Consider the following 115,343-nt stretch of genomic DNA (forward strand, 5'->3'; position numbering starts at 1 on the left):
CCGCGTTCGGCTGGCGCGATATGTTCTGGATCGCCGCCGCGATGATGGTGGTGCTCGCGCTGATCCTCGCGCGCCGCTTGCCGCACGCGCCGCCTACCACCGATATGTCATACCGGCAGTTGATGGTCTCGCTGCTGCATCTCGCACGCCGGCATCCAGCGCTGCGTGAAGCCTCGCTGGTAGGCGGGCTGCTGTTCGCCTCGTTCAGCGTGTTCTGGTCGACCCTGACGCTATGGCTGGCCAGCCCCGCCTTCGGGCTGGGCGCCGATGTGGCCGGCATGTTCGGCCTGGTCGGTGTGGTCGGTGCGCTGGCCGCGCCAGTCTCCGGCCGGCTGGCCGATCATGGCGGCCCGCGCCGCGTGCTGGGTGTGGGCATTGCCATCGTCGTCGCGTCGTTCGTCACCTTCGGCTGGTTCGGCGCCAGCCTGTGGGGCCTGGCTGCCGGCGTGATCCTGCTCGACCTTGGCGTGCAGGGTTGCCAGATTGCCAATCAGACCCGCATCTACGCGCTCGATCATGCTGCAGCGAGCCGCCTGAATACGGTCTATATGACCAGCTACTTCGTGCTGGGGGCGCTGGGCTCGGCCCTGGGTTCGCTCGCATGGTCGCATTTCGGCTGGCTCGGCGTGTCGGCCGCGGGTCTGCTGCTTGGGCTCGGCGCCGGCCTATGCCACTGGGCCGGGCGGCGGCACGTCGTGACTGCCACGAGTTGAACCGAAGGAAACGCGGGCAGCGTTTGCATTTGCCAGGATCGCTCACAAGGCAGTGAGCGATCTCCATTCACCTGAGCCCGACGCGCGGCACCATATCAAGCGCTCCTATCGAAATGCCGTGAGAAATTCTCACCATTTCGCAACAGAATGATACAAATCATTACAGGCGCGGGCGGCTCGATCGGGTATCTTGGAATTGCCATCTGTCAGCGGCAGCGTGACGCATGAGTGTGTCGCGCCGACATGCCGGAGTCCGAAATTGACAGAGCTTTGAATGGAGATGAACAATGAAAACCACACAACCTCTGCGCGCCATGAGCAAGCTCGCCCTGGCGCTTGCCTGTGCGGCCAGCCTCGCGGGTTGCGCAATGAACGGGATGTCGCCGCGCCAGGAGCGCAACACGGCGCTGGGCGCCGGCATCGGTGCGCTGGGCGGCGCGCTGATCTCCGGGGGCGATGCCTGGACGACCATCGGCGGGGCGGTCGCCGGTGGTGTGATCGGTAACGTCACTACCGACAATCGCGGTCACTACTATCGCCGCGATCGCTACTGATCGGCCCGGCCCCCAAGCCCAACTGTGCTCCTGTCCCGCGCGCGCCGCCATCGGTCAGCTCCGGCGCGCATCTCCCGGTCAACAGAATAAGGAACCACGATGAAGAAATCACTCGTCGGCGCTTTTATCGCCACCTCGGCCACCTTTCTCGGTCTGGCCAGCCCGGTATCCTTCGCGCAAACCGGCATGCCGCAGCCCCCGGCAGCCCAGCAGCCGGCCTCCCCCGCGCCGGACTTCAACGACGCGCGCGATCAACACACCGCGCTCAAATGGTATCTGCAGCGCACCTTCGATGCAGTCGACACCAACCATGACGGCGTGATCGACCGCAAGGAGTGGGCCGCCTTCCAGGAAAAGAATCTGGCGCGGCGCCGCGCCGCCTTCGAGCGGCACTTCAAGGCCGACGACAAAAACGGCGACGGCACCTTGAGCCGCGCCGAGGTACAGGCCTCGGAACCGTGGCTGGCGCCGCATTTCGATCAAGCCGATCTGAATCATGACGGCCAGTTGTCGCAGGAGGAAGTGCGGGCCTACATCCGCAGGCTGCGCCACGCGGCGTACGCGCTCGATAATCCCCCGTCCAAGCCGTAGGCGGCAGTTGCCGTATCGACCGACAACGCCGGCGAGCCTCGTTCGCCGGCGTTGTCGTTTCTGCCTCGACGCACCAGGACCGCAGGGCCGGCCCGCCGGCGTCGCGCCTACTTGCCCGACAGTTGCGCTCTGACCAGCGCGCCGAGGCGCTCGATGCCGGCATCGATCTTGTCGACCCGGATCGACGAAAAACCGAGCCGGAAGCAATCGCGCTGCGGGTGATCCCCCATAAAGAACACATCGCCCGGCTCGATCAGGATGCCATGCGATTCGGCCTGACGCGCCAGCAGGCTGGCGTCGAGCCCCGCAGGCCCCTGCACCCAGCACGAGGCGCCGCCGGCCACCGGCACGAAGCGCGCCTCGGGCAAATGCCGGCGCAATGCCTCGCCGAGCGCCTCGGCGCGTTGCGAATAGGCATGCGCGAGCCGGCGCAGCAGCGCGTCGTGATGCCCGAGCGAGAGAAACAGCGCGAACGAGCGCTGAATGAAGGCCGACGGGTGGCGCACCATCAGACGGCGCAGCGCGCGCAATTCGCTGACCAGTTCGGCGGGCGCGACGATGTAGCCGAGGCGCAGGCCCGGTGCGAACGATTTCGACAGGCTGCCGACGTAGATCACGCGATTGTTGCGATCGAGGCTCTTGAGCGCGGGGTTGGGCGTACCGGAGAAATTGTTCTCGCTCTCGTAATCGTCCTCGATCAGCACGAAGTCTTTTTTCTCGGCCAGCGCCAGCAAGGCCTCGCGCCGCTCCAGCGGCATCGTGGTGGTGGTCGGGCATTGATGGCTGGGCGTGATGTAGACGTAGTCGCATTCGCCCAGCGTGGCGCTCACCGGCAAGCCGCCCTCGTCCACCGGAAAGCCGACCAGGCGCGGCGTGCGCATGCTGAAGATGTTGCGCGCGTCCGGATAGCCGGGGTTTTCCATGCCCACCGTGGTACGTGGCGACATCAATAGATCGGCCACCAAATAGAGCGCCTGCTGCGCGCCGTTGGTCAGGACGATTTCATCGGCGTTGGCCCAGACACCGCGGCGCGGCAGCACGCGCGTGCGCACTTGCTGGATCAGCGATTCATCGTCTCGCGCGATCATGTCAGGCGCCCAATCGCGAATCTCCATGACCGAGAGCGCCTTCATGCAGCACTCGCGCCAGTCGGCGGTCGGAAACAGGGCGGGATCGAACTGACCGTAAATGAAGGGAAATTCGTACTTCTGCCAATCGGATGGCTTGACGATATTGCGCTGGCGCGAAGGCCGCGACATGAAACGCGGCTCCCACGCCGGCCCGCCCGGCCGCTCGAGGGCGACGCGCGGCGCGGGGGCGTCGGCCGGCCGGGCCACCCGCCCCTGCAGCATGTCGGCATTGACGAAGTAGCCGCGCCGCTCGCGCGCGATCAGATAACCCTCGTCCACCAATTGCTGATAGGCAAGCACCACCGTGTTGCGCGCGACGTTGAGCTGGTCGGCCAACTCCCGGCTCGACGGTACCGGCACGCCGGGCTGCAGCTGCTCGTCGAGAATCGCCGACACCAGCATCTGGCGAATCTGGCCTTGCAGGCTCATGCCACTGTGGGCCGACAACTGGAACAACTGGTTCCACAGCACCGATGAAAGCCGGCTCGCCATGCGCTTATTCTCCCGTTGAGATTGCACTGCCAAAATTTTTGCCGCACCGCCCGATATTCTGCGAGGCGGCGCGGCACGCTGCCGCTATGATCGCTCTTGCAGCGCACAAATTCACATCGGGTTTGTACCGAGGTGCGCCAACGCGCCCCGCGTGCTGGCGCCCAGCCGCGCTTCGCGTGGCCTCATCGAATAATCTCATCTGGTTCTAACGCGCGGCCGCGCCACCGGCAATCATGAATAACACAAACGCGCGGTGCGCGGCCAGCAGTTTGGCGCATGCCGCTTCATAGCCACGTTTCGATTGCGTTCGCCATGAATCCAACCAGTGCTGTCGTGCCGAGCAAGCCGACGCCTAGCCAAGCCCCGCCGGGCGGCGCGGCCCACGAGCCGCCGACCCCGCCCCATGGCGGTGCGCGGCGCGGGGCCTGGCGTTCACTGGCCAGCGCATCCGGCATGACCCTGTGCGACGGCCGCGGACACAGCGTGCTGGACGCCACCGCTGGCGCCTTTGCCGTGCCAGCCGGACATAGCCGGGAATCGATCGCCGCGGCGGTCGGCCGGCAACTGGGCGAATGGCACGACAGCGTGACGCACGGGACGAGTCACCCGATGACCGGCGAGCTGACCCGACGGCTGCTGGCGCTGGCGCCCGACGGCATGGAGCGGGTGCAGTTTGCCACCACCCCGCGCGGCAGTCTCGAGCAAGCGCTGCGCGCATGCATCGCCACCCACGCCGCGCGCGGCGACCATCAGCGCACGATAGTGATCACCGGCCAACCCACGGCCCCCGGCTTGAGCCTGGCAACCCTCAGGCCGGGCACCAACGGCCGGCGCGCGCAAGACAACGGCCTGGGCGCCGGCCTGCTCGGCTTCGTGCATTTGCCGCATCCGCGCCTGGCGGAAAATCGCTTCGTCAAAGGCCAACCCGATCATGGCGATGCGCTGGCCGACGAGTTCGCACGCGTCGTCGAGCTGTTCGGCGCCACGCACATCGCCGCCTGCGTGCTCGAACCCATCGGCACCGCCGACGGCCTTCGGGTGCCGCCGCGCAACTACCTCGAGACGCTGCAAGCGTTGTGTCAAGAGCACGGCATTCTGCTGGTGTTCGACGAGTCCTCGTGCGGCATGGGGCACACGGGCGCCGCGTTCGGCGCGCTCAGCCTGGGCGTGACGCCCGACCTGATGGTGCTGGGCAATGCACTGACCAACGGTACGCTGCCGCTGGGCGCGCTGCTGATCGGCGAGTGCGTTTGCCAGGCGCTGGGCGATGTGTCCGGCGCGCCGCTCGACGACAGTGCTCACCTGCTGTATCCGGCCGCGTGCACGGCCGCGCTGGCGATGCTCGATCTGTGCGAGCAGGAAGCGCTGTTCGAGCGTGCGCAGCAACTGTCGAGCGCTTTTCTCGACCAGGTGTTCGCGCTGAGCGACCTGCCGGTGGTGCGCGACATTCAGGGCTTTGGCCTGCTCGCCGGCCTCGAGATCGACAGCGGCGCAGGCATAAGCCGGCACGGCGCGCACGCCGCCGATTTGCAGCGCCGCCTGTTCGAGGCCGGCCTGAACGTGCTGGCGCGCGGCGATTCCCTGCTGCTGGCGCCGGCCATGGTGATGACGCCGGACGAACTCGATCAGATATGCCGCACGCTGCGCAGCGTCCTGACAGATTTCAGTTGAAGTAGAGAGGAGACCGCCCAAACCCGCCGTATTGGGCGAAATAGTGGTTTGACAAACCGCAACATTCAAAACGAGAGAGGTGACACCGTGGCCCGCTTGAAGCATTTCATTCGCAAAACCTTTGCACTCCTGATAACCCCCGCGCTGGCGTGGGCATCGCTGGGTAGCCTGCCCGCGCATGCCCAGGACAAGGAAATCACTATCGCCTACCAGCAGATCGTCGATCCCTGGCTGGTGGCCATCGCCAACCATAGTTTCGAAAAAGCGACCGGCTACAAGATTCACTGGCGTCAGTTCGAATCGGGCGCGAAGGTGGCCACCGCATTCGCCTCGGGCGACGTCAAGATCGGCGTGATCGGCTCCAGCCCGCTGGCCGCGGCGGTCACTCGCGGCGTGGATCTTCAACTGTTCTGGATTCTCGACAATATCAACAACGCCGAAGCGATGGTGGTGCGCAACGGCTCCGGCATCAACAAGCCGCAGGATCTGGTCGGCAAAAAGCTGGGCGTGCCGTTCGCTTCGACCTCCGACTACCACGCGATGTTCGCGCTGCAGCGCTGGGGCATCAAGCCGTCCAGTGTGCATATCCTGAATATGCAGCCCAACCAGATTGCCGCGGCATGGGAGCGCGGCGACATCGATGCGGCCTATGTGTGGGACCCGGCCCTGTCGCGCATCAAGGAGACCGGCAAGGTGCTGATCACCTCGGGTGAGTTGAGCAAGGCCGGCAAGCCGACCTTCGACGGTATCGCGGTCGATCGCCAATGGGGCGCAGCCCATCCCGAATTCATGGCCAAGTTCATCAAGGTCATCGCCGATGCGGACGCCGCCTACCGCGATAACGTGAAGGCCTGGACGCCGGATTCGCCGCAGGTCAAGGCGATCGTGCAAATGATCGGCGGCAGCGCCAAGGACGTGCCGAACGCACTGGCGCTGTATGCGTTCCCGACCATGCAGGAGCAGGCCTCGCCCGATTGGCTGGGTGGCGGCGAGAAGAGCCGCGCGGCATTCGCGCTCAAGGACACCGCAGCTTTCCTCAAAGGCCAGCATCAGCTCGACAGCGTGAAGGCCGACTACAGCAGTTACGTCACCCCGGCGTACGTCGACGCCGCGATGAAGCTGAAGTAACGCCGCGCGCACTATCTGCTTGAACGCCGGGGCGCATCGCGGCCCCGGCCATCTCCTCCAGTGGGATCGAGATCATGGAAAATATGCAAATCAAGGACGTCAGCGTCATCTACCCGGGTCGCCGTGCCGGCGAACAGGTCCATGCGCTGGCCAATATCAATCTGGACATCAATGCGGGCGATCTGGTGGTCGCACTGGGGGCCTCCGGCTGCGGCAAGACCACGCTGCTGAGTCTGATGGCCGGCTTTATTTCACCGTCGAGCGGCGAGCTGCTGCTGGGCGACAAGCGCATCGAGGGCCCCGGCTCCGACCGTGGCGTGGTGTTCCAGAAGCACGCGCTGCTGCCGTGGCTCAATGTCATCGAGAACGCCGAATTCGGGCTCAAGCTGCAGGGCGTGCCCAAGGCAAAGCGGCGCGAGATCGCGGCGCGCAATCTGGCGCTGGTGGGCCTGAAGGACTTTCATCAACACATGATCTACCAGCTCTCGGGCGGCATGCAGCAGCGCGTCGGTATCGCGCGCGCGCTGACCTGCAATCCGTCGATGCTGTTGATGGACGAGCCGATGGCCGCGCTCGACGCGCTCACGCGGGAAACCATTCAAGAGCTGTTGCTCGACGTGTGGAAGGAAACGCACAAGATGATTTTCTTCATCACGCACAGCGTCGAGGAAGCCCTCTTCCTGGCCAGCCGGCTGATCGTGATGTCGCCGCGCCCCGGGCGTATCACGCACATGTATGAGCTGGATTTCAATCAGCGCTTTCTCGAGTCGCGCGACGCGCGCGCGGTCAAATCGAGCCCCGATTTCATCAGGATGCGCGAAACCGTGCTGAGCATCATCTATGGCGACGAACGTGCCGGGCAAGCCGGCATGGTCGCCAATCAGGCCGCCGCGGAGGTCGCTCATGCTTAACAAACAGGTCTACTCAGCCGCCCAGGCGCGCGATTCCGAAGCCAGAGGTCACACCATGAACACTTTGCCCAAGGCAGCGCCGGCCCGCCCGGGCCTGCTGACCAAGCTGTTCGCCAAGAAGCCCGCCAAACCGGGCGAGGCGTTCGGCGCGCCCGGCCAGGGCAGCAGCCTGGCCATCAGCGTCACGACGGTAGTGGCGTTGTTCCTGGTCTGGATACTGGTCACCGCGACCGGCATGGTCAAGCCGCTGTTCCTGCCGGGGCCGCATGCGATCTATGCGAAATTCATCGAAGTCTCGACCGAGGGCTTTGCCGGCTCGACACTGTGGCAGCACACGCTGATCAGCCTGTATCGCGTGTTCGGCGCCTTTGCGCTGGCGTGCGTCACGGCCATCCCGATCGGCATCATGATGGGCGTGAACCGCGTCGTGCGCGGCATTTTCGATCCGCCCATCGAGTTCTACCGGCCGTTGCCGCCATTGGCCTACCTGCCGCTGGTCATCATCTGGTTCGGCATCGGCGAGTTCTCCAAGGTGCTGCTGATCTATCTGGCGATCTTCGCGCCGCTGGCGATCGCGGCCCGCTCGGGGGTGCGCTCGGTGTCGATGGAACAGATCCACGCCGCTTATTCGATGGGCGCCTCGCCGCGGCAGATCATCATGCACGTGATCGTCAAGTCGGCCCTGCCGGAGATTTTCACCGGCATGCGCATCGGCGTGGGCGTGGGCTGGACCACCCTGGTGGCCGCGGAAATGGTGGCCTCCAGCAAGGGGCTCGGCTTCATGGTGCTCAACGCGGCCGAGTTCCTGGCCAGCGACGTGGTGATCATGGGCATCATCATCATCGGCCTGTTCGCGTTCACCTTCGATTTGCTGATGCGCTATCTGGAGAAGGTGCTGGTGCCCTGGAAAGGCAGGGTGTAAGCGATAACGGCGCGTGTATCGGCGTTATCGCGCGCGCCGGCCGTCGGCTGCCGGCAGGTCGAAGCGGAACACCGCTCCAGAGCCGGCATGCTCGATCAGGCGAATCTGGCTGTGATGCAGTTGCAGCATGCGTTGCACGATGAGCAACCCCAGCCCGCCCTGCCGGCGCGGATCGCCCAGGCTGGGGCGGCGAAACAGGCCCTCGCGCAAGGCGGCCGGCACGCCCGGACCGGTGTCGCTGACGGTGACTTCGACCTTGCCCTCGCGCGGCGCGAGCGCCACGTCGACCGAGCCGCCGGGCGGTGTGTGGCGAATCGCGTTGTCGAGCAGATTGGTCAGCACGCGCTCGATCATGCCCAAGTCGGCGGCCACCGCCGGCAACTGCGGCGGCAGGCTGGCCGCAAGGCGTACCTGCCGCGCTTGTGCCGCCAGCCCAAATTTCTCGAACACGTCCTGCACCAGATCGGGCAATGAGAAATTTTCCAGATTCGGCTGCACGAAACCGTGCTCGAGCCGCGCCAGTTCGAACAGCGACTGAGCCAGCCCACCGACCTTGCGGCTCTGATCCAGCGCTATCGACAGATAGCGGCGGCGCTCGGTCTCGCCAAGCGTATCGGCCTTGAGCGACAGGGTTTCCAGGTAACCGTGCAGCGACCCCAGCGGGGTCCGCAGATCGTGCGAGATGTTGGCGATCAGATCGCGCCGTTCCTGGTCCTGTCGCGTCAGCGTGCGCCATTGCTCGCCGATCCGGGTGGCCATTTGCGTGAAGGCGCTCTCGAGCACGGCGATTTCATCGCGCCGCCCGGGTGTCGGCAGCGGCGGTGCGGGCGGCGGCAGCGGCACGTCGCCATCGGCGTCGAACCGGCGCACCCGCTCGGTGAGCCGGCGCAGCGGCCGGGTGATCAGGCCGAACGCGAAGAGGCCGGCCACCAATCCAAGCAGCGCGACCAGCCCCATCGACCATAGCGTCGTGCGCAGCACGGCGTTCGCGGCCAGACGCGCCGCCAGCCGGTCGCGCGCCTCGCCCTGCAACACCACGTAGATATAGCCGGCCACGCCGTCGCGGCCGCCGACCTGCAGCGGCGCTGCGCTGAAGACCTTGCGCCCGTCGATGCTGCGTGGGTCGTCGCCGAAGATCGGCAGCGGTGCGCCGGCCAGAAACCGGTGCACTGGCGCGAGGTCGACCCGGTCGCGCCTGAGGTGGCCCGCCGGTGCGTCGTCGCCCTTGATGCGGCCGCTGCTGTCGAGCAAATACACCTCCACGCTCGGGTTGACGACCATCAATTGCCCGAACAGCCGCCGCAGCGCGTCCGGCTTCAGGCCGCTGGCATCCATCAGTTCGGTGTTGTGGGCGATATGCTCGGCCAGGCCGCGCGAGAGTCCCTGCACGACCTCTTCCTCGTGCATATGGTTTGCCCGCACCTGCAGCCATGCGGAGGCGCCGCAACAGGCCAGCAGCAATGCGGAAAACACCAGCGACAGGCGCTGCGTGAGCGTCAGATTCATGATGCGTCGGCCTCCGGCACGAATTTGTAGCCGTAGCCCCACACCGTCTGGATACGGCACGGCTGGGCCGGATCGGCCTCGATCTTGGCGCGCAGGCGATTGATATGGGTGTTGACGGTATGCTCGTAGCCGTCGTGCTGATAGCCCCATACGGCATTGAGCAGATCCATGCGCGAGAACACCTTGCCTGGATGGCGGACGAAGAAATACAGCAGGTCGAACTCGCGCGGCGTCAATTCGATGCGCTTGCCGTCGACGGCGGCCTCGCGCGTGAGCGGATCGATCGACAGCCCGCCCAGCATCAGGCTGCCGGCGTCGAGCCGCATGTTCTGGGCCAGCGCGTCGACGCGCCGCAGCAGCGCCTTGACGCGCGCCACCAGTTCGAGCACCGAGAACGGCTTGGCCAGGTAATCGTCGGCGCCCAGCTCCAAACCGAGGATGCGATGCACTTCGCTCGAACGTGCGCTGGTGATGATGATCGGCGTGTAGCGCGTCATCGCGCGGGCGCGCCGGCAGATCTCCAGGCCGTCGACGCCAGGCAGCATCAGGTCGAGGATCAACGCGTCCCAGCCGCCCTGTTCAAGCCGCCGCAGGCCCTCGTCGCCGTCGGCGCAGTGCACGACTTCGTAGCGTTCGTCGCGCAGATGCAGACACATCAGCTCGGCGATGTGGCTATCGTCTTCGACGATCAGTATGCGTTTGGGCTGGTCCATCCGTCATGTTCCGGAAAAGGGAATGCCGGGCCCGGGGCCGCGGCGGTGATGCCGCCATTGTGCGCAATTCCGGGGCGGCAAAGTATCACATTTAATTTAAGTTTACGTGAGGATCTGGCAACCAGCCTCGCCATACCATGCGCACATCGACCTTTGACTCCAGGAGAACGATGATGCCATCCCGCCGCGGTTTTCTTCTCACCGGCGGCGCCGCTGCGGCCGCCATGGCGGCCGTACTGGCCGGCCGGCGCGGGTTGCATGCCGCGCCGGCCGATGCTGCGGCGCCACACGAGACGTTCGAGGTGACGCACACCGACGCACAGTGGCGCCAGTTGCTCGGCCCCGAGCGTTACGCGGTACTGCGCGAGGACGCCACCGAGCGCCCCTACAGCAGTCCCCTGAACAATGAGCATCGTGCCGGCATTTTCTCGTGTGCCGGATGCCAGTTGCCGCTGTATTCGTCGCACACGAAATTCGACAGTCATACCGGCTGGCCGAGCTTCTGGGCGCCGCTGCCGCACGCGGTGGCCACCCGCGACGATCTGTCGTTCGGCATGGCGCGCACGGAGGTGCATTGCCGGCGCTGCGGCGGTCACCTGGGTCACGTGTTCGACGACGGCCCGAAGCCGACCGGACTGCGCTATTGCATGAATGGGCTGGCACTGCGCTTCACACCCAAGGCCGCCTGAACGCGGCCGAGCCTGCCCGGATCGATCGTTGCATCAACCAAACCAAGGAATCCTCCAATGCTACTCATTGTGCTCGCTTATCTCGGCGGCGTGCTGACGATTCTGAGTCCATGCATCCTGCCCGTGCTGCCGTTCGTGTTCTCGCGCGCGGACCAGCCTTTCGCGCGCAGCGGCCTGCCGCTGCTGGCCGGTATGGTGCTGACGTTCGCCGCGGTCGCTACCCTGGCGGCCGTCGGCGGCGGCTGGGTGGTCGCCGCCAACCAATACGGGCGCTGGCTGGCGTTGATCATGCTGGGTTTGTTCGGGATGACGCTGCTGGTGCCCCGCCTGGCCGAGCATCTGACGCGCCCGCTGGTCGCACTTGGCAATCGCTTGTCGAGCGCCGCCAACGCCAGCGGGCAACCCGGCGCCAAATCGTCGTTCCTGCTCGGCATTGCGACCGGGCTGCTGTGGGCGCCGTGTGCCGGACCGATTCTCGGGCTGGTACTGACCGGCGCCGCACTGCACGGCGCCAGCGTGGGCACTACGCTGTTGCTGCTGGCGTATGCCGCGGGCGCCGCCACGTCGCTGGCGGTGGCGCTGCTGCTCGGCAGCAAGGTGTTCGCCGCCATGAAACGCTCGCTGGGCGCCGGCGAATGGATTCGGCGCGGACTCGGCGCGGCGATGCTCGGCGGCGTGGCGGCCATCGCTCTTGGGCTCGACACCGGCGCCTTGGCCAGCGTCTCGACGGTAGCCACCAGCGGTCTCGAGCAAGCATTGATCCACGAGCTTTCTCCCGCGGCGACGCACCTTGCCGGCCCGGCCCGGGACGGCGCGATGATGGCCGCGCAGGCGCAACCGGATTCGTCGATGCGCATGGTGCGCACGGCTGCTTCGGTCACGACGGCCAGCGTCGCGCTGCCGGTCGAGGGGCAATTGCCGCCGCTGTCGGGCGCCGTGCAGTGGCTCAATTCGCCGCCGCTGACCGCGCAGGATCTGCGCGGCAAGGTGTTGCTGCTCGATGTGTGGACCTATTCGTGCATCAATTGCCTGCGCACGTTGCCGTATGTGAAGGCGTGGGCGAAAAAGTATCGTGACCAGGGGCTGGTGGTCATCGGCGTGCATGCGCCGGAGTTCGCGTTCGAGCGCAACGTGGCGAACGTCAAGCGCGCGGTGCACGAGCTGGGCATCGATTACCCGGTCGCGATCGACAATCACTATGCGATCTGGCGCGCGCTGCACAACGAGTACTGGCCGGCGGAGTATCTCGTCGACGCGCAGGGCCGAATTCGCCATCATCACTTCGGCGAGGGTGAATACGCGCAGACCGAACACGCGATTCAGCAACTGCTGGCCGAGGCGGGCCATCGAAACGTCGCAACCGGCCTGGTCGGCACGCCCGATAAAGGCGTGCAAATGGCGCCCGACAATGCCGATCTGCAATCGCCCGAGACTTATATCGGCTACCAGCGCGCCGAGCGGTTTGCGTCTGCGGGCGGCCAGACACGCAATTTGCCGCAGCAATATACGGCCCCGGCGCGGCCGGCGCTCAATCAGTGGGGCCTGGCGGGCACCTGGCAGGTGGGCGGCGCCCATGCCACGCTCGACGGCGCGACGGGCCGCATCGTGTACCGCTTTCATGCGCGCGACCTGAATCTCGTGCTCGGACCGGCCAAGGACGGCAAGCCGGTACGCTTTCGCGTGAGCATCGACGGCGCGCCGCCGGGCGCTGCGCACGGGGTCGATGTCGACGCCAAGGGCGACGGCACGATTACCGAACAGCGGCTATATCAATTGGTTCGGCAGGACAAGACCGTGACCGACCGCACCTTTGCAATTGAATTTCTGGATCCGGGCGTTCAAGCGTACGCTTTTACTTTCGGATGACTTGTTACGCCACTCAAGCATGTATCGAGGAATCACATCATGAATACTTCAATCCGTCGTCGCACGCGCTGGACTCGGCCGATGCTGTTGAAAATGGCCGGCGCCGCCGTCGTGCTGGCCGGCCTGCTGGCATGGCAAGGGTCGGTACAGTCGGCCGAGAATGCGGTCACCATTCCGGCCCCGGCCAAGGATGAAACCGTCGGCTCCGTGCATAGCGAGACAGCCGTGCTCGCCGGCGGCTGCTTCTGGGGCGTGCAAGGGGTCTTCCAGCACGTGCGCGGCGTCACGCAGGCGGTGTCGGGCTACTCGGGCGGCGCGGCCAGCACGGCCCAGTACGAAACGGTCAGCGGCGGCGACACCGGCCACGCCGAATCGGTGCGCATCACCTACGATCCGACCAAGATCACCTATGGGCGCCTGCTGCAGATCTATTTCTCGGTAGTGCAGAACCCGACCGAGCTCAACTACCAGGGGCCCGATCACGGTACCCAATACCGCTCGGCGATCTTTCCTCAAAACGCGATGCAGCGCAGCGTGGCGCAGGCGTATATCGCCCAGCTCGACGCCGCGCACGTATTCCCCGCGCCGATCGTCACGCGGGTGGAAACCTTCAAGGGCTTTTACCCTGCCGAGGGCTATCACCAAAACTTTTTGACGCTGCATCCTGACAACCCGTACATCGCCTATAACGATCTGCCGAAGATCGCCAACCTGAAACAGCTTTTCCCGCATTGGTATCGCAGCGATCCGGTGTTGGTGAGTGCGGCGGCTCGGTAAGACGCACCGGCGGCTCGGCGCCCGCCGCTCAGGCAAAGAAGCGCAGCGCCGTCAACCCGTCAATGGCGGCGACCACCCACTTCTGTTTGCCGGTGACGTGGTCCTTGCGCAGCAGGCTCGAAAGCAGCATGGCGAGGAATCCCGTCGAGTTCAAGATGGGCCAGGCGACCGCCGAGACGGTGCTGCCGACGGCGCCGATGAAGGTCATTTGCGTGACGACCGTGAGACCGCCCCTGAGCAACAGCATGCCGCTCAGCGGCGGTCTGAAAACGTGCGACTGCCGCTGCATCAACCGACGCCACAAGGGGATGCAGCTCAGGGCCGCCCGCCAGATGATGACCGCGGTCGTGAAAACCACGGCGAGCCGCAGGTGCGAAGCGGAGAAAGACGGTGCCAGAAGCGGCGAGAGACCGGCCTGCAGCACCAGCGCACCGGCTATGAAAGCGCCGGCGGTCAAAAGCCCGGAACGGCGGTGGCGCGAATCCGCCGCAAGGAAAATCGGCAAGCTCACCAGCGTCGTGGCAACCGCAAAGCCATAGGTTTTCCACTGCCAGTCGTATGTTGTCCAAAATATCCCGATGGGGATGAGTAAATCGGAGAACTTGCCAACGACCGTGACCTGGTTGACGTTCAGGTGACGAAACCCATACGAAAAAGCATAGGCAGTCAACTGCACCAGAGCGGCAAAGCCCACGGTGCGCCAATCCAGCAGGCAATGCGCGATCTCGCGCCCCGCACCCAGCAGCAGGCCTGCGAGCGTCATCAATGCCGCCGGAATGAGGTTATTCCATAAATTGACGTTGAGAATGGAGAGATTTTTCAGCCCGATCTGGTATCGGTCGATGAGATTCAATCCAGCCCGGCTCACGGCGGAGATCAAAGCAAGCACCATGACCCATTGCGTGGTCGCGAGATCGCTCATGAGGTTGATGTTTTGTATTCGATGAATGGAGCGACATGCTATCGGGGTGAATTCCTGGCGGACATTAGAAATCTCCGATTGCGGATTAAGACCCATAAAGAATGGCGGTACGATCCTTGGCGCACAGCTGCGCACAAACGAAAAGGCCGAACTGTCCGTTCGGCCTGGTCTGCGCAACACAGCGGAAATGACCCCGGATCAGCGCCGCTTGGGTCGCTCGCTGTCGATCTCTTCGAGCACGTCGCGGAATTCGGCGACGTCTTCGAAACTGCGGTAGACGGATGCGAAACGGATGTAGGCGATCTTGTCGAGCCGCTTGAGCTCGCGCATCACCAGTTCGCCGATGCGCTGGCTGACGACTTCGCGCTCGCCGCCGGCCAGCAGTTTGTATTCGATGCGGGCGATGGCGGCGTCGAGCGCTTCGGCGCTGACGGGGCGCTTGCGAATCGCCAGCTGCATGCTGGCGCGCACCTTGGCGCGATCGTAGTCGGCCCGGCTGCCGTCTTTCTTGACGACCGAGGGCAGCGCCAGTTCGACCCGTTCGTAGGTCGTGAAGCGCTTGTCGCAGGAGGGGCATTTGCGGCGCCGCCGGATGGCGGCGCCGTCCTCGGCCTCGCGCGAGTCGATGACCTGGGTGTCATCGTGACGGCAGAAGGGGCAGCGCATCGCGGCGGGCCGTGGTGGGTAGCAGGCTCAGGCGCTCAGCGATAGACCGGGAAACGCTTGGTCAGGTCGGCCACTTGCGCGCGCGCGCGTTCGAGGTTCGCCGCATCGGCGGGATTCTCGAGCACGTCGGCGATCAGGTTGCCCACTTGCACGGTCTCGGCTTGCCCGAAGCCGCGCGTGGTCATCGCCGGCGAGCCCAGACGAATGCCGCTGGTCACGAACGGCTTTTCCGGATCGTTCGGAATGGCGTTCTTGTTGACCGTCATGTGGGCTTCGCCCAGCGCCGCTTCGGCCGCCTTGCCGGTGATTTGCTTGGCGCGCAGGTCGACCAGCATCACGTGCGACTCGGTGCGCCCGGAGACGATGCGCAAACCGCGCTGCACCAGGGTCTCGGCCAGCACGCGGGCATTGTCCACCACCTGTTGCTGGTACACCTTGAAATCGGGCGACAGCGCCTCCTTGAAGGCCACGGCCTTGCCGGCGATCACGTGCATCAGCGGGCCGCCCTGAATGCCGGGGAAAATCGCCGAGTTGACGATCTTCTCGTGCTCGGCCTTCATCAGGATCACGCCGCCGCGCGGGCCGCGCAGGCTCTTGTGCGTGGTGGTGGTGACGAAGTCGGCGAACGGCACCGGGTTCGGGTAGACGCCGGCGGCGATCAGGCCGGCATAGTGCGCCATGTCGACCATGAAGTAAGCGCCGATCGATTTGGCGATCTGCGACATGCGCTCGAAATCGATGTGCAGCGAATAAGCCGAGGCGCCCGCGACGATCAGCTTCGGTTTGTGCTGTTCGGCCAGCTTGGCGGCGGCGTCGTAATCGATCTCTTCTTTTTCGTTCAGCCCGTAGCTGACCACGTTGAACCACTTGCCGGACATGTTGACCGGCGAGCCGTGCGTGAGGTGGCCGCCATGCGCCAGGCTCATGCCCATGATCGTGTCGCCCGGCTTGAGCGCGGCGAAGAACACACCCTGATTGGCCTGGGAGCCGGAGTTCGGCTGCACGTTGGCGGCCTCGGCGCCGAACAGTTGCTTGACGCGATCGATCGCCAGCTGCTCGACCACGTCGACGTATTCGCAACCGCCGTAATAGCGCTTGCCCGGGTATCCCTCGGCGTACTTGTTGGTGAGCTGCGAGCCCTGTGCGGCCATGACCGCCGGGCTGGTGTAGTTTTCCGAGGCGATCAGCTCGATATGGTCTTCCTGGCGCTGATTTTCCTGCTGAATGACCGCCCAGATTTCGGGGTCGATATTCGCGATCGTGTCCTTGGCTTTGTCGAACATGGGTTTTCCGTTGGGTTGAACAGGTTATCCGATGAGGCGGGGCGGGCATGCCAACGATTGGTGGCAAGCAATAGACAGAGCAGCCCCGCCATCACGGCTGCCCAGGCGAACGGCAAAAATGCGCCCCGCGCTTCCCGGTGGGTCAGTCCACCTCGGGCATGCCGGGCATGCCGTAATCGCCAGTCACGCGGGGGATATGGCGCCAGTAGTGTATGCGAGGACGGCCTGATAGGCAACCGGGCCAAACCCCGGTGGTGTTGCGCGGCCGCCGCGCCGGATTCAGGCGGCCGGCTTGCGTGCCGCGAACAGCACGCCGAGGGCGACCGAGGCCAGCCGCGAGAACGGCGAATCGGCCCGGCTGGTGAGGATCACCGGCACCCGGGTGCCGAGCACCAGCCCCGCGCATTCGGCGTGGCCCAGGTAGACCAGCGATTTATAGAGGGTATTGCCGGTTTCGAGATTGGGCACCAGCAGGATGTCGGGATGGCCGGCCACCGGCGAATGGATTTTCTTGATGCGGGCCGATTCGAGCGAGATGGCATTGTCGAACGCCAGCGGGCCGTCCAGCACGCCGCCGGTAATCTGGCCCCGATCGGCCATCTTGCACAGCGCCGCCGCGTCGAGCGTGCCCGGAATGGCCGGATTGACCGACTCGGTGGCCGACAGAATGCCGACCAGCGGTTTGGCAATGCCGACCACATGCGCGAGATCGATCGCATTCTGGACGATATCGCGCTTGACCATCAGATCCGGCGCGATATTGACCACGCAATCGGTCAGCATCAGCGGCTTGGGCATGTCGGCCATGTCGAACAGGAACACATGCGAGATGCGGCGGCTGGTGCGCAGGCCCGCCTCACGGCCGACCAGCACCCCCATCAGTTCGTCGGTGTGCAGGCTGCCTTTCATGATGGCCTGGGCCTGCCCTTGTCCGACCAGTGCGGCGGCCTCCCGCGCAGCGGCGACCGGATCGTCGGGGGTGTCGACCAGGGTTGCACCGCTCAGGTCGATGCCGCCGGCAGCGGCCACCTGCGTCATGCGCTCGCGCGGCCCGACCAGCAGCAGCTTGCCCAGCCCGCGAGTGCTCGCGCCGATCGCGGCGCGCAGCGAGACTTCTTCGCACGGATAAACGACGGCGATCGTGATGCTGGAGCCGGCGGCCTGATCGATCAGGCCGTTCAAATAGGGGTAGGTATACGACATGTCTCCTCCTGGACGGGCGCGCCGCCCCTGGCCTGGCCGGCCGGGAGGAGCTCCCGCGACTAAAATGTTTGCGCCAGTTCCCGGGCTGCTTCCTGCAGGCGCGGCACGAACTCCATGGCCCGCGACAGCGGCGTGCGGGCGATCGGCGCGTGCACCGCGATGGCCGCCAGGCACGTGCCGTTGACCGAGATCAAGGGCGCCGCCACGCAGGCGATGCCAGCCACGAATTCTTCGTTGTCGACCCCGATCTGCTTGTAGGCGATGCGATCGAGCTCGGCCTCCAGCAATTCCACGTCGGTGATGGTGTTGGCCGTGAAGCGTTCGAGCTTCAGGGTTCGCACCAGCATGCCGCGCTCCTCGCGCGGCAGCATCGCCAGCAGCAGCTTGCCGCTGGCCGAACAGTGCACGGGCACTTGCGAGCCGGGCTTCAGATCCAGTCGCAGCGGCCACGGGGCCTCTTTGCGATCCAGATACAGCACCTCCGTCTCGTTGAGCATGGTGAGATTGCAGGTCTCGCCCAGATCGGCCACCAACCGGCTCAGGATGGCATGCCTGACGCGCCGCCCGCCGGTATGCATGACCACGTTCATGCCCAACTGCGACAGGCGCGGCCCGATTGCATAGGTGTTCTTGCCGCCGGGTTCGCGAATCACCAGGCCGCCAGCCTCGAGCGCCGCCAGCATGCGGTGCAGCGATGCCTTGGGCGCCTCGAAGTCCTGCACGATCTCGGCCAGCGACAACGGCCGATCGGCCTTGACGAGGTGCTCCAACAGCGCAAAGGCGCGCAGGGTGGGCGTATCAGCTTTATTCATGCCGTCTTCCGTTCCGAAAAATGAAACGGGCTTATTGTACCGGCTGCCGTCCGCGCCATCCTGCCGCGCGCGCACTCCCTCCTGCGGCGCCTGGTCTGGCGCCGTTTGCTTTGCTGGTTTGGCCTGCCTGGTCGGCGGGCCCTCTGCAAGCACTCCAGTCATTGCTTCATAACTCCCGGTATGCACGGGCTCAATATGCGGCACGATTAAATTTTTGTCAACGAATCGTACCGAAAAATTTTTTTGTAACCGGTATTGTCTTTTTAGTGTCTTTGTACAAAAATAAACCGTACATTTTGTTCCATAAATTTTTGGCGGCTGACGCCGTCGCCCACCGCCCCCCCTAAATAGGAGACATACCATGGCCAACCGCCAAGTCACACAGGGCAAAACCAAAATGACGCCATCCGAAGCGTTTGTCGAAACGCTGGTCGCCAACGGCGTGACCGATGTGTTCGGCATCGTCGGCTCGGCCTGCATGGATGCGCTGGACATTTTTCCGGCCGCCGGCATTCGCTACATTCCGACCGTGCACGAACAAGGCGCCGGCCATATGGCCGACGGCTTCTCGCGCGTAGCCGGCCGCCATGGCGTATGCATGGCGCAGAACGGCCCCGGCATCACCAACTTCGTGACGTCGATCGCCGCGGCCTACTGGGCGCACAGCCCGGTGGTCATGATCACGCCGGAATCCGGCACCATGACGATGGGTCTGGGCGGCTTCCAGGAAACCGAACAACTGCCGATCTTCTCGAAGATCACCAAGTTCCAGGGGCACGTCAATAATCCGCGCCGCATGGCCGAGATCACCGGGCGCTGCTTCGATCGCGCGATGCTCGACATGGGCCCGACCCAGCTCAATATTCCGCGCGATTATTTCTACGGCGAATATGAGTACGAAATTCCCGAGCCGATCCGCATCGAAAACGGCCCGGGCGGCACGCAAGCCCTGGTCGAAGCGGCCGAGCTGCTGGCCAGCGCGAAGTTTCCGGTGATTCTGGCCGGCGGCGGCGTGGTGATGTCCAACGGCGTCGAGGCCTGCGTGGCGCTGGCCGAGTTGCTCGACGCGCCGGTGGTCAACAGCTACCTGCACAATGACTCGTTCCCGGCCAGCCACCGCCTGTGGTGCGGCCCGCTCGGCTATCAGGGCTCGAAAGCCGGCATGAAGCTGATCTCCAAGGCCGACGTGGTGCTGGCCCTGGGTACCCGGCTCGGACCGTTCGGCACGCTGCCGCAGCACGGCATGGACTACTGGCCGAAGAACGCCAAGATCATTCAGGTCGACGCCGATCCGAAGATGCTGGGCCTGGTCAAGAAGATCTCGGTGGGCCTGTGCGGCGATGCCCGCTCGGCCGCGCTGGCCCTGGCCGAGCGCCTGAAGTCGCAATCGCTGGCGTGCCACGCCAACCGCGACCAGCGCCTGAACGACATCAAGCAGGAAAAGGCCGCCTGGGAAGCCGAGCTGACGGAATGGACGCACGAGCGCGATCCGTACAGCATGGACGTCATCAAGAACGCCAAGGAAATGCATCCGCGCCAGATGTTGCGCGAGTTGGAAAAGGCCATGCCGAAGGATGCGATGGTCTCGACCGACATCGGCAACATCTGCTCGGTTTCCAACAGCTACCTGCGTTTCGAGCAGCCCCGCTCGATGTTTGCGGCGATGAGCTTCGGCAACTGCGGCTATGCGTTCCCGGCGATCATCGGCGCCAAGGTGGCCGCGCCCCATCGTCCGGCCGTGGCCTACGTCGGCGACGGCGCCTGGGGCATGAGCTTCGGTGAAATCCTGACCTGCGTGCGCGAGAACATCCCGACCACCGCCGTGGTGTTCCACAACAAGCAGTGGGGCGCGGAGAAGAAGAACCAGGTGGACTTCTACAGCCGCCGCTTCGTCGGTACCGATCTGGAAAACCCGAGCTTCGCCGCGATCGGCCGCTCGATGGGCGCCGAAGGTGTGGTGATCGATCAGCTGTCGGACGTCGGCCCGGCGCTGGCCGCGGCCTGCGCTGCCCAGAAGGAGGGCAAGACCACCATTATCGAAGTGATGGTCACGCGCGAACTGGGCGACCCGTTCCGTCGCGACGCTTTGTCGATGCCGGTGCGCCTGCTGGACAAGTACAAGGACTTCGTCTGAGTCCATGGATGGCGCCGCGCTTGCGGCGCCCGCCTATCGCGCCGCGGGCTTCGCCCCGCGCGCGGTAAAATTTGCGCAGTGCCCTGGGGGCGTCGCCACACCGCCCTCTCTGTCAGTAGCGAAATAAAGAAAAGCGCCACCCGTTGCCCAGCGCAGCCGGTATAGAGCGTCGAGTGAAAAAATCAGGAGGCTTCACTGTGTCAGTCGTTCCCTTTCCCGCTCGTGCCGTGACGCGCGCCCGCGCCGGCAGCCTGCCTGCGGCGAATCGTCATCCGTTCCCGTTCCTGGACCACGGCGCGCAGCGTCGGCGTATATCCCTGGCACCGCGCGCGTAACCCGCCCGCGAGCCGCGCGGCCGCGGCCGCATCCCTATCGCAAACCACACCGTTGCCAACGGCACAGGCCGGGTGCATCCGTTCGCGCGCAGCGCGAGCCCGCCCCGCGCATGCCGCCGGTGTTTTCGTCACGCTTGTCCGCCAAGAGGAGGCCGGCATGTATCAAGATCCACGCTCGAATCCATCATCGAGCCGCTTGCAGCACAGTCTGAAACAACGCCATATGTCCATGATCGCGCTGGGTGGCGTGATCGGCGCCGGCCTGTTCGTCGGCAGCGGCGTCGTTATCCACTCGGCCGGCCCGGCCGCGATCATTTCGTTTCTGATTACCGGCGCGCTGGTGGTGCTGGTCATGCGCATGCTCGGCGAGATGGCCTGCGCGCTGCCGGCCGTCGGCTCGTTCTATGAATATGCCCGGCTGGCGTTCGACGACCGTCCGGCGGCGGGCGAGCTGGCGGGCTTTCTGACCGGCTGGATGTACTGGTATTTCTGGGTCATCGTGGTCGCGGTCGAGGCCGTGGCGGGGGCCTCGCTGGTCCAGTTCTGGCTGCCAGGCGTGCCGGCCTGGACCATCAGCCTGGTGCTGCTGGTCCTGCTAACGCTGACCAACCTGGTGTCGGTCGCCTCTTACGGGGAGTTCGAGTTCTGGTTCGCCTCGATCAAGGTCGCGGCCATCGTGGTGTTTCTGTTCCTGGGCGGCCTTTATGTGCTGGGCCTGTGGCCGCACGCCACCGGCGGGCTGAGCAATATCACCGCGCATGGCGGCTTCATGCCCAACGGCATCGGGCCGGTGCTCAGCGGCGCGGTAGCCGCGACCGGTTTCTATTTCGGTGCCGAGATTGTCACGATTGCCGCGGCCGAGGCCGCCGAGCCGCACCAGGCGGTCGCACGGGCCACCAATTCGGTCATCGGTCGCGTGCTGTTTTTCTACGTCGGCTCGATTCTGCTGGTGGTTGCCCTGGTGCCATGGAACTCGGCCGGCATGGCTACGCCCTATGTGAGCGCGCTGGAGGCGATCCATATTCCGGCCGCGGCCAACATCATGAATGCCGTGGTGCTGACCGCCGTGCTCTCGGCGCTCAATTCGGGTCTTTACGCGTCCTCGCGCATGCTGTTCGCATTGACCCGGCGCGGCGATGCGCCAGCCGCGCTGGCCCGGCTGAACGGTCGCGGCGTGCCGGTGCGGGCGATTCTGGCCGGCACCCTGTTCGGCTATGCCGCAGTCGTCATGTCATATGTCTCGCCGGACAAGGTGTTTGCCTTCCTGGTGAATTCGTATGGCACGGTGGCGATTTTCGTCTATGTACTGATCGCCCTGTCGCAGCTGCGGCTGCGCGCCCGGCTCGAACGTCAGGCGCCCGAGCGCCTGAAAGTACGGATGTGGTGCTTTCCGTGGCTGACCTACGTCGCCATCGCCGGCATGCTCGGCATCGTCACCGCGATGGCCTTCATTCCGTCGCAGCGCACGCCGCTGGCGCTCGGCGTGGTAAGCTTGGCGATCCTGCTGGCGGCGTTCGCGCTGCGCTCGATCTGGCGCGGGCCCCGCCTGCCCCAGGGACAGTACGAAACGTAATACGGGCGACCGGCGCGCGCCGGTTGCGAGCACCCAGCCGGCGCCGCCTGTGCGCCGGCTTTTTTTTGCACCATTCTGGCTCCCACGAAGGCTCCCAACTGGCCCTAACGCATTGGCCGCGCAACTGGTTCAATGACATCCATGGGGTCGTTCGAACCCCGGCATCGAACCTGTATTCCGAGGAGTCAAAAATCATGGATCAACAAAACCAAGTCAGCGTCGAATTCCTGCAAGCCTTCAGCGATGCGTGGAACCGCCACGACCTGGACGGCCTGATGGAGTTCATGGCCGACGACTGCGTCTTCCAGGCCGCCGGCGGCCCCGAATTGTGCGGCAAGACGTTTGCCGGACGCGCGGCGGTACGCGAGGGCTTTGCGCTGGCCTGGCAAGCTTTTCCCGATGCGCAGTGGCTCGACGGCGTGCATTTCGTGTGCGGCGATCGTGGCGTGTCGGAATGGACCTTCACCGGCACCCGTGCCGACGGCACGCGCATCGAGGCGCGCGGCGTCGACATCTTTACGTTTCGCAACGGCAAGATCGCCGTCAAGAACGCGTTCCGCAAGGACCGTCCGCCCGTTTCCGGGGCCGCTCGCTAATCCGGTCGCCGCTAGGAGACAGTCATGGAAACGATCCTGAAACAGGCGAGCGCTGCCGGCGGCAACGGCGACGACAGCCGGCACGGCAGCCCGACCCAGCCGTCGAACAAGTACGATCCGCAGTACGACCCGCTGGTCGCGCCCGACCCGGGGCGCGGGCGCGAATACGCGCCGACCTACTGGGCGGCCACGGCCGGGCCGGCGCCCGACGACGACGGCCCGATCACGCACGACATCGACGTCGACGTGGCGATCATCGGCGCCGGTTTCACGGGTCTGGTAACGGCGCTGGAACTGGCGCGCGAATATGGCATCAAGGCAACCGTGCTGGAAGCCAATCGGGTCAGTTGGGGCTGCACCAGCCGCAATGGCGGACAGGCGCAAAACGCCTCCGGGCGCCTGACCCGCAGCCAGTGGATCGAGCGATGGGGACGCGAGACGGCGCTCAGGATGCACGCCGAGATCCGCGACGGGTTCGATTATTTCAAGCATCTGATCGAAAGCGGCAACATCGCCTGCGACCCGCAGCCGGGCGGCCACCTGTACATCGCCCACCGGCCGTGGGCAATGGAGAAGCTGCGCGCGCAGTCGAAGGTGCTCAACGAGGTATTCAACTACAAATCGCGCATTCTCAGCGCCGACGAGGTCAAGCGCCAGTACGTCGGCGACGCCGAGTGCCATGGCGCCATGCACGAGCCGGACGGCATCGGTGTGCACCCGCTCAAGCTGGCCTACGGCTATTTGCGCATGGCGCGCGAGGGCGGCGCGACGGTGCATCCGTCCAGCCCGGTGACGCACTGGGAGACGCGCAACGGCATCCACTATCTGACGACCCCCGGCGGGGTGGTACGGGCCCGTGCGGTCGGCGTGGCCACCGGCGGCTATACGTCACAGGGGCTGCATCGGCAGTTGCGCAACCGGATCATGCCGATCCTGTCGAATTCGATGGTGACGCGGCCGTTGACCGATGCGGAGATCGCCGTCTGCAATTTCCGCACCAACGAGGTCATTACCGACACCCGCACGCTGCGCCACTACTACCGCAAGCTGCCCGACAACCGTGTGCAGATCGGCAGCCGCAGCGCGATCACCGGACGCGATGCGCCCAACCAGCGCCATCAGCAATTATTGATCGACGGCCTGCATCGCAAATTCCCGGCACTCAAGGGTATCCAGATCGATTATTCGTGGTGGGGCTGGGTCGACGTCAGTCACGACATGATGCCGCGCATCGTGCAGCCCGACCCGAATGAAACCGTGTATTACGCACTCGGCTACGGTGGCAATGGCGTGATGTATTCGGCCCAGGCCGGCCGGCGTATGGCGCAATGGATCGCAGGTCACGGGCGCAAGCTGGATTTGCCGATCTTCACCTCGCCGCTGCCGGGCCACATGTTCGCGCCGTTTCGCCGGCTCGGCCAGCGCATGCTGTTTCACTGGTACCACTTCCGCGACGAACGCGCCTGAGGACCCCGCGACCGGCCGGCTCTGCCCGGCCTGGCGCGCGCTATGGCTGCGCCGGCTGCTGCAGCAATGGCGCGAGCCGTCGCGCCGTCTCCTCCATTTTGGGGACCGCCTGCATCAGGTCGCTCAGGCTCAGCCGCGCAGTCGGCGCGTGGCACGCCAGCGCGGCGATGGTATGACCGTCGGCCGCGCGAATCGGCAATGCCACGGCAACCATGCCTCGCACGAATTCTTCATTGTCCACCCCGATATTGCGCACCGCCATGCGGTCGAGTTCGGCCGCCAGCAATCCCGCGTCGGTCAGGGTGCGCGGCGTCATGCGTTGCAGCGGCAAGCGCGCCAGCAACTGCTTGCGCTCGAGCGCGGACATCTGCGCAAGAAACAGCTTGCCGCTGGCGGTGCAGTGCAGCGGCACATGCGCGCCCGGCAGTAGCTGCTGGCGCAGCGGCTCGGCGGTTTCGACCCGTTCGACGTAGAGCACGCGGTCGCCGTCGAGCGCCGTGATATTGCAGGTCTCTCCAAGCGCCGCCACCAGAGTGCGCAGCACCGCGCGACACGAGCGCGTGAAGCTGTTGTTGCCGAGCGTGGCCAGCGCCAAGTGCGCCAACGCCGGCCCCGGCATATAGCCGCGCTCGTTAGGCGCGTGCACGATGAAGCCGCCGGCTTCGAGCGACTCCGTCAAACGCAGCAGCGTCGCCTTCGGAATGTGCAGGCGAACCGATAGTTGCGACAGCGTGAGCGGATGGCCCGCCCCTGCCAAGTGCGCCAGTACCGCTACCGGCCGCAGCGCACGCGCCTCCTCCGCACCACCCTCGGTACCGCGCGAGACGCCGCGGGCGGCGGCTTCCTCACTTGTCTCCATGCTTGTCTCTTTTGAAACAAAAATAAATGTTTTGATCCACTTTTTTCGATCTTAGCCCAATTTGCTTGATGAGAAATCAATTGATTCATAAAGTCGAAACAAATCATTCCATTATTAAAACAGGAGCGAGACACCATGAAGCGCGATTACGACTATGTCGTGGTGGGCGCGGGTTCAGCCGGCTGTGTCCTGGCAAACCGCCTGAGCGAAAACGGTAAATACTCGGTCTGCCTGCTCGAGGCCGGCCCGCCCGACCGGTATGTATGGATTCACATCCCGATCGGTTACGGCAAGACGATGTTTCACAAGGTCTACAACTGGGGGTTTTATACCGACCCCGATCCGAACATGCTCGGACGCCGCCTGTATTGGCCGCGCGGGCGCACGCTGGGCGGCAGCAGCTCGATCAACGGCTTGATCTACATTCGCGGCCAGAGCGCCGATTACGACCGCTGGGCCGCGCAGGGTAACGCGGGCTGGAGCTGGCAGGATTGCCTGCCTTACTTCAAGCGGCTCGAACACAACGACCTCGGCCCCGGCGCCACGCGCGGCACCGACGGTCCGTTGTGGGCAACCAGCATCCCGACCCGCAACGAACTGGTGGAGGCTTTCATCGGCGCGGCCAATAAGCTTGGCGTGCCGCGCGTGGACGACTTCAACACCGGCCATCAGGAAGGCGTCGGCTACTACCAGTTGACGACCCACAACGGCAAGCGCTGCTCGACTGCCGTGGCCTATCTGAAGCCGGCACGCCACCGCCCCAACCTGCATGTCGAGACCGACGCGCAGGCAACCAAGGTACTGTTCAAGGGCACACGCGCGACCGGCGTGCAATACGTCAAGCACGGCCAGCAGCATGAGGTGAGCGCGCGCCAGGAGGTGATTCTCTCGGCCGGCGCGCTGCAGTCGCCGCAGTTGCTGCAATTGTCGGGCGTCGGACCCGGCGCGTTGCTGCAGAAGTTCGGCATTCCGGTGGTCAAGGACGCGCCGGGCGTGGGCGAGAACCTCCAGGACCACCTGCAGATTCGCCTGATCTACGAGGTGAGCAAGCCGATCACCACCAACGATCAGCTCAACTCGCTATGGGGCCAGGCGCGCATCGGCATGCAGTGGCTGGTCTCGCGCAGCGGGCCGCTGGCGGTGGGTATCAACCAGGGCGGATTGTTTTGCCGCGCGCTGCCGGACGAAGCCGCCACCCCCGACATCCAGTTTCACTTCGGCACCCTGTCGGCCGACCAGGCCGGCGGCTCGGTGCATCCATTCTCCGGCTGCACCTATTCGGTGTGTCAGTTGCGCCCCGAATCGCGCGGCACCGTGCGCATCCAGTCGACCGATCCGCTCACGCCGCCGTCGATGCAGCCGAACTACCTGTCGGCCGACCTGGATCGGCGCACAGCCGTGGCCGGCGTGAAATTCGCGCGCCGCGTCGCGCAGGCCGACCCGATGCGCGCGCTGATGAAACGCGAGCACCGCCCCGGCCACGAAGTGCAAAGCGACGACGAGATTCTGCATTTTTGCCGGGAGTACGGCGCGACGATTTTCCACCCGTCGGGCACCGCGAAGATGGGCCCCGCGCAGGACCCCATGGCGGTGGTCGACGAACGGCTGCGCGTGCGTGGCGTGGCCGGTCTGAGGGTGGTGGATTGCTCGATCATGCCCACCCTGGTGTCGGGCAACACCAACGTGCCGGTGGTGATGGTCGCCGAGAAAGCCTCGGACATGATTCTGGCCGACGCCGTTGCCACGCGCGAGCCACTCGCCGCCTGAGCCCGCTTTTTGCAGTACGCACGACCCGCTGTATCTCATCAGAAAAAAGCGCCGGGAGGAGACATCTACGGCGCCCATCAACCGCCCTCGGGCGGCAACCATCAACGGAGACATTATGGCAAACGATAGCATCGCAATACGCCGTGTCGCGCTCGCCAGCGTCATCGGCGCGACCATCGAGTGGTACGACTTTTTTCTGTATGGCGTGATCGCCGGCATCGTCCTGAACAAGCTGTATTTCCCCGGTCACGACCAGGTGGTCTCGACCATGCTCGCCTATACGACCTTCGCGGTCGGCTTTGTCGCGCGGCCGCTGGGCGGCGTGATTTTCGGCCATTTCGGCGACCGGATCGGGCGCAAGAGCATGCTGGTGCTGACGCTGCTCATCATGGGGGTGTCGACGGTGCTCGTCGGCCTGGTGCCGACCTATAGCCAGATCGGCCTGTGGGCGCCCGTCTTGCTGTTGCTGCTGCGCGTGTTCCAGGGGATCGGCCTGGGCGGCGAATGGGGCGGCGCGGTGCTGATGACCTATGAATATGCGCCGCCCAACAAGCGCGGCTTTTATGCCAGTCTGCCGCAGATCGGCCTGTCGATCGGCCTGTGCCTGGCTGCCGGCGTGGTCGCCCTGCTCTCGAAGACGCTGACCAATGAGCAATTCCTGGCATGGGGCTGGCGTGCGGCGTTCCTGCTCTCGGCGCTGCTGGTGTTCGTCGGCATGTGGATCCGCCTGCGCGTGATGGAAACGCCTGAGTTCGCCTCGCTCAAAAACCGCCATGCGCAGGCCAAGGTGCCGTTCCTGGAGATGCTCAAGCATTTTCCCAAGAACGTCATGCTCGGCATGGGCGCGCGCTATATCGACGGGGTGTTCTTCAATGTGTTCGGCGTATTCATCATCAGCTACCTGACGCAGCAGATCCATATCGACCGCACCGATGCGCTCATGAGCGTGATGGCCTCGGCGCTGGTGATGTGCCCGTTCATTCCGATTTTCGGTCGCCTGTCGGACAAGATCGGCCGCGCCCGCGTGTACTTCTGGGGCTCTCTGATCACTGGGCTGTCGTCGTTTCCCGCCTTCTGGCTGATTTTGACGCACTCGACCAATCTGCCGGTCATCTGGCTGTCGGTCGTGGTGCCGTTCGGGATCTTCTATGCGGCGGTGTATGGCCCCGAAGCGGCGCTGTTTGCCGAGCTGTTCGACGCCCGCGTGCGCTATACCGGCATTTCGTTCGTCTACCAGTTCTCGGGCATTTTCGCCAGCGGCCTGACGCCGATCATCGCCACCGCGTTGATCAAGGTCGGCGGCGGCCAGCCTTGGCTGATCTGCGCCTATGTGCTGTTCGCGGCGTTGGTCTCGGCTCTGTCGGCCGCAGCCATTGGCAAGCGAGCACAGGCCTACGCCTACGGGACGTAAGCGGCGCCGGACCGCAACCGCGGCGGCCGCCGGGTATGACGCCCAGCGGCCGCCGCGGTTTTGTATTTTCTGGTGCTGGTGCGGCGCCTCAGTCGTGGAAGGTTTTCGCGATATCGAGCGCCGCCTGGCGCAGTTCCGGCACGAAGCTCAGCAGGCTGTCGATGCTGGCGCGCCCGAGCGGGGCCTGCACGGCGATCGCCGCGCAGGCGCGGTTGCGGTCGAGCATGACCGGTACGGCAATCGCAATCAGGCCCTGCAAATGCTCCTGATCATTGATGCCGATCCGGCGCTTGCGCGTGAGCGCGAGTTCCTCGCGTAACGCATCGAGGTCGGTGATAGTGTTCTCCGCTTGCGCGCGCAGCGGCAGCGACGCAATCAGGCGTTCGCGCCGCATCTTCGGCAGCAGGCTGAGCAACAGTTTGCCGCTTGAGGTGCAATGCAGCGGCACATGCGAGCCCGGTTGCAAATGCATGCGCAATGGCCACTGGGTTTCGACCCGATCGAGGTAGACGATATCGTCGCCGCTCAGGATGGTCAGATTGCAGGTCTCGCCGATGCGGTCGACCAGATGCTTGAGGATGGCGTGGCGCGCGGCGGCGGGCCCCGAGTTCATCAGCACGCTGATCGCCATTTGCCGCACCCGCGCCGAGCACTCGTAATAGCGTCCGCCGGTGCCACGAGTGACCAGCCAGGCACTTTCCAATTGCTTGAGAATGCGGTGCACGGTTTGCTTGGGCAATTCGATGTGGCTGACGATATCGGTCAGCGCAAGCGGTTTGTCGGCCTCGGCGAGAATCTCGAGGATGCGGAAAGCGCGCAGGGCGGCGGCATTGGACTGGTTTGAGCTCATGGCATCAAATTTAGTGTTTATTGGGACTTAATTCGTCCCGATAACTGCATTTTGTTATCCATTTTGCATCGAAAAATACAAAAACATGCAAATTGGGACAGATCGGTCTCGACACTCGTCTAAATTGATACCAGGGCGTCGCATCATCTGCCCGCGGCATTCAACGCGTTCCAACCACGACAGGGCCCATTGCATGAGTGCAACAACGCCGTCACGCATTGAGAAGCACGCCCCGCCGACGGCAGGTACGAGCACGCGCCTGTCTTGCCCGGCATCTGCGCCGGGCACCACCAGCTCCCCATTGCAAAAGGAGGTCCGGCACCGCTGAGCCAGGCCGCAACGGCACCGCGCTCAAAGGAGGGCGCATTGCCGACCCATGATCCAAACGGCCTGCAGTCGCGTTTCACATCCATCCCAAACGACGCATTACATGCAGTACATAAACTCAAGGAGACAACCATGCGTTCGACGACTTCCGGGCAAGTCCCCGGTCTGGAGACCAAGCGTTTCACTTTCCATGCAGGGCTGCGCTCGCTAGCCCGCGTATGTGGAGCGCTGCTCGGTCTGGCGATGCTGTTCGGTGGTGCCGGCCAGGCAAATGCGGCGTATCCCGATCACCCGATCAATTTCATCGTGCCATGGGGTGCCGGCGGCGGGGCCGACCTGCTGGCCCGGACCTCGTCGAACATCATGCAGAAGTCGCTCAAGGTGTCGCTGCCGGTGATCAATGTGCCGGGTGCCGACGGCATGGTCGGCATGACCAAGCTGCTGACATCGCCCGCCGACGGCTATAGCGTGGCGGTACTGATCGGCGACACCTATGCGCTGCTCGCTCGCAAGAACCCGCCGTTCAAGCTGGACCAGGTGATCCCGCTGGCGATCATGATTCAGCAGCCGTCCGGATATTGGGTCAGTGCCGACAGTCCTTACAAGACCTGGGACGATCTGGTCAAGGCGGCCAAAACGAAGAATATGACGGTGGCCGTCACGGGGCTGGGCAGCGCGGATGACATTACCACCCGCTATCTGGCCAGCAAAGGCCTGAAACTGCAATCGGTGCCGTATGGCAAACCGGGGCTGCGCTACAGCTCGATTCTCGGCGGCAATAGCGACATTCTGTATGAGCAGACCGGCGATGTGCGCAGCTATTTCGATTCGGGGAAAATCCGCCCGCTGATTTTTTTCTATCCGCATCCGGTCGATATCCCCGCTTTCGCCAAGGTGCCTGTGTCGACGCAACTCGGCTATGACGTGACCCTGCCGCAATTTCGCGCCATCGTGGTGCGCGCCGGCACCCCGCCCGAGCGCGTCAAGATTCTCGCCAACGCGCTGGCCGAGGTCGCCAAAAGCCCGGCATTCAAGGATTATCTGAAGCAGCAATACGCCGATCCGAACAGCTACGTACCGCTGGCCGACGCGCATGCGTTCATGGCCAACTGGCTCAAGCAGGCGCAAGAGGTGATCGCACGGAGCAAGCAATGATGCGTGTTCCCGACCAGGCGCTGGCCGGCCAGCGCAAGAGCGCCGTGCCGTCGAAATTGACCAGGACGTTGCCGTATTTGCTGATCGTGGCGTTCTCGGTGTTCCTCTACCACAACGCGGACAGCTTCGAGTTCGTGAGGACGTACGGTCAGATCGGGCCGGACGCCTGGCCGAAGATCATCCTGGTGGTCATGCTCGTGACCGCCTGCATCGGCGCGCTCAAGACGCTGCGGGCGCCGGCCGGGGCAAAACCGCGCAGCGACGACGACGAGGTTGCCCTGCTCAATCCGCCGGAGCTATACCCCGGCATGGTCTGGGCCGGTGTGGCCGCCACCGCGTTCTACGCGTTCGCGCTGCCGATCCTGGGCTTTGCAATCGCCACGGTGCTCTACAGCATTGCACTGATGTGGGTCGGGCACCAACGGCGGCTTGGCATCTTGCTGGGGTTAGGCGTGGGATTTTCGCTGTTCTTCATGTTTCTTTTCATGAAGGTCGTGTACGTCTCGCTGCCGCTGGGCGATGAGCCCTTCTCCAAGGTCTCTCTCCTGCTGATGTCGCTCCTGGGAGTGCACTGACCATGGAACTCCTTCACGATCTTGGCATGGGCTTTTTCCATGTCTTTCAGTCCTTCGATTTTCTGATGCTGGTGGTGGGACTGCTGGTGGGCATGGCGGTCTCCATCATGCCTGGCCTGGGCTTTGTCATGGGCGTGGTGCTTGCCCTGCCGTTTACCTACAAGATGCAGATCGAGCCGGCAGTCATCCTGCTGACCGCGATTTATTTTTCCGGCACCTACGGCGGCGCGTTCACAACCATCCTGTACCGCATTCCGGGCGAACCGAGCGACGTGCCGCTGCTGTGGGACGGCTACGTGATGGCGCGCAAGTCCGGGCCCGCCAAGCCGCTGGGCTGGGCGCTGGTGGCGGCCCTGGCGGGCGGGCTGGCGTCGTCGGTGGTGATGGTGCTGCTGGCCGAGCCGCTCACGGCGATCGCCCTGAAATTCAACTCGGAGGACTATTTCGCAGCGATTTTCTTCGGCCTGACCACGGTCGTCTCGCTGGCCGGCAAATCGCTCGTCAATGCGGTGATCAGCCTGTGCCTGGGCCTGCTGGTGGCATGCATCGGCGTCGACAGCACGTATGGCGTCAATCGCTTTACCTTTGGAGTGCCGGTGCTTGGTGACGGTGTGCAACTGGTGGCGGTGCTGGTGGGCATGTACGGCCTGGGCGAGGTGTTCAAACGGCTGGGCCAGGGTTTGACGCTGGATAACACGCACGCCTCGACCGGCAAGGTACAGACGCATTTTCCCTCGCTGCGGGAAATCTGGCAGATCAAGGGCACGCTGCTGCGCAGCAGCGCGATCGGCACGCTGTTGGGCATCGTGCCGGGCGCAGGCGCGACGATCACTTCCTTCATCTGCTACGGCACCGAAAAGCAGTACGGCCGGCGCCGAGCGCAGCTGGGCACGGGCATGCCCGAAGGCATCGTGGCACCTCAAATCGGCTCCACCGCGTCGGTCGCCGGTCATATGATCCCGATGCTCACGCTCGGCATTCCCGGCAGCGCGGCGACCGCGGTGATTCTGGCGGCCTTTTTGCTGCATGGCGTGCAGCCCGGCCCGATGCTGTTGACGGACCCAACCTCGCACCAGGTCGTGTACACGATTTTCGCCTCGATGTTCGTCAGCATCATCGGCATGTGCATCATCGGGTTCTTCTGGATCCGCCTGGTGGTCAAGGTGCTGACCATCCCGCAGTCGGTGCTCAACGCGGTGGTGGTGCTGTTCTGTCTGATCGGCGCATACGCGAGCCGCAACAGCATGTCGGACGTGTGGATGATCGTTGCCTTCGGCGTGCTGGGCTACCTGTTCGAGAAGTTCCGCTTCCCGATTTCACCGTTGGTGCTGGGCGCGATTCTGGGCCCGATCGGCGAAAACAATTTCATGCGCAGCATGATCATCAGCCATAACGACTGGACGGTATTTTTTCTCCAGCCGCTGAGCGGCACGCTGATGACAGCTTCGTTTTTGTCGATTCTCTATCCGCTGGCCAAACCGGTGGTACGCTCGCTGCTCGGACGCAGCAAACCTGCCTGAGCGCCACCCGTGTTCGGCGCATCGCGGCAATACCCGCGATGCGCCGTTCGCGTGGCTCGCCGCAAACGCCCCCATTTTCCATTCGATACCGCCCGATCGAGGTCCTTGATGCGCATTTATTCATTTGAAAATTCATTTATCGGGACAATAAAAATCCCGATAAATGAATTATTCGATGCCATGACCAGATGTGCGCCACAAAATGCGCAAATTGGGACGTTCCGGTCCCGAGGTTCCTCTAGATTGATACCAGAGCATGTTTTGCCATTGATATCAGCCGATTCGTTTCAATCCTGATGGGAGCAGTCACATGAGTGTTAACGCGCCATCGCGCGCCATCCAAAGCGATCCGCAAACCCACGCCACGGTCGCGCAACTCGTGGCTCGCGCACGCGCCGCGCAAGCCGCTTTCTCGCAAGCGGGCCAGACCGTCATCGACGATGCCGTCGCCGCGGTAGCCTGGGCCATCATGGAGCCCGAGCGCAATCGGCAACTGGCCGAGTGCGCGGTGCGCGACACCGGACTGGGCAATGTCGACGACAAGATTCGCAAAAACTATCGCAAAACGCTCGGGCTGCTGCGTGATCTGCACGGCGTGAAAACCGTCGGTGTGATTGCCGAGGATCCCGCCAAGGGCATTGTCGAAATCGCGCGGGCAGTCGGCGTGGTCGCGGCCATCACGCCTTCGACGAACCCGGCGGCCACGCCTGCCAACAAAATCATCAATGCGCTCAAGGGCGGCAACGCGGTGATCGTGGCCCCTTCGCCCAAGGGTTGGAGCGCCGGCGCGATGCTGCTCGATTTTATTCAGCAGGAATTGCGCAAGGTCGGCGTCTCGCCCGATCTGGTGCAGTGCCTGCCGTCGCCGGTCAGCAAAGCGGCCACGTGGGAACTGATGCAGCAAGCCGATCTGGTGGTGGCCACGGGGTCGCAGGCCAACGTGCGCATGGCTTACACCAGCGGCACGCCGGCCTTTGGCGTCGGCGCGGGCAACGTCGCCTCGATCGTCGACGCCTCGGCGAATCTGGCCGACGCGGCCGACAAGATCAAGCGTTCGAAGACTTTCGATAACGCGACGAGCTGCTCGTCCGAGAACAGCGTGGTGATTCTCGACGCCGTATATGACGCAATGCTCGCCGCGCTCGATGCCTGCGGCGGCGTATTACTGGACGCCGATGAGAAAGCCCGCCTGCAAGCCGCCATGTGGCCTGACGGCAAGCTCTCCGGTCATATCACGGGCAAGAATGCCGCGACGGTCGCTCAGCTGGCAGGCCTGTCGCGCGCATCCCAGAGTCACGCTGGCCAACCGGCGTTTCTGATGGTCGAGGAAACCGGCTTCGGCAGCGACTACCCGTTCTCCGGGGAAAAGCTCTCGCCGGTGCTGACGGTGTATCGCGCGCGCGACTTCTCCCATGCGTGCGAGATCGTCGAGCACATCTACGCCTACATGGGCGCGGGTCATTCGGTGGGCCTGCACTCGGCCGACAGCGCGCAGGCGCTCGCGCTGGGGCTGCGCCTGCCGGTGGCTCGCGTGATCGTCAATCAGGCGCATTGCCTGGCGACCGGCGGCAACTTCGATAACGGCCTGCCCTTCTCGCTGTCGATGGGGTGCGGCACGTGGGGCGGCAATAACTTTTCGGAGAACCTCAACTATCGCCACTATTTGAACATTACCCGTATCGCCCGTCCGATCCCGGAACGGGTTCCTGCGCAAGAGGATCTGCTCGGCGCCTACTTCAGGAAATACGGCAAATGAATGCACCTCGGACTTTGCACGAATTGATCGAGCAGCGCGCCGACGCACATCCGGACAAACCGTACCTGGTCTCGACCGAGAGCGGCCGCGCGCTGACCTATGGCGGCTTGCGCGACGCTTGCCGCGCATTCGGCCGGCAACTGGCCGCCAAGGGGCTCAAGGCGGGCGACACGGTCTCGGTGTTCCTGCCCAACGGCGAGCAAACCACGCGCATTCTGCTCGGCATCATGGCCAATGGCCTGATCGCCAATCCGATCAATCTGTTGTGCCAGCCGGCGCAGCTGCGCCATATCCTCGATCATTCGGACACTCGCCTGGTGTTCACGTCGGAAGAAGGCGCCCAGACGCTGCGCAAAGTGCTGGAGCAAGTCGAGCGGCCGATCGAGTTGATCGTGACGCGCGCCGACGCGACGGCGTTGCCACCGGAGTTTTCCGCCGACGGGCGCGAGGTGAGCGGCGTGAGCGAGCCGGCCCCGCAGCCCGATCAGGATGCGCTGCTGATGTACACGTCCGGCACCACCGGCGTGCCCAAGGGGGTGCTGCTCACGCATCACAATCTGGTCATAACCGGCCATCACATCAGTCGCGAGCATCAGCTCGGCGAGAGCGACAGGGTGCTGGCCTCGCTGCCCCTGTATCACATCAACGGCCTGGTGGTCACGGCGGTCGCGCCGCTCGTGCACGGCGGTTCGGTGGCCATGCCCGCGCGCTTTTCCGCAGGCACCTTCTGGCACGACGCCAGCCGCTTCGGCTGCACCTGGATCAATGTGGTGCCGACCATCATCGCCTACCTGCTCAATGACCCGACCGACCTGGGCAGCGCCGATCTGAGCCGGTTGCGCTTTTGCCGCTCGGCCTCGGCCGCACTGCCGCCCGAGCATCATCGCGCCTTCGAGCAGCGCTTCGGCATCGGCGTCATCGAGACCATGGGCATGACCGAGACCGCGGCGCCGGCCTTCAGCAATCCGTTCGATCCGTCCCAGCGCAAGGTGGGCAGCATCGGCAAGCCGTCGGGCACCGAGGCGCGGGTGATCGATCCGCAAGGCAACACGCTCGGGCCGAACGAGACGGGCGAGATCGTGCTGCGCGGCGGCAACGTGATGCGCGGCTACTACAAGGCGCCGGAGGAGACCCGCAAGGCCTTCACGGCCGATGGCTGGCTGCGCACGGGCGACCTTGGCTACCACGACGCGGATGGCTACTTCTACATCAATGGCCGCGCCAAGGAACTGATCATCAAGGGCGGCGAGAACATCGCCCCGCGCGAGATCGACGAGGCGCTGCTCAAGCATCCGGTCGTGCTGGAGGCGGCGGCGGTCGGCGTACCCGACGCCAACTACGGCCAGGAAATTGCTGCGTACGTGGTGGTGCGCGAGAATCTTTCCTACGACGAGGCCGACCTGCGCGAGCACTGCCTGCGTGAGCTGGGCCGCTACAAGACGCCGCGCGACTTCCACGTCATCGCCGAGTTGCCGCGCGGCCCATCGGGGAAGGTGCAGCGCCTGAAATTGCTGGACATCAAGTAATCCCTAAAAAACAAGCAGGCAACCCGATTGCCTCGCCAGAGACAGACAGAACTACGACAGAGACAGCGGCGGGCCGCGCAGCGGCCTGCTCGCCAGTATGCGCCGCGGCGCCCAAAGGAGGTCGTATGAAGTACCGCATCAAAACCCGCCACATCATCCTCGGCGTCATGTGCCTGATGTATTTCATCGCGTACATCGATCGTGTCAATATCGCCGTGGCCGGACCGATGATCCGGCATGAGATGGGGCTGAGCAACACCGAGCTTGGCCTGATTTTTTCCGCCTTTGCCTATCCGTATGCCGTCATGCAAATCCTGGGCGGCTGGATGTCGGATAAATTCGGGCCGAAGAAGGTTTTGTTGGTCCTATCGCTGATCTGGGGCGTATCGACATTGGCCACCGGATTCGCCGGCAGCGTCATGGCGCTGGTGGTCTTGCGCTTTACCCTGGGCATTGGCGAGGGCGGCGCCTTCCCGTCGGCCACCCGCGCATTTACGCACTGGATGCCGACAGCCGAGCGGGGGTTCGCACAGGGCATCACCCATAGCTTCGCACGGCTGGGTGGCGCCATTACTCCGCCGGTGGTCGTGGCCATCGTGATCTGGAAAGGCTGGCGCGAGGCGTTCATCGTGCTGGGCGCGCTCAGTCTGTGCTGGACCGTGCTGTACGCGCTGGTCTTCACCAACACCCCCGAGGAACACCGTCGCGTCACGCCGGAGGAACTCAAGGAGATCGGCTACGCCAAGGGTGACGGCCAGCGGTCCCGGCGCACACCCACGCCGTGGCGCAAACTGATCAATCGCATGTGGCTGGTGACCTTCGTGGACTTTTGCTACGGCTGGTCGTTGTGGGTGTTTTTGACCTGGCTGCCGTCGTATCTGAAGGATTCGCGCGGCTTCGATCTGAAACATCTGGCACTTTTCACGGCGCTGCCTCTGCTGGCCGGCGTAGTGGGCGACACGCTCGGCGGCGTGCTGTCGGACAAGCTCTATAAAATCACCGGCAACCTGCGGCGCGCGCGCGGCACGATTCTGTTTACCGGCCTCGTCGGTGCGCTGATTTTCATTCTGCCGATGATCTATACGGCCAGTCCGATCGGCGCGGTGATCCTGCTGTCGCTGTCGTTCTTCTGCCTGGAGTTGACCAATGCGGTGCTGTGGAGCCTGCCGATCGACATCGCGGGCAAGTTCGCCGGCACGGCCGGGGGCATGATGAATACCGGTTTCGGCATCGCCGGCATGATTTCGCCGGTGGCGTTCGGCTTCCTGATCCAGGTGACCGGCAGCTACACAATTCCGTTCCTGATTTCGGCCGGGCTGCTCGGCGTCGGCGCGGTCGCGGCCCTGTTCATCGATCCGAATCGGACCGTGGAGGCGGACGACGCCACGCTCGAAAACTTGAAGCCCGCCCTGTCCTAGCAGGCATGCGCGCGCCCGGGCAAGAAATGCCGGGGCGCGCCGCCCAGTTTGCGCTTACTTATCGGTCAAACGGCGCAGACGGCGAATCAGACTCGAGGTGTCCCAGCGATTGCCCCCCATCGCCTGCACATCGGCATAGAACTGATCGACCAGGGCCGTGACCGGCAGCGATACGCCGGTGCGCTGCGCTTCTTCGAGGCAAAGCCCGAGGTCCTTGCGCATCCAGTCGACCGCGAACCCGAAATCGAAGCGGTCTTCGACCATGGTGCGGCCCCGGTTGTCCATTTGCCAGCTGGCCGCGGCCCCTTTGCCGATGACGTCGAGCACCAGCGCCATGTCCAGCCCCGCATGCTGGCCAAAGTGAACGGCTTCGGATAGCGCTTGAACCATGCCGGCGATGGCAATCTGGTTGACCATTTTGGCGAGTTGCCCGGCGCCGGGCCCGCCGATGCGCGTCACCGCCCGGCCGTAGGCCGCCAGCACCGGCGCGACGTCGGCGAACACCGCCTCGTCGCCGCCGCACATGATGGTGAGAATGCCCTTTTGAGCGCCCGCCTCGCCGCCCGAGACGGGTGCGTCGACGAAATGCAGGCCGGCTTCGCCGGCCGCCGCGTTCAGCTCGCGCGCCACGTTGGCCGACGCCGTGGTGTGGTCGACATAAGTCGTGCCCTTGGCCATGCCGGCGAACGCACCGGACTCGCCCAGCACGACGCTGCGCAGGTCGTTGTCATTGCCAACGCAGGAAATCACGATGTCGGCGTCTTGCGCGGCGTTGCGTGGCGTATCCGCGCTTTTTCCACCAAATTCCGCGGCCCACTGGTCGGCTTTGGCCTTTGTCCGGTTATAAACCGTGACTTGGTGGCCGGCCCGGGCGAGGTGTCCAGCCATCGGGTATCCCATCACGCCGAGCCCCAAAAAAGCAACGCGGCGCGGTTTGGCTTGCGAATTCTCGGTACTCACAGGATCTCCTCGAAGTGGTTAATTCATAAAAATATGTCAATTATAGGGGGCCAGCCCGATTCGCCCACGTGTCACATCCAGTCACAAAAAAACCACGCGAGGACCCTAGCGTAGAGCCGTGCATCCGCTAAAATGCGCGGCATGGCAGAATTCCATTTTCACTGGTCAATCCGCGTTTACTACGAAGACACAGATGCGGGCGGCGTCGTCTTTTATGCCAATTACCTCAAATTTTTCGAGCGGGCGCGCACCGAGTGGCTGCGCTCGCTCGGCGTCGACCAGTCCTTGCTGGCCAAACGCACCGGCATGCTGTTCGTGGTGCGCCATACCGCTGTCGACTACCTCAGCCCGGCGCGCCTGGACGACCAGCTCTCGATCCGCAGCCGCATCGAGCGGCTCGGCCGCGCATCAGTGGATTTCCTGCAGGAAGCCTGGCGCGGCGAACAGTTGCTGGCACGCGGCACCATCAAAGTCGGTTGCGTCGCGTCAAGCGACCTCAAGCCAGGTGCGATTCCCCAGGATGCCTTGATAGCCATGCGCACGGCCACAGCGACAGAATAAGAACTTACCGCCCATTTTTCACACTAAGAAACAAATTTTTCGTCGCTTACACAATGCCCGCACAAGACCTTTCAATGATTTCACTCGTCGTCAACGCCAGTTTGCTGGCGCAGGCCGTCATGGCTCTGCTGCTGGTCCTGTCGCTGATGTCCTGGACTTTCATCTTCCGCAAGCTGTTCGGCATCCGTCGCGCGCGCATCCAAACCGAACGCTTCGAACGCGATTTCTGGTCCGGCGGCGATCTGCAGTCGCTGTATCAAAGCGCCGTCAACAATCGGCACCATACTGGTGCACTCGAGCGCATTTTCGAATCCGGCATGCGCGAATACCTGAAGGCGGTCGAAAAACGCATTTCCGATCCGAGTGCGATTCTCGATGGGGCGCGGCGCGCGATGCGGGCGGCTTATCAGCGTGAAATGGACTCGCTCGAATCCAACCTCGCGTTTCTCGCGTCGGTCGGCTCGGTCAGCCCCTACATCGGCTTGTTCGGCACGGTCTGGGGTATCATGAATGCGTTCCGCGGCCTGTCCAACGTGCAGCAGGCCACCCTCGCCAACGTGGCGCCGGGCATCGCGGAAGCCCTGGTAGCAACGGCCATCGGCCTGTTTGCGGCCATTCCCGCCGTGGTTGCCTATAACCGCTTCGCCCACGATATTGACCGTCTGGCGATTCGCTTCGAAAGCTTTATCGAAGAGTTTTCAAACATTCTGCAACGGCAGATTCACTAGGAACCGACATGGCAGGCTCCATTCGCAGCAGTAGCCGCTCGCGCGGTCGTCGCGCAATGGCCGACATCAACGTCGTGCCATATATCGACGTCATGCTGGTGCTGCTGGTTATTTTCATGGTCACCGCGCCGATGGTGGCGCCCTCGATCGTCAATCTTCCGACCGTCGCGAACGCCAGTCCGCAACAGCAAACGCCGCCGGTCATCGTCAATATCGATGCGAACAACCAGTTGCTGGTTCGCTACAAGGACGCCCAGGAAACGCACGAGCAGAAAATGACCGAACAGGATATGCTCACGTTCCTGCAGAATCGCCAGGAGGTCAACCCGGATCAGCCGGTGGTGATCGCCGCCGACAAGACGGTGCGTTACGAAATGGTGATGAACGTGATGTCCGATCTGAAGGCCCAAGGCATCAAGCGTGTTGGCCTGCTTGTGAAGCAAAAATGACACAGATGTTCGCGCGTCCGACACCCCCCGAACCAGAACGCGGTACGGGTCGGTCTTTTTTACTGGCGCTCTTGATGCACCTGCTGCTGCTCGCGCTGCTGATTTACGGCATGCGCTGGCAGAACAGTTCGCCGGCCGGCTCGCAGGCGGAATTGTGGACCCCCGCCGAATTGAATCCGCCGACGCCGCCTCAACCGCAGGCGCCGCCGCAACCGCCGACGCCGCCGGTCGCCGCGCCCGTTCCCATGCCGGAAAACGCTGACATAGCGCTGCAGAAGGAAAAACGCCGCCGCGAGGAAGAGGCCGCTGCCCAGGCGAAGTTGCTGCAACAGGAGCAGCAGCAGGCGCAGGCCAAGCTCCAGCAGGAAATATTGCGCCGTCAGCAGGAGCAACAGCAGGCTGAGGCCGCCAAGGAAAAAGCGCGCCAGCAAAAATTGGCGGCGCAGCAGAAAGCCGCCGAAGCCTTGAAACAGCAGCAGCAAGCGCAGAAGCAGGCCGAGCAAAAGGCCGAGCAGGACAAGATCGCGAAACAGAAAGCCGAGCAGGAGGCCGCCGCCAAGAAGAAGGCCGAGCAGGAGGCCGCCGCCAAGAAGAAGGCTGAACAGGAAGCCGCCGCGAAGAAAAAGGCCGCGCAGGAAGCTGCCGCCAGGAAGGCCGAAGAACAGGCCCGCCAATCTCGCCTGGCAGCGCTTCGCGGTGCCGCCGGGGCGACCGGTAACGGCTTGGGCAGCGCCTCGGCCGGCAATGGCGCCGGCGCCGGCGGCACGGCTTCGCCGGGTTACGCCGATCGCGTGCGCCGGCGCGTCAAACCGAACATTGTGTATACGGAGCGCAATCCGGGTAATCCGACGACCGTGATCCAGGTCCACCTCGCACCCGACGGCACCCTGCTCTCGCAGCGCATCGTCAAGTCGAGCGGCGTGCCGTCATGGGATCAGGCAGTCGAGCGCGCGGTTACCCGCTCCGATCCGTTGCCGCGCGACACGAACGGCAAAGCCCCCTCGAGTTTCACCATCACGTTCCGGCAAAACGATTAGCCGACCGACATGACGAGCTCGAGAACGAACAACCTCGCAACTAGTCATCACCACGAATGTGGTGATAGCCTGTTGCTTTTCTGATAAAAGGCCCACCGACAGCATGCGAATTTCCAGCAAGTCTGCATGGCACACCTTGATCGCCACGTTTCTGGCCGTGGCCTGCAGTGCCGCCAACGCACAACTGAACGTTGACATCACCGGCGTCGGTTCCAACCTTTACCCCATTGCCATCGCCAACTTCGCCAACGGCGCCAGCGCGCCGCAGGACGTCAGCAGCATCGTGCGCTCGGACCTGACCGGCAGCGGGCGGTTCAGCCAGATCAACGCTGGCGACACTCCGGTGTCGGAAACCGATCAAGTCGATCTGGGCAGTTGGAAAGCGCGTGGCGCCGATGCCTTTGTCGGCGGCAGTGTCACCCGGCTGGCCAATGGCCAATACGACGTGCGCTTTCGCCTGTACGACACGGTCAAGCAGGCGAGCCTCGGGGGTCTGTCGATCACCAGCCCCGCCAGCGATCTGCGCCTGACCGCGCACAAGATTTCCGACTACATCTATCAGAAACTGCTCGGCGTCCGCGGTGTGTTCGCGACCCGGCTGTCGTACATCGTTCATCGCGGCAACCGCTATCAGCTCGTGATTTCCGATTCGGACGGACAGGACGAGCACGTCGCATTGACCAGCCGCGAGCCGATCATCTCACCGTCCTGGTCGCCCGACGGCACGAAAGTCGCATACGTCTCGTTCGAGCGTCAGAAGCCGATCGTCTACGTTCATGACCTGCCGACCGGCCGGCGCGTGATGATCGCCAATTACAAAGGCAACAACAGCGCGCCGGCGTGGTCTCCCGACGGCAAGACGCTCGCCCTGGCGCTGTCGCTCACCGGCAACACGCAGATCTACAGCATCAACGCCAACGGCGGCGGACTGCGGCGCTTGTCGCGCGGCAGCGGCATCGACACCGAGCCGCAGTATTCGCCTGACGGCAAATGGATTTACTTCACCAGCGATCGCAGCGGCGGGCCGCAAATCTACCGCATGCCGGCCGCTGGTGAAGCCGCAGGTGCCGCGCAACGCGTCACCTTCCAAGGGAATTACAACGTCAGTCCGCGTATCAGCCCAGACGGCAAGCTGCTTGCTTATATTTCACGGGTCGGGGGCAGCTTCAAGCTGTACACGCAGGATTTGACCACCGGGGATGTCACCGCCATGACGGACACCACCCACGACGAGTCACCGAGTTTTGCCGCGAACGGCAAGTACATTCTTTATGCGACGCAAGTCAATGGCCGTAAGGTATTGGCGGTGGTCTCGGTGGACGGGCGAACACGGCAAATATTATCAGTGCGGGGAGGAGGCGTTCGCGAACCTTCCTGGGGTCCATTCATGCAATAAAACTAACCGGAGGTCCTATGAGTTCTTTAATTCGTAACATCCTGGCCGCATCCACGGTCGTCGCTCTGGCTGCTTGCAGCTCCGGCGTCAAGCTCAACAATGGCGCGGGTTCGGCCAACGGAGCAGGCGCCAACGCCCGCAGCGTTGCTCCGGTCAGCGCGGTCGACGAGCTGAACAATCCGAACAGCCCGCTCGCTCAGCGCAGCGTGTTTTTCGATTTCGACAGCTACACGGTCAAGGACAGCTACAAGAGCATGCTCGAAGCCCATGCCAAGTACCTGATCGCTCACCCGAACCGTCATGTGCTGGTGCAAGGCAATACTGACGAACGCGGCACCAGCGAATACAACCTGGCACTGGGTGAGAAGCGCGCTGAAGCGGTCGTCAAGGTGCTCGAGCTGCTCGGCGTGCCGAGCTCGCAACTCGAAGCGGTCAGCTTCGGCAAGGAAAAGCCGAAAGCGCTGGGCCACAACGAAGCGGCTTGGGCTGAAAACCGTCGCGCGGATCTCGCTTATCAATAATCATCGCCATGCAACCTCGACTGCTTAAATCATTTGTACATGCCGGCCTGCTCGGCTGCCTGCTGCTGGGACCGGTCGCTCATGCCGGCTTGTTCGATGACGATCAGGCGCGCCAAGCCGTACTCGACTTGCGCGCCAAAGTCGATAGCAGTAATACGCGTATCGAGGGGTTGACACGCAACCTGCTGGACCTGAACAATCAGGTCCAGCAGTTGCAACAAGCCCTGGACGCGGAACGAGGCCAAAACCAGGAGCTTCAGAACCAGCTCGCGACGCTGCAGAAGAATCAAAAAGATTACTATGCAGATCTCGATGCGCGCCTGAAGAAACTCGAACCGCAGCAAGTCACCGTCGACGGCGTTACCGGTACGGTTCAGCCGGGCGAAAAGACCGAATTCGACGCGGCGCTCAATCAGTTCCGCAACGGCGATTTCAAGGGCGCTTCCGGCAGCCTCTCGTCGTTCGTCAAGCACTATCCCAACAGCCCATATCTGCCCGACGCCGAATATTGGCTCGGCAATACGTATTACGCGCTGCGTGATTACAAGGCGTCGAACAACGTGCTGCAGAACGTCGTCAGCCAGTTTCCGAATCATCCTCGCGCACCGCAGGCGTTGCTGGCGATCGCCACCAACCAGCAGGAGACCGGACAGAAGGTCGCCGCACGCCGAACCCTGCAGACCATCATTTCCAAGTACGCCGATTCCGACTCGGCGCAGGTCGCCAAGCAGCGTCTGGCCAAGCTGCGCTGATTCGTCCACAGAACGCCGCTCGAACGAGCGGCGTTCTTTGTTTTTGACGTCGACCGCCTCATCGCGAACAGGCGAGGCGGCGCATGCGACATGCCCATGGCGAGCGACGCACTCGGCCGAGAGTGCATCGCCGGCGCCTGAACTTGACACTCTCTCGGAAAAACAACTAAAATCGCTGTCTCGTTGGGTCGTTAGCTCAGTTGGTAGAGCAGCGGACTTTTAATCCGTTGGTCGCGTGTTCGAGTCACGCACGGCCTACCACGAACTCAAAAGGCTTGCGCTATGCGCAAGCCTTTTTTATTGCCGCCGACTCTCGCTTCACGGCAAATTAACCGAGCAAAACGGCGTTGTCATCGTTTATCCTCTAAAATTTCGTACCTCATTCAACGAGACGAGTCCGATGACATTTCTGCAAATTCTGATTTTGGCAATCGTGCAAGGCGTTTGCGAATTGCTGCCGGTATCGAGTTCCGCGCACGTGATCCTGGCCGAGAAAATGATGGGGCTGAATCCATCCGCCCCGCAGATGACGCTGTTTCTCGTCATGCTTCACACCGGCACGATGTTCGCGGTCATCGTCTATTTCTGGAAATCCTGGCGCGAACGCTACTTCTCCTCCTGGCCTGCCTTTTGGCGCATCGTCAAACAGGTGGTGGTAGCTACCGCCTTCACCGGCGTCATCGGACTCGCGCTGATGCTCCTGATCGAGCGCGTGATCCTGCGCGGTGCCCAGCATTCCGATGTCGAGCAATTGTTCGGCAATGTCTACATCATCGCGTCGGGTCTGGCCGCGGCCGGCATCATGATCATTTTGTCGGGCAAGCGGCAGTCGTATGCGCCTCCGCAGCCACTGGACAGTCGCGCATCGGCCTGGATCGGGGCGATTCAGGGTCTTTGCCTGCCGTTTCGCGGCTTCTCCCGATCGGGCTCGACCATTTCGATGGGCCTGTTTCTCGGCATCGACAAGGCTCGCCTCGAGGAATTCAGCTTCGCGCTGGCCGTCGTGCTGACGCCCCCGGTGATCCTGCGCGAGGTGTATCGCCTGGTCAAACACAGCGGCAGTTCGTTGGCGCTCAACGGCACTTTCTACACCCTCGCGTGGCCAAGCCTGGTCGGCATGGTATTCAGCTTTTTGGCCGGTCTGGTAGCGCTGAAATGGCTGTCGCAATGGCTCGAGCACGGGCGCTGGCACCTGTTCGGCTACTATTGTCTGTTCGCTTCGGTGGCAGTGCTGGCCATCAATCAAGTGCTGCACTGACCGCCCCCGGCATGCGCCGAGGCGCATGCCAAAATCCGCCCAGAAAAACGATAAGAAACCGAGGAGTCCCCAGCATGCTCGAACGACTATTCAAACTCCAACAACACGGCACCAACTCCCGCACCGAAGTCATTGCCGGCTTGACGACCTTCCTGACGATGTCCTACATCATCTTCGTCAACCCGACCATCCTCTCCGGCACCGGGATGGACAAGAACGCAGTGTTCGTGGCGACCTGTCTGGCCGCCGCCCTGGGTACCCTGATCATGGCGTTCGTCGCCAACTACCCGATCGGCATGGCACCGGGCATGGGGTTGAACGCCTTTTTCGCCTTCACCGTGGTCGGTGCGATGGGTTACTCGTGGCAGCAGGCGCTGGGAGCCGTATTCGTCTCGGGGTGTGTGTTTATCGTCCTGACGGTCACCGGCATCCGCTCCTGGCTGATCGCCGGGGTGCCGAAATCGCTGCGCAGCGCCATCGCCGCAGGCATCGGCCTGTTCCTGGCCATCATCGCGCTGAGCAACGCCGATATCGTGATCGCCAATCCGGCCACCAAGGTCGGCATGGGCAACCTGCACTCGCCGCAGGCTTTGCTGGCGATCTTCGGCTTTTTCCTGATCGCCGTGCTCGATGCGCTGCGCGTCAAGGGCGCCATCCTGCTGGGTATTCTGGCGGTCACCGTGCTGAGCATGGTGCTCGGCCTGAACCACTTCGCCGGGGTGGTCGCCATGCCGCCGAGCCTCGCGCCGACCTTCTTCAAGCTCGACATCCGGGGCGCGCTGCACACCGGCTTTCTGCACGTCATTCTGGTCTTCGTGCTGGTCGAGGTGTTCGATGCGACCGGCACCTTGATGGGTGTGGCGCGTCGTGCCGGCCTGCTCGAGGGTACCCAGTACAAAGGCCTGGGCCGCGCGCTGTTTGCCGACAGCATCGCGATTTTCTTCGGATCGCTGCTGGGCACCAGCAGCACTACCGCTTACATCGAGAGCGCCTCGGGCGTGCAGGCGGGCGGGCGCACCGGCATGACGGCGCTGACCATCGCCGCGCTGTTCCTGGCCGCGCTGTTTCTCTCACCGCTGGCCGCATCGGTGCCCCCCTATGCGACCGCGCCGGCCCTGCTGTATGTTGCCGGCCTGATGCTGCGCGAACTGCTCGATGTGCAGTGGGACGACGCGACCGAAGCCACGCCGGCCGCGCTCACCGCGCTGGCCATGCCGTTCACTTACTCGATCGCCAACGGCCTGTCGTTCGGTTTTATCGCCTACGCGGTGCTCAAACTGTTCACGGGCCGCTACAAGGAAGTGCATCCCGCCGCCTGGTGCGTCGCCGTCCTGTTCCTGATCAAGTACATCGTGATCGGCTGAATTCGCGCCGGCCGGCTGGTAACCGGTCGGCGCAACCGTCTCCGACAGGCGGTTGAACGCGGTTAGATTTCCACCACGCGCGCCCAATCGAATCGCGGATTCTCCGGTATGCCGCTGTGCCGACCGATATACCCGCGCGGGTTGCAGACGATGCGCGTGCCACTGGCCAGGTAATCGAAAGAATCGTGCGTGTGGCCATGCACCCACAGGCATGCCGGCCCCATCAGCGCCGACAGATCGGTGACGAAGCCCGCTGAGACGATGTCTTGCGCGAACCTCGGATGCAGGCTGCCGGGATGCGGAGCATGATGGGTCACCACCACGGTCTTGCCGTCGAACGGCTCGCCGAGCCGATCCGCCAGCCATCGGCATTGCCGACGGTGCAGCGACAGCGCATCGGCCGGCTCAAACGGCCTGATCGCCGCATCCTCCGGGCGCACCGTAATCCAGCGATGATCGGCCAGCGTGCTCGCGCATGCGTGCATCGCATCGATAGAATCCACGTGTGGGAAAAGCGCGTAGTCGGTCCACAGCGTCACGCCAATCACCCTGATCCGCTCGGGTGCAAAAACCGCCACGTCCTGGTTGAGATAATGCACGTGGCCGAATTGCGCGGCCGCATGCCGCATTGCCTGCTCGACGCTGCCCAGTTCGCCCTCGTAGTACTCGTGGTTTCCCGGCACGTAGACCACCGGCTGGCGAAAGCTTCGCCCGGCCCACTCGATACCGGCCTCACGATTGGAGATATCACCCGCGAGCACGACCAGATCGCAGTCGACCTCGGGAATCTCGCGCGGGAGGTTGAATTCAAGATGCAGGTCGGAAAGAATGCGGATGCGCATGCGGGGTCTGGTGCGGTTCGGGCTGCGATTATGCTTCGTGAAGCGAGCTGACCTGCGCCGGCTCGTCCTCGCGCTGCATCACGCTCTCGCCGCGGTCGCCGCTCAGGCGCAAGGCTGCATGCACCAGGGCGATATGCGAAAACGCCTGCGGAAAATTGCCAACCTGGCGCCGATGCACGGTATCGTACTCCTCGGCCAGCAAACCGACGTCATTGCGCAGGCTCAGCAGGTGTTCAAACAATTGCTGCGCCTCATCGCGCCGGCCCTGCATCACCAGATTGTCGACCATCCAGAAACTGCACGCCAGGAATACACCCTCGCCCGCCGGCAGCCCATCGGCCGCATGATGCGATCGATAGCGCTGCACCAGCCCGTCCGTCATCAAATCTTCCCGGATGGCCTGCAGCGTGCCTTGCACACGAGGGTCGGAAGGCGGAAGGAAGCCCACTTCCGGGATCATCAACAAACTCGCGTCGAGCTCGTGCGAGCCGTAACTCTGCACGAAGGATCCACGCTTCGCATCGAAGCCATGCCGGCACACGTCGTCGTGAATCTCGTCGCGCACAGCCCGCCAATGCTCGAGCGGCCCGTCGAGCCCGAACGTCTCGGCGGTCTTGATGGCCCGATCGAAGGCAACCCAGGCCATTACTTTGGAATACGTAAAATGCTGGCGGCCGTTGCGCACCTCCCAGATGCCTTCATCGGGCAAGCGCCAGATCTTTTCCAGGTGGCTCACCAGCGCGCACTGCAATGCCCACGATGTATCGTCCTGCGACAGACCGCCTACCCGTGCCTGATACATCGCATCCAGCACTTCGCCATAGACGTCGAGCTGCAGTTGCCCGACCGCGTTGTTGCCGATCCGCACCGGTCGCGAGCTTTCGTAGCCGGCCAACCAATCGACCTCCCACTCGGCCAGCCGGCGCTCGCCAGCCAGGCCGTACATGATCTGCATCTGCTCCGGGCTGCCGGCGGCGGCCCGCTCCAGCCACTGGCGCCACTCTGCGGCCTCGCTGAAATAGCCGGCATTCATCAGTGCGAGCAGCGTGAGCGTCGCATCGCGCAGCCAGCAATACCGGTAGTCCCAGTTGCGCACACCGCCCAGCTGTTCGGGCAGCGAAGTGGTCGGCGCCGCCACCAAGCCGCCGGTTGGCGAATAGGTCAGCGCCTTGAGCGTAATCAACGAACGCCGTACGGCGTCGGCCCATGGGCCGCCCGCGACGCACCGGCTCGCCCAGGCCTGCCAATATCGGGTGGTCTGACGCAGCGCCGCCTGCGGATCGATCGAGCGCGGCACCGAATGATGCGATTCGACGTGCGTCATGATAAACGGCACTGTCTCGCCCTCATGCACGGTGAATTCGGCCACCGTGCTCAGACCGACGCCGCTCAGGCTCACCGGCGTGCGCAGGGCTACTTTGTCCGGGCCGCTCACGGCCTGGATGCCCGAGCCATCCTGCAGCTTGCGAACCCACGGGATCGACAGGCCATAATCGAAGCGCAGCGTCATGTGCATGCGCATCGGCACGGCCCCGCGCTTGCCCTGCACCAGCCGCACCAGATCGGCGGTGTTGTCGCGCAGCGGCATGAAGTCGATCAGCACCACCGTGCCCTCGGGCGTCTCGAATTCGGTCTCGAGTACCAGCGTATCCTTGCGATACGCGCGTCGCACGCTGACTGGCTCCGCGGCGGGCGCGATTTGCCAACGCCCGTTATCTGCCGTGCCCAGCAAGGCGGCGAAACAGGCGCTCGAATCGAACCGCGGCCAACACAGCCAGTCAATCGAACCATCCCGGCCAACCAGCGCGGCCGTGTGGCAATCTCCAATCAACGCGTAGTCTTCAATCTTCGATGGCATGGCGTTCTCCGGCGTCGTGTCAATCCCTTTTCGACCGACATAGCTTAACGCCTTTAGTTCTGCCTCGTCACCGTATCACCTGAACCTGGCGCCTGTGCCGCCGCGCCCGCTCAAAAATGAAACCACCCGGGCGGGTGGCTTGGCCTGCGATCGCGCCGAGCGCCGCCAGACTCCTCTACGGGCGGTCTCCCTGAGCCCACTGTAGCAACTCGGCCACTTCGCGAAACAGCGTGCGGTCGATATACCGGTCGAGCGGCACCTGCTCGAAAATCTTCTCGGTCAGACCGGTATTGGCAAGCGTGGGCACCAGATTGCGCTCGGCCTGCTCGCGCATGCGAACGGCCACCTCCCCCTCCCCGCGCAGAATAACGCGCGGCAGCGTGCCGGCGCCGATGTACCACAGCGCAATCGCATGCTGCGGCGAATACAGAATCACCGAGGCCGCCCTCACCCGATCTTCCATCGCATTGAACAGCGCTTCGCGCGCCAGCGTGCGCCGGCGTGCCGCGACGCGCGGATCGCCCTCGGTTTCCTTGTATTCGCGCCGCACGTCCTCGATGGACATGCGCTGCTTCTTGGTGAATTCCGCCTGCTCATGCACGTAATCGAGCGCCGCGAACACCGCGAATACCACGGCAGCCCACCCCAGGATCGTCATGATGAGCCGCGCAGTCAATGCAAGTATCTGCATCGGCTCCAGGTAGCCCGCGTCCAGCGGCGCCTGCAACATGCCCCGCACAGCCACGAACAGCAGCAACGCCAGGCATAGCGTCTTCGCGCTCGTCTTGGCCAGGGAGATCAGATTGCGCAGCGAAAACATCCGCTTCAGACCCTCGCCGGGGTTCAGATGCTTCAGGTCGGGGCGAATGCGCGACCAGGCGATCAGCCCGCCGACCTGCGCGAACGCACCGGCCACTCCCAGCACGCCGCACAGCAACATGATTGCCAGGCCCATGCTCAGCCATGCGTGCAGTGCGGCGCTATAGGAAGCCGCCATGTGTGAGCCCGGGCGATGCAATGCAACCGCCGCCATGGCCATATTGAACAGTTGATAAAAGTTCTCGAACAGCCACGCGCCGCCCAATGCCAGTGCCGATGTCATACCGACGAAAACCACCGCCGAGGTGACTTCCTGGCTGCGCACCACCTGCCCCTCTTTGCGGGCTTCGCGCAGGCGCCGCGGGGTCGGCTTCTGGTCCTTTTCCGCCATTACAGAATCGCGTGCAACATCTGCAACAGGCCGCTGCCCGGCCGCAAGAAGTTACGCATCGCATCGAAAATGAAATAGAGAAACAGCGTCATCATCAATAACGCCAGCGCGCTTTTGATCGGCTGCGAAAACAGAAATACGTTGAATTGCGGCATGGCCCGCCCAATCAGGCCGATGCCCAATTCGGCCAGCAGCAGCACGATGATGACCGGTGCCGCCAGCTTGATCGTCCAGTCCATCAGTGAATCGCTCTGGCGCGCCACGAACTGGTCGAGCGCCGCATGCATGTGCGGGAAGAACGAGGTCACGGGCCAGACCCGGTAAGACTCGAAAATGATCCCGAGCATCGCCTGCAGGCCTCCACCGGTGACGAACAGCGCGATGGCGAAATAGCCGAGAAACCCGGCGGTCGGCCCGCTTTCCTGGCCCGACAGCGGATCGAAAAATGCGGCGTTGCCGGACCCCGTCTGGAAATCGATCAAATGACCGACGTTCTCGCAGGCCCAGAGGAAAATACTGAAGGTAAATCCAAGCAGCATGCCGATCAGCACCTCCTTGAGCGCGATCCCGAACCACGCCAGCGCCGGTAGCGCCTCAAGCGCGCCGATATTGACCGACGGCACGATCACCAGGGCCAGCACGGCGATGATTCCGTTGCGCACCATGCCGATCACCACGCGATTGGCAAACGCCGGCAACATCAGGAAAATCGGCACCAGCCGAGCGATCACGATCAGGAACGCATGGAACGTCGCCAGTTGCGCCGCGAACGCCAAGGTCTGCACGGACTACTCCGGCAGGCCCGGCAACGCCGCCGCGCCGGCCTCGTCAATGTCGCCGTCATCGAGCAGCGCGGCCGCGCCGGCACGCCCCCGCAGCGCGGCCGCATCGAGCGCCAGCTCGGCCCGGAACTCCTCCTGCTTGCCCCGGCGCTGCGCCACCCGCTCGTCGAGCTTGTCGATCTTGCGCGTATTTGCCTCGGCGCGCCAGAAATGCCGTCGCAGTTCGTCCAGGCGCGCCTGTTCCTCCCGCAGCCGTTCGCTGGCCTGCGACGCGTTTTGACCGGCGCGGATAATCAACCGTTGCAGGGCCACCTCGTTTTGCCCGGCATACTGCAACTCGCGCACGGTAGCGCGCGTGCCGCTCATGACCTCCGACAATCGTTGCGCCTCGCTGGCCTGTCCCTCGATGCATTGTCCCAGCACTGCCTGAGCGCGCGCGAACACCGCGCGCGACTGATTCACGGTCGCGTCCTGCTGATTGGCGCGCGTGAGTGCCGAGCGGCGCTTGAGTTCGCGAATGCGGCGCAGCCGCTCGAGCTTATCGTCCATATTGACCCGCCAAGGCGTGCAGCCGTGCCACCGCGTTATTGAATTCGTCGAGCTGCTCGGGCGACTGCGAAAGAAATGCCAGCAGGTCGCCGCGCGCGGCAATCGCCGCATCGGCCAGCGGATCGCTGCCCTGCCGATACTCGCCGATTTGCACCAATAGTTCGATATCCTGATATTTCGCCAAAAGAGCCCGCACCTGACCGGCCGCGCGCCGATGCCCGTCGCTGCTCACCTGGGGCATCACGCGGCTCAGGCTGGCCAATACGTCGATCGCCGGGAACTGATTGGCCATTGCCAGCTTGTGCGTCAACACGATATGACCGTCGAGGATAGAGCGCACTTCCTCGGCGATCGGATCCGACTCGGCTTCCCCCTCGACCAGTACCGTATAGAACGCCGTGATCGAGCCGCGCTCCCCCTGGCCGGCTCGCTCGAGCAGTTGCGGCAGCAGCGAGAATGTCGAGGGCGGATAACTGCGCCGCGTCGGCGGCTCGCCGCTGGCCAGCCCGACCTCGCGCTGCGCGCGCGCCAGGCGCGTGAGCGAATCGACCATCAACAGCACACTCAAGCCTTGATCGCGAAAATACTCGGCCACCGCGGTGGCCACGTGAGCCGACTTGACGCGCTCCATCGCAGGGCGATCGGAGGTCGACACCACGATGACCGCCTTGGCCCGCGTTTCGTCGCTGAGGTTGTGCTCGATGAACTCGCGAACCTCACGCCCGCGCTCGCCGATCAGGCCAATCACGATCACGTCGCACTGCGCGCCTCGTGCGATCATCCCCAGCAGCGTGCTCTTGCCCAACCCGGACGGCGCGAAAATCCCCATGCGCTGACCGACCCCCACCGTCAGCAGCGTATCGATCGCGCGCACGCCGGTGGGCATCGGCTGCGCGATCATCTGCCGGCGCAACGGATTGACCGGCTCGCCGTAGGTCGTCACGCGCTTATCGCAGGCAAGCGTGCCGCGCTCGTCGATCACCTGCCCCAGGCCGTCGAGCACGCGCCCGCGCAGCCCCGGTCCGACCTCGAAGGCATGGCTGTACCCCGACGGCAGAACCTCGGTGGCCGGTGACAAACCGTGCACACTGCCCAGCGGGGTGAGCAGCGTATTCTGTCGCGAGAAGCCCACCACTTCGGCCAGCAGCGGCTTCTCGCCTGGCGTGCGCAGCTCGCAAATTTCCCCGAGCCGGGCCTGAATGCCCGACGCATTGACCAACAGCCCAACCGTGCGATTGACGCGCCCGCGCATGCGCAATGGCGAAAAGCGCTCCAGCGCGCGCGCCATATCGCCAGCCAGCAAGGCCGCGCCGTCGGCATCCAGGGCGGGCGCGTCGAACGCCGCGCCATCCGGAAAGTCGTCACTCTCGTTCATGGCGTCTCCCGCTGCAATATCGCTTGGCGCAAGGCCGCAATCTGAGTCTCCAGGCTCGCGTCGATTTCGCCCGACGGGGTCTGCGCCACGCATGCCGTCTCCGCCAGGCTCGGGTCGACCACAACCTTCACCGGCTGCGCATTGAGGTCGCGCTGCCACACCTTGGCCAGCGCCTCGCGCAGCGCACCCTCCTGCGACGGCGCCACGCGCAGCACGACAAACGCCTCGTCGCGCACCAATGCCTCGATGCGCCGCAAGGCTGCGGCGAACAAATGACGCGGCTCGAGCTCGTCGGCCAACTCGGTCACCGCGCGCATCACCATGTCGGCCATCGTCTGCTTCAGCGCGCGCAGCTGACTGGCCGAATCGAGCGCGGACGCAATGGCTTTGCGGGCGTATTCGAGCTGGCCGCGCGCCACGCCGTCGCGGTAACCGAGCAGCTCCTTCTGTTCGTATTGCCGCTGCGCCTCCTGCAGGATGCGCTCGCGCTCTTTCTGCGCCGTGGCGATAATCGTGTTTGCCTCGAGCAGCGCCGCGTACTCGTTTTCCTTGAGCACCTTGCGCTCGCTGAGAATCTGCAGATTCTCGCTGGTAATCAGAAAAGCCAGTCCCATTCGCCGAGCCTCTCGGGGATCAAACACAAAAAGATCAACTCGCTGACCTGCTGGCGCTGCATGCCGTTGAGCAAATACGGCGGCTGTGCGGCCACCCCGAACGGAAACTTCAGCTGCAGGCGATCGAGCAGCGCCTTGCCGGCCGGCGCGAGGAAATCGAGCACCAGCCGGGCGCCCCGCTCGCGAATACGCGCCGCGGCGCGCTCCGGATACTGACGCAGCGGCTCGACGCTCTCGGCAATCGCGTCGAACGGCGGCACACGTTGCATGACGAAAGCCAGCGTCGCCTCGCCGAAGGTATCGTTAAGCGTGCGTTGCAGGCGCCGCCCGCCCGCCTCGCGCAGACTCTCCCGATGCAGGCACAGACCACAGTCGTCGCCCAGACGCATCAGAACCGCCGGGGGCAGAAGCGCCAGACGATATTCTTCGTGCGAAAAATCGAAATGCGTCGCCTCGTCCAGTCCGTACCGACGCGACAACACGCGCGCCAGCGCGGTACGACCACGCGCGCCAAGGCGAGCCGGCTCGCCCCGGTCGCCTGGCCATGTCTGACGCAGCCAGGTTGCATGAATATAATTGTCGGGCCGCAAATTGAACTCGCACGCCAGACTGGCCAGCGCGGTCTGGACGGGGCGGTGGGCGGTCCTGTTCACGCGCTCAGCCGCCTTCGCTCACCGGCTGATCGGCCGGCCGACGTTCGCCTCGGCCGCGCGGCGCAACGATATTCCGCAGGCGTCCCCGCCCCTGATACAGCAGCAGGGCCAGCGTCAGCAGCACCAGCAGGATCGCCAGCGCGCCAAGCCATCCCCATACATTGGAGATGCCATGCCAGCCGCCTGCCGCGGCAAGCTTCGAGGCCGGCAGCACTTGCGCGGCAGTCAGAAACAGCGACACGTTGTTATAAGTCAGGCCCTCGATGCTGTGCGCCACCAGGTCCTTGACCATTGGCGCCATGACACGCAAGTCGATGCCTGGCCGATATTTGATAAATACCGCCGCCGAAGACGGACGGACCTTATCGCTGAGCGGATCATTGCGCGGAATCACCACCTGCACGCGCGCGGCCACCACGCCGTCGATGTCCAGCAGAGTCTTGGACAGCTCCTGCGAGACTCCATAGATGTATCGAATGCGCTCTTCGGCCGGCGTGGCCACCAACCCCTGCTTCTTGAACAGTTCGCCAAGGTTGGTCAAGCGCGGACGCGGCAGCCCGGCGGCATGCAGCACATTGAGCGCGGCAGGAATATCTCCGTCGCCGACATTGACCTGCCAACTCCGGCTGTCGCCCGCGTCCACGCCCACTTTCGACGCCGCGATATTGGCGTTGGCCAACGCCGCGACCATCTGATTGGCTTCGTTTTCGGTCAGCCCGGTGTACAGCTCCTGCTGGCAGCCGGCCAGCAGGAGCGCGAGCAGACCCACAGCGAATATTCGCAGCAATTTATTCATGAACGATGACCCTCGCCTACCGGCTGCGCGCCAATGCGCTTAGCCTTCTTGCTGAACGCGCAACATCGAGCCGCAGAAGTTGTTACCGGCCTGCACCAGCCCCAGGTCGATATTGCATTTGGCCAATGCCATTTGCGACGATAGGCTGAACTCCGTCATCGCGATCATCGAGCCGGTGTAGTCGCCGTCCCGCATGCTCTGCAGCATCGCCGGCTCTTGCTGAGCGAGTCTCGTGAAGCTGTCGCCCAGCCCCTGCACCTGATCCCGAACCTCGCCCAGAAACCCGCTCATGCCGGACGCCGGCGTCGCGCCATTCATATCGAGCGCCACGTGCGTGGTGACCTGGGTTGTGTCGGCCGGGTTCGCGCCATTGGCAGACATCGTCTGATCGAACGCCTGAACATCGGCCGGATCGGGTTGAGGCGAATTCGCCGCTGACACCGCCGGCGGCGGCATCGCCGCCATACCGGCGCCGCCGGTCGCGGCCGCAATTTCACCAATTGCCATGATGCATTCTCCGTCAAGAAAAACATCGGCCTCCCTCACCGGACATCGCAATGCCCGGCGAGGTAATCGGCCCGCATTTCACAGACACCGGGGCGGCGCTGGCGCCGTCCTGGTCGTCCCAGGTCACGATAGTCGCGTACCGTCCCGCAGACCGCCGCCGATGGTCGCAGCAGTCGAAGTGGCGCCCTGAGCGGCGCCGTTTTCTACGTTGCAGGCCTGGCTGACCACCTGCGCCTTGATGCCATCCTGGGTAATTTGCTTCTCGGCATTCATTTCAGCCGTAATCGTGTCAGTTTGGCTTGTCGTGTCCACTGTTGATGGAGCGCCCATGATGAACTCCTTTCACCGTAAGTAAGTTGAACCACACATCATTGACTGTCCGATCTCTCGGGCCAGTCGCCTCGCGAAGGACGCATGCGCGCCCTGTCACGCCCTGTCGCGGCACATTGCCGCCTCATTCCAACGCCGACCGAATCACGGTTGACCCGGTCCGGCAATGTGCCAAACAATCTTTTGCCCACCGCGCTCGAACACCACGGTGTCCGGCGCAATACTGACGATTTGCAGACCATCGCGCATTTGCGCGCCCTCGAAGTAGTGCTCGCCGTTCTGCGTCTGGATAAAGCGTGTACCGCTGTCGTCCTGATAGACGCCAACGATCTCCGGCAGCGGCGCACCGCTGCCCAGATTGACCGGTCCTCGCGCGCCGCGATACTGCACTTCGTCGACCACCTTTGCCGCGGGCGCCGCATCGTGCTGGAAATTGCGTATGCGCTGTGCCAAGGCCGCGCTGCCGGCCGGCGGCGCTACGCCGGAAATCACCAATTTTCCATGTCCGCCATAACTCACCGACAGCGGCGTGTCGCTGAAATACTGCCGCGCCTCGGCCACCATCTTGTCGACGTTGTAAATCTTCCCCAGCACGACGCCGCCGAACGGTTCGATGACGTGCTGCACTTGGTCGCGCTCGCCGGAAGTCGGCAAATAACCGCTGACCACCAGCTTGCCTCCATCGCCAGGGGCAACCGCCAGCTCCGGATAGCCGGTCAGCGCCTGCTGAACCATGCGAATCCGTTCGAACTGGTTTGCCCCCGCCCACTGCGCGTTGCCGCGATGGGTCACTGCGTAATAGCCCCCCGCGGCCAGCGCAAGCACCGCCCAGGCTATAAGCACACCGAGCAGCCACTTGCGCACGTCGATACGCGCAAGTGCACCCGGCACGCCCGCCGCCCAGGCCAACAGAGGTGAGCTGTGCGCGGCCACCGCCGCCTGTTCGTACTCCGGCGGCACCGCCAACGCCGGCGCCGCCCACTGGATGCCGAAGCGAATCGAACCTGCACCGACCACGTCGCCAGGCACCAGGGTGCGCCGCCCGGCACCCAGCGCCTCGCCGTTGAGCGTGGCAGCCGCGTCGGTCGCGTTCTGGATCGACACGGCGATATGCCCGACGTGCAGCCGCAAGTGGCGTGCCGCGACATCGCGGTCCGGTAAAATCACATCGCACTCCGCCGACGAACCGACCCAGTTCTCTCCCAGACTCAGGCTCATGCTGCGTCCCATCATCGGCCCACTGAGAAAGTTGAGTTGCCATGGCGATTTATGGCCTGCTGTCGTTTGATCCATAAGGCTTGCTCGAAGCTGCACCAACCACCTGTCGCGCCGGCAGTACCGCGACCGGCCGCACCGTGCCCGGCACCTGAGGAGGCGTCGGTGCCGGCGACGGCGACGCACCGCTGGCCTGAGCCTGCGGCGCCCCGGCAACCGCATCCTGGCCGCGATATACCGGTTGCGCGTTGGGCGGCACCGCACCGTTGTTGACAGCGCTCGGCGGCAGATTGCTATCGGCGACCACCACGCGCGGCGTCAACAGATAGAAGCGCTCCATATGTTTGCCGGACTTGCTGGTGTACTTGAACAGATGGCCGAGAATCGGGATGTCCTGCAGCAACGGGATGCCAGTCTTGTTGTTCTGGAACTGATCTGTATTGAAGCCGGCGATCAACAGGCTCTTGCCCTCCCGGAGCATCGTCTGCGTTACGATCGAACGCTGCTCGACCACCGGAATATCGATGTTGTCAGAGGTTGTGGTGCCGGTCTGATTGCCGTCGTCGATCTGGATCGACAGCTTAACGTCCATCTGGCCACTGCCACGCTTGACGATCAGCGGCGTAACCTTCACGCTGGTGCCTACTGTCACGCCATACAACGAAGAGTCCTGATAGCCTGACACCGGCACGTAAAACGTCTGCAAATCCTGCAGCATCGCCTCCGTGTTGTTCAGTGTCAGGACGCGCGGCGTCGCACGCAACTGCGCATCGCCAGTCTGTGCCAGCGCATTGACGCGGGCCACCAGATAGTTCGCCAGCGAGCCGCCGATCGACGCGGTCAACGCCATGCCGGTCGGCGTGATGCTGTTGCCATTGCTGTCGGTCAGCGTCTGCCCGGCTTCCGTGGTGGCGGCGTTAAACGTCAGTGCCGGGCTGGTGCCGTGACCGAACTGAAAGTCGCCGTGCTTGGTATGCACCCGCCAATCGATCCCAAGGTCCTGTAGCGAATTGGTGTCGATATCCATGATCGTCAAATCGATTTCCAACAACTGTGGCCGGGAATCCAACGAATCGATCAGCGTTTTGTACTGGCTCATGCGCTCGGGCAGATCCCTGATCAGCACCGCATTGATCGCCGGGTCAGCCTCGATCTTGGGTAACTGGTTACTGCTCGATGAGCCCGCGCCGAACAGGTCGGACGTACCGCCGAACTGCGGCAAGCCGCTGCGGTTACCGCCATAGGCCCCGCCGGAATTGCCCTGCATAGTCGGTAACTGAATATTCGGCACATTGAACGTGCTGCCGCCTGCGAGCTTGAGTTGCCGCGTCGCGCCGCCCTCGAGCGCCGATGGCTCGTTCTCGCCCGGGCCGGCCTTGCGCAATCCGAACAGGCGCCGCAGCAGCGTTGCCATGCCCGGCACCGTCACTTCCTTACCGTCGCGATTGATGGAGAAATCGGAGGCCCACATATATTTCAAGGGAAACGCGCGAATCTCGGCGCGATCGTCGTTATAACTGGGGTTGGAAAACGTATTGAGCGCCTGCTTGACCAGATCCACGTAGCGATTCGGGCCCGAAACATAAACCGTGTTCTCCTTGTCGCTGATCACCAGCGGAAACCGCCGATCGGGAATGCGCATCGCCTCGATCACCCGGCTCAATTCCTGCGCGCTTCCCTTCGGAATCGAAAACACCTCCGTCCGCGCCTGGCTTGCCGGGTCGACGTACAGGAACGACCCGTCGTAGTACCAGGTCAGCCCGTAGGTCGCGCACACCGTATTGAGCGTGGCCGCCGGCGAGCCATCGAACTTGCCGCTGATCACGCCACCGACCTTCGGATTGATCACCGCGGTCACCCCTTGCGAGGAGGCCAGTTCGCGAATGAAGTCGCCCACGTTCTTGTTATCGGCCACAATGGAAAACGGCCGGTTCTTCCAATGCAGCTCCGCGCCGGCCGCATGCGCGATCATCAGCACATTGAGCGCCACGACAATTCCCATCAGCCTCGCGCACCATAATTTGGCCATCCCCACGCCCCCGTCACGTCGTAAGTCGCTATCGTTATTCATCATCACGTAATACTCATGACCTGCTGCAGCGCCTGTTGGGCGAATCGCAGAATCTCTCCCGCGCCCCACCCCGACATCAGCAGGATGGTTACCATCACGGCGATGGCCCGCACCGAAAAGCTGATCGTCTGATCCTGCACCTGGGTCACCGCCTGAGCCACGGCAACGATCAGCGCCGAGACCGCGGCCACCAGCACGACCGGCAGCGAGATCAGCAGAATCAACGTCAGACCCTGGCGGGTAATATCGAGAATCGTCGACGAATTCAAAAAAAGGCTCCCCAAAATCGGTGACAAACCGGATGACGCCGGCAACACCCGCATCACGGCGGATTCATCACCCAGCCGACCGTCTGCAACTGCACGTCCTCCTCGATCTCCTGATAGGAGAGCACCGGCAAATCAGGCAACAGCGGTTCGAGCAAGGTCTTCACGTAGCGGCGCGCATTGATCGAAACCATTACCGCAAGCTGGCTCTTGCGCTGCGCCAGATCGGCGATGCGCTTGACCTGATCGCAGATCTCCTGCTTGATGGGGCGTTCCAGGCCGAGAATGCTGCCCTGCTTGCTGCGCAGGATGTTGGCCTCGATGCGCTCCTGCAGGCTCTGCTCGAACAGGATCACCTCCAGGCTGCGCTGCTCGCCGCAGTAACGGTCGGTGATAAGCCGATGCAGATCGACGCGCACCATCTCGACCAGAGCGATGGTGTCTTCCGGCTCCTTCGGCGCCCAGGCGATCAGGCTCTCGAAGATCACGCGCAGGTTGCGCACCGGAATGTGTTCCATCAGCAGCCGGCGCAGCACTTCCGTGATGCGCTGCAATGGCACCAGCCGCATCAGCTCGGCGACCAGTTCCGCGTGATCGCGCCGCACCAGCTGCACCAGATTCTGCACCTCCTGAATGCCGATCAACGCCGAGGCATGCTTGCGCACCACCTGCTCGACGTGCGCTGCGATCACCTGTTCGCAGTTCCAGCCCTGGCGGTCGGTCAGCGGCGGCTGTCCGGCGGGGCTCTGAATCCACACCGGGTGCGCGAACGGTCCGAACGGCTCGCTGGGATGCTTTTCGATCACCGCCGGCAACTCGGACTGTCCGTCCCACAGCAGCCAGCCGGGCCGCACCTGGCCGCTGGCGGCCTGCACGTCCTGCACGGTGATCTGATACACGCCCGTGGCGCCCGCGGCACCCAGCGCGCCGCTCACGCCATAGGCCAGATTGATGCGCGGGAAAAGCGGACCGATATCCGCGTCCACCTTGGATTTCGAGCTCGATAACGCAGCTTGCAGGCGCGTCAGGTTGATTTCCGACTTGAGATCGTCAGACAGGCGCACGGCCACCAGTGCCGTGACACCGGCCGCGTGTGACGCCATGCCGCCCTCGCCTTCGCCCTCGCCCGCGGCATCGGCCAGCGCAATCAGATTGAGCGAGGGCTTGTCGCCGCGCCGCCGCAACAGCGAAACGCCAAGTCCACCGAGAATCAACGCCAGCGCGCCGAAGGCCCACTTCGGAAAGCCCGGCACCAGCAAGAACGAAAGCAATACCAGCGCGGCAATCACCATGGCGCGCGGATGCGCGGCCACCTGCGCGCCGATCTGCTCGCCAAGGTGCCGCTCGCGCGCATCGCGCGTGGCGACCCGGGTCGTCACGATGCCCGCGGCGATCGACACCAGCAGCGACGGAATCTGCGAGGCCATGCCGTCGCCCACGGTAAGCACCGAATAACGATGAATCGCACCGCCCACGCTCATGTCGTGCATCAGCGTACCGACCGCGATGCCGGCCACGATATTGATGAACGCGATGATGATGCCGGCGATCGCATCGCCCTTGACGAACTTCATCGCGCCATCCATCGCGCCATGCAGTTGCGACTCCTGCTCGAGCATCTCGCGCCGGTGCCGAGCCTCGTCCGACGAAATCACCCCGGCGCGCAAATCGGCGTCGATACTCATCTGCTTGCCGGGCATCGCGTCCAGCGAGAAGCGCGCACCGACCTCCGCCACGCGCTCCGAGCCCTTGGCGATCACGATGAACTGCACCACGGCAATCACCAGAAACACCACCCCGCCCACCACCACGTTGCCGCCGACGATCAGGCGCCCGAAGGTGTCGATGATGTGGCCGGCATTCGCGTGCAGCAGAATCAGCTTGCACGATGCGATGTTCAGCGAGAGTCGGAACAGGGTCGTGAACAGCAGCAGTGCCGGGAATGAAGAAAAGCTCACTGCCGAGGGCAGATAAGTCGACACCGTCAACAACAGAATGCTGGCCGCCAGATTGATCGAAATCAGCGCATCCATCATCGCGGTCGGCAGCGGCAGCACGAACAGCGCCACCACGGCGGCAACGAACAGCGCCAGCATCAGGTCGTAATTGCGCGACAGCGAAATCGGCAGCAACCACGGCCGCGCCGCCGCGATGTCCCACCCTGACAGCAATTTTCCAGGTCGCATCATCTTTTCGTCGAACCGCTTCTTCCAGGCTATATCGGTTGGCATGGCGCCGTCGCCCTGACACGGCAACGCGCACCGGCAACAGTTGCTCGCACGCCGCAAGTTCCGCTTTCGCCACGTACGTTTATTCGATGCTATGTAGGGAAGTGTACGAAGCGCGGGATCGCCGCACAATCCGGAGATTCGTAGTTGGCCATCGCTTTAATTGCGGCATTTTTACGAATACTACGTGTGCCTGTAGTTCATCTATCAGATGACAAACGCGTAAATTATATGTACTGCCAATTCTTGTTTTTTACCGAACCTGGCGCTCGTGCCGACCAGCTCGGCGAGTTGAGCGATCGCTCGATTTTCTAAATAATTTCGCCGCACGCGCGCGGCGGCTTCAATTCGGGAGGTGTCGTCACCAAAAGAATAACGCTTACTCAATAAATATCGATCCGGCGACGAGCGAGACCTGCTTCAACCATCATCGGAGACGAGGTTTACCTTCCTATGCATAAATTCGCGCCAGGTATCCAGGGCACACAACACGAATATCGTGAATTCTCAATCATCGGCGACGAGCATATCGCCGCGAGCAGGAGCACCGAGGCCATTTCGGACGGCACGATGCTCGGGCAGTTCTCGGGTGCCTCCAGCGATCTGCGCAACGCAAAGAGCCCCGAAGAGCGTCAAATGCTGGTGCGCACGATGCTGCGCACGCTGGGCTTTAACTGGCTTTGCTACTGCCGCTTCACGCAGATCGGCGAGATGGTCAGCGATGCGCTGTACTACGGCACATTCTCGCCCGCCGGCTGGCCCAAGAAGTATTTCGGCGAAAAACATCACGAGGTCGACCCGCGGCTGTGTTTCGCCAGCCGTTACGAATGGCCGTTGATCTGGGATCTATCGATCCTCGCCAATGCCCGCGAGCACGGCCGCGACTCATTGCGCACGCAACGCTTCATCGAAGATGCCGAGCGTGCCGGCATCCGCAGCGGCGTGACCTTCGGGCTGGTCAACCCGCGCAATCTCGACCACAGTGTGATTCATTTCAGTTCGTCGACGCCAGGCAAGGGCTGGATCGTCGACAGCGTGGTCGGCCAGGCCTACGCAGTGGGCCTGAGCCTGCACGAATTTTTGCTGCATCACGTCGCCACGCCCAACCTGGCGCACGACATGAGCGGGCTGTCCGACGTGCAGCGCAATATTCTCAACTACATCACCAACGGCATGAGCGACAAGGAAATCGCCGATCAATTGAATATGTCGATTCATAACGTCGACTATCACTTGCGGCAACTCAAGAAGCGCTATGGCGCACAAAACCGCGTGCAACTGGCCTATATCACCGGGCGCTTTCTCTCCAACTGATCGAAACACAGGACCTCATCCGTGCGCCCGCCCGATTTCCAGAACCTCGCCGATGCCGCGGCGCTGCCCCGTCTGAGCCAACCGGTCGCGCAGACGCTCAATCGCATTTACGCATGGCCGGACTCCCTGGCATGCCGGGTGCGGGACTTCCTGTTTCATTGCCGCTGGGACTACGGCGCACGCTTGTCGCAGCCGACTTGCACGTATCGTTTTCAATGCGGCCCGGCCACCGGCTGGATACTGCTCGAGGCGTGGGCCGAACGCCTGCTCATCGGCGACGCGGCCCATCCCGACGTGCCGCCGGACCTGCGCTACGCGCTGGTCGCCGACGCATTGACGCCTTGGCTCGACGCGCTGGAAAAGCTGTTGCGCCGGCCGATGGAGCTGCTGCCGCCCGGCGACGCGCAGCCGCCCGGCTCGCCCGACGACGTCGGCTGGCTGCGCTTTCACGTCACGCGCGAAACGGTGATCGAGCCCGGCGCCGAAGGAGCGTCGGCTCCGGCCACCGAGGCCCCGGAAGACTGGCACTGCTATGGCGCACTGCATTTCGACGATGACCGCTGGCTCTCGCTGGCCTGCGCTGAGCGCGAGCCGGCGAGCCGGCCGCGCCACCGCCTCGGCTCGCTGCCGGTGGGGCTGGTCTTTCGGCTGGGCACCACCCGGCTCTCGCTGCGCGAGATGCGCGGCATCGCCCACGGGGACATCGTCGGCATCGAACACTGGGTGTCCGCAGGCAAGTCCTTGATGTGCAAAGCCGTGCTGCCGGGCGAAGTCGGTCGTGTCATCACCGGCAAGATCGGCGGCAACCAGATCTTGATAGAAAAAATCCAGGAGGTTTCCTTGAATGAAGAGAACAGCATCGCCACGGCCGAGGCATCCGACGCCGGCGACAGCACGCTCAAGTCACTCGACGCGATGGAGGTCGAGGTCAGCTTCGAGCTGGAAAAGCGCACCATGACACTGGCCGAACTGCAGGCCTTGCGCGAAGGCCACATCGTCGAGCTCGAACAACCCCTTAATCAGAGCCGGGTTCACATCCTGGCCAACGGCGCGCGGGTCGGCCATGGCCACCTGATCGCCGTTGGCAACAAACTGGGCGTGCGGGTCTCGGAATTCGCAGGCACCCATCATGCCCGGTAATCTTCCGAATCCGGTCGCGCTGCTGGCGCTGATCGCCGTACTGGGCGTGGCGCCGTTCGCGGCGCTCATGATTACCAGCTATACCAAGCTGGTGGTCGTATTTGGCCTGATCCGGGCGGCCCTCGGCATCCAGCAGGTGCCGCCCAACATCGTGCTCAACGGCATCGCCATCATTCTGTCGATCTATATCATGGCGCCGGTGGGCATGGATGTCGCCGATGCGTTGCGGGCAACCAATTTTTCGATCAGTCAGAACATGACGATCGACGATGTCAGCAACGCATTCACCGTTGCCGAGCCGCCCATCAAGAAATTTCTCGAGCAACATACCTCCGAGCGCGAACGCAATTTCTTCCTGAAGTCAGCCACCAGCATCTGGCCGGCCGCGCGCGCGCAGACCCTGCAGGCCGACGACCTGACGGTGCTGGTGCCCAGTTTCACACTCAGCGAGTTGACCAAGGCGTTTCAGATCGGCTTCATCATCTACATCGTCTTTGTCGTAGTCGATCTGATCGTCGCCAATGTGCTGCTCGCGCTCGGCATGCAGATGATCGCACCGACGACCATCTCGGTGCCGTTCAAACTATTGCTGTTCGTCGCACTCGACGGCTGGTCCGTTTTGGTGCACGGCCTGATTCTCTCGTATCGGTAGGATGGAGGACGCAATGCGGCGACCAGGCTCACGCACATTCGTCTGGCTTGCCGCAGCCGTCTTCATTCTGCTGGCGGGCCCCGTCACGCCGGCCTCGGCATGGGACTCGCACCCGCTGATCGTCCTGCCGGTGCACGCCAGGGCGCACGTCGATCGAGGCGCCGATACGCATATCGTCGACGCCACTGCCGAGGCCTATGCCGAGTCACGCCAGGATCCGCGCGCCGCGCGGGCCGCGCAAGACGCCGGCGCCTTGCGGCAAGCCAGATTCGAGGCGCTCGCCGCGCGGTGCGCCCCGCATGTCGGCCCGCTGACACTGGCAGCGCTGGTGCGGGTCGAGTCGGATTTCAATCCCTATGCCATCGGCGTGGTCGGCGCCCACCTCAGGCGACAGCCGCGATCACTTGCCGAGGCGGTGGCCACCGCACGGGCACTCGCCGCCGCCGGGTACAACTTCAGTCTCGGGCTGGGGCAGATCAATCGCCACAATCTGGCTCGCTACGGCGAGAACTACACGACCATTTTCGACGTATGCCGCAATCTGCATGCCGGCGCGCAGATCCTGGCGTCGTGCTACGCCCGCTCGCTGGCGCGTTACCCGACGCAACAGGCCGCATTGCGCGCGGCGCTGTCGTGCTACTACAGTGGTAATTTCACCACAGGATTCCGGCAGGGCTATGTCACGAAAGTCGTCGACAGTGCCGCGACCCAGGCACGGCTCGGCGTTACCGCGCCCGCCCCGCCAATGTGGACGATGCCGCGCCCCGCGGCGGCGCGCCCGGATGCGAGCCGTGCGATCGTGCCCATCCCGGTTGCGCGGGGCCTGACGTCGACCACGAACTCGGACTCCTGCAGACACAGCGGCCACGGCCAGGTGTTGCTCGTGGCATGTCGCGCCAATACCGCGGGATTGTGCATGCGGTGTCTACATACGTCTCCGTGAATATCGTCCCGGGTAATCATTTCGGCAGCCTTATTACCGCGGCGCAATAAAGAATATAAGACCTAGAAATTTAACTGAAACATTTTTTGGTTATGATTTAAACTTGCTGCACAACGAAGCGAAGACCACCACAGCGAAGGTTGCACGATCTGCAGCCTCACCAGAAAAACGCTTCGAGTGCCAAACCACGAATACGGGAATGCAAGAGAGCCCGCCGCCTATCGGGCGGTGATTGTCACGCAACCGCAGGCCGGTCCGCAATCGGCGCACGGTGCGAACAGTCGGGTCGGACAATTGCGTTTCCGTCGCGCCCGCCGCCATTGCGCGGCGCATCTGCGGAGCAGTTGCCGTCCCGACGCGTTCGACTCCCGTGCCTGTCAGTCATATGAACCATTGCGCTCTTGCCTGCCCTTGAAGGGGCACTGTCATGGCGTTGGTGCATTCTCTTTCCCCCGAGCCGTCCGCGACTCAACCGTCGGGCGCGGCCGCGCCGCAGCCATGCGCGTTCGATGCGCCGCCCTGCATGCCGGAGCTGGTTTTCTGCGACGAGGTCGACCTCTCGATTCACCAGTTCCGCCACGGCCTGCGGCACCCGCCGTTCGGCGGCCGCGCCTCGATCGCCGCCGAACTCGATTCGGCACGCAACGCCAAGGAACGGATTCGCGTCATTCGCAGCATGTTGCACATCATCGGGTTCACCTGCATGGTCTGCGTGACGCTGCAACTGATCGACGACGAAATCGTGCGCGCCTTTTTTCTCAATTGCGGCGTGTCGCCGGATTTCTTTCAGAGCTATTTTCGGGACGGTTTTCATCGGATCGACCCGCGCCTGGCCTCGGTGTCGAGCGTCGGTTTGCCGATCATCTGGGATCTCGGCACACTGCACGAGACGCTGCGACGCAGCACCGATCCCGTGCGGGGACGAGCCCTCACCGCCGCGCTGGACCGCCACGGGATGCGCAGCGGCCTGATGTTCGGCATGCCGTTGCCGCGCACCAATCTGCATACCGTCATCGGTTTCAGCGGCCCGCAGCCGAGCGGCGACTGGATCGGCGACAGCACGATCGGCCAGGCGATGACGCTGGGCCTGGCGATTCATCAGAACACCAACGATTACATCCGCGCGCTGGCGCAGCAAAACGGCACCGCCATGCTCTCGGAAATGCAGCAGCGCATTCTGGCGGGGCTGGCAGCGGGCCTGAGCGACAAGGAAATCGCACAGCGCCTGCACACGACGTCGCATAACGTCGACTACCACCTGCGGCTGCTGCGCAAAAAATACGCGGTCAGCAATCGTGCACAACTGGCCTACACGGCCGGGCGTCTGGGCCTGGTGTAACGCGCGTTTCCTGATATGGCGCGATAAGCGGGGCGCCGCTGGGCGCCCCATGCAGCCATGGATGCGCCCGCCCGCGGATGTCAATGCGGCCTGACCTCGCCAAGATCGGCAACAAACGCGTCGATCATGGCCTTGCGCACGCCGGGCATGCAGATCACGTGAGACCATCCATCGGCCGTGGCCAGCTGCCACTTGAAAATGAGCTGCTCCGGCGGTGCGGCGAGCATGACAGTCAGGGCCTGGGGATTGCGCCAACTGTCCCAGCCGATGCGCTGGAGTTCGGCGTGCGCGTAAGCCGCCAACGCCAAGCCCTGCTCGGCGCGATGCTTGAACCCCATCACGCCCCAGCGCTGAATGGCGTGCCACAAAATAAGCGGCAAATGGCCATTGCGCGAGCCGCTGATGGTGCGATCGATGGATCCGGTGTAGTTCGCACTGCGTCGCACGCGCTCGATATCGGCGCGCTTGACGATCACCACACCCGACGGCATCGGCGAGCCCAAAAACTTGTGACCGCTGACATTGACGCTGCTGGCCCCGTCCTGAAAGTCGAACGGCCAGCGCGGCGTCAACAGTCCGGCATACGCCCCGGCGAGCGCACCATCGGCGTGCACGTGAGACTCTCGCACGCCGGCCGCTTGCAGCGCCCGCTGAATGCTCGTGACGCTGTCCCTGGCCTCGGTCATGGTCGTGCCGATGGTGGCCACGACAATGGCTGCGCTCGACATTTGTGCGCCGGCCAACTGTTGGAGCGCGGCGTAATCCATCTCACCGCTTGGCTGCGCCGGCACGACCACACCGCGCATGCCCAGCAGATGAACGTTCTTGGGCACGCTGTAATGCGCGGCACTCGAGTAATACACCGGCGCGGCCGGATATTTTTCGCGCGCCACATACAGCGCATAGAGATTGCATTCGGTGCTGCCGTTCGTGACATACCCCCAATAGCCATCCTCGGGAGCGCGGAACAATTTGGCAAAAAACGCGATGACTTCCTGTTCGAAGTCTTTGGTGTTCATGCCGTGCCAAGTGCGCACGAAAGGATCGCCGACATTATTGAGCAATGTGCGCATGATCGGTTCGAGCCCCACTGCGTCGAAATCGAGTGCGGCGGGAAAGCCGATAAAGCGGCTACGCTCGTCCGACAGCCGCGCGGACAGAGCCCGCAAGCGCATCTCGGTCAGTCCGTTCAACGTCGGGGTATCTAAATTTTTCATTGCCTCGGGACCTGACAAGCCCGCCCCCAATCGTCTGTACCGAAGAGAGCACGCCACGGCATTCGTCGCGTGTAGGATCCTCTCGCACTTGTGCATAGGGTCGCATGCACAAGCACACCGCCCCGATCCTGTCCGCTATTTTTTCACGTCCTGCAACCAAGTCGCAATGTGCTTGATTCGTAGCGTGAACGGCGACAAGGCGCCGAGGACCGCGTCGGACTACAAATTCTTGTATGTTTCCCTGTGCTCGGAGGCAACGCGCCGACCCGGGCGGCGGCGTGGATACGCTCGCGCCTCGTTCACGCCTGCGACGGCGACGCGCCGAATTCAATCATCTCCCCAGCGAACAGATTCGGATCGAACTGCGGGTCAAGCCGGTAGAACTGTTGGAGCGCCAGTGTCGCTTCCTCGTCGGAAGTCATCAACGACGCCCGCAACTGCTGCGCTGGCGACAGCAGGGCCGGCAGATTTTCCGACACGATTTTCCACAGCGAATCGCCCGGCGCGACGCGATAGGAAAACGATGCCTCCGGTTGGCCTGGTCCGCCAAGATCGTTGACCAAGCTGGACGCCGTGACGACCGCACCGTTCGGCCCACTCGTGCGCAATGTCGTGCCGGCGCCCAGCGGCAAGTCGAGCGGCACCGCAATATAGGTGTCGTCTCGCAACCCCGTGTCAGTAGACTGGGCCGCGTTTTGCGCTTGCAGGTTCTGCAGCAGGAGCGAGGTGCTATCAGCACGGTGCCGACGCTGGCCGGCAGGCAATGCAATGGCGCCGCCGCTGAGTTGAATCAGTTCGCGCGCCACCAGGCCGCCCGCCAGCAGATAATAGGGCTTGGCCAACGCACCGGGGCCAACCATCGGGCGCGCCAGGCTCTTGTTCATTTCATTGCGCGCCGCCCATATCGTTCCCAGCGTAAACAGGCTGTCGAGCGCGGCGCTCACCGGCCCGCCGGTGCCACGCGTGTTGATCAAATCTAGCGCGGTCCACGTCAGGCCGCCCGCGCCCAGCGCCGTCATCGCACCGCCTTGCACCCACTTCGAGAGTCGGCTGGATTCCCAAGTCACTTTGGCGAGGCCGCCTGACATCGCGGCGATGGTATGCAACGTCATCGCCGTATTGGCTGCACCGAAGATCGTGTGGAATGCCGTGGCCACCGCCGCCTGCGGTGACGAAAAATCGACGTTGCCGCCCATCGCCCAGGCCGCCGTCGCCGCATCGTTGAACAAGTAGGTGCCAAGCACGCCCGCGCGATACAGTTTGCCGGCCGGCGCCCGCGCATCGAGCGCGTTGATCGACGAGGCCTGCGTGCCGATCGTTCGGTCAACAGTAATCTGATACTCGCCGACCTTGGCCATGATCGCATGGAATTTCTGCTCGGCGGTCCAGCCGCGCGTCGGATCGACGGGCAAATCACGCAAGAATTTGTAGTTCTCCCAAAACTGCTCGGTCAACGCCGCGGTGCGTGCGATTTGCGCATCGGTGATACCCAGATGGGGCGCCAGGTCGGCCAGGCGGCCAACGAAGCGGTTGAGCGAATCCCGCGTCACATGCCCCTGTTCGAAAATCGATTCCCAATCGAGCCGCATTTTTTCGCCGTACAGCGTCTTGACGCCGATCAGCAAGCCGCGCACATCGAACGCGCCGGCATTGGCTGCGTTGGAATCGATCGCACCAGCCACCGAAGGGTCGCTCAAGCCGGCTGCCTCGGCGCTCGCCGCGGCAGTCGCAGTGCTCACTGCCAAGGCGCCGGCAGTCAGTTGGCGCGGCAGGGAATCGTTGTTGCGCCCGCCAGTGGTGCCAAGCCCGGTTGGGTTGCCGCTGTCCACCGCCTGATCGTGCCAAACGATGTTTTGATCCTGCGGTGCGCCATAGCTGTCGTAGAGCACGGGAAATGCGCCTGGATTTGTCGCCCCGGCCGGCTGCGCCGCGCCGCCGGCCGGCACCGTCGTGCCAGGCACCACGATACTGTCGGTGCCGCCTTCGGCTGCGCTTTGCTGAATACGGTCGAACGCGGCGAGCCAATCGTTGAATGCGCGCCAGGCCCCGCGCTGCAACTCCGAACGATGTTGCTGCAGCGTCGCCAGCATCTGGTCCATCGCGGCGATATCCTTGAAGCGCCCCTCGCTGGTCAGTTCCGCCCGGGTCCAGGCTACCGTGCGGGTTTCCGCATCGGCCATCAGCGCCTCATAATTGCCGCGCAACAGTTGCCACAGCGCCATCGGATCACGCGCGGCGATGGCCGCGAACAGCGGCGAACCGGTATTGAGCGCCTGGTTGTACTGCCCTGTGTTGACCGGCTTGACGGTATCGCTGCCGAACAGCAGGCGGTCCTTGTTGTCGACGATGAAGTCGACCAGGGCGCTGCGCAGGTTCGGATTATCCGTATAGGCCTGTGTCACGTCGTTCCACGAAATATCCGCCCGTGCATTGGGCACATTCGCGAATAACTGGTACAGCTTGTGAATGTGCTCCGGTGCCGTGATCAACTTGCGCGTGCTGGTGCCGTCCGGGTTCACCACCTTCACGTAACCGCTGATCATTTCATCGTTGGGCCGGCCGAACCGGCTGATGCCGGTATGCGCCAGCACCACATTGACGTTGCGATATTCGGGCCGCGACAGCACCTCGATCATCTTGTCGAAGTTTTCGTAATACTGCTTGACGGCAGCCGGGCGACCCGCCTCGTCGATGCCGTGCACACTCCAGTCGTTATGCAGCACGATCGCAATGCCGGACTCGTTGGCGAATTTCAGCAATGCGTGAAACGCCGCGCTGTTGACGTCCCACGCGTCGGGCCCCAACTGCAGCGTAATCATTTCCTTGTTGGCGGTAATTTCGCCGATACTTTTGAACAGCCCCGGATAGCGCTTGAGCAACGACTGCACGTAGGCCACCGGATCCTGCTTGCTGTTGGGGCTGAACTCGACTCCGGTGATCGACAGATCGGCCTTCGCGGCCAACGCTGGGTCCTGCTGGTAGAGCCTCGTGAAGTCCCCGGCCACGCGGTCATCGAGCACTGCGGCATTCTTCATGGTGGCCGGTGCCGGCGTGACTGTCGAATAATGCCCATCGCCTCCACAGAACTGCGGGATCGAACCGAACAGGATCCGCTCGTATTTGCCCGACTTGTCCAGCAGCGCGACGAACAGGTTGCCGCTGCGCCGGTCGTAACCCATGCTGTGGGCATGCACGTCCGCGATGACATGCTCGAGCCCACCGGGAACGGCCGCCAGCACGCGCGTCATGTCGTCGGGGGCAAACGAACCAGGTGCCGGCAAACCCAGTTCGGCGAACGCCTCGGAGGTCATTTTCCCTTGCAGTTCACTGTAAAGCTTCGTGTAGGTCTGGGCATCGTAGGACGGCGCGCGGCGCGTGAATAAGCCGCCTACGGTATCCGCCACACGCTCCCAGCCGCGCAGTTGACGCGGGCCGGCGGGATTCGGATGGAAGTTCTCCTCGTCGACCATGGTCCCGGCCTGGCCCGTGCGCACCATGGTGGGCAAGGTGGTGACACCGCCCGAGGCCATCGTCGCATCGAGCGGTGTCCACACCGTCGGTTCGCCCCCCGTGTCGGGCAGGGTCGCCGGGAAAATGCTGGCAAGCGTGCCATTCCGCCGGGCATTCGCCAGGCTCTTGTGAGGCAGCCATCCGGCATTCTCGTCATATACGGAATAGCGCAGACCGGATTGCGTCAGGCGCGCCGGCATCGCGTCGGGCGCCACGTCGGTCACCACGAAATGCGTATCGGCGCCGAGCGTCACGGGACTGCCTTCAGCGCTCCAGGCGATGCCGCCGTTGCGGTTGACCTGGCCCCAGCCCAACACCTCGCCGCCCTTGAGGTTCAGGCCGGGCCTGGCATGGCGCACCAGATAAACATATTGCGTGTTCGCATCCTGCGAGGCGCCCTCGCCAGTAGGCTCGCCGGTGAGCAGAGCGCCGGTGTTGGCGTCGCGATACAGCGCCTGCACGTCCGTGCCGCGATACAGGCGCGCCACGCCGGCCGGCGCGACCGGGCGCCAGGTTCGCGCCGGCCCGGCCGGCGCGCGTCGTTGGGCTTGCCACGCGGGATCGGACACGACGTCATGCGCAATCCAGCCGTTCGCCCCGTCATATACCGCATAAGGGCCGAGCCCCTGCCCGGAAGCGAAGCGCGCGGCGACGTCTTGCGGGGCGAGGTCGTTGACGACGATATGCTCATTGGGGCCCAGCGTCATCACCAGCGGCTGCTGCGGCTGGGATTGAGACTGGGACTGGGACTGAGGGTCGCCCTGCCCACCCGCATTGCCGCCGCTCTGGTGGGGTTCGCCCCAGACGATCTTGCCGTACGGGTCGACGGCACCCGATACGCGTAATGCGCCCTGCTCGAAGTTCGGCCCGGGCGTGCGGCTCGTGACGACGTGCACTTGCGTGCCGGCGGGCAACTCGCCATTCCAGGCGGCGTCGTTGACCGCTGCCATCTGCGTGCCGCCGTAGACGCGCATCTGGCCTTCGGGCGGTGCGGTATCCGGCAGCGCGGCCGGGTCGGGCGCCCACGGCGTCCAGGTCGGTGTCCATGGCACGCCCTGGGCATCGGGTTCGAAGCTCACCGTTGGGAAATACCCGCCCAGCGCGCCCTGTTGCTCGGCCAGGACGAGCTGTTCGTTCGGCACCCAGCGACCGGCGGCATGCAGTGCGTAGGGGCCGACCGGCGTCGTGGCGGAAACCGGATCGCGCGTCACGACGAAGTGTGTGTCGGCACCCAGCGTGACATTGGGATTATTGGTCAGCCATTGCAGTTGGCCAATGTCGTTGATACGCCCTTCGGCCAGCACGACCGGCGCGTCGAGATTCGCCGTCGGCGCGCCTTTCCACACCAGCGTGACCTGCGCGCCCGGCGCCAGACGGCCAGCCGCGGCATCCTCGTACAAGGCCTGCACGTCGGCGCCGCGATACAGCAGCGCCTGCGTCATGGGCGGCGCGGCCAGCGTCTCCGGCATCCAGGTGGACGACCAGTTCACCGCAGGCGCATTCCCTCGCGGCGCGAAATAGCCCGACAAGGTGCCGTTGGCCTCGGCGGCGGCCACCGCCTCGGGCATGATCCAGCCCCGTTGCCCCTGAAACAGCGCGTAGGGACCGATGCCGGCGCGGCCCTGGCCCAGGCTTCCATAAACGATGGACAAGTCCTGCGAGGTCACGACGAAGTGGGTGTCGCGGCCCAGCGTAACGCTGGGGTCATTGGCCCGCCATTCGATGCGCCGGCCCCGCACCACGCCGTCGGCCAACACCACCCCGCGCTGCAGCTTCGATGTCGGTTCAGCGCTTTGCAGCAGATAGACGAACTGCCCCTCCTGGAGTTGTCCAAGCGCGACCGCATCGTACAAGGCAGCGACGTCGGCGCCGGTATAGAGCAGCGTCGGCACAGCGTTGCTCCCGGTGCCGCCTTGCTGATTTCCGGTGCCGTTGTTCGCACTGCCGTTGGTGCCGCCCCCCTGCACGGCATTGACCGACTGGGCAGGATCGCCTGCCCCGCTGGCGCCCGCCGCAGTGGTCGTACGGGTGGTGTTCGACGGGTTCGCCACGTTCACCGCCGGCATCGTGCCGGCGGTCGGCAAGACGTTGCCATCGGGCGACCCGCCGGGTTGGAACAGGCCCCCCGAGCCATCCTGCCCCGCGCCGGTCTGCGCTTGTGCCTGCGCATCGAGCACGCGCTGGTTCGAGGCCTGCTGTTGCATGATTTCGCCCCGCAGCGATTTGATGTATTTGCCAGCGAAGAACGGCGTTAAATTCATCCCGATCATCGCCAACTGGCTCCACTTCTGCTCCCCGCTCATTTGGTCCCAGTTGCGAATCAACGACTCACCTTGATTGACCATCTGATACGTCCCGCCCACCATCGCCGGTCGATTGATCCGCGAGGCCAGCGTGTCCCACTTCATCGCATCGGCCAACACCCCCGCCTGCTCGGCCTCCGGCAGTGTCTTGGCCAGCATCAGCAGCCGTGCACCGCGCAACGTGGCCCCGCTCGCGCCCAGCCCAAACGCGCTCACCGCCAACATCCCCCAGTCCATGCGCGCGCGCCCATCGGCAAACGGATTGATCGTCCCGCCATGCTCCGCCATATTGTGTAAATCCTCGACCGAGGTATACATCCCCCACCCTACGCCCGCCGCCGTTACGCCCAGCAGTGTCACACCCAGCGCCGTGCCCACCCCCGTGAACAGCAGCGCCGTACCCGCGGCCGCCGTCACCAACTCAGCCCCGATGCTTAGCACATTCTCCACGTGCTGCCAGCCGGTGGTCTGGTGAGAGTCCACTTGGCTGTAGGCAATGTCCATCGCCCCTGCAGGGCCCTTGCTGTAGCTGGCCAGCTCGATCCCGCCGGGCTGCGCGTCGTTGCGAGTCTGCAGCCACGTCGGCACGTACAGTTTGCCGCCTGACAGTGCGTTGTTGTGCTGATAGTCGCTCAGGTTGTCGTAGTGCCAGCCGCGATCGTCGATCAGCTTGGTGTGATGACTGCTCTTGTCGGTGACGCCGAACAAGCCCGATGGGCTCGCTCCGCCGTCGTTCGACGCATAGAACGTCGGGATCAGGCTGACCGTCAGCATGGGTGCCCCGCTCGCGCCGGGCGCGCTTGCCTGGCTCGGCAAGCTCACCCCCGCCACCGTCTGCAACTGCTTGGCGATCGGCGTCACGATGTCCGCGAACTTGGGATTGTGCGCATACAGGTTCTCACCCTGATAGGTGCCGATGCTGATCTGATGCAGCAACTCGCCTTCCGAGAGCGGCTTGCCGTAGATATCGACCGGCACCGCGTGCCGCCCGTCCAGCGTCGCCTGCGCACCGAAGTTCACCTGTCCCGTCGATGGAATCCGGTATTGCCCCGCACTCAGCGCCTTGGCAATCTGCGCCGCGCTCAACGCATGGCCATGGCCGTCGGTGGGCGGCTTGACCCCCGCGTATTGATTGTCCGCCAGCGCCTTGGCCAGCTCCTGCGCGCTGAGCAATTGCCCATTGGATGTCAGCGGCAATGCATACTGCCCGCTCACGATCAATTGCGCCCACGCTTCGTTGGAGATCGGCTTGCCCCCGCTTTGCGGCGCCGCATACCCGGCCTGCCTGAGCCACTGCGCGGTCATCAGCGGCGATTGCGCCTGCGTCCCCTGCCCGTTGGCTCCCGGTGCCGTGGGCATCGCCACCGCATCGGGCGCCATGTTCAGCCCGGCCGCGATGAAGTTGTCCAGTTGGGTCGTGTCGCCGAACTGCGACGACCCGGTGCCGTAGTGTTGCCCGATGTCGTTGAAGTAGGCTTTCAGGGTGGCCGGCGCAGTCTGCAGGAAGCTCTGATAGCTTTGCTGCGCGTATTGGCTGTTTTGCTTGCCGGCGGCTTCCTGGCTGCCCAGCTGGTACGCCATCGTGAAGTTGCCCGGCGGCGGCCCGCTCTTGGCCGTGCCGATCTGACGGTTCAGCGCATCGGCCAGGTCCGTGCCGTACCCGCCGCTCATCGCGTCGCGCACGCTCTGAAACGTCATCCCTCCATCACCTCCGCCCTGGATGATGAAGATCATCGGCCCCGCCTTGCCCGTCTCTCCCCCCTTCAGGTTGCTCGCCGCCAGCAGCCACTGCGCCGTGCTGTCCGCGTATTGGTGCGCCTGCGGGTCCTGCGCATCGGCCACCTGCACCGCCTGGCTCAGCCCCTTGTAGAAGTCCGTCCCCCGGCCCATCGCCGGCGTCCCCGTGTTCGACTCGAACCAGTGCTCGTTGAAGTTCTTCTGGATCGTGTCCAGCGCCAGCGCCGCAAACTGCGGCGGCGCGTTCTTCGTCATCTGCTGCAGCCACTTGCCCACCTTGTCCGCGTTCATCGTGTCGTCGTGCTGCGCCTGGATCACGCTCGGATCGTTGCTCGGCTCACGGCCAGGACTCTTCATCAGCGCGTTGAACTGGCTTTGCAGGTAGCTCGCACTGAATTTCGGCGCCCCGATCTGGGTCCACAACGCGTCGGCTTCGCCCGGCAGCAGCGCCTGGCTCATGTTCGTCTGCAGGATCTGCAGCGCCTTCGCATCGTTCGCGCTCGTGCGCGTGCCCTGCGTGAGCTGGTTCACCTGGCTTTGCACCCGGTTGAACCGCACCGTCTGCCCCGAGCCCAGCAGCAGACCAATCTTCGCTTGCGCACTCTGGCTCGCGTGCGCGATCGCGTATTGCAGGTAGTCCTTGTTGTGCAGCTCCGTCTTGTCCGTCGCGCTCAAGCTCGGATCGTCCGGATTCACGCCCGTCGCGTCGACCCCCGTCATCTTGTAGATCGCGTACTCCAGCGGGTTGCTCTGCGCCAGCTGCTTCTCCCACCCGTTCTTGATCTGCGACGGGTCGATCTGCACCCCGCTCATCTGCACCTGCGCGAACGCCACCGGGTCGCTTTGCGCCAACTGCTTTTGCGCCGGCGTCAGCGTCGGGTCGTTCGGGTTCACGTTGGCCACGTAGTGTTGCAGCATTTGCTGCGCCGAGATCACCGCCGTCTCCCCGGGCACGCTCAGCGGGTCGCTTTTATCCCCCAGCGAGTACAGCTCCGTGCTGTGGCCTTGCGCCACCGCCTGCGCCGCCTGCTGCTGCTCGGCCGGGCTTACGTCCACCCCCGCATCGTCGTGACCGGCCTGCACCTGCGCGTATTCGCTTTGCGCCCGGCTCAGCTCGCTGCTCACGTCGCCGTAGTCCGCCCGCCGCGCCCCGCCCGGCTCCTTGTTCAGCGCCGCCATGTCCGCCTGCGCGTTCTTCAGGTGCAGCTGCGCGGCCTGCAGCGCGATCTCGTGGCCCAGCGCCTGGTTGAAGTCGTTCAGCGCCGTGCTCTTTTGCGCGTCCGTCGCCCCCGGCGTCTGATTCACGATCTCCATCCGGAACGCCCGCTCGCTGGTCGCCCGGCTCGCCGCGCTCTGCCCCTTGACGCTTTTTACCGCGTCGTCGACCAGCAGCTTGAGCGTCGCGTCCCCTTTGCCGCTGGCCTTGAGCTTGGCCGCCTCGCTGTCGATCGCCGCCCCCGCCCCGCTCGGGTCCTTCGCCCCGTCGCCCGCCAGCCTCAACTGGTTGGCCGCCGAGCGCTGCACCGCCAGCCAGTCCTGGTTGAATTTCTGTCCCTGCGGGTCTTTCTGCAGATAGGCCTGCCACTGCGCATCGCTCATCCCGTACGGGTATTGCTTTTGCAGCGCCGCCTGCACCACCTTGGTCTGCGCCTGCGCGGCCGCCAGCCGCCGCGCCGTCTCCTGCTCCGCCGCCAGCAGCGCCTGCTGCGCGCTCAGGCTCGACGCGTTCACCTGCCCCGCCGGCACCGCCGTGCTCTTATCCCCGCTGCCTCCCGTCGCGCCAGCCTTGGGCGTGGCCCCGCTCGTACTCGCCGGGTGTACCGGCAGCTCCACAGGCCCACCACCATCTGCTGGCATGATCAACATCGGTCTCTCCTTATTATTTATTCGACGCGCACGCGGATACCGGAGCACCCGCTCCTCACCACGATTCTTCGCGTGTCATATAGGAGTCACAATTCGCGCAATTCGTAGCCAGACTGGCGATATGCAGCATCAGTCCGCCGAAAACTACGGAAATTTGTATGTCGATACTGGAAGTTATGGACGTGTGGTGATGCGGCGTCGCGCGACACGCCACAAAGACGCGTAGTTTTCGTCCGAAAATACGTACCGGATTACGAAATATTCCTGCTCCGGTCGCGCCGCCATTGCCTATATTGCTATCGATCTTCCGTCAAGACCGCGAAGCACAACGATAGTGAGGACCTCATGCAACAGGCACTTGCACCACGGGTCAATGACGCAGAGATGCTGGCGTATCACGCCTTCGCTGCGCGACGTCACGATGCGCATACCGCCCCCGGCACGCTGGCTGCACTGCTGGGTACGCCGCATTCCGAACAGCGGAACGCTCGAGAGAAACTCGACCGCCGGGAAACCGACATGGGTGCCGGCACCGTGGCCGCCGAGGCGATCGCGCTGCTCATGCGCATCGCCAGTGCACACGGCGTTGGCGATCTTGCGGCGCGGGTTCATCATCACGAACCCACCTATTCGGCAAGCGCCAAGCAGTCTCATATGCCAGGCGACGTGCTGGTGCAAAAGACGCTGTCCCTCAAATGCGGCAGCGCCTACCTGCTGGCCACCGGCGTCGGCGCCTGGCGCATCAGCCGCCCATCCCGGCGGGCTCTCGCCGCGCGTGATTGTCTGCCGGCATCGGCCAACGGCAGCTTCACGATCAACCCCACCTCTTTCGACGTGGCCTCGGAGTTGGGGCTTGCGCCCGGCATGGTTTCGCCGTTTCTCAAACCCGGGCTCGCCTCGCGGCTCGAACGGGTGGTCATCCTCGAACCCGTCGATATCGACGCGACGCAATTCGCCGTGTCGTTGTCGCTATTCGAGAGCCTGGTACTGCCAGTTACGCACTTTGTGGGCATCATCAGCGACTACCTGAGCGCGGCGCTGCCGCATCTGCCACAGCGTATCGCGCGTCTGCCACCTGTGGCGCCGTCGTCATAGGTAAGCGCGCCCGCTTTGGCCTGACGCTCAGGCGCGGTTCGGTACACACATAAAAGTCACCATCGGCGCACTGCGGCGAGAGCATCGAAAGCCCTTCGACCGCATCGAAAAACTGCGCGCTTTGCTCCGCCTGCGCGCGCAGTTCTGGCGACCGCAGCGCGGCCTTGTCGCGGCGCAATACGAGGTTCTCTTCAATGCGTCGAGTCATCTGCCCGAGCAGATGCGTGGCGGTACCTTCGGCATCGGCGAAATCTTCGAGCCCCGAGACCAGGTTGCGAAATGCGCTTTGCACATCGCCGTGCGCGACGTCGTGATGCGTCAGGCGACGTGCTTCGTCGAAGTAGCCGAAGCGGCTCTGCACCTGATAGAACGCCGTGACGAACACCAAAAAGCGCGTATATGCCTGGCGATAGTTATGCTCGTAAAAGGCGCTCGCCTGCGCTTCGTCGATTTCCGCGCGCAACGTGCTGCCCAGACACGCGGCGGCCAGGGTGGCGCCATACATCGCCAGATGCACGCCGCTCGACAGCAGCGGATCGAGAAAGCAAGCTGCGTCGCCCGTCAGGAAATAGCCGGGGCCGGCAAACGCGCTCGAGCGATATGAATAATCCTGCTCACTCCTGACCGGCGAGACCAGGCGCCCGGAGGCGGTAATACGCGAGATCAAGTCAGAGGCGGCGATGCAATCGCGATAAATCTGCTTGAGCATGGCGCGCTTGCGTGCCGCGACGTATGCATCTTTACGCAGCACCGCGCCGATGCTCATGGTGCCGTCGGCCAGCGGAATCGCCCACAGCCAGCCGTCAGGAATCGAGGCGACCGTGATCGCGCCGTCGCGCGCCTCGTTCGGCTGCGGAACGTCGCTCCAGTAGCCCCACAGCGCAATATGTTTGAACACCTCGTGCATCTGCCGGTTTTTCAGGTAGCGCGTGGCCATCAGGCCGCTGCGGCCGCTGGCGTCGACCAGATAATCGAAAGCGATGCGATGCTTCGCCCCATCACGCCCCACCCATTGTGCGGCCACCGGGCGTTCGCCGCAAAATTCCAATTCCCGCACGTTCGCGCCCTCCGCGACGTGCGCGCCGAGCCGGCGCGCGTGCTGCAGCAACAGCGCATCGAACGTTGCGCGAGACACCTGGAAGCTATGCTGGTAGCGGCCGCGAAGCTCGCCGAAATCGAGCGTCCACTGCTCGCCCTGCCAATGCAGGTAGGCGCCGGGTTTGCGCACAAACCCTTGCGCTTCGATAAATTCGCGCGCACCCAGCAGTTCCAGAACTTCCAGGCATGAAGGCAACAGCGATTCGCCGACGTGATAGCGGGGGAACATATCGCGCTCGAGCAACACCACGTCGATGCCGTCGCGCGCGAGGAAGCCGGCGGCGGTCGAACCGGCCGGGCCGCCGCCGACCACCAGGACTTTTGTACGTTGCGGGAGTTGCATCAGCGATTGACTCCGGGAATTCAATTGCGCGACGTCACAGCAATTCGAAACGCGCCTGGAAAAAACGCAGGTGGTTCGGCTCGTGCACCAGTTTCAGGCCGCGCAGCGTCTCGCGTCGGCGATAGACGCGCTCGATCGCCAGCGCCACCAGATCCAGATGCGATTGGGTGTAGACGCGTCGCGGTATGGCCAGGCGCACCAGCTCCAGTGCCGCGGGGTTGTGCTCGCCAGTCTGCGCGTTGCGTCCGGCCGAGAGAATGCCGCGCTCGACCGAGCGAATGCCCGCCTCCATGTACAACTCCACCGCCAGCCGATGCGCCGGGAATTCGGTTTGCTCGATATGAGGCAAAAAGCGCCGGGCGTCGAGGTAGACCGCGTGCCCGCCGACCGGCTCGACGATCGGAATGCCGCGCTCGCGCAATTTCTCGCCGAGATATTCGACCTGCCTGACGCGCGCATGAATGTGCTCTTCCTGCACCGACTCCCGGATGCCCAGCGCCATCGCCTCCATATCGCGCCCGGCCAGGCCGCCATAGGTGTGCAACCCCTCATAGGCCAGCGCCAGATTGCTGGCCTGCTCGTATAGCGCATCGTCGTTGACGGCAAGCCAGCCACCGATATTGACCAGCGCATCCTTCTTGCCGCTCATGGTCGACGCATCGGTCAACGCGCACATCGCCAGCAGAATGTCGGCCACCCGCTTGTGCCGATGGCCGTCCTCGCGCTGCTGAATGAAATAGGCATTCTCGACTGCCCGGGCCGCATCGAGCACGACACGGATGCCATGCGCGTCGGCCAGCTCTCGGACCGCGCGCAGGTTGGCCATCGAGATCGGCTGGCCGCCGGCCATATTCACGGTAGCCGCCAGGCTGATGTAGGGGATGCGTTCGGCGCCCACACGCGCGATCAGCGCATCGAATTTGGCTAGATCGACGTTGCCCTTGAAAGGCATGGAGTTGGCCGGGTCATAGGAGCCGTCGACGATCACGTCGACGAACGTGCCGCCGGCCAGTTCCTGGTGCAGGCGCGTGCTCGGGAAATACATATTCCCGGGCACATAGTCGCCGGGCTTGATCAGCATCTGCGAGAGTATGTGCTCGGCGCCGCGCCCCTGATGGGTCGGCACAATATGCCGATAACCGTAGTGCTCGCGCACGGTCGCCTGCAGATGATAGAAATTCTTGCTGCCGGCATAAGCTTCGTCGCCCAGCATCATGCCGGCCCACTGCCGGTCGCTCATCGCGCCGGTGCCGCTGTCGGTCAGCAAATCGATGAACACGTCCTCGGCGCGCAGCAGTATCGGATTGTAGCCAGCCGTCTCGATGGCCACCTTCCGCTCGATCAAGGTGGTGGCCCTGAGCGGCTCGACCACCTTGATCTTGTAAGGTTCGACACTGTAGAGCAGTTCGTCGTTGATGGGGGGCATACGCTCGTCTGACATAAATCGCTCCGTGAGTGGGGTACACAGCTGGCAAGTGCGGGCAGACAGCAGCCCCGACGACCAGCGTGTTATCGCGTCATGTCGCCCATCGAGGGGCACCGTCATTGCGAATCACGCCTGCCGAGTGCGCAATTTTCTACGCCGCATCCCTGCTCTTCAATCCGGGAAAGGCGTAGTATTGCCGCCTATTTGGCCTGCGCGCCGCCCTCGGCCACGTGCCTTCGGAGCCTTGGGCTCTATACCTCGTCCACGTGGCGCTGCGCATGCGCGATGATTTGATCCAGTACGGCCAACTGTCGCTGGCGCGGCCAAACTGCCTCCGAATCCGGGTCGTAAGGATCGGTCAGCACCAACCGGCCATCCGGGAAAAGCCCCAGCTCGAAATCGTTGACGACCGTGGGACCTCGTTCGACGAGGCCGCGAATATGCACCGCATCGGCCAGGGTGCGCTGATTGAAATACGGACTGTCCGCAACGATATCCTGTCCGCCTTGCCTGCTCAGCAAACCCTCCGCGCTGACACTGGTTTGATAGCGTTCATAAATGGCAAACGGACGCCCCAAGATCGTGCCGTCTTGCGGCACCTGCATCCCGATCACCGGGTAGCCCTGCGCTTGCCGGGCGTCGAGTTCTGCTTTCTCGCTGTCGAGTAATTCACGCTCCAAATCGGGCGCCAGCACGCCGATGGCTTTGTCCTTGCCAAATGCGAACACGAGCTTCGCACCACCCGAGCCAAGACGCCGCCCGAGGACAATTTCGGGATCGACCAGGCGCTGCGCGCCGGCCGCATCAGTCAGCATCACCCTGCCATTCTCCTGCACGTCCAGTGTGTAATCGGCCGGCACCTCCGGGCGAGGCCGAAACCGATACCAGTCGCCTTCGCCATCCATCACGACACGATGGCCTTTACCCATGCGAAGTTCAAAATCGGGGGCAATGACGTCCGTGCCAAGCACATCGGCCAATCGCTGTGCATAGGCGTGGCTACCGCCCAGCCCGGCGTTGTCGGCGGCCAGCAGAACCGGCTGGTCCTTTTCCCAATCGAGCTCAATGTCCAGCGCAAGCTGATGCGGACTGACCGGATCACCCTGATGATCCAGAACTACGCCGTCCTCGCCACCTGAGGCAAACACCTTGCAATGAGACGCGATATCGCCGAGCGTCGGCATTCGCACGCTCGGCGCGCCGTCGGGCATATAGCTTTGATTGGGGTGGGCCAACGGCTGCGCTGCCCAGTCGATCTCCAGGCGCTGCGGCGCCACACCCCCTGACGCTCCGGCAGGCAAGCTGTCAACGGGATCCGTTTGGCGATCCGCAATATTCCGCCGCGCGCTCGCGATAATGGCGTCAAAGAATTCGTTAAAGCGGGCGAGTTGTTGATCGTCGCCTTCACGCATGAAGAGTCCTGGGAGATCTATATCATGTAGCGCCAAATGTCCGTCTTTCGCGAGCATCACCTCAATATCGCCAGGTAACTCCCCGTCGTTGACGGCGAGAATAATGCGGCGCAGTTGCTCGGCATCCTCGATCGTATTCTCGTTGAAGTAGGGTGACTCGATCACCGCGCGCCCGTCGGCGCCCTCGCGCTGTATATCTTTCGTGCTGCACACGTACCGTTCGTAGAACACCGCGAGCCGGCCAAAGCCCTCGCCCTGCTGATCGTACATCTTGCTCACCGGTGCACCTGCATTGCGGTAGAGCTCGGTACTTTGCCGCTCGAGATCGATCATGACTTCGCCCATGTCGGCGTCGGCCAGTGCCACGACCTTATTGTTGCCCAGCTCAAATACCGTCTTCACCACGCCGCCGCCCAGCAGCCGCCCGATCAGCGCTTCGAGCGGCCTGACTTCGCGGTTGCCGGCCGCGTCGACCGCGATGAGCTCACCCTGTTCGCCTATCTCGACAGAGAAATCAGGTGTAGTCGGGCGCGGCGAAAAGCGCAGCCAGCGGACGCCGTCCACCGGTTCCACCTGATCCTGAGAGATCCTCAATGGGCCGTCCGGCGCGATCACTTCCGTGTTCAGCGTATCAGCCAGTTGTTGCACGTATGCCCGATCGCCGCCTGCACCGGCATGGTCGACCGCCAGGAAAATGGTTTGCCCGAATTTCCAAAAGAGATTGTGCTGCAAAACGAATTGATACGGGCCGACCGCTTTTCCCTGCTCATCGAGCAGGGTCGAATCTGGCGTGCCATGCGCGCGCACGGCAAACGTGTTCGGCGGCGATTCCACATGCAATTCAGATTGCCCCGGAATATAGGAATGAGTGAACGCCAAGTTGATCGTATCAACGCCATCCGCACGTGGATCCCACACTTGTGCCGCTTCGGTCTGTGGTGAATTGTCCTTTGCCCCCAAACCCTGGCGCTGAACCCATTGCGCATCGAACGGCTCGACCCTCTCGCCGCCGAGCGTAATCGGAAACGGCGCCACAGGGATCGACTCGGAGCCCTGACCAATTTCATACGCAACGGTGACATGCGCCACATATGTGTCGCCGTAAGTCCACCCCGCGCCTTGCTGCCGCGTTTCTTCCCAGCGCGCCTTGAGCGCCGGCGCCTCGAAGCGAAGCACAACGCCGTTACCCAGCTTGATCAGTTGCCAGGTGGCATTCGCATCGTCGGGCGGCAGGATAGTCAGGGGATCGGTTTGCGGTGTGAATATTTCGCCGTCGCGCAGATCGTTCGGGCTGCGCACCACCGTCACGTGCATTTTGTCTGGCGGCACCCAGTTGATGTCGCCGCTCAGCGCCGATTGCCCCAGGCCAAGAATATGCTGCGCGCTGGCAGGGTCGACCGGGCGGGAGACGTACAGTCCTTGTTGGGGCACTTCGTTGACAGTTTCGGTGGCCAATGGCGCGTCGGTGGTGGCGGCCTGATGCCAATGCGCGACCAGCGATAGACTATTTTTTTCTGCGGGAACGACCTCGAAGTCGGCCGTCAGCCCCCAGGCCGACAATGCAAGCGTAAGCGATTTCGCCAGCGGTGTTTGCGACGGATCGATCTGATGTCCGAGAGCGTCTCGCGTGGGCAGGCTGTCGAGCGCCCAAATCGTCGCTCGCCCTGTCGGGGCCAACTCAATATCGAAATGCTGAAGCAGCGTTATCAACATTCGACTGTCCGCCCCCGGCGGCAGGTCGCCTGGATCGATCATAAAGATGTCGATATTATTTGCGGCTGCCTCCAGCAAATTTCCCTCGGCGTCAACGTCAATTCCAACACTCAGTTTCACCCCGGGGTCGCTTTGGGAGAACAGGCCGAGCAGGCCGCGCCCATAGCCATATGTCAAACCGAAACGCTCATGTTCCATCTCGTCAAAAGGTGTCCCGGCATTGTCTCGCCCGCCGGCAAACCAGTATTGCGCAATGACATGCTGATTCGCCGATCCGGACAACTGTGCGACAAACTCTTGTGCGGTGCCGGGCGTCAGTCCAATGTCCAGCAGTTGCGCCTGCAATAGGTCGGGATTCAGTTGGCTGGCCGCTCGTCGAGCTGCGGGCGATGGAAATTGATCCAATGCGCCAACCCTCGAATTGGCCAGCCACACGGCGGGCGACTGCTCGCCGGGATCGTTTTGCGGCTGTTGCGCGTCCGGATAATAGGCCGCCGACAGCGATTGTGGCTCCTCGGGCGGGGTGGCGCCGGGCGCATCCGGCAGCGTCACCTCGGTATGATCGACGGCATGCGACCAGCGCAAGTCGAACGAGAGGTTATAGGCCCAGATCGACACCGCACCGACAATGGTTTCGAACGATCCGGCCGCCGCATAAAGCCACGGGTTGTGCAGGAAATACGGGCCGAACGCAAAGCCCATCAGCGGTGACGAGTAGGTGCCCAGGGTCAGCCCGAGCCGCGCCGGGTTGATGCCGGTGGCTTCCTTGAGCCCAGCCAGCCAGCGGCCGCCCCAACTGCTGGGCCGGCTATGGCTCAGCAGCGAGCCGACCAGATCTGCGCTGTCGAGCTCACGCAGGTAGTCGCCGACCGCCTCGCGCACCCCTGGTTCGGCATCGGCGCGCGCGAGCGCGTCGTCGACTGCCGCAATCATCTGTTCCTTCGGCAAATCCACCTGGCCGAGCGCGTCGAGATTACGTCGCATCGTGGCATCGAGCGCGATATAGCCGGGCACTTTGCCTTCGCTTTCGAGTTGCCGGTAGTGGTCGGCAAAATACTTGACGGACATCAACCCCGTGACGGCCGACAAGAGGACCGCACTGGCCGAGTAAAGCGCGCCGCCGACCCGGTTGCCGAAGTGCTTGACCGCCAGATCGATCGTGTTGCTGATGATTGCGGCGACCACGCCGGCCGGTGCTATCTTCCAGAGGCGATCGCGCAGTTCCTTATCGGTCATGCCTGCGCCGCGCAGCGCCGAAATCTCCGCGCTCTCGGCCGCCGCATCATCGCCAATCGCCGCGATGCTGCGGGCGATGCTGTTCAAATGCAGCAACTGTTCGACGCCCTTGACCAGGAAAGTCATGCCCACCAGTGCATTGATGATCGCTCGCGCGCCTTCCGAGGCTCGGTTGGCGTCATCGGTGACGAAGCGTCGATATGCATGCTGGCGACCGAAATTCTGCTCCAGTGCGGCATTGAGCAACGTGAGATCGGGCGTGCCGGCCGCACCGCCGTCCGCGGCCGTCACATGCAGCGTTTGTGTGCTGAACGAGCGAATCAGATCGATCGCGCCGGCAAAGTCCATGTCACCGAGCAACGCAACGGTCTTCTGCGCGCCAAGCACTTGCCCGCGGAAGCTGTTTTCATCGACCTTGTGCTGCACGGCGTCCATCTGCTCGTTGTAGCTTTTCACCATGCGGTCGAAATCGGCTTGCAGTATTTTCGGGTCGGTATCCGAGATCACCAGGCCGCGCAGCCAGGTCGACACGAATTTGTGCTGCGATTGCTCGGCGATTTGCCGGATCGCATCGAGCACCGCTTCCGGAGTCTGCTTGCATTTGATCAGACTCAACGTGCCGCCATCGGCCTGCGCCTGGGCATAAGCGGCTTGCAGCGCCGGATCGCCATTGATGAGTTTGGCGATTTCGGCCGGGAGCTTCTTTTGCGGATCGAGTTCAATGACGTCGAAATGCTGATTGAAAAACTCGGCTGCCTGAGGGCCGTTCTCGATGCCGAGCTGCGCGAGGAATTGGGCCTGCGCGTCGAGCGGCGCCCTCACCTGCACCGGCAGCCGCGAGCGCATTGAGTCAGGTAGCGACGGCAAATATCCCGCATCGAAACTCACACAGGCCTCGCCGTCGCTCGCGCCCTGCGCGACGAGCGTCCAGCGTTGCATCCAGGCCGGCCCACCGATCGCGTGCGGCTTGATCTGCAGGCTCGCCAACTGCGTCGGACTCAATCCGCCGAGCCAGTCGTGCAGTGCGGCCTGTTCGTCTCTGGCCTGGTTTTCCCAAAGTGCGTGCTGATGCAGTTCGGTCATCGCCTTGGCCATTTTCTGGGCGCGGCTCTTGAGAATCGGCAGCCAGCGCTTGACGCCATCCATCACCCGTCGCCAGGGCAGCAGTGGCTCATAGCCCAGCAGCGTCGACACGTCGCGCGCCGAGAGTTTCGTATCGGCACGCTCGGCCGCGTCGAGCAGCGCCAGCGTCGGCGCCACATCGGCCGCGCCGGGAGGCTCCACGACTCCGGCGACCGATACGCGCGGCAGGTTCATATACGGCGAAGTGCCGGTCGCGCCCTCCTGCAGCGCGGCGGTAAATGCCGTGGCGGTATCGTGAGAGACGCCGGCCGTGACCAGATGGTTGCCCAGCGTCACCAAATCCAGCCCGCTCACGGCCTGTCGCACGCCAGGCGCAGGATAGCCGGCCAGCGCGCCCGATTGCATCGGGCTGGCGGCATCGGTCAAACCCTGTTGCCAGCGCATTGCGTCCGATATGACCGGCGGCGCGCGGTGATAGGCTGCCGACAGGGAACCACCGGGGCCGTCGTCGGTGGGCGACTCGCCGTTGCCCGGAGGTGGCGTTCGCGCTTCGTCCTGGCCCAGTATCGATACCACCAGCGAGAGCTGCTCGCCGTGGTCGTCGAAATGAAACCCGGAGATTCTGAATCCATAGGCCGTTAACGCGCCGGTCAGCGACACGCCCAGCGGCGTTCGCGCCGGGTCGCCCCCATTGCCGTAGGCCGCCAGCAGCGACGTCTCGACAATGTCCGGAAACACCAACAGCGTGCCCGACGACGGCAACACGCCGTAATGATCGAGCAACGCCATCAGCAGCCAGCCTTCGGAGCCGGGCGACGCCTGGCCGGTTTTGAGTTCCTGAACGTTGATTACGGGAGCGCCTTCGGCGGACGAATGATCGACCGCGCCGATTTGCACCTTGACGCTAACGCCCGGATCGTTGCTCGACGACAGAAACAACCAGTTACCGCTGCGACTCTTCGTGTAAGTCAGTCCGAGGGAGGCTGGGGTTGGCGCCCCGGCGAACGATCCCGCCTGGGCCCCTCCGGCGTCTTCGATCTGACCCGGCGACGCGGTATCGAGCAGACCCTCGACATTGAAGGCGCGCAGGCCGACCGGTAGCGCCATCACGTCGATCGGCGTCGCGTCGCTGTGACAATAGGTTCGCCCGAATTCCGCTGGCTGCACCAGTCGGTACTCATTCCCCTGGCGAACGATGACCGCGCCGCTGCCGAAGCGCTGGGGTGACGCGGCCGGGCCCTTGAACGTGCCCCGGCCGACCAGGCGAACCGCCCAGCAGGTGTCGCGATCGTCGCGCTTGTAAAGGCCGAAGCAGTCCGCGCCGAGATCGCCCATCGGGGTCATGTTGCTACGGATGAAACCAACGTCGGAGTTGTAACAGTCGGTCAGGCCCAGCGATGCCGCGACATCGAGCACCGCCATGACCTGCGCGTGATTGAGGGCCGCGGGTGTGCCCGCCAAATCCGTCACGGCGGCGCTCAGTGCGGCTGCCTGCGCCTCGGTGACCTCGTTGAAAATAATCACGCCGCTGCCGTCGCCCGGCACGGCCTGCAGCGATTGGTCCTTGGCGTTGTAGAAAACCACGCCGGTCTCGCCGAGCGAATTACCCTGCCAATCGAGAATCGGTTGTCCTTCGAGCGACGTGCCGTTTGCATCGATCGCGCCAGCCGGGTAGACCAGCGGCTCGCCATCGGCCAGCGGCGGAATCGGCAGAATGAATTTCTGCGCGGTCGAAATCACCGGCACCGCGCGGGACATATCGAGATATTCCGGCTGCACGTCCATCTGGTCGGATGCGACCACGGCGTGGGAAGGGTCTTCCCGCAATTGGGCCACGAAGGCTCGCGCCGTGTTCTCCGACAGTCCGATACGGAGCAACTCCGGATACAGCGTCGACGGATCGATACCACGCATGGCCTGGTGGGTAACCTGCGAGATATACGGCTCCATCGTCGTCACCGACGGGCTGCCTGCCTGGGTCAGGCCAAGTTGCCATGTCTGTGCGGCGGTCAATGGCGCCGGCGGCGCTGGATGATAATCGGCCGACAGGGCGCGGCCGCTGCTGGCATTGCCATCGCCTTGCCCCTCGTCGCCCGAGCCGTCGCCTGCCGCCTTGCCGGGCCGTGACGGCATCTTGTCGGGCAGTCCGGTGTGGTCCGGCAAGTCGCCCGGCCGCCCCCAGTACCACCCTTGCTGAATATCGACACCCAGGGCCTCGAGCCGCGCGCGATCCTGTTCGGTTTCGACCCCTTCGCCGATCACTTTGATGCCCATGCGGTGCATATCGTCGACCACGAATTTGACGGCCTCGCTCACGGCAGGATCACCCAGCGCGGATACCCATGCGCGATCGATTTTCAGCATGTCGAACAAGTGCGTGCCGGCAGCGCGCGCCAGCAGTCGGGAAACATAGTCGAGCGAGCGCTGCTGGTCGAAGTCGTCGATGGCGATCTCGTGGCCCCTGGCGCGCAGGCGACGCAGCACGTCCCGCGCAACCTGCATATCCGGCAGATCGCCGGTTTCGGTGATTTCGAAGCTGATGCGGGCAGCCGACACGCTATAGTCGGACAGCACGGCGTCGACGAATGTCGGCAAGCTGCTGTCGTTGAGCACCGGCCCGGACAGGTTAATCGCCAGGTTGGCATCCGGGTGACCGGCCGCCGCCCGCACCGCCTCGGCAATCACCCACTGCGCCAGCGGAAGGCTCAGGCCGTGCGCCTCCAGGGCCGGGACGAATTGGTCCGGCCGCAGATCGCTGTGCCGGATCAATACTTCGTAGTGTGCGATTTCACCGCTCAGGCTGTCGTGCAGCGGTTGGTACTGCAACTTGAATTTGCCGGTATTGATCGCGTCGTTGAGCCAGTTGATCCAATACGCCTGCCCGTTGGTGACGGCGACGGCTTGCGTTTGCGCTTGTGCCTGCGCATCGAGCACGCGCTGGTTCGAGGCCTGCTGCTGCATGATTTCGCCCCGCAGCGATTTGATGTATTTGCCAGCGAAGAACGGCGTTAAATTCATCCCGATCATCGCCAACTGGCTCCACTTCTGCTCCCCGCTCATTTGGTCCCAGTTGCGAATCAACGACTCACCTTGATTGACCATCTGATACGTCCCGCCCACCATCGCCGGTCGATTGATCCGCGAGGCCAGCGTGTCCCACTTCATCGCATCGGCCAACACCCCCGCCTGCTCGGCCTCCGGCAGTGTCTTGGCCAGCATCAGCAGCCGTGCACCGCGCAACGTGGCCCCGCTCGCGCCCAGCCCAAACGCGCTCACCGCCAACATCCCCCAGTCCATGCGCGCGCGCCCATCGGCAAACGGATTGATCGTCCCGCCATGCTCCGCCATATTGTGTAAATCCTCGACCGAGGTATACATCCCCCACCCTACGCCCGCCGCCGTTACGCCCAGCAGTGTCACACCCAGCGCCGTGCCCACCCCCGTGAACAGCAGCGCCGTACCCGCGGCCGCCGTCACCAACTCAGCCCCGATGCTTAGCACATTCTCCACGTGCTGCCAGCCGGTGGTCTGGTGAGAGTCCACTTGGCTGTAGGCAATGTCCATCGCCCCTGCAGGGCCCTTGCTGTAGCTGGCCAGCTCGATCCCGCCGGGCTGCGCGTCGTTGCGAGTCTGCAGCCACGTCGGCACGTACAGTTTGCCGCCTGACAGTGCGTTGTTGTGCTGATAGTCGCTCAGGTTGTCGTAGTGCCAGCCGCGATCGTCGATCAGCTTGGTGTGATGACTGCTCTTGTCGGTGACGCCGAACAAGCCCGATGGGCTCGCTCCGCCGTCGTTCGACGCATAGAACGTCGGGATCAGGCTGACCGTCAGCATGGGTGCCCCGCTCGCGCCAGGCGCGCTTGCCTGACTCGGCAGGCTCACCCCCGCCACCGACTGCAGTCGTTTGGCGATCGGCCCCACAATGTCGGCGAACTTGGGATTGTGCGCGTACAGGTTCTCTCCCTGATAGGTGCCGATGCTGATCTGATGCAGCAACTCACCTTCCGTGAGCGGCTTGCCGTAAATATCGACCGGCACCGCGTGCCGCCCGTCCAGCGTCGCCTGCGCACCGAAGTTCACCTGCCCCGTCGATGGAATCTGGTATTGCCCCGCACCCAGCGCCTTGGCAATCTGCGCCGCGCTCAACGCATGGCCATGGCCGTCGGTGGGCGGCTTGACCCCCGCGTATTGATTGTCCGCCAGCGCCTTGGCCAGCTCCTGCGCGCTGAGCAATTGCCCGCTGGACGTCAGCGGCAGCGCATACTGCCCGCTCACGATCAATTGCGCCCACGCTTCGTTGGAGATCGGCTTGCCCCCGCTTTGCGGCGCCGCATACCCGGCCTGCCTGAGCCACTGCGCGGTCATCAGCGGCGATTGCGCCTGCGTCCCCTGCCCGTTGGCTCCCGGTGCCGTGGGCATCGCCACCGCATCGGGCGCCATGTTCAGCCCGGCCGCGATGAAGTTGTCCAGTTGGGTCGTGTCGCCGAACTGCGACGACCCGGTGCCGTAGTGTTGCCCGATGTCGTTGAAGTAGGCTTTCAGGGTGGCCGGCGCAGTCTGCAGGAAGCTCTGATAGCTTTGCTGCGCGTATTGGCTGTTTTGCTTGCCGGCGGCTTCCTGGCTGCCCAGCTGGTACGCCATCGTGAAGTTGCCCGGCGGCGGCCCGCTCTTGGCCGTGCCGATCTGACGGTTCAGCGCATCGGCCAGGTCCGTGCCGTACCCGCCGCTCATCGCGTCGCGCACGCTCTGAAACGTCATCCCTCCATCACCTCCGCCCTGGATGATGAAGATCATCGGCCCCGCCTTGCCCGTCTCTCCCCCCTTCAGGTTGCTCGCCGCCAGCAGCCACTGCGCCGTGCTGTCCGCGTATTGGTGCGCCTGCGGGTCCTGCGCATCGGCCACCTGCACCGCCTGGCTCAGCCCCTTGTAGAAGTCCGTCCCCCGGCCCATCGCCGGCGTCCCCGTGTTCGACTCGAACCAGTGCTCGTTGAAGTTCTTCTGGATCGTGTCCAGCGCCAGCGCCGCAAACTGCGGCGGCGCGTTCTTCGTCATCTGCTGCAGCCACTTGCCCACCTTGTCCGCGTTCATCGTGTCGTCGTGCTGCGCCTGGATCACGCTCGGATCGTTGCTCGGCTCACGGCCAGGACTCTTCATCAGCGCGTTGAACTGGCTTTGCAGGTAGCTCGCACTGAATTTCGGCGCCCCGATCTGGGTCCACAACGCGTCGGCTTCGCCCGGCAGCAGCGCCTGGCTCATGTTCGTCTGCAGGATCTGCAGCGCCTTCGCATCGTTCGCGCTCGTGCGCGTGCCCTGCGTGAGCTGGTTCACCTGGCTTTGCACCCGGTTGAACCGCACCGTCTGCCCCGAGCCCAGCAGCAGACCAATCTTCGCTTGCGCACTCTGGCTCGCGTGCGCGATCGCGTATTGCAGGTAGTCCTTGTTGTGCAGCTCCGTCTTGTCCGTCGCGCTCAAGCTCGGATCGTCCGGATTCACGCCCGTCGCGTCGACCCCCGTCATCTTGTAGATCGCGTACTCCAGCGGGTTGCTCTGCGCCAGCTGCTTCTCCCACCCGTTCTTGATCTGCGACGGGTCGATCTGCACCCCGCTCATCTGCACCTGCGCGAACGCCACCGGGTCGCTTTGCGCCAACTGCTTTTGCGCCGGCGTCAGCGTCGGGTCGTTCGGGTTCACGTTGGCCACGTAGTGTTGCAGCATTTGCTGCGCCGAGATCACCGCCGTCTCCCCGGGCACGCTCAGCGGGTCGCTTTTATCCCCCAGCGAGTACAGCTCCGTGCTGTGGCCTTGCGCCACCGCCTGCGCCGCCTGCTGCTGCTCGGCCGGGCTTACGTCCACCCCCGCATCGTCGTGACCGGCCTGCACCTGCGCGTATTCGCTTTGCGCCCGGCTCAGCTCGCTGCTCACGTCGCCGTAGTCCGCCCGCCGCGCCCCGCCCGGCTCCTTGTTCAGCGCCGCCATGTCCGCCTGCGCGTTCTTCAGGTGCAGCTGCGCGGCCTGCAGCGCGATCTCGTGGCCCAGCGCCTGGTTGAAGTCGTTCAGCGCCGTGCTCTTTTGCGCGTCCGTCGCCCCCGGCGTCTGATTCACGATCTCCATCCGGAACGCCCGCTCGCTGGTCGCCCGGCTCGCCGCGCTCTGCCCCTTGACGCTTTTTACCGCGTCGTCGACCAGCAGCTTGAGCGTCGCGTCCCCTTTGCCGCTGGCCTTGAGCTTGGCCGCCTCGCTGTCGATCGCCGCCCCCGCCCCGCTCGGGTCCTTCGCCCCGTCGCCCGCCAGCCTCAACTGGTTGGCCGCCGAGCGCTGCACCGCCAGCCAGTCCTGGTTGAATTTCTGTCCCTGCGGGTCTTTCTGCAGATAGGCCTGCCACTGCGCATCGCTCATCCCGTACGGGTATTGCTTTTGCAGCGCCGCCTGCACCACCTTGGTCTGCGCCTGCGCGGCCGCCAGCCGCCGCGCCGTCTCCTGCTCCGCCGCCAGCAGCGCCTGCTGCGCGCTCAGGCTCGACGCGTTCACCTGCCCCGCCGGCACCGCCGTGCTCTTATCCCCGCTGCCTCCCGTCGCGCCAGCCTTGGGCGTGGCCCCGCTCGTACTCGCCGGGTGTACCGGCAGCTCCACAGGCCCACCACCATCTGCTGGCATGATCAACATAGCACACGCTCCGCTTCGTTTTTCGCGATCTGCCGAACGAGGTTCAGCCCATCACTACTATCGTCGTAGTACTGAATATATTAATTAAGCCGGCATTGAGAAAATTGGAAGCAATCTTGCGAAGCCGGTACAAAGACACTGACAGGGGAGAATTTCGAGGCCTGTCCATCGGTGGATGGCTGCATTTTGGTCGACGTTCCGGCCGGACTCAATTCGACCTATTCGTAGTTTGCGAGGCATTTTCCGGACAATTCGTAGCGAAAAAAAACGCGCCTCGGAACGAGGCGCGTCATTGGCTTTGACGGATGCGGCGGATAAGGCTCAGGCTTGCGTCTGACCAAAGCCGCCGCCGCCCGGCGTCTGGATCACGAACAGGTCGCCGGCGGCCATCTGCACCTCGTGCGTGGCGCCAAATTCCTCGCGTGCCGAATGACCGTTGACCCGCGTGGCGCGTTCGACCCAGTTGCGTCCCGGCGCGCCGCTGCCGCCGCCGTGCAGGCCGAACGGCGCTACGCGCCGGTGGTTGGCGAGAATCACCGCCGTCATCGGCTCGAGAAAGCGGATGCGCCGCTCGGTGCCATTACCGCCGCGCTGCAGGCCCGCGCCGCCGCTGCCCTGCCGGATGCGGAAGTCCTCCAGGCGTACCGGAAAGCGCCACTCGAGCACTTCCGGGTCGGTCAGGCGGGAGTTGGTCATATGGGTCTGAACCGCGTCGCAACCATCGAAGTCCGGCCCCGCGCCGGCACCGCCGCAGATCGTTTCGTAGTATTGGAAACGCTCGTTGCCGAAGGTGAAGTTGTTCATCGTGCCCTGCGCGGCGGCCATCACGCCGAGCGCGCCGTACAGCGTGTCGGTGATGCACTGCGAGGTTTCGACGTTGCCCGCGACCACCGCGGCGGGGTAGCACGGGTTGAGCATCGATCCTTCCGGGATGACGATGCGCAGCGGCTTGAGACAACCTGCATTCATCGGAATGTCGTCGTCGACCAAAGTGCGGAACACATACAGCACCGCCGCCTTGCAGACGGCGGCCGGTGCGTTGTAGTTGTCCTGGCGCTGCGCGCTGGTGCCGCTGAAGTCGATCACGGCGCTACGCTCGGTCTTGTCGATGGTGATGCGCACGGCGATTTTCGCGCCGTGATCCATCTCGTATTCGAACTGACCGTCCTTGAGCACCGTCAGCACACGACGCACCATCTCTTCGGCGTTGTCCTGCACGTGCGACATATAGGCCCGCACGACCTCGAGGCCGAACTGCCCGACCATCTTTTCGAGCTCTTCGACGCCCTTGGCGCACGCCGCGACCTGCGCACGCAGGTCCGCCAGATTCTGTTCGACATTGCGCACCGGATGCGGTCCCGAGGAAAGTAACTCGCGCATGCGACTCTCCAGGAACGTGCCTTCGGCGACCAGCTGCACGTTGTCGAGCAGCACACCTTCCTGATCCACATGGCAGGAATTGGCCGGCATCGAACCCGGCGTGATGCCGCCAATGTCGGCGTGATGCCCCCGCGCGGCCAGATAAAACAGCGGCTGCGCGTGCCCGCCGATGAACATCGGCGTGACCACCGTGACATCCGGCAAATGAGTGCCGCCGGCATACGGCGCGTTCAATACGAACACGTCGCCCGGCTTCATGGTGCCGGCGCGGCGCGTGAGGACGGTTTGCACGCTCTCGCCCATCGAGCCCAGATGCACCGGCATGTGCGGCGCGTTGGCGATCAGGTTGCCGTCGCCGTCGAAAATCGCGCACGAGAAGTCCAGGCGCTCCTTGATGTTGACCGACGACGAGGTATTGGCCAGCGTCACGCCCATCTGCTCGGCGATCGACATGAACAGATTATTGAACACTTCGAGCAGCACCGGATCGGCATGCGTGCCGGCCGCGTAAGTGCGCGCCAGCGCGGTGGTTCGCTCGAGCACCAAATGGTCGCGGCCGGTCAGGCGCGCGCTCCAGCCGGCCTCGATCACGGTAGTGGCGTTTTTCTCGATGACGATTGCCGGCCCCTGGAGCCGCACGCCGGGGCGCAAATGCTCGCGCTGGAAGACCGGTGCTTCGAGGTATTCGCCGCCGGCATAGACGCGCGCCCGCGCCACCGGGTCGGCACTCGCCGTCTTGTCTTCGTCGACCAGCATTTCGGTTTCGACGTCCTGCCCGCGGCCGATCGCCTCGACGGCGATCGCTTCGATCACCAGCGGCTTGCCGGGCATCAGGAAACCGTAGCGTTCACGATAGATACGCTCGAACACGGCCGTCACCGACGAATTGTCGCGCGCGAATGGAATTTCGAGAGTGGTGTCGGTGCCGTCGTATTTGACGTAGAGCGTGCGCTTCGCGCTGATGTGCTCGGTATCGATACCCTGCTCGGCCACCTCGCCCATGGCGATGTCTTCAAGCGCCAGGTAGCGTGGCTCGCAGCGGTCCAGTTCGGCGTCGCTCAGGCGCGCTTCGACAGCCTGCTGACGCAGTGCGCGCACGTCGGCCAACCCCATGCCGTAGGCGGACATCACGCCGGCGAGCGGGTGAATGAAGACCTTTTCCATGCCGAGCGCATCGGCTACCAGGCAGGCATGCTGGCCGCCGGCGCCACCGAAGCTGCATAGCGTATAGCGGGTGACGTCGTAGCCGCGCTGCACGGAAATCTGCTTGATCGCGTTGGCCATGTTTTCGACCGCGATCTTTAGAAAACCCTCGGCCACCTGTTCGGGGCTCTGCTTGACGCCGGTAGCGCGCTCGACTTCCTCGGCCACGGCCTCGAACTTGCGCCGAACAACCTCGGTATCGAGCGGCATGTCACCGTGCGGACCGAAGACTTTCGGAAAGAACGCGGCATCGAGTTTGCCCACCATGACGTTGCAATCGGTCACCGTCAGCGGGCCGCCGCGCCGGTAGCAGGCCGGCCCGGGATTGGCGCCGGCGCTCTCCGGTCCGACCCGGAAGCGGCTGCCGTCGAACGTGCAGATGGAGCCGCCGCCGGCGGCGACCGTATGAATTTTCATCATCGGCGCGCGCAGCCGCACGCCGGCGACTTCGGTGACGAATTCGCGCTCGTACTGGCCGGCGTAATGGGTGACGTCGGTCGAGGTGCCGCCCATGTCGAAGCCGATGATCTTGTCGAATCCGGCCAATTTCGAGACCTGCACCGCACCGACGATGCCGCCGGCCGGGCCGGAGAGAATCGCATCCTTGCCGTGGAATTTGTGGGCATCGGTCAGGCCGCCGCTGCTTTGCATGAACTGCAGGCGCACGCCGCCGAGCTGGCCCTGAACCTGCGCGACGTAGCGGCGCAGAATCGGCGAGAGGTAGGCATCGACCACCGTGGTGTCGCCGCGCGAAACCAGTTTCATCAGCGGGCTCACTTCGTGGCTTACCGACACTTGCGTAAAGCCAATGTGCCGGGCCAGCTCGGCCACTGCCTCTTCATGGCGCGTAAAGCGATAGCCATGCATCAGCACCACGGCACAGGCACGAATGCCGCGCTCGTAGGCCACGCGCAGGTCGCGCTCGGCCGCCTGCAGATCCAGCGCACGGGTCACATCGCCATGAGCATCGATGCGCTCGTCGATTTCGACCACGTGCTCGTAGAGCAGCGAGGGCAGCTCGATACGCCGCACGAACAATTTCGGACGGTGTTGATAAGCAATGCGCAGTGCGTCGCCAAAACCGCGCGTGATGGCCAGCACGGTCGGCTCCCCATTGCGCTCGAGCAGCGCATTGGTGGCCACCGTGGTGCCGATGCGCACCACCTCTATCTGATCCACCGGTATCTCGCCGCCCGGACGCACGCCGAGCAATTCGCGAATGCCTTGCACCGCGGAGTCGGCATAGCGCTCCGGGTTCTCCGAGAGCAATTTATGTGTGACCAGCGCGCCGTCCGGGCGACGCGCCACGATATCGGTGAACGTGCCGCCCCGGTCAATCCAGAATTGCCAGCGATCGGCGGGTTTGGCAGAGGCAGGCGCAAGGCGAGATGAGTTGAGCGTTGTCATGGATAAGTCCCGGCAAAAATCCGCATTCGACTGTTGTCGCGCGGCGAGATTGTGGTCGTTTTGAATCGTGCAGTCGGACGGCTGCCGCACACGGCGCGCCAATCAGAGTCGGCGGATACGGTGCCGGCGCCGGCAGCACCACGCGTAGATAGAGAACATGTCACCTCCTTGTCGTACCCGGCGGGACTGTCCGGCTTTGGCTATTGGCGGCGTCCCGTTCATGAAAACTTTAAATTTATATTGACATATCATCTACAATTTATCAACATTTTACTCAATTACTACGAAAGAGGTTTTGCACAGCGCCATTCATCGCCTCAACGGGAATGCCGCAACCGACCCAACACCGCCCTCCCACGAAGCCCGCCAATGCGGCTCGCCAGGCGGCGTCTTAGGAGACAGCATCGTGACATCTGCCCTTCTCACCCCTCGTGCAAGCTCGCGCATATCGCCCTGGCCGGGTCTGACTTTGTTAGCGCCGCGCACTCAGCAGCCCATGGCCCCCATGCAAACGCCAGAAATCGCTCACCTCCAGGTTCATCATTTGCCATTTCAACCCGCGCCGAGCGAGTGGGTGACCATCCCGTCTCGCGACAGTTCATCGATCGCCGGCGAGTTGGTGAGCACCCGCGATCCCGCCGAACGCATGCGCTTGATTCACGGCATGTTGCGCATCATCGGATTCACCCACCTGAGTTATGTGACGCTGCACGCCAGCGGCGAGCGGATCTCCAGCGCAACCTTTCTCGATAGCGCGGCTCCCGCCCATCTGGACGACGCTTACTTCTCTCAGGGTCACTATCTGATTGACCCGCGTCTGCAGACGATGGCGGACAGCGGCATGCCGGTGGTGTGGGACATCGACCATCTCTGCGCGAGCTTGCGCAGCCTGTTGCCCACCCTGCGCGTGCGCGATTTTCTGTCGAGCCTGAAAAGCGCCGTCGCTCACAGCGGCTTCATGCTGCGTGTGCCAATCGCCAATGTGCCGCTGCAAATTCTGATCAGTTTTGCGGCGCCTCATCGCGATCGCGGATGGATAACCGACGCGGTATTCGGTCAGGCGCTGATGTTGGCCTGTGCGCTGCATCAGAGCATCAGTGGCAGTGTATGCCTCGCTTTGCAGGATAACGAAGCATCGTTGTCATCCATGCAGCATCGCATTCTTGCGTGTGTGGCCAGCGGCATGAGCGACAAAGAAATTGCTCAGCGACTGCACACCACCACGCATAACGTCGATTATCACTTGCGCTTTTTGCGCAAGCGGTACGCGGCGTCCAATCGCACCGAATTGGCCTATGCAGCGGGGCGGCTCGGTCTGGTGTGACTCAGCCCGGGCCGCACGGCCCGTTATTTTGATATCAGGCAGGAGACAAACATGCAGGAATCCATCAACCTATGGCCATTGCTGGGCGTGGCCGTCATCGCGGCAGGTTTCATTCTCCGCTTCAATCCGATGCTGGTGGTGGCCGCGGCTGCCGTGGTAACCGGGCTTGCCGCCGCGATGCCGGTGCCGCAGATACTGGCGGCCATCGGCACCGGCTTCATCAAAACGCGCGCGCTGCCGCTGATCATCCTGCTGCCGCTCGCGGTGATCGGCCTGCTCGAGCGGCACGGCCTGCGAGAACATGCGCAGGAGTGGATTGCTCGCATCCAATCGGCCACGGTAGGCCGGTTGCTGATCGTGTATTTGCTGGCGCGCGAGTTAACCGCATCGGTGGGTTTGACCAGCCTCGGCGGCCATCCGCAAATGGTGCGGCCAATGCTCGCGCCGATGGCCGAGGGCGCGGCAGAGAACCGCTACGGCGAGATTTCCGACGAGGTGCGCTACAAGATCCGCGCGTATTGCGCGTCGGCCGACAACGTCGGCGTGTTTTTCGGCGAAGATATTTTCGTCGCCTTCGGCGCCATCGCGCTGATGCACACTTTTTTGCTCGGCTCGGGTATCGACATTGCGCCGCTGCATATCGCCGTGTGGGGTATTCCGACGGCGATCTGCGCGTTCCTCATTCATAGCGCACGGCTGCTGCGTTTCGACCGCTGGCTCGAGCGCGAAGTCCGCGCCGGCGCCGAGGCCGCCGCGCGCGGCGTGAGCTCCCAGCCCACCACAGCCACGGAGTAAAACATCATGATCATTTCCATTGAATATCTGTATTGGCTGATGGGGCTCGTGCTGGCCGTCACGGCGATCATGACGCTCACCGACAAGCGCCATCCCAAGCGCCTGCAAAGCGGGCTGTTCTGGGCGCTGTATGCGGCGATCTTCCTGGTCGGCGACAAGCTGCCGGCCGCGCTGGTGGGCGTTGCGGCGATCGTGATGGCACTGATTGCCGGCTTCGGCGGCGTCACGCATGGCAAGCATGAACTGCTGCCGGACGCCGAACGACGCGCCAGCGCGCAGCGTCTGGGCAACAAGCTGTTCGTGCCGGCCCTGACGATTCCCGTGGTGACGGTCCTGGGCACGGTGCTTTTCAACCGCGTCACAATCGGCGGAGTGCCGCTGCTCGATCCGCACAACACCACCTTCGTCTCGCTGGGCCTGGGTTGTATCGCGGCGCTGGTGTTCGCTTGCTGGCTGACACGCGACTCGGCGGCGCAGTCGATGCGCGAATCGCGCCGCCTGACCGAATCGCTCGGCTGGGCGGTGGTGCTGCCGCAAATGCTGGCCATGCTTGGGCTGGTATTCTCCGACGCCGGCGTTGGCAAGGCCGTTGCACATCTGGCGACAGCCTATATCGATATGGACTCGCGACTTGTGGCAGTCGTGGTGTTTTGCGTCGGCATGGCGCTGTTCACCATGATCATGGGCAACGGCTTCGCGGCCTTCCCGGTGATCACCGGCGGCGTCGGCGTACCGATCCTGGTTGGCATGCATCATGCCAATCCGGCCGTGATGGCGGCTATCGGCATGTTCTCGGGCTATTGCGGCACGCTGATGACGCCCATGGCTGCGAACTTCAATATCGTGCCGGCGGCGCTGCTCGAGCTGCCCGATCAGAACGCCGTAATCAAGGTGCAGGTTCCCACCGGGCTGCTGCTGCTGGCGGCGAACATCGGTCTGCTGTATTTCCTGATGTACCGTTGATTCGTGTCGCTCCCGCATGCCGCGTCGGCAGCGTCGCCCACCCGGGCGGCGCGCCGGCCGGCAGCGCGTTTCAGATGAGCTGAATCGGCGGCATCACGCCATACTTCAGCAGCGCATCGTCGAACGCCTGCGCGAGCCGCGTCATCGGCACGCTCTGCCAATTGTCGGGAAACGATTTGATCGCGCTGGCGATCACATCGGCCTGATGCGGCGTCAGGCCATTGAGCCAGGCGACCATCTGCTGTTCGGATTGGTGACCGTGCTTGAAATACGCACCGAGGAACGGTCCGGCGCTCGGCGGTGCGCCGGAGAATGCCGTCGCATGCTTGGCGAGCTGCGCGGCAATATCCGGCTGTACGCCCATCGCCACGAGCAACTGCCTGTCGTTGCCGTCGTAGGCGTGCGAGCGCGAGTACCCGTCGGCGGCCGTGTAGATGGCCGCGCCGGCGAGCACCAGCAGCGCGCCGATACCGGTCCAGCCCGCCGCGTCCAACCCCAGCACGGTGGCGCCCGCCGGCAGCTCGGATGCGTCGATGCCCGGGCCGGTCAGCAATGCCGCATAGCCGGTCGCGTTCAGCACGTTGCCCACGCCTTTCCAGTTCTCGCCGTCTGCAAATTCCTGCGCCGCCTCGACCGCGCCGAGAATCGACGAGGCGAGATCCGAGGTGTCCTGCATGGCCAGGTGAATCGATATCTTGAGTCCCGAGCTGGCCAGCTTGGGCAGTCCAAGCTCGTCGAGCTGGGCGGCGATTTTCTCATAGCCGCGTGCGAGCGGCGTGACGCCAGAGCCGGGGCGAACCGAACCAAGCACGTCGCTCGGAATTGTCGCGGACATTGCGTACGACACGCCAGCCAGGTCCTGACGGATACCCGAGGCTCCGTCGGTCAGCAACACCGAAAGTCCTCCGTCGGCCGCCTCGCTGAGCGAATACGCGCCATTCTGAAAATACAGCACCGCACCGAGCGTCTTGTTCGCCCGCTTCCATACCGTTTGCGCGAGCTTGGCGCCGCCAGGCGTCAGGAGCTTGCCGGGCCCCGCGCTGGCCAGATTGGCAATCAGCTTCGTGCCCATTTGCTCGACCACTTTGCGCAGCGAGCGCTGCAGCCATACCGTGTTGGTCGACGGCTCGACCGGCGCGGTGCTGCCCGGCTTGCCGGCGCCCACCAGCGTGGGCAGTGCGGCGAGCGCCTTGGTAACGCTGGGTGTGTTCGCCACCGACCAGTTGTATTGGCCGCTGCGAAAACTCATCGGTGCGTCGACGTCGAAGCCGGTGACACCGTGCAGCTCGCCGCGATATGCCGCCACGGCCATGCGCACGCTGTCGGTGGTCTCCTGCATCTGCGCGATCTGGGCGCCGTCGTCATTGAGCTTTTTGGCATCGGCGGGATTATCGGCCAGCAGCGTCTTGATCAATTGCTGCTGTTGCGCGGGCGTGCTGTCGCCGCCCCAGTCCTTGAGCGGCACCGTGAGAAATGCTGCATCGTTCGTGGTCTGCTTGTCGAGCGAGTCGACCGAGCCCTTGAGCGTATCGAGTCCGACCCGCACGCCGTCTAGCGCGGCGCTGGCAAAGATCGGATTCAGATAGCGCTGCGCCTGCGCGGCCACCGCGAGCCCGAGCGAGGCATTGCCCTGCCCGGTCGCGTCGGTGAATATCTGGCTCATCAAACGCGGGTTTTGAAAGACGTCGAGCCCCTTGTCGGGCGGCATGCCGTCGGCCTCGGCGACGAAATCGATGGCGATGCGGTCGACCGCCTGCTTGCCCAGCCCGGCCTTCCCCTGGTCGCTCTCGGTGGCATGCTGGCAAGCGGCGGCAAGGTAGCCAATGATCGTGACGGGCGGGTCGCTCATGCCGTCGTAGCTCGTCAAGCCATGCAGCACCTGCTTGACGAGTTGCTGGATACGCGCATCGGCCAGGATTTGCGCGACTTGCGCGGGCGTCGCCGTCTGCGGATCGGTGGCGCCGGCCAGCGCCTTCATCGCCGCAAGCGCACCGCCGCTGCGATACGCGGCCAGCACGCCGTTGACCGGTTTATCGATCAGCACCGCCTGGCGCGCATCGGCGATGCCCGCCTTGATCGCCTGGGCGAAATGCGGATCGCCACCGGCATAGGTCAGGTAGACGCTGCCCCGCGCGGTGATATCGCCCAGCGCCGCAGCGCCCTTGTCAGCACCGACGGTCGCCGCGGTCTGCTGCGCGGCGAGCGTGCGCACCTGGGCCCAGTCGCCGGCAGCCGCGGCCGCGTCGATCTTGCCGAGTTGCGCGCTGTTGCGGCCCTGCGCGTCGAGCGTGCCCTGATACATCCTGAGCGCATCGTCGACGGCTTTCTGGAAAGTTGCATCGCCCGGCGCGCGCGCACGGATCGTGGCTGCCAGCGCCTTGGCATCGGGCACCGACTGGCGCGTGCCGGCGTATTCGAGTTCCTGGTAAATCGTCGCGGACAGTGTCGCCACGCTCGATTTGTATTGCGATGCGGGTGCGGTTTCCGCCGCATGCAGTTCGGTACGCTGCTGCTCGAGCAACGCAAGACGGGTCGGATCGAGCACCGTCACGGAGGTGCCGATCGGCAGCGAGTACACCGTCCCGACCGGATTGGCCAGGCGCGTGCCGAACGCGGCACGATCGAGCGACGGCGTCGCCGCCAGATTCGCGTTGAGCAGCGCCGTATCGTCGAGTAGCTTGGGCTGGGCGAAAATGTTTTGCTGCTGCAGCACCTGGTAGGGCGACATGCCGGGCGCAAGAGGTGTCTGCTCGATACCCAGCTCGGGCGCGCCCGGCGCGAACAGCCCGATGCCGCTCGACGGCAGGAGCTGGGCGTCGGCCGCGGCCGACTGGGTAGGCAGCGGCGGTAGCGCACCCGGCGTCTCGGCCAGCGGCACGCCGCTGGCCCACAGGTCGTGCCCCGGCCGCGCGCGGCCCGTCGGATAGATCACCAGATTGCCGTCGTTCTGCACCGCCAGCCAGGCCCCCGCATGCGAGGCGGTACCGCTGGACCAGACCGCGGGCCCACCGCCCGCACCATCGGCCGCACCGCGATACAACACCAGATTGCCGTCACTCTGCATCAGCGCGAGCGTCGCGCCGGAACCGGCGGTGTGACTGGCCCAGACGACCACATTGGTGGTGCGATCGAGCTCGACCAGATTGCCGTCGCTTTGCATCCTCAGCTCGAAGCGCCCGTTTGCCGACAGCACGCTTTGTCCCGCCGTCAGGCGCGCGCCCGCCGCAAGTTGTCCAGGAGTCGGGGTCGGCCCCGGTTTTGGCGTTTGCTGTTGCGTTGACGCGGGCTTGATAACCGGCTTCGCCGGAGTGCCAGCGGTCAGGGCCGGCGTCGTCGCCAGCCCTGCAAACGGCTCGACTGGCCGGTCGGCCAGCAGGCCGCCATCGATGGGAAATGTCATGGCGTTGCACACGATTTTGTGAAGATCGCGCACAGCATCTGCAACGGCGATGACAGCAATATGTCATGGCCCGCCAACCACGGGATTACGTAGGCATGCATGTCCGGGCGCGGACGTGCTCGCCGTCCGGCGCAAACCCGCCTGCGCCGCGCCGCCCGGAAGTTCTACGTGGCGCGCGCAACACTGGCTTGCACAAGACCCGGGTTTTCTGAGAAAATGATAAACACGTTTATTATTTCCGCCGTCATGCGCAGAATCGATTGGTCGTCCCGCTTTGGTGTTCTGGTCCACGATGTGGCCCGCGTGTACTCGCGCTCGTTCGACCGGCAGGCGCGCGATCATTTCGATTTGACGCGCGCGCAATGCCGGGTGCTGGTGATGTTGGAGCGCTACGGCGTGATGAGCCAGAAAGCGCTGGCCGAACGCATGGAACTCACGCCAATGGCCCTGGTGCGTCTGGTCGACCGGCTCGAAGAGAAGAACCTGCTGCGCCGCGTTCCCGACCCCTGCGACAAGCGAGCATTTCAATTGCATCTGAATCAACAAGGCGAGGACATGATCGATGCGATCGTGGCCTTCAGCAATGTCATCGAAGCCGAGGCGCTGCAGCAAATCAGCGCCACCGAAAAAGCCGAACTCGTGCGCCTGCTGCGCAAGGTGCTGAACAATCTGACCGCCAGCGAAACCGCCGCGGCCCAGCGCACCGACGGCAGCGCGCACTGAACCACGCCGACGCGGCCCGCGAATTCATCCATGACCTCCGCCCATTCCCCTTCGCTGACAGGCGAGCCCAAGCACCGAGGGTTGATCTCGATCTCGGTAATGCTGGCCACCGTGCTGCAGACGCTCGACAGCACGATCGCCAACGTCGCTTTGCCGCATATGGCCGGCGGCCTGTCGGCCACGCAGGATCAGATCACCTGGGTGCTGACCTCGTATATCGTTGCGGCGGCCATCGCCACGCCGCTGACCGGCTGGTTCAGCGCGCGCTTCGGACGCAAGCGCATCTTTTTGCTGTCGGTGGCCGGCTTCACGCTGGCCTCGGCCCTGTGCGGCATTGCCGGCTCGCTGCCTGAAATCGTGCTGGCGCGACTGTTCCAGGGCGTGTGCGGCGCGGCGCTGGTGCCGCTGTCGCAGGCGGTGCTGCTCGACATCAACCCTCCGCACAAGCATGGCAGCGCCATGGCGATGTTCGGCATGGGCGTGATGGTCGGCCCGATTCTCGGGCCAACCTTGGGCGGTTGGCTGACCGACAGCTACAACTGGCGCTGGGTGTTCTACATCAACCTGCCGATCGGCCTGATCGCCTTTTTCGGCATCGCCACCTATATGCGCGAGACCGCGCTGCAAACCACGCAGAAATTCGACTTTTTCGGTTTTGCAACGCTGAGCCTGGCGATCGGCCTGTTGCAGATGCTGCTCGATCGGGGCGAGCAAAAGGACTGGTTCAACTCCACCGAAATCTGGCTGGAGACACTTGGCGCGATCATCAGTTTCTCGTATTTCCTGGTACACACCTGGACCGCCGACGAGCACTCGTTCTTCAATAGGTCGCTGATCAAGGACCGTAACTTCAACACCGGCGTCATCTATATTTTCGTGGTCGGCCTGATCCTGTACGCGACCCGCGCGCTGCTGCCGCCGCTGCTGCAAACCGTGCTCGGCTACCCGGCCCTGCTCACCGGGCTGGTCACCGCGCCCAGCGGCGCCGGCACGATGCTGGCGATGCTGTTCGTGGGCCGCATGGTCGGGCGCGTCGACGTACGGCTGCTGCTGGGGTTCGGCTTCGCCCTGACGGCCTACTCGCTGTATCAGATGAGCGGTTACACGACCGTGCTCAGCCCCAGCGACATCGTCTGGCCCGGCGTCATCCAGGGTTTCGGCCTGGGCTTCGTGTTCGTGCCGCTGACGACCATCACCTTCGCGACGCTGGCGCCCTCATTGCGCGCCGACGGCACGGCAATCTACAGCCTGTCGCGCAACATCGGCAGCAGTATCGGCATCTCGATCGTGCAAACCCTGCTGACGCAGAATACCCAGATCGCGCATGCGTCGCTGGCCGAATACATCACGCCGTTCACTTCGCTGGGCAGCGCGGCGAAAACGCTGCTCGATCCGCACAGCGCCGCCGGGCTGGCGCTGCTGAATCAGGAAGTCACCCGGCAAGCCGCCATGATCGCCTACAACGACGACTTCAAGTTCATGATGATCATGACGCTGCTGGTGATGCCGCTGCTGCTGTTCATCAGCACAAAAAAATCGCCGCAGTCCAGCGGCGACGAGAATTTGCACGTGGCGATGGATTAGAGCCGAGGTTCGCGCTGCGCGCGTACTAGAGGTTGTTCAGGTCGACCGGCAACGGCGCGAGCGGCTTGACCTCCTCCAGGCAGATCATCGAGCGCACGCCGGCGACGCCCGGCACCTGCATCAGGCGATCGGTGAGAAACTGCGACAGGCTCTTCAGGTCGCGTCCGACGACCTTCAGCAGGTAATCGAAGTCGCCCGAAATCGTGAAGCACTCGATGATTTCGGGAAACGACATGATGACCTTCTCCACCTCGCGCACCCGGCGGAACTGATCGCGATCGAGCGACAGCGCGACGAACGCCATGACATTGAGCCCGACCTGCGACGGCGAGACCAGCGCGGCGTAGCGGCGAATCACGCCTTTTTCCTCCAGCGCACGCACCCGCCGCAAGCATTGCGGGGGCGACAAGTGAATGCTTTCGGCCATCTCGACGTTGCTCATGCGGCCGCTGTGCTGCAGGCAATCGAGAATTTTGACGTCGAACGCGTCCATGGCGCCCTCCCATCGATGTGAAATTTAATTTCATGAAAATGCCACATCAAATAATAAAAAGAAAGCAAATTTCGACGTTAAAAACCTACAATTTCTTACATGACGAACATCAAGAAAGTTCACGAACTTTCTCCAACCCCGGTCGTGCATCATGCTCAAATACATCGGCACTCAGGAATTGCAGCAATATCTGGCGCATCATCCGCTCGAGCAGGTCATCGGCGAGCTATCCACTTACATCGAGGCCGACTACCGGCGCTGGCCGCAGTTCGAGAAGACCGCGCGACTGGCCGCCCACTCGACGCTCGGCGTGATCGAGCTGATGCCGATTTCCGACGGCACGCTGTATGCGTTCAAGTACGTCAACGGGCATCCGCGCAACACGCACCAGGGGCTGCTCACGGTCACCGCGTTCGGCGTACTGGCCGACGTCGACACCGGATACCCGCGGCTGCTCAGTGAACTGACGCTGAGCACCGCGCTGCGCACTGCGGCGACCTCGGTGCTGGCCGCGCGCTACCTCGCGCGCCGCGACAGCCATACGATGGCGCTGGTCGGCAACGGTGCGCAAAGCGAGTTCCAGGCGATTGCCTTTCACGCGCTGCTGGGTATCGACGAATTGCGGGTTTTCGACGTCGATCCGGGCGCGAGCGCGAAACTGTGCCGCAATCTCGCCGCCTATCCGGCGCTGCGCGTGATCCAGGCGGGCAGCGTGGCAGAAGCGGTGCGGGGGGCCGACATCGTCACCACCGTGACCGCCGACAAACGCCGCTCGACGGTGCTCGACGCCGGCCTGCTCGAAGCCGGCATGCACCTGAACGCGGTCGGCGGCGACTGTCCCGGCAAGACCGAATTGGCCCCGGCCGTGCTGGAAGCAGCGCGCGTGGTGGTGGAGTTCGAACCGCAATCGCGCATCGAGGGCGAAGTACAACAAATGCCGGCCGATTTTCCCGTCACCGAACTCTGGTCGGTGTTGACCGGCGCCGCGCCCGGACGCACATCGGCGCAGGAAATTACGCTGTTCGATTCGGTCGGTTTCGCGCTGGAAGATTTCTCGGCGTTGCGCTATCTTGATGCGCATCTGGGACATGGCTTTCATCAGTCGATCGATTTGATTCCGGCGCCGGCCGATGCCAAGGATCTCTACCGGGTCGCACTGGGCGGCTCGAAGATATCTTCCGTGCCGCGCGCGGCGCGTGCCAATGCCTGAGGGCGAGGAGGTTTGCCGCACGATGACCAAGACCATTCGCCTGATCGGCGCACCGACCGATATCGGCGCCAGCCTGCGCGGCGCCTCGATGGGCCCGGAGGCGCTGCGCGTAGCCGATCTGCCCGGCATCCTGCAGCGGCATGGGCTGGACGTGCTGGACACCGGCAACCTGAGCGGGCCGGCCAATCCGTGGCTGCCGCCGGTCGAAGGCTTCCGGCACCTGGCCGAAGTCACCGAATGGTGTCGCGCCGTTCATGAAGCCACCCTCGCGTGCCTGCGCGCCGAGCAGTTGCCGATGCTGCTCGGCGGCGATCACTGCCTGGCGATCGGCTCGATCAGCGCCGTGGCGCAACACTGTCGCGCCCTCGGCAAGCAGCTCGTGGTGCTGTGGCTCGACGCGCACGCCGACGCCAATACGAGTCAGATCACGCCCAGCGGCAATCTCCACGGCATGCCGGTGGCCTGCCTGTGCGGGCGCGGCCCGGCAGCGCTCACCGGGCTAAGCGGCGCGACCCCGGCGCTCGCTCCGGCGGCGATCCGGCAGATCGGCATTCGCAGCGTCGACGCGGGGGAAAAGCACCATCTGCAGGACCTGCACCTGACTGTCTTCGACATGCGCCACATCGACGAGAACGGCATGCGCCAGACCATGGAGCAGGCGCTCGCCGGCATCGACGAGCGTACCCATCTGCACGTGAGTTTCGACATCGATTTTCTCGACCCGGCCATCGCGCCCGGAGTCGGCACCGCGGTGCGCGGCGGCCCGACCTATCGGGAAACCCAGCTCTGCATGGAGATGATTGCCGACACGGGGCGCCTGGCCTCGCTCGACATCATGGAGTTGAACCCGGCGTGCGACATTCGCAACGAAACCGCCGTGCTGGTGGTGGAACTGATCGAAAGCCTGTTCGGCAAATCCACGCTGATTCGCTAGATATGCGGCCCGGCATGCGCGCCGGGCCCGCATTGATTCACCTCAACCCACGTCACCCAGCGTCACTCAACGTCGGGCAGTACGATATCCGACGTTGTCGGGCACAGCCGGCGCGGGCACTCGCGCGACGAATCGATGCAACCGCCCTCGGCATATACCCCCTGAGGATCGCGCAGCCGGAACACCTGCCGCAGCACGCGCTCGACCTCGGCCGGGTCGGCGAGCGTCTGGCGCATGCGCGCCTCGACGATATTCTCGTCCATCTGCCATTGCCCGGCCGCGTCGCGGTAGGCGCCGTGCCGCCAGTGATAGATTTCGACGCACTTGGTGGTCAGCGTGTAATGCTGATCGCGCTTCCAGAAGTTCGAAAACTCCCCGCCGCCCAAATAGAACACCCAGGAACCCTCATAACCCGGGACGTTGGACGACGGCTCGTCGGGATTGCGGAACCACAGGCGGTCGCCCGGCACGTAATAACCCGGCGGCAGCGGATCGTTCATGGCGCCGAATTCGACCAGGAAAACATCGTGAAAGGGGCCCGACATCACCGCCTTGGTCTGCCACTGCCGCTGCAGCCGGTCGAGCAGCGGCGGGTTGACCTCAGCCAGCGTCTGGGCGATGCCGAGCAGGATCACATACTCGGTGGCGCGGTAGCAGGAAAACGAATACAGCTTGCCCGACACATCCGGCTGAGTCGCCTTTTGCAGCGACGTGATCAGCGACTTGCCCGGCAGGATCGTGAAGCCGCGCTCTTCGTCGTAGGTCCAGCAGTCGGCTGGACGCTCGGCTTCCACCGTGTCGAACGCCAGTTGCGTGCGACGCGCCGCGCTGGCGATATGGCAACGCACCTGCACGGCGGCGAGGAATTCCTCGAGACTCGGGTAGTTGAAGCCGCACACGCGCGGCGCGGCCAGCATCGCCACGACGGTCTCGCGTTCGAGGTCCTCGGGCTTGCCGACCGGATCCAGGCCAAGCGTGCGTGCCAGCGAAGTGGTGTCACCGCGCGGCACCCAGGCGGCGGCACGCTCCTCGCGCAGCGCGACAAGCAACTGCGCGCCGGGCGCTTCCGTGAGGTTGACGTCATCGCGCAGGCCGAGCGCATCGAGGTAGGCCTGCACGCCGGCACGCGCGGCCTGCGGCACGCCGACACCGCGGCAGTGAAAGTCGAAAGTATGGTTCGATGGATTCAGTGTCTGCGCCATCGTGATCGCCCGCCCAGTGTTGGAAAACGCCGCATCGGATCGGCGGCCGCGGCATTATACATTTGAATACGGCTGAGCCAGGCTACTTGCCGTGGGCCACCCGGCGCGCCGCAGTGCGCGGCGCGCGCTTGCCTCGCCGGCTATCGTTGCGCATCCAATGACGCAGCGCCACCAGCGCACCGATCACGCTCATCATCGAGCCCGGAATCCAGAGAATCAGCCCACCCAGGTGCTGATCCATGATCGGGCTGATATTGGTGAAGGCGCGCCCGCAAACGGAGTAGACGGTATAAAAATCGCGCGACGACAGGCCGATCACCGCCCCCAGAATGATCTGCGGCGGAATCACGCCGATCGTCAGGAGAATGCGCACGCCCGGCGCCAGGCGCGCCGGCGGGGCCGGACGATGGTCGAGCACCAGCCACCAGAACATCAGGCCGTCGAGCGCCATGCCCCAGTTCATGATGCGATACAGCCGCACGTCGAGCATCGCGTCGAAATGTACCGCAGGGATCAGCCAGAAATAAATCAGGCCGACGAACAGAAAGGCGGCCACCGCCGGATGCAGCAGCACGTCGAGTGTTTTGCGCACCGGCGCCCAATCGAGCGTGGGCCGCAGCCAGCGCCGGCGCCAGGCAAGCGGCACCCCGGCATACAGGGTGGTGCCGGGATAACTCAGGACGATCAGGAAAGGCCCGAGGTGATGCAGCATCAGATGCTGGATTCGATGCACGAAGAAGGCGTGCTCGGCGTAATAATCGAGCCGCGTGTGCAGCGCGGCATACAGCAGCGCCAGTCCGCTCCAGAAGGCGATCTGGCGCGCCACGGAGGTGCGCCGCACGCGGCAGCCCCGCAGGTAGAGAAGCGCGCTCGTCGCGATGGACAGCACCACCGTCGGCGAAGGCTCCCACGGCACGAGCCATCCGAGCAGCGACACGATCAGTTCACTTGGTTCGCAGGCCGGACCTTCAGTTGCGTGTGCAGCAACGCCCCGTCGGAGAACTGCAACGTCACCGCGACGTTGTCACCCGGCGCCACCGGACGCTTGGCCTGCATCAGCATCAGATGATAATCCCCCGGCGAGAGCGCCGCCTGACCATGGGCGGGTACCGTCATCCGGTCGACTGGCTCCATCCGGGTCGTGCCGCCCGAGGATGTGGTTCGGTGCAGCATCACGTCGGCATAGTCGGGGCTGCTGGCCTTGACCAGAGCCACCGGTTCGTTACCTCGGTTGACGATGGTCAGATAGCCGGCGGCGGGCAATCCGCCCGGCAGCCAGCGAACCCAGCCGTGCTGCACCTCGAGCGATGCATTGCCGGCGGCCGAGGCGGAAAAAGCGATCGCCAGGCCCGCGACCGCCAACAGACATCTCAATTTTTTCATGATGTTTCGCCTCAGGAGTTGGAATCCAGGAGCTGCCGGATATCGTGCGTCATCGCGTCGATGGAGTCGTCCGGCGTGGCCAGCAAGCGAGCGCGTCCGCTCGCATCGAAAATATACACGGCCGAGCTGTGCGTGACCTCGTAATTACCATTGGCACCGGGCTTTTCGGCCTCGTAGGCCACGCGATAGCGCCGGGCGACGGTGGCGAGTTCGTTGTTGCTGCCAGTCAGGCCGACCGCGCGCGGCGAGAAGGCGGTGACATATTCGTGCAGCAGCGCTGGCGTATCGCGGGCCGGATCGACGCTGACGAAGAGAATGCGCACGTGATCGGCCGCCGCGCCCAGCTTCTGCATCACCGCCGCCAGGTGCGCCATGGTGGTCGGGCAGACGTCGGGACAGTGCGTGTAGCCGAAATACAGCAACACCACGTCGCCGCGATAATCCTTGGCACTGACCGCGCGCCCCTGATCGGAAGTCAGCGAAAACTGGAGATCCGGCAGATGCCCGGTCACGTCGGTCAGCGACCACTGTTGGGGTTTGCTGCCGCAGCCTGCCAGAAGCAATGCGCACAGCAGCAGCAGGCGCGTCGATTTCCTGAAATATGCCATGACCACCGGCCGAGTCTCCTGCAAATGAATGGGGGCAACTGCGAAGGCATCTGCGCTGTCGCAGGCATTTGCCGGCGGGTCGCTCGCGCGTACGGCGGACCACGCCAGCAGGCTCGGGAGCTCGGTATGGTGTTTTACCCGTCGAGCCTCCTGCCCGCGCCGGCATCGACCGGAGCGTAACACAGTGGGGAAAATTCTAGCGGATTTGTCTTGCCGTGCGCATGCCGGGCGCTTATCGCCGGTATTACGGCATGGCGCTCAGCGGTGCTTCCTGAATGGCGCATTGAGCAGCAACACCACGGCCGATGCGCCGATCACGATGGTCGTGATTCCGCCATTGACGATTGGCCGCTCCTGCCGCAGCAGGCCATAGATTGCCACCGCAACGCCAGCCAGCGACACGAACACGGCAATAATCGCCAAAAAGATGAAAAACTCGCCTCGTCTCACGATCTCCTCCCTGGCAACGCTAGGAAGCCGCTTCGGGCGCGAACAGACGTTCATGATGGCGCTGGCACGCCGTGCAGCGCTTGGCCGTCGGATAGGCCTCGAGCCTCGCGTAGTCGATCTCGCTGCCGCAGTCGACACACACGCCATAGACGCCGGCTTTGATCCGCTCGCGCGCCGCGGCGACATCGCGCAGTTGTGCCAGATGGCGTTGCAACATCGCCTCGCCCATCGCCTTGGTTTCAGTGTCGAACGCCACGTCGGCCTCGTCCTCGACCTCCCCGACCGGCAAATCGCGCGACGCACGCTCGGCACTCTCCAACTCCGTGGCGATACGCGCCTCGGCCTCGTCGAGGTGCTTCGCCAGTGCCGCGATCGCTTGTTCGCTCAGGTGGTCCATATTGCCTCCCTCGGCATCCGGGTCAATTTGTATTTATTGTGGACGGCCGGGCCGATCGCCCCTTGACGTGCGTCAAGAATCCCCCGAAACGAACGGTCACACTGCTGGGTGTCGGCGCACGCGCCCGGGCTGCAAGCGGCACCTGCCGCAAGGCACCATGGCACCGGGGCACCGGCATGGTTTGCTGGCAGATTTTTACGGGAGTTGCGATGTCTTACGCGAAAAACATAGCGGCCACACTGGCCGTGTCACTCGCCCTGGCCGGCGCCGCGGCGGCGCAGGCTCCCCTGCCAGGCGAGCTGTCGCCTCAGCGGGCGGGATCTGTCGCTTATCTGAGTGGCGGGGTCGGTGAAGACGAAGTCCAGGCAATGCGTGCAGCGGCACCGCAATACTCGCTGCGCATGACCTTCGCGCAGGCAGGCGGCGCCTATCTGGCCGACGTCCATGTCAGGATCGAGCGGGCCGACGGCGCCGTAGTGCTGTCGACCATCACGACCGGGCCGTTCCTGTATGTCGAACTGCCGCCGGGGACCTACCGGGTCCGGGCGCGCTACGAAGGTGCGGCGCAGGAACGTAACGTCACCATCGCGCGGCAAGGCAGCGCGAGCCCGGTGTTCGTCTGGGCCGGCGGCGAAACCGATGCGGCCAGTCCTGCCGGCACGCCGGACACCCGTCATGCAAGGCCATGCGCCGCGGAGCCCTGTGAGCGGCCTCACCGGCCCCATCGACTCCATCGGCCGCGCTAAGCCGGAACGCCAATCCTGAGCCAGGCCATTGGCGGGCATCAGCGCGGTGCGTACACGGCAAAATCCAACGCATCGTCGAGGCGGTCGTTGCCCCAGAACATTTCACTACCGACAAAAAACGTGGGCGCCCCAAAAATGCCGCGGCGGCGCGCTTCGTCGGTTTGCTCACGCAAGCGCTGCTTGTTGCCTTCCGCCTGCGCGGCGCGCAGCAGGTCTTGGGCCGGCAGGCCAAGGTCCGCCAGCACCTCGCTCACCGCTTCGGGCGCATCGATATCACGATCCTCGACGAAATTGCGCTGCATCATGCGCTGGCTGTATGCCTCGATCCAGGGCGTTTCGGCGCCAAGCAACGCGACCCGGACCGGCAGAACCGATCGCCGCGGAAACTGGCTCGGCTGCTTCCACGGCAAGCCGTACTTGGCACATTGGCGAGCCATGTCGCGCCAGACGTAGATGCCTTTTTCCTTTTGCAGCACGAACGGCGAACTGTTCCAGCCAAACCCCTGGAAGATCGGCCCCAGCAGAAACGGTTTCCATGCCACCGTCACGCCCCGCTGCCGTGCCAGATCGCCAATGCGCATGACACTCAGGTAACTGTAGTTGCTGCCGAATTCGAACCAGAATTCAAGGGTGGGCAATGAGACTGGCGCTGCGAGGGTCATGGAGCCTCCTGGCGGCTGGCGAATACGGCGAGTGCGTTCCATTCAAACGCAACCCGGCCGGTGCGGTTCAAACACACAGCCGGCATGTGCGCCTCACGTTGGCGCCACGGCGGCGTACGCCATCATACCCTTGGTCTCCCGCGTCGCAGAGAACGCAACGGCTGACGCGCGATCGGCCCCGCAGCGAGCCGGTCATGCTCGCGCAACCCCATAGCCGTGGCTGAGGAATACGGCAAGCGCCTGTGTGTG

The 115,343-nt window shown here is 63.9% G+C and carries 87 protein-coding genes, 1 tRNA gene and 1 riboswitch (1 of these 89 running past the window's edge); of the genes, 46 read left to right on the plus strand and 42 right to left on the minus strand.

Annotated elements, in window-relative coordinates:
- The 3 genes from PATSB16_RS13860 to PATSB16_RS13870 form a co-directional block, all read left to right on the plus strand.
- On the plus strand, positions 1-713 hold the 3' portion of the coding sequence (locus tag PATSB16_RS13860) for an MFS transporter (RefSeq protein ID WP_047214710.1). It extends 478 nt beyond the left edge of the window; the window shows 713 of its 1,191 coding nt (coding positions 479-1,191); its start codon lies beyond the left edge, outside the window; the stop codon is at positions 711-713.
- Positions 714-1,000: 287 nt separating this feature from the next.
- Entirely contained in the window at positions 1,001-1,267 is a 267-nt protein-coding gene (locus PATSB16_RS13865; RefSeq protein ID WP_047214711.1) for a glycine zipper 2TM domain-containing protein, read from the plus strand.
- Positions 1,268-1,366: 99 nt separating this feature from the next.
- The gene (locus PATSB16_RS13870; RefSeq protein WP_047214712.1) at positions 1,367-1,858 is read left to right on the plus strand and encodes an EF-hand domain-containing protein; all 492 of its coding nucleotides are present in this window, start codon (positions 1,367-1,369) and stop codon (positions 1,856-1,858) included.
- Positions 1,859-1,965: 107 nt separating this feature from the next.
- Here the strand turns inward: PATSB16_RS13870 and pdxR are convergent, their stop codons facing one another.
- Positions 1,966-3,480 (minus strand): MocR-like pyridoxine biosynthesis transcription factor PdxR, encoded by a 1,515-nt coding sequence (gene pdxR, locus PATSB16_RS13875; protein WP_047214714.1) that lies wholly within the window; start codon positions 3,478-3,480, stop codon positions 1,966-1,968.
- Between the two features lie 312 nt (positions 3,481-3,792).
- Between pdxR and PATSB16_RS13880 the strand changes: the two genes are divergently transcribed.
- The 4 genes from PATSB16_RS13880 to PATSB16_RS13895 all read left to right on the plus strand — a co-directional run bounded on the left by PATSB16_RS13880 (position 3,793) and on the right by PATSB16_RS13895 (position 8,112).
- Positions 3,793-5,151: an aminotransferase class III-fold pyridoxal phosphate-dependent enzyme gene (locus tag PATSB16_RS13880; protein WP_047214716.1), complete on the plus strand. Its 1,359-nt coding sequence runs from the start codon at positions 3,793-3,795 to the stop codon at positions 5,149-5,151.
- Between the two features lie 87 nt (positions 5,152-5,238).
- Positions 5,239-6,279 (plus strand): taurine ABC transporter substrate-binding protein, encoded by a 1,041-nt coding sequence (gene tauA, locus PATSB16_RS13885; RefSeq protein WP_418303868.1) that lies wholly within the window; start codon positions 5,239-5,241, stop codon positions 6,277-6,279.
- A 74-nt stretch (positions 6,280-6,353) separates the two neighbouring features.
- Positions 6,354-7,190, plus strand: a complete 837-nt coding sequence (locus tag PATSB16_RS13890; RefSeq protein ID WP_047214717.1) for a taurine ABC transporter ATP-binding protein — start codon at positions 6,354-6,356, stop codon at positions 7,188-7,190.
- Positions 7,191-7,245: 55 nt separating this feature from the next.
- Positions 7,246-8,112 carry an ABC transporter permease subunit gene (locus tag PATSB16_RS13895; protein WP_047214718.1) on the plus strand — a complete coding sequence of 289 codons (867 nt, stop codon included), beginning with the start codon at positions 7,246-7,248 and terminating at the stop codon, positions 8,110-8,112.
- A gap of 24 nt (positions 8,113-8,136) precedes the next feature.
- Here PATSB16_RS13895 and PATSB16_RS13900 read toward each other — a convergent pair whose 3' ends face one another.
- Both PATSB16_RS13900 and PATSB16_RS13905 read right to left on the minus strand, forming a co-directional pair.
- Entirely contained in the window at positions 8,137-9,618 is a 1,482-nt protein-coding gene (locus PATSB16_RS13900) for a sensor histidine kinase (RefSeq protein WP_083566780.1), read from the minus strand.
- Positions 9,615-10,331, minus strand: coding sequence for a response regulator transcription factor (locus tag PATSB16_RS13905; RefSeq protein ID WP_047214719.1), 717 nt, complete (start codon positions 10,329-10,331; stop codon positions 9,615-9,617). The genes PATSB16_RS13900 and PATSB16_RS13905 overlap by 4 nt, the downstream gene beginning before the upstream one ends.
- Positions 10,332-10,504: 173 nt before the next feature.
- Here PATSB16_RS13905 and msrB point away from each other — a divergent pair, with 173 nt between their 5' ends.
- The 3 genes from msrB (at position 10,505) to msrA (ending at position 13,663) form a co-directional block, all read left to right on the plus strand.
- Positions 10,505-11,020 (plus strand): peptide-methionine (R)-S-oxide reductase MsrB, encoded by a 516-nt coding sequence (gene msrB / locus PATSB16_RS13910; RefSeq protein ID WP_047216575.1) that lies wholly within the window; start codon positions 10,505-10,507, stop codon positions 11,018-11,020.
- A 57-nt stretch (positions 11,021-11,077) separates the two neighbouring features.
- A complete protein-coding gene (locus PATSB16_RS13915; RefSeq protein ID WP_047214720.1) occupies positions 11,078-12,886 on the plus strand; it encodes a cytochrome c biogenesis protein DipZ in 1,809 nt (602 codons plus the stop codon).
- Positions 12,887-12,967: 81 nt separating this feature from the next.
- The gene (msrA, locus tag PATSB16_RS13920; RefSeq protein WP_418303899.1) at positions 12,968-13,663 is read left to right on the plus strand and encodes a peptide-methionine (S)-S-oxide reductase MsrA; all 696 of its coding nucleotides are present in this window, start codon (positions 12,968-12,970) and stop codon (positions 13,661-13,663) included.
- A 28-nt stretch (positions 13,664-13,691) separates the two neighbouring features.
- On the opposite strand, the gene PATSB16_RS13925 is transcribed toward msrA, so the two are convergent.
- From PATSB16_RS13925 to PATSB16_RS13945, 5 genes are all read right to left on the minus strand, one after another.
- Positions 13,692-14,585 carry a hypothetical protein gene (locus PATSB16_RS13925; RefSeq protein WP_156884750.1) on the minus strand — a complete coding sequence of 298 codons (894 nt, stop codon included), beginning with the start codon at positions 14,583-14,585 and terminating at the stop codon, positions 13,692-13,694.
- A gap of 198 nt (positions 14,586-14,783) precedes the next feature.
- Complete coding sequence (gene nrdR / locus PATSB16_RS13930) at positions 14,784-15,251, minus strand: transcriptional regulator NrdR (protein ID WP_047214722.1); 468 nt, start codon at positions 15,249-15,251, stop codon at positions 14,784-14,786.
- 35 nt (positions 15,252-15,286) lie between these two features.
- Positions 15,287-16,534 carry a serine hydroxymethyltransferase gene (gene glyA / locus PATSB16_RS13935; RefSeq protein ID WP_047214723.1) on the minus strand — a complete coding sequence of 416 codons (1,248 nt, stop codon included), beginning with the start codon at positions 16,532-16,534 and terminating at the stop codon, positions 15,287-15,289.
- 92 nt (positions 16,535-16,626) lie between these two features.
- Positions 16,627-16,731, minus strand: a riboswitch (ZMP/ZTP riboswitch).
- A gap of 82 nt (positions 16,732-16,813) precedes the next feature.
- Positions 16,814-17,737, minus strand: coding sequence for a bifunctional enoyl-CoA hydratase/phosphate acetyltransferase (locus tag PATSB16_RS13940; RefSeq protein WP_047214724.1), 924 nt, complete (start codon positions 17,735-17,737; stop codon positions 16,814-16,816).
- 59 nt (positions 17,738-17,796) lie between these two features.
- Entirely contained in the window at positions 17,797-18,549 is a 753-nt protein-coding gene (locus PATSB16_RS13945; protein ID WP_047214725.1) for an IclR family transcriptional regulator, read from the minus strand.
- 361 nt (positions 18,550-18,910) lie between these two features.
- Here PATSB16_RS13945 and xsc point away from each other — a divergent pair, with 361 nt between their 5' ends.
- From xsc to PATSB16_RS13965, 4 genes are all read left to right on the plus strand, one after another.
- Positions 18,911-20,683 carry a sulfoacetaldehyde acetyltransferase gene (gene xsc, locus PATSB16_RS13950; protein ID WP_047214726.1) on the plus strand — a complete coding sequence of 591 codons (1,773 nt, stop codon included), beginning with the start codon at positions 18,911-18,913 and terminating at the stop codon, positions 20,681-20,683.
- A 492-nt stretch (positions 20,684-21,175) separates the two neighbouring features.
- Positions 21,176-22,591, plus strand: a complete 1,416-nt coding sequence (locus PATSB16_RS13955) for an amino acid permease (RefSeq protein ID WP_047214727.1) — start codon at positions 21,176-21,178, stop codon at positions 22,589-22,591.
- A 194-nt stretch (positions 22,592-22,785) separates the two neighbouring features.
- On the plus strand, positions 22,786-23,187 hold the full coding sequence (locus PATSB16_RS13960; RefSeq protein WP_047214728.1) for a nuclear transport factor 2 family protein: 402 nt from the start codon (positions 22,786-22,788) through the stop codon (positions 23,185-23,187).
- A 24-nt stretch (positions 23,188-23,211) separates the two neighbouring features.
- On the plus strand, positions 23,212-24,654 hold the full coding sequence (locus tag PATSB16_RS13965) for an NAD(P)/FAD-dependent oxidoreductase (RefSeq protein WP_047214729.1): 1,443 nt from the start codon (positions 23,212-23,214) through the stop codon (positions 24,652-24,654).
- A 40-nt stretch (positions 24,655-24,694) separates the two neighbouring features.
- Here the strand turns inward: PATSB16_RS13965 and PATSB16_RS13970 are convergent, their stop codons facing one another.
- Positions 24,695-25,513 (minus strand): IclR family transcriptional regulator, encoded by an 819-nt coding sequence (locus PATSB16_RS13970; RefSeq protein WP_047214730.1) that lies wholly within the window; start codon positions 25,511-25,513, stop codon positions 24,695-24,697.
- Positions 25,514-25,648: 135 nt separating this feature from the next.
- Between PATSB16_RS13970 and PATSB16_RS13975 the strand changes: the two genes are divergently transcribed.
- Together PATSB16_RS13975 and PATSB16_RS13980 are read left to right on the plus strand one after the other, a co-directional pair.
- Positions 25,649-27,280 carry a GMC family oxidoreductase gene (locus tag PATSB16_RS13975; protein ID WP_047214731.1) on the plus strand — a complete coding sequence of 544 codons (1,632 nt, stop codon included), beginning with the start codon at positions 25,649-25,651 and terminating at the stop codon, positions 27,278-27,280.
- Between the two features lie 115 nt (positions 27,281-27,395).
- A complete protein-coding gene (locus PATSB16_RS13980) occupies positions 27,396-28,691 on the plus strand; it encodes an MFS transporter (RefSeq protein WP_047214732.1) in 1,296 nt (431 codons plus the stop codon).
- Positions 28,692-28,779: 88 nt separating this feature from the next.
- On the opposite strand, the gene PATSB16_RS13985 is transcribed toward PATSB16_RS13980, so the two are convergent.
- Entirely contained in the window at positions 28,780-29,541 is a 762-nt protein-coding gene (locus PATSB16_RS13985; protein WP_047214733.1) for an IclR family transcriptional regulator, read from the minus strand.
- Between the two features lie 459 nt (positions 29,542-30,000).
- On the opposite strand from PATSB16_RS13985, the gene PATSB16_RS13990 reads away from it, so the two are divergent.
- The 6 genes from PATSB16_RS13990 to PATSB16_RS14015 all read left to right on the plus strand — a co-directional run bounded on the left by PATSB16_RS13990 (position 30,001) and on the right by PATSB16_RS14015 (position 37,818).
- A complete protein-coding gene (locus PATSB16_RS13990; RefSeq protein ID WP_083566781.1) occupies positions 30,001-31,023 on the plus strand; it encodes a Bug family tripartite tricarboxylate transporter substrate binding protein in 1,023 nt (340 codons plus the stop codon).
- The gene (locus tag PATSB16_RS13995) at positions 31,020-31,598 is read left to right on the plus strand and encodes a tripartite tricarboxylate transporter TctB family protein (protein WP_047214734.1); all 579 of its coding nucleotides are present in this window, start codon (positions 31,020-31,022) and stop codon (positions 31,596-31,598) included. Before PATSB16_RS13990 ends, PATSB16_RS13995 begins: the two co-directional genes overlap by 4 nt.
- A gap of 2 nt (positions 31,599-31,600) precedes the next feature.
- The gene (locus PATSB16_RS14000; RefSeq protein ID WP_047214735.1) at positions 31,601-33,118 is read left to right on the plus strand and encodes a tripartite tricarboxylate transporter permease; all 1,518 of its coding nucleotides are present in this window, start codon (positions 31,601-31,603) and stop codon (positions 33,116-33,118) included.
- A 310-nt stretch (positions 33,119-33,428) separates the two neighbouring features.
- Entirely contained in the window at positions 33,429-34,874 is a 1,446-nt protein-coding gene (sauS, locus tag PATSB16_RS14005) for an acylating sulfoacetaldehyde dehydrogenase (RefSeq protein ID WP_047214736.1), read from the plus strand.
- Positions 34,871-36,400, plus strand: a complete 1,530-nt coding sequence (locus tag PATSB16_RS14010; RefSeq protein WP_047214737.1) for an acyl--CoA ligase — start codon at positions 34,871-34,873, stop codon at positions 36,398-36,400. Before sauS ends, PATSB16_RS14010 begins: the two co-directional genes overlap by 4 nt.
- A 125-nt stretch (positions 36,401-36,525) precedes the next feature.
- Positions 36,526-37,818: an MFS transporter gene (locus tag PATSB16_RS14015; protein WP_047214739.1), complete on the plus strand. Its 1,293-nt coding sequence runs from the start codon at positions 36,526-36,528 to the stop codon at positions 37,816-37,818.
- Positions 37,819-37,872: 54 nt separating this feature from the next.
- On the opposite strand, the gene PATSB16_RS14020 is transcribed toward PATSB16_RS14015, so the two are convergent.
- On the minus strand, positions 37,873-38,778 hold the full coding sequence (locus PATSB16_RS14020) for an NAD(P)-dependent oxidoreductase (RefSeq protein ID WP_047214741.1): 906 nt from the start codon (positions 38,776-38,778) through the stop codon (positions 37,873-37,875).
- Between the two features lie 132 nt (positions 38,779-38,910).
- Here PATSB16_RS14020 and ybgC point away from each other — a divergent pair, with 132 nt between their 5' ends.
- The 10 genes from ybgC to PATSB16_RS14070 all read left to right on the plus strand — a co-directional run bounded on the left by ybgC (position 38,911) and on the right by PATSB16_RS14070 (position 46,844).
- Positions 38,911-39,339, plus strand: a complete 429-nt coding sequence (ybgC, locus tag PATSB16_RS14025; RefSeq protein WP_047214743.1) for a tol-pal system-associated acyl-CoA thioesterase — start codon at positions 38,911-38,913, stop codon at positions 39,337-39,339.
- A gap of 53 nt (positions 39,340-39,392) precedes the next feature.
- Positions 39,393-40,067, plus strand: a complete 675-nt coding sequence (gene tolQ, locus PATSB16_RS14030; protein WP_047214744.1) for a protein TolQ — start codon at positions 39,393-39,395, stop codon at positions 40,065-40,067.
- A gap of 8 nt (positions 40,068-40,075) precedes the next feature.
- Positions 40,076-40,516: a protein TolR gene (gene tolR, locus PATSB16_RS14035; protein WP_047214745.1), complete on the plus strand. Its 441-nt coding sequence runs from the start codon at positions 40,076-40,078 to the stop codon at positions 40,514-40,516.
- Positions 40,517-40,521: 5 nt separating this feature from the next.
- The gene (gene tolA / locus PATSB16_RS14040) at positions 40,522-41,553 is read left to right on the plus strand and encodes a cell envelope integrity protein TolA (protein ID WP_335645853.1); all 1,032 of its coding nucleotides are present in this window, start codon (positions 40,522-40,524) and stop codon (positions 41,551-41,553) included.
- A 103-nt stretch (positions 41,554-41,656) separates the two neighbouring features.
- A complete protein-coding gene (gene tolB / locus PATSB16_RS14045; protein ID WP_047214747.1) occupies positions 41,657-42,949 on the plus strand; it encodes a Tol-Pal system beta propeller repeat protein TolB in 1,293 nt (430 codons plus the stop codon).
- Between the two features lie 17 nt (positions 42,950-42,966).
- Entirely contained in the window at positions 42,967-43,470 is a 504-nt protein-coding gene (pal, locus tag PATSB16_RS14050) for a peptidoglycan-associated lipoprotein Pal (protein WP_047214748.1), read from the plus strand.
- An 8-nt stretch (positions 43,471-43,478) separates the two neighbouring features.
- Complete coding sequence (gene ybgF / locus PATSB16_RS14055; protein WP_052892688.1) at positions 43,479-44,222, plus strand: tol-pal system protein YbgF; 744 nt, start codon at positions 43,479-43,481, stop codon at positions 44,220-44,222.
- Positions 44,223-44,407: 185 nt separating this feature from the next.
- Positions 44,408-44,483: transfer RNA gene (locus PATSB16_RS14060), tRNA-Lys, on the plus strand.
- A gap of 139 nt (positions 44,484-44,622) precedes the next feature.
- Positions 44,623-45,480 (plus strand): undecaprenyl-diphosphate phosphatase, encoded by an 858-nt coding sequence (locus PATSB16_RS14065; protein ID WP_047214749.1) that lies wholly within the window; start codon positions 44,623-44,625, stop codon positions 45,478-45,480.
- 74 nt (positions 45,481-45,554) lie between these two features.
- A complete protein-coding gene (locus PATSB16_RS14070) occupies positions 45,555-46,844 on the plus strand; it encodes an NCS2 family permease (protein ID WP_047214750.1) in 1,290 nt (429 codons plus the stop codon).
- A gap of 62 nt (positions 46,845-46,906) precedes the next feature.
- Here PATSB16_RS14070 and PATSB16_RS14075 read toward each other — a convergent pair whose 3' ends face one another.
- The 16 genes from PATSB16_RS14075 to PATSB16_RS20900 form a co-directional block, all read right to left on the minus strand.
- Positions 46,907-47,686 carry a metallophosphoesterase gene (locus tag PATSB16_RS14075; protein ID WP_047214752.1) on the minus strand — a complete coding sequence of 260 codons (780 nt, stop codon included), beginning with the start codon at positions 47,684-47,686 and terminating at the stop codon, positions 46,907-46,909.
- 28 nt (positions 47,687-47,714) lie between these two features.
- Positions 47,715-49,544: a glycoside hydrolase family 15 protein gene (locus tag PATSB16_RS14080; protein WP_047214753.1), complete on the minus strand. Its 1,830-nt coding sequence runs from the start codon at positions 49,542-49,544 to the stop codon at positions 47,715-47,717.
- A gap of 175 nt (positions 49,545-49,719) precedes the next feature.
- Positions 49,720-50,754, minus strand: coding sequence for an EscU/YscU/HrcU family type III secretion system export apparatus switch protein (locus PATSB16_RS14085; RefSeq protein WP_047214754.1), 1,035 nt, complete (start codon positions 50,752-50,754; stop codon positions 49,720-49,722).
- Positions 50,754-51,539 carry a type III secretion system export apparatus subunit SctT gene (sctT, locus tag PATSB16_RS14090; RefSeq protein WP_047214755.1) on the minus strand — a complete coding sequence of 262 codons (786 nt, stop codon included), beginning with the start codon at positions 51,537-51,539 and terminating at the stop codon, positions 50,754-50,756. The genes PATSB16_RS14085 and sctT overlap by 1 nt, the downstream gene beginning before the upstream one ends.
- Positions 51,540-51,542: 3 nt before the next feature.
- Positions 51,543-52,085 (minus strand): hypothetical protein, encoded by a 543-nt coding sequence (locus tag PATSB16_RS14095; RefSeq protein ID WP_047214757.1) that lies wholly within the window; start codon positions 52,083-52,085, stop codon positions 51,543-51,545.
- Positions 52,075-53,460, minus strand: coding sequence for a FliI/YscN family ATPase (locus PATSB16_RS14100; protein WP_052892689.1), 1,386 nt, complete (start codon positions 53,458-53,460; stop codon positions 52,075-52,077). The genes PATSB16_RS14095 and PATSB16_RS14100 overlap by 11 nt, the downstream gene beginning before the upstream one ends.
- A complete protein-coding gene (gene sctL / locus PATSB16_RS14105) occupies positions 53,457-54,074 on the minus strand; it encodes a type III secretion system stator protein SctL (RefSeq protein ID WP_047214759.1) in 618 nt (205 codons plus the stop codon). The genes PATSB16_RS14100 and sctL overlap by 4 nt, the downstream gene beginning before the upstream one ends.
- On the minus strand, positions 54,056-54,727 hold the full coding sequence (locus tag PATSB16_RS14110; RefSeq protein ID WP_047214760.1) for a SctK family type III secretion system sorting platform protein: 672 nt from the start codon (positions 54,725-54,727) through the stop codon (positions 54,056-54,058). Before PATSB16_RS14110 ends, sctL begins: the two co-directional genes overlap by 19 nt.
- A 4-nt stretch (positions 54,728-54,731) precedes the next feature.
- On the minus strand, positions 54,732-55,523 hold the full coding sequence (sctJ, locus tag PATSB16_RS14115) for a type III secretion system inner membrane ring lipoprotein SctJ (protein ID WP_072628653.1): 792 nt from the start codon (positions 55,521-55,523) through the stop codon (positions 54,732-54,734).
- 39 nt (positions 55,524-55,562) lie between these two features.
- Positions 55,563-56,030, minus strand: coding sequence for a hypothetical protein (locus PATSB16_RS14120; protein ID WP_047214763.1), 468 nt, complete (start codon positions 56,028-56,030; stop codon positions 55,563-55,565).
- Positions 56,031-56,153: 123 nt separating this feature from the next.
- Positions 56,154-56,360 (minus strand): hypothetical protein, encoded by a 207-nt coding sequence (locus PATSB16_RS20895; protein WP_156884752.1) that lies wholly within the window; start codon positions 56,358-56,360, stop codon positions 56,154-56,156.
- Between the two features lie 144 nt (positions 56,361-56,504).
- The gene (locus tag PATSB16_RS14125; RefSeq protein WP_169834620.1) at positions 56,505-57,653 is read right to left on the minus strand and encodes an FHA domain-containing protein; all 1,149 of its coding nucleotides are present in this window, start codon (positions 57,651-57,653) and stop codon (positions 56,505-56,507) included.
- Complete coding sequence (sctC, locus tag PATSB16_RS14130) at positions 57,628-59,577, minus strand: type III secretion system outer membrane ring subunit SctC (protein ID WP_052892691.1); 1,950 nt, start codon at positions 59,575-59,577, stop codon at positions 57,628-57,630. Before sctC ends, PATSB16_RS14125 begins: the two co-directional genes overlap by 26 nt.
- A gap of 71 nt (positions 59,578-59,648) precedes the next feature.
- Positions 59,649-59,915, minus strand: a complete 267-nt coding sequence (gene sctS, locus PATSB16_RS14135) for a type III secretion system export apparatus subunit SctS (protein ID WP_047216586.1) — start codon at positions 59,913-59,915, stop codon at positions 59,649-59,651.
- Between the two features lie 53 nt (positions 59,916-59,968).
- Complete coding sequence (gene sctV, locus PATSB16_RS14140) at positions 59,969-62,143, minus strand: type III secretion system export apparatus subunit SctV (protein WP_237170235.1); 2,175 nt, start codon at positions 62,141-62,143, stop codon at positions 59,969-59,971.
- Positions 62,144-62,347: 204 nt separating this feature from the next.
- Complete coding sequence (locus tag PATSB16_RS20900; RefSeq protein ID WP_156884754.1) at positions 62,348-62,527, minus strand: hypothetical protein; 180 nt, start codon at positions 62,525-62,527, stop codon at positions 62,348-62,350.
- 66 nt (positions 62,528-62,593) lie between these two features.
- Here PATSB16_RS20900 and PATSB16_RS14145 point away from each other — a divergent pair, with 66 nt between their 5' ends.
- The 5 genes from PATSB16_RS14145 to PATSB16_RS14165 all read left to right on the plus strand — a co-directional run bounded on the left by PATSB16_RS14145 (position 62,594) and on the right by PATSB16_RS14165 (position 67,528).
- Complete coding sequence (locus tag PATSB16_RS14145; protein WP_052892692.1) at positions 62,594-63,454, plus strand: helix-turn-helix transcriptional regulator; 861 nt, start codon at positions 62,594-62,596, stop codon at positions 63,452-63,454.
- A 21-nt stretch (positions 63,455-63,475) separates the two neighbouring features.
- Entirely contained in the window at positions 63,476-64,594 is a 1,119-nt protein-coding gene (gene sctQ / locus PATSB16_RS14150; RefSeq protein ID WP_047214764.1) for a type III secretion system cytoplasmic ring protein SctQ, read from the plus strand.
- A complete protein-coding gene (gene sctR, locus PATSB16_RS14155; protein WP_047214765.1) occupies positions 64,584-65,246 on the plus strand; it encodes a type III secretion system export apparatus subunit SctR in 663 nt (220 codons plus the stop codon). Before sctQ ends, sctR begins: the two co-directional genes overlap by 11 nt.
- A 13-nt stretch (positions 65,247-65,259) precedes the next feature.
- Entirely contained in the window at positions 65,260-66,189 is a 930-nt protein-coding gene (locus PATSB16_RS14160) for a lytic transglycosylase domain-containing protein (RefSeq protein ID WP_083566784.1), read from the plus strand.
- 427 nt (positions 66,190-66,616) lie between these two features.
- Positions 66,617-67,528 (plus strand): helix-turn-helix transcriptional regulator, encoded by a 912-nt coding sequence (locus tag PATSB16_RS14165; protein ID WP_047214766.1) that lies wholly within the window; start codon positions 66,617-66,619, stop codon positions 67,526-67,528.
- An 80-nt stretch (positions 67,529-67,608) separates the two neighbouring features.
- Here PATSB16_RS14165 and PATSB16_RS14170 read toward each other — a convergent pair whose 3' ends face one another.
- Both PATSB16_RS14170 and PATSB16_RS14175 read right to left on the minus strand, forming a co-directional pair.
- Positions 67,609-68,745, minus strand: coding sequence for a histidine decarboxylase (locus PATSB16_RS14170; protein ID WP_072628654.1), 1,137 nt, complete (start codon positions 68,743-68,745; stop codon positions 67,609-67,611).
- 299 nt (positions 68,746-69,044) lie between these two features.
- Complete coding sequence (locus PATSB16_RS14175) at positions 69,045-78,161, minus strand: DUF4781 domain-containing protein (protein ID WP_047214767.1); 9,117 nt, start codon at positions 78,159-78,161, stop codon at positions 69,045-69,047.
- 345 nt (positions 78,162-78,506) lie between these two features.
- Between PATSB16_RS14175 and PATSB16_RS14180 the strand changes: the two genes are divergently transcribed.
- The gene (locus PATSB16_RS14180; protein WP_156884756.1) at positions 78,507-79,256 is read left to right on the plus strand and encodes a hypothetical protein; all 750 of its coding nucleotides are present in this window, start codon (positions 78,507-78,509) and stop codon (positions 79,254-79,256) included.
- Here PATSB16_RS14180 and PATSB16_RS14185 read toward each other — a convergent pair.
- The 4 genes from PATSB16_RS14185 to PATSB16_RS14200 all read right to left on the minus strand — a co-directional run bounded on the left by PATSB16_RS14185 (position 79,177) and on the right by PATSB16_RS14200 (position 98,220).
- Positions 79,177-80,697 (minus strand): NAD(P)/FAD-dependent oxidoreductase, encoded by a 1,521-nt coding sequence (locus tag PATSB16_RS14185; RefSeq protein ID WP_072628655.1) that lies wholly within the window; start codon positions 80,695-80,697, stop codon positions 79,177-79,179. The genes PATSB16_RS14180 and PATSB16_RS14185 overlap by 80 nt on opposite strands.
- A gap of 34 nt (positions 80,698-80,731) precedes the next feature.
- Positions 80,732-82,138, minus strand: a complete 1,407-nt coding sequence (locus tag PATSB16_RS14190; protein ID WP_047214769.1) for a tyrosine phenol-lyase — start codon at positions 82,136-82,138, stop codon at positions 80,732-80,734.
- 236 nt (positions 82,139-82,374) lie between these two features.
- Complete coding sequence (locus PATSB16_RS14195) at positions 82,375-94,230, minus strand: EAL domain-containing protein (protein WP_047214770.1); 11,856 nt, start codon at positions 94,228-94,230, stop codon at positions 82,375-82,377.
- 321 nt (positions 94,231-94,551) lie between these two features.
- On the minus strand, positions 94,552-98,220 hold the full coding sequence (locus PATSB16_RS14200; protein WP_047216593.1) for a hydantoinase B/oxoprolinase family protein: 3,669 nt from the start codon (positions 98,218-98,220) through the stop codon (positions 94,552-94,554).
- Between the two features lie 496 nt (positions 98,221-98,716).
- On the opposite strand from PATSB16_RS14200, the gene PATSB16_RS14205 reads away from it, so the two are divergent.
- Genes PATSB16_RS14205 through PATSB16_RS14215 form a run of 3 tightly spaced genes read left to right on the plus strand, consistent with a single transcriptional unit; the run spans position 98,717 to position 101,302 of the window.
- Positions 98,717-99,544 (plus strand): helix-turn-helix transcriptional regulator, encoded by an 828-nt coding sequence (locus PATSB16_RS14205; protein WP_083566786.1) that lies wholly within the window; start codon positions 98,717-98,719, stop codon positions 99,542-99,544.
- Positions 99,545-99,595: 51 nt separating this feature from the next.
- Complete coding sequence (locus PATSB16_RS14210; protein ID WP_047214772.1) at positions 99,596-100,339, plus strand: DUF969 domain-containing protein; 744 nt, start codon at positions 99,596-99,598, stop codon at positions 100,337-100,339.
- A gap of 6 nt (positions 100,340-100,345) precedes the next feature.
- On the plus strand, positions 100,346-101,302 hold the full coding sequence (locus tag PATSB16_RS14215) for a DUF979 domain-containing protein (RefSeq protein ID WP_047214773.1): 957 nt from the start codon (positions 100,346-100,348) through the stop codon (positions 101,300-101,302).
- Between the two features lie 70 nt (positions 101,303-101,372).
- Here PATSB16_RS14215 and PATSB16_RS14220 read toward each other — a convergent pair whose 3' ends face one another.
- Positions 101,373-104,702, minus strand: coding sequence for a hypothetical protein (locus PATSB16_RS14220; RefSeq protein ID WP_083566888.1), 3,330 nt, complete (start codon positions 104,700-104,702; stop codon positions 101,373-101,375).
- 216 nt (positions 104,703-104,918) lie between these two features.
- Between PATSB16_RS14220 and PATSB16_RS14225 the strand changes: the two genes are divergently transcribed.
- Positions 104,919-105,425, plus strand: coding sequence for a MarR family winged helix-turn-helix transcriptional regulator (locus PATSB16_RS14225; protein ID WP_169834621.1), 507 nt, complete (start codon positions 104,919-104,921; stop codon positions 105,423-105,425).
- A gap of 30 nt (positions 105,426-105,455) precedes the next feature.
- A complete protein-coding gene (locus tag PATSB16_RS14230) occupies positions 105,456-107,009 on the plus strand; it encodes a DHA2 family efflux MFS transporter permease subunit (protein WP_072628656.1) in 1,554 nt (517 codons plus the stop codon).
- Positions 107,010-107,034: 25 nt separating this feature from the next.
- On the opposite strand, the gene PATSB16_RS14235 is transcribed toward PATSB16_RS14230, so the two are convergent.
- Complete coding sequence (locus PATSB16_RS14235) at positions 107,035-107,502, minus strand: Lrp/AsnC family transcriptional regulator (RefSeq protein WP_047214776.1); 468 nt, start codon at positions 107,500-107,502, stop codon at positions 107,035-107,037.
- 151 nt (positions 107,503-107,653) lie between these two features.
- Between PATSB16_RS14235 and PATSB16_RS14240 the strand changes: the two genes are divergently transcribed.
- The gene (locus PATSB16_RS14240) at positions 107,654-108,712 is read left to right on the plus strand and encodes an ornithine cyclodeaminase (protein ID WP_047214777.1); all 1,059 of its coding nucleotides are present in this window, start codon (positions 107,654-107,656) and stop codon (positions 108,710-108,712) included.
- A 22-nt stretch (positions 108,713-108,734) separates the two neighbouring features.
- Positions 108,735-109,646, plus strand: coding sequence for an arginase (gene rocF / locus PATSB16_RS14245; protein ID WP_047216596.1), 912 nt, complete (start codon positions 108,735-108,737; stop codon positions 109,644-109,646).
- A 62-nt stretch (positions 109,647-109,708) separates the two neighbouring features.
- Here the strand turns inward: rocF and PATSB16_RS14250 are convergent, their stop codons facing one another.
- From PATSB16_RS14250 to PATSB16_RS14275, 6 genes are all read right to left on the minus strand, one after another.
- Complete coding sequence (locus tag PATSB16_RS14250) at positions 109,709-110,848, minus strand: hypothetical protein (RefSeq protein WP_052892695.1); 1,140 nt, start codon at positions 110,846-110,848, stop codon at positions 109,709-109,711.
- Positions 110,849-110,930: 82 nt separating this feature from the next.
- On the minus strand, positions 110,931-111,785 hold the full coding sequence (locus tag PATSB16_RS14255) for a cytochrome c oxidase assembly protein (RefSeq protein ID WP_047214778.1): 855 nt from the start codon (positions 111,783-111,785) through the stop codon (positions 110,931-110,933).
- A 2-nt stretch (positions 111,786-111,787) separates the two neighbouring features.
- Positions 111,788-112,231, minus strand: a complete 444-nt coding sequence (locus PATSB16_RS14260) for a copper chaperone PCu(A)C (protein WP_047214779.1) — start codon at positions 112,229-112,231, stop codon at positions 111,788-111,790.
- A gap of 11 nt (positions 112,232-112,242) precedes the next feature.
- Positions 112,243-112,839 (minus strand): SCO family protein, encoded by a 597-nt coding sequence (locus PATSB16_RS14265; protein WP_047214780.1) that lies wholly within the window; start codon positions 112,837-112,839, stop codon positions 112,243-112,245.
- A 258-nt stretch (positions 112,840-113,097) separates the two neighbouring features.
- Positions 113,098-113,289 carry a DUF2964 family protein gene (locus PATSB16_RS21015; RefSeq protein WP_052892696.1) on the minus strand — a complete coding sequence of 64 codons (192 nt, stop codon included), beginning with the start codon at positions 113,287-113,289 and terminating at the stop codon, positions 113,098-113,100.
- 19 nt (positions 113,290-113,308) lie between these two features.
- The gene (locus PATSB16_RS14275) at positions 113,309-113,686 is read right to left on the minus strand and encodes a TraR/DksA family transcriptional regulator (RefSeq protein WP_047214782.1); all 378 of its coding nucleotides are present in this window, start codon (positions 113,684-113,686) and stop codon (positions 113,309-113,311) included.
- A gap of 209 nt (positions 113,687-113,895) precedes the next feature.
- Here PATSB16_RS14275 and PATSB16_RS14280 point away from each other — a divergent pair, with 209 nt between their 5' ends.
- Positions 113,896-114,432, plus strand: coding sequence for a carboxypeptidase-like regulatory domain-containing protein (locus PATSB16_RS14280; protein ID WP_052892697.1), 537 nt, complete (start codon positions 113,896-113,898; stop codon positions 114,430-114,432).
- 38 nt (positions 114,433-114,470) lie between these two features.
- Here the strand turns inward: PATSB16_RS14280 and PATSB16_RS14285 are convergent, their stop codons facing one another.
- Positions 114,471-115,094: a 2-hydroxychromene-2-carboxylate isomerase gene (locus PATSB16_RS14285; protein WP_156884758.1), complete on the minus strand. Its 624-nt coding sequence runs from the start codon at positions 115,092-115,094 to the stop codon at positions 114,471-114,473.
- Positions 115,095-115,343: the final 249 nt, after the last annotated feature.

It is taken from the genome of Pandoraea thiooxydans (assembly GCF_001931675.1).
Lineage (GTDB): Bacteria > Pseudomonadota > Gammaproteobacteria > Burkholderiales > Burkholderiaceae > Pandoraea > Pandoraea thiooxydans.

What these genes read in the sequence shown, in the direction of transcription:
- PATSB16_RS13925 (WP_156884750.1), bottom strand. Translation starts at nt 14,585, where the DNA reads ATGAGCGATCTCGCGACCACGCAATGGGTCATGGTGCTTGCTTTGATC.
- glyA (WP_047214723.1), bottom strand. Translation starts at nt 16,534, where the DNA reads ATGTTCGACAAAGCCAAGGACACGATCGCGAATATCGACCCCGAAATC.
- PATSB16_RS14200 (WP_047216593.1), bottom strand. Translation starts at nt 98,220, where the DNA reads ATGACAACGCTCAACTCATCTCGCCTTGCGCCTGCCTCTGCCAAACCC.
- PATSB16_RS14100 (WP_052892689.1), bottom strand. Translation starts at nt 53,460, where the DNA reads ATGAACGAGAGTGACGACTTTCCGGATGGCGCGGCGTTCGACGCGCCC.
- xsc (WP_047214726.1), top strand. Translation starts at nt 18,911, where the DNA reads ATGGCCAACCGCCAAGTCACACAGGGCAAAACCAAAATGACGCCATCC.
- PATSB16_RS13905 (WP_047214719.1), bottom strand. Translation starts at nt 10,331, where the DNA reads ATGGACCAGCCCAAACGCATACTGATCGTCGAAGACGATAGCCACATC.
- PATSB16_RS14145 (WP_052892692.1), top strand. Translation starts at nt 62,594, where the DNA reads ATGCATAAATTCGCGCCAGGTATCCAGGGCACACAACACGAATATCGT.
- PATSB16_RS13980 (WP_047214732.1), top strand. Translation starts at nt 27,396, where the DNA reads ATGGCAAACGATAGCATCGCAATACGCCGTGTCGCGCTCGCCAGCGTC.
- PATSB16_RS14230 (WP_072628656.1), top strand. Translation starts at nt 105,456, where the DNA reads ATGACCTCCGCCCATTCCCCTTCGCTGACAGGCGAGCCCAAGCACCGA.
- ybgF (WP_052892688.1), top strand. Translation starts at nt 43,479, where the DNA reads ATGCAACCTCGACTGCTTAAATCATTTGTACATGCCGGCCTGCTCGGC.
- PATSB16_RS13900 (WP_083566780.1), bottom strand. Translation starts at nt 9,618, where the DNA reads ATGAATCTGACGCTCACGCAGCGCCTGTCGCTGGTGTTTTCCGCATTG.
- PATSB16_RS14195 (WP_047214770.1), bottom strand. Translation starts at nt 94,230, where the DNA reads ATGTTGATCATGCCAGCAGATGGTGGTGGGCCTGTGGAGCTGCCGGTA.
- PATSB16_RS14240 (WP_047214777.1), top strand. Translation starts at nt 107,654, where the DNA reads ATGCTCAAATACATCGGCACTCAGGAATTGCAGCAATATCTGGCGCAT.
- PATSB16_RS14085 (WP_047214754.1), bottom strand. Translation starts at nt 50,754, where the DNA reads ATGGCGGAAAAGGACCAGAAGCCGACCCCGCGGCGCCTGCGCGAAGCC.
- PATSB16_RS14190 (WP_047214769.1), bottom strand. Translation starts at nt 82,138, where the DNA reads ATGTCAGACGAGCGTATGCCCCCCATCAACGACGAACTGCTCTACAGT.
- PATSB16_RS20895 (WP_156884752.1), bottom strand. Translation starts at nt 56,360, where the DNA reads ATGGGCGCTCCATCAACAGTGGACACGACAAGCCAAACTGACACGATT.
- msrB (WP_047216575.1), top strand. Translation starts at nt 10,505, where the DNA reads ATGCCATCCCGCCGCGGTTTTCTTCTCACCGGCGGCGCCGCTGCGGCC.
- PATSB16_RS14015 (WP_047214739.1), top strand. Translation starts at nt 36,526, where the DNA reads ATGAAGTACCGCATCAAAACCCGCCACATCATCCTCGGCGTCATGTGC.
- PATSB16_RS13915 (WP_047214720.1), top strand. Translation starts at nt 11,078, where the DNA reads ATGCTACTCATTGTGCTCGCTTATCTCGGCGGCGTGCTGACGATTCTG.
- PATSB16_RS14180 (WP_156884756.1), top strand. Translation starts at nt 78,507, where the DNA reads ATGCAACAGGCACTTGCACCACGGGTCAATGACGCAGAGATGCTGGCG.
- PATSB16_RS14260 (WP_047214779.1), bottom strand. Translation starts at nt 112,231, where the DNA reads ATGAAAAAATTGAGATGTCTGTTGGCGGTCGCGGGCCTGGCGATCGCT.
- PATSB16_RS14120 (WP_047214763.1), bottom strand. Translation starts at nt 56,030, where the DNA reads ATGGCAATTGGTGAAATTGCGGCCGCGACCGGCGGCGCCGGTATGGCG.
- sctJ (WP_072628653.1), bottom strand. Translation starts at nt 55,523, where the DNA reads ATGAATAAATTGCTGCGAATATTCGCTGTGGGTCTGCTCGCGCTCCTG.
- PATSB16_RS14170 (WP_072628654.1), bottom strand. Translation starts at nt 68,745, where the DNA reads ATGAAAAATTTAGATACCCCGACGTTGAACGGACTGACCGAGATGCGC.
- PATSB16_RS14165 (WP_047214766.1), top strand. Translation starts at nt 66,617, where the DNA reads ATGGCGTTGGTGCATTCTCTTTCCCCCGAGCCGTCCGCGACTCAACCG.
- PATSB16_RS14205 (WP_083566786.1), top strand. Translation starts at nt 98,717, where the DNA reads ATGGCCCCCATGCAAACGCCAGAAATCGCTCACCTCCAGGTTCATCAT.
- PATSB16_RS14185 (WP_072628655.1), bottom strand. Translation starts at nt 80,697, where the DNA reads ATGCAACTCCCGCAACGTACAAAAGTCCTGGTGGTCGGCGGCGGCCCG.
- PATSB16_RS13975 (WP_047214731.1), top strand. Translation starts at nt 25,649, where the DNA reads ATGAAGCGCGATTACGACTATGTCGTGGTGGGCGCGGGTTCAGCCGGC.
- PATSB16_RS13895 (WP_047214718.1), top strand. Translation starts at nt 7,246, where the DNA reads ATGAACACTTTGCCCAAGGCAGCGCCGGCCCGCCCGGGCCTGCTGACC.
- msrA (WP_418303899.1), top strand. Translation starts at nt 12,968, where the DNA reads ATGCTGTTGAAAATGGCCGGCGCCGCCGTCGTGCTGGCCGGCCTGCTG.
- PATSB16_RS13960 (WP_047214728.1), top strand. Translation starts at nt 22,786, where the DNA reads ATGGATCAACAAAACCAAGTCAGCGTCGAATTCCTGCAAGCCTTCAGC.
- rocF (WP_047216596.1), top strand. Translation starts at nt 108,735, where the DNA reads ATGACCAAGACCATTCGCCTGATCGGCGCACCGACCGATATCGGCGCC.
- PATSB16_RS14220 (WP_083566888.1), bottom strand. Translation starts at nt 104,702, where the DNA reads ATGACATTTCCCATCGATGGCGGCCTGCTGGCCGACCGGCCAGTCGAG.
- PATSB16_RS13865 (WP_047214711.1), top strand. Translation starts at nt 1,001, where the DNA reads ATGAAAACCACACAACCTCTGCGCGCCATGAGCAAGCTCGCCCTGGCG.
- PATSB16_RS14010 (WP_047214737.1), top strand. Translation starts at nt 34,871, where the DNA reads ATGAATGCACCTCGGACTTTGCACGAATTGATCGAGCAGCGCGCCGAC.
- sauS (WP_047214736.1), top strand. Translation starts at nt 33,429, where the DNA reads ATGAGTGTTAACGCGCCATCGCGCGCCATCCAAAGCGATCCGCAAACC.
- tolR (WP_047214745.1), top strand. Translation starts at nt 40,076, where the DNA reads ATGGCAGGCTCCATTCGCAGCAGTAGCCGCTCGCGCGGTCGTCGCGCA.
- PATSB16_RS14280 (WP_052892697.1), top strand. Translation starts at nt 113,896, where the DNA reads ATGTCTTACGCGAAAAACATAGCGGCCACACTGGCCGTGTCACTCGCC.
- tolA (WP_335645853.1), top strand. Translation starts at nt 40,522, where the DNA reads ATGTTCGCGCGTCCGACACCCCCCGAACCAGAACGCGGTACGGGTCGG.
- PATSB16_RS13870 (WP_047214712.1), top strand. Translation starts at nt 1,367, where the DNA reads ATGAAGAAATCACTCGTCGGCGCTTTTATCGCCACCTCGGCCACCTTT.
- PATSB16_RS13995 (WP_047214734.1), top strand. Translation starts at nt 31,020, where the DNA reads ATGATGCGTGTTCCCGACCAGGCGCTGGCCGGCCAGCGCAAGAGCGCC.
- PATSB16_RS14065 (WP_047214749.1), top strand. Translation starts at nt 44,623, where the DNA reads ATGACATTTCTGCAAATTCTGATTTTGGCAATCGTGCAAGGCGTTTGC.
- PATSB16_RS14125 (WP_169834620.1), bottom strand. Translation starts at nt 57,653, where the DNA reads ATGGATCAAACGACAGCAGGCCATAAATCGCCATGGCAACTCAACTTT.
- PATSB16_RS14210 (WP_047214772.1), top strand. Translation starts at nt 99,596, where the DNA reads ATGCAGGAATCCATCAACCTATGGCCATTGCTGGGCGTGGCCGTCATC.
- tolB (WP_047214747.1), top strand. Translation starts at nt 41,657, where the DNA reads ATGCGAATTTCCAGCAAGTCTGCATGGCACACCTTGATCGCCACGTTT.
- PATSB16_RS14235 (WP_047214776.1), bottom strand. Translation starts at nt 107,502, where the DNA reads ATGGACGCGTTCGACGTCAAAATTCTCGATTGCCTGCAGCACAGCGGC.
- PATSB16_RS14075 (WP_047214752.1), bottom strand. Translation starts at nt 47,686, where the DNA reads ATGCGCATCCGCATTCTTTCCGACCTGCATCTTGAATTCAACCTCCCG.
- sctR (WP_047214765.1), top strand. Translation starts at nt 64,584, where the DNA reads ATGCCCGGTAATCTTCCGAATCCGGTCGCGCTGCTGGCGCTGATCGCC.
- PATSB16_RS13990 (WP_083566781.1), top strand. Translation starts at nt 30,001, where the DNA reads ATGCGTTCGACGACTTCCGGGCAAGTCCCCGGTCTGGAGACCAAGCGT.
- ybgC (WP_047214743.1), top strand. Translation starts at nt 38,911, where the DNA reads ATGCGCGGCATGGCAGAATTCCATTTTCACTGGTCAATCCGCGTTTAC.
- PATSB16_RS14215 (WP_047214773.1), top strand. Translation starts at nt 100,346, where the DNA reads ATGATCATTTCCATTGAATATCTGTATTGGCTGATGGGGCTCGTGCTG.
- PATSB16_RS14285 (WP_156884758.1), bottom strand. Translation starts at nt 115,094, where the DNA reads ATGACCCTCGCAGCGCCAGTCTCATTGCCCACCCTTGAATTCTGGTTC.
- PATSB16_RS13955 (WP_047214727.1), top strand. Translation starts at nt 21,176, where the DNA reads ATGTATCAAGATCCACGCTCGAATCCATCATCGAGCCGCTTGCAGCAC.
- pal (WP_047214748.1), top strand. Translation starts at nt 42,967, where the DNA reads ATGAGTTCTTTAATTCGTAACATCCTGGCCGCATCCACGGTCGTCGCT.
- nrdR (WP_047214722.1), bottom strand. Translation starts at nt 15,251, where the DNA reads ATGCGCTGCCCCTTCTGCCGTCACGATGACACCCAGGTCATCGACTCG.
- PATSB16_RS14095 (WP_047214757.1), bottom strand. Translation starts at nt 52,085, where the DNA reads ATGGACGATAAGCTCGAGCGGCTGCGCCGCATTCGCGAACTCAAGCGC.
- tolQ (WP_047214744.1), top strand. Translation starts at nt 39,393, where the DNA reads ATGCCCGCACAAGACCTTTCAATGATTTCACTCGTCGTCAACGCCAGT.
- PATSB16_RS13890 (WP_047214717.1), top strand. Translation starts at nt 6,354, where the DNA reads ATGGAAAATATGCAAATCAAGGACGTCAGCGTCATCTACCCGGGTCGC.
- sctV (WP_237170235.1), bottom strand. Translation starts at nt 62,143, where the DNA reads ATGCCAACCGATATAGCCTGGAAGAAGCGGTTCGACGAAAAGATGATG.
- PATSB16_RS13940 (WP_047214724.1), bottom strand. Translation starts at nt 17,737, where the DNA reads ATGTCGTATACCTACCCCTATTTGAACGGCCTGATCGATCAGGCCGCC.
- PATSB16_RS14275 (WP_047214782.1), bottom strand. Translation starts at nt 113,686, where the DNA reads ATGGACCACCTGAGCGAACAAGCGATCGCGGCACTGGCGAAGCACCTC.
- PATSB16_RS14250 (WP_052892695.1), bottom strand. Translation starts at nt 110,848, where the DNA reads ATGGCGCAGACACTGAATCCATCGAACCATACTTTCGACTTTCACTGC.
- pdxR (WP_047214714.1), bottom strand. Translation starts at nt 3,480, where the DNA reads ATGGCGAGCCGGCTTTCATCGGTGCTGTGGAACCAGTTGTTCCAGTTG.
- PATSB16_RS14265 (WP_047214780.1), bottom strand. Translation starts at nt 112,839, where the DNA reads ATGGCATATTTCAGGAAATCGACGCGCCTGCTGCTGCTGTGCGCATTG.
- sctL (WP_047214759.1), bottom strand. Translation starts at nt 54,074, where the DNA reads ATGGGACTGGCTTTTCTGATTACCAGCGAGAATCTGCAGATTCTCAGC.
- PATSB16_RS14160 (WP_083566784.1), top strand. Translation starts at nt 65,260, where the DNA reads ATGCGGCGACCAGGCTCACGCACATTCGTCTGGCTTGCCGCAGCCGTC.
- PATSB16_RS13945 (WP_047214725.1), bottom strand. Translation starts at nt 18,549, where the DNA reads ATGAATAAAGCTGATACGCCCACCCTGCGCGCCTTTGCGCTGTTGGAG.
- PATSB16_RS14175 (WP_047214767.1), bottom strand. Translation starts at nt 78,161, where the DNA reads ATGTTGATCATGCCAGCAGATGGTGGTGGGCCTGTGGAGCTGCCGGTA.
- PATSB16_RS14070 (WP_047214750.1), top strand. Translation starts at nt 45,555, where the DNA reads ATGCTCGAACGACTATTCAAACTCCAACAACACGGCACCAACTCCCGC.
- PATSB16_RS13970 (WP_047214730.1), bottom strand. Translation starts at nt 25,513, where the DNA reads ATGGAGACAAGTGAGGAAGCCGCCGCCCGCGGCGTCTCGCGCGGTACC.
- PATSB16_RS14225 (WP_169834621.1), top strand. Translation starts at nt 104,919, where the DNA reads ATGATAAACACGTTTATTATTTCCGCCGTCATGCGCAGAATCGATTGG.
- PATSB16_RS14000 (WP_047214735.1), top strand. Translation starts at nt 31,601, where the DNA reads ATGGAACTCCTTCACGATCTTGGCATGGGCTTTTTCCATGTCTTTCAG.
- sctC (WP_052892691.1), bottom strand. Translation starts at nt 59,577, where the DNA reads ATGGGAATTGTCGTGGCGCTCAATGTGCTGATGATCGCGCATGCGGCC.
- PATSB16_RS13965 (WP_047214729.1), top strand. Translation starts at nt 23,212, where the DNA reads ATGGAAACGATCCTGAAACAGGCGAGCGCTGCCGGCGGCAACGGCGAC.
- PATSB16_RS14080 (WP_047214753.1), bottom strand. Translation starts at nt 49,544, where the DNA reads ATGCCATCGAAGATTGAAGACTACGCGTTGATTGGAGATTGCCACACG.
- PATSB16_RS13880 (WP_047214716.1), top strand. Translation starts at nt 3,793, where the DNA reads ATGAATCCAACCAGTGCTGTCGTGCCGAGCAAGCCGACGCCTAGCCAA.
- PATSB16_RS13985 (WP_047214733.1), bottom strand. Translation starts at nt 29,541, where the DNA reads ATGAGCTCAAACCAGTCCAATGCCGCCGCCCTGCGCGCTTTCCGCATC.